At 73.4% G+C, this 114,168-nt stretch carries 111 protein-coding genes, 1 tRNA gene, 1 pseudogene and 1 riboswitch (1 of these 114 only partly in view); of the genes and pseudogenes, 50 read left to right on the top strand and 63 right to left on the bottom strand.

Features of this window, described 5'->3' with window-relative positions; all coding sequences use genetic code 11:
• Positions 1-1,383, bottom strand: partial view of a TIM-barrel domain-containing protein gene (locus tag AC5L34_RS19675; RefSeq protein ID WP_441177697.1) — the 5' portion only. It extends 957 nt beyond the left edge of the window; 1,383 of the gene's 2,340 nt are visible here — the first part of the coding sequence; its start codon is at positions 1,381-1,383; the stop codon falls past the left edge of the window.
• A 161-nt stretch (positions 1,384-1,544) separates the two neighbouring features.
• On the opposite strand from AC5L34_RS19675, the gene AC5L34_RS19670 reads away from it, so the two are divergent.
• A complete protein-coding gene (locus AC5L34_RS19670; protein WP_441177698.1) occupies positions 1,545-3,581 on the top strand; it encodes a beta-galactosidase in 2,037 nt (678 codons plus the stop codon).
• Between the two features lie 84 nt (positions 3,582-3,665).
• Here AC5L34_RS19670 and AC5L34_RS19665 read toward each other — a convergent pair whose 3' ends face one another.
• On the bottom strand, positions 3,666-4,316 hold the full coding sequence (locus AC5L34_RS19665) for a LysE family translocator (RefSeq protein WP_441177700.1): 651 nt from the start codon (positions 4,314-4,316) through the stop codon (positions 3,666-3,668).
• Between the two features lie 131 nt (positions 4,317-4,447).
• Here AC5L34_RS19665 and AC5L34_RS19660 point away from each other — a divergent pair, with 131 nt between their 5' ends.
• The 7 genes from AC5L34_RS19660 (at position 4,448) to AC5L34_RS19630 (ending at position 9,508) form a co-directional block, all read left to right on the top strand.
• Positions 4,448-4,996 carry a GNAT family N-acetyltransferase gene (locus tag AC5L34_RS19660; protein ID WP_441177701.1) on the top strand — a complete coding sequence of 183 codons (549 nt, stop codon included), beginning with the start codon at positions 4,448-4,450 and terminating at the stop codon, positions 4,994-4,996.
• A 62-nt stretch (positions 4,997-5,058) separates the two neighbouring features.
• A complete protein-coding gene (locus tag AC5L34_RS19655) occupies positions 5,059-5,526 on the top strand; it encodes a DnaJ family domain-containing protein (protein ID WP_441177702.1) in 468 nt (155 codons plus the stop codon).
• A 406-nt stretch (positions 5,527-5,932) separates the two neighbouring features.
• Complete coding sequence (locus AC5L34_RS19650; protein WP_441177704.1) at positions 5,933-6,766, top strand: nitroreductase/quinone reductase family protein; 834 nt, start codon at positions 5,933-5,935, stop codon at positions 6,764-6,766.
• Between the two features lie 207 nt (positions 6,767-6,973).
• Positions 6,974-7,414: a DUF6194 family protein gene (locus tag AC5L34_RS19645; RefSeq protein WP_494826314.1), complete on the top strand. Its 441-nt coding sequence runs from the start codon at positions 6,974-6,976 to the stop codon at positions 7,412-7,414.
• A gap of 107 nt (positions 7,415-7,521) precedes the next feature.
• On the top strand, positions 7,522-7,887 hold the full coding sequence (locus AC5L34_RS19640; RefSeq protein WP_441177706.1) for a nuclear transport factor 2 family protein: 366 nt from the start codon (positions 7,522-7,524) through the stop codon (positions 7,885-7,887).
• Positions 7,888-8,064: 177 nt separating this feature from the next.
• The gene (locus AC5L34_RS19635; protein WP_494826312.1) at positions 8,065-8,646 is read left to right on the top strand and encodes a DinB family protein; all 582 of its coding nucleotides are present in this window, start codon (positions 8,065-8,067) and stop codon (positions 8,644-8,646) included.
• Entirely contained in the window at positions 8,630-9,508 is an 879-nt protein-coding gene (locus tag AC5L34_RS19630; RefSeq protein WP_494826399.1) for an IS5 family transposase, read from the top strand. The genes AC5L34_RS19635 and AC5L34_RS19630 overlap by 17 nt, the downstream gene beginning before the upstream one ends.
• Positions 9,509-9,527: 19 nt before the next feature.
• Here the strand turns inward: AC5L34_RS19630 and AC5L34_RS19625 are convergent, their stop codons facing one another.
• The gene (locus AC5L34_RS19625; protein WP_494826310.1) at positions 9,528-9,965 is read right to left on the bottom strand and encodes a hypothetical protein; all 438 of its coding nucleotides are present in this window, start codon (positions 9,963-9,965) and stop codon (positions 9,528-9,530) included.
• A gap of 64 nt (positions 9,966-10,029) precedes the next feature.
• Positions 10,030-12,882 (bottom strand): CHAT domain-containing tetratricopeptide repeat protein, encoded by a 2,853-nt coding sequence (locus AC5L34_RS19620; RefSeq protein ID WP_494826308.1) that lies wholly within the window; start codon positions 12,880-12,882, stop codon positions 10,030-10,032.
• Between the two features lie 47 nt (positions 12,883-12,929).
• Here AC5L34_RS19620 and AC5L34_RS19615 point away from each other — a divergent pair, with 47 nt between their 5' ends.
• Positions 12,930-13,334, top strand: a complete 405-nt coding sequence (locus tag AC5L34_RS19615; protein WP_494826306.1) for a hypothetical protein — start codon at positions 12,930-12,932, stop codon at positions 13,332-13,334.
• A gap of 7 nt (positions 13,335-13,341) precedes the next feature.
• Here the strand turns inward: AC5L34_RS19615 and AC5L34_RS19610 are convergent, their stop codons facing one another.
• The 8 genes from AC5L34_RS19610 to AC5L34_RS19575 form a co-directional block, all read right to left on the bottom strand.
• On the bottom strand, positions 13,342-13,428 hold the full coding sequence (locus AC5L34_RS19610) for a zinc ribbon domain-containing protein (RefSeq protein ID WP_350823378.1): 87 nt from the start codon (positions 13,426-13,428) through the stop codon (positions 13,342-13,344).
• Between the two features lie 225 nt (positions 13,429-13,653).
• Positions 13,654-13,980: a hypothetical protein gene (locus tag AC5L34_RS19605; protein ID WP_494826304.1), complete on the bottom strand. Its 327-nt coding sequence runs from the start codon at positions 13,978-13,980 to the stop codon at positions 13,654-13,656.
• 164 nt (positions 13,981-14,144) lie between these two features.
• Complete coding sequence (locus tag AC5L34_RS19600) at positions 14,145-15,344, bottom strand: NAD(P)/FAD-dependent oxidoreductase (RefSeq protein ID WP_494826302.1); 1,200 nt, start codon at positions 15,342-15,344, stop codon at positions 14,145-14,147.
• A 537-nt stretch (positions 15,345-15,881) separates the two neighbouring features.
• On the bottom strand, positions 15,882-16,514 hold the full coding sequence (locus AC5L34_RS19595; protein WP_441177994.1) for a potassium channel family protein: 633 nt from the start codon (positions 16,512-16,514) through the stop codon (positions 15,882-15,884).
• Between the two features lie 28 nt (positions 16,515-16,542).
• Positions 16,543-17,874, bottom strand: coding sequence for a TrkH family potassium uptake protein (locus AC5L34_RS19590; RefSeq protein ID WP_441178001.1), 1,332 nt, complete (start codon positions 17,872-17,874; stop codon positions 16,543-16,545).
• Positions 17,875-18,469: 595 nt separating this feature from the next.
• Positions 18,470-19,930 carry a hypothetical protein gene (locus tag AC5L34_RS19585; protein WP_441177993.1) on the bottom strand — a complete coding sequence of 487 codons (1,461 nt, stop codon included), beginning with the start codon at positions 19,928-19,930 and terminating at the stop codon, positions 18,470-18,472.
• 102 nt (positions 19,931-20,032) lie between these two features.
• Positions 20,033-20,713, bottom strand: a complete 681-nt coding sequence (locus AC5L34_RS19580; protein ID WP_441177992.1) for an ABC transporter ATP-binding protein — start codon at positions 20,711-20,713, stop codon at positions 20,033-20,035.
• Positions 20,710-21,708, bottom strand: a complete 999-nt coding sequence (locus tag AC5L34_RS19575; protein WP_441178000.1) for an ABC transporter permease — start codon at positions 21,706-21,708, stop codon at positions 20,710-20,712. Before AC5L34_RS19575 ends, AC5L34_RS19580 begins: the two co-directional genes overlap by 4 nt.
• A 252-nt stretch (positions 21,709-21,960) precedes the next feature.
• On the opposite strand from AC5L34_RS19575, the gene AC5L34_RS19570 reads away from it, so the two are divergent.
• The 7 genes from AC5L34_RS19570 (at position 21,961) to AC5L34_RS19540 (ending at position 28,328) form a co-directional block, all read left to right on the top strand.
• The gene (locus AC5L34_RS19570) at positions 21,961-23,163 is read left to right on the top strand and encodes a sensor histidine kinase (protein ID WP_494826299.1); all 1,203 of its coding nucleotides are present in this window, start codon (positions 21,961-21,963) and stop codon (positions 23,161-23,163) included.
• Positions 23,160-23,792: a response regulator gene (locus AC5L34_RS19565; protein ID WP_441177990.1), complete on the top strand. Its 633-nt coding sequence runs from the start codon at positions 23,160-23,162 to the stop codon at positions 23,790-23,792. The genes AC5L34_RS19570 and AC5L34_RS19565 overlap by 4 nt, the downstream gene beginning before the upstream one ends.
• 61 nt (positions 23,793-23,853) lie before the next feature.
• The gene (locus AC5L34_RS19560; protein ID WP_441177989.1) at positions 23,854-24,372 is read left to right on the top strand and encodes a DUF2087 domain-containing protein; all 519 of its coding nucleotides are present in this window, start codon (positions 23,854-23,856) and stop codon (positions 24,370-24,372) included.
• A gap of 25 nt (positions 24,373-24,397) precedes the next feature.
• Complete coding sequence (locus AC5L34_RS19555) at positions 24,398-24,859, top strand: GNAT family N-acetyltransferase (RefSeq protein WP_441177988.1); 462 nt, start codon at positions 24,398-24,400, stop codon at positions 24,857-24,859.
• A 97-nt stretch (positions 24,860-24,956) separates the two neighbouring features.
• Entirely contained in the window at positions 24,957-25,388 is a 432-nt protein-coding gene (locus tag AC5L34_RS19550) for an Hsp20/alpha crystallin family protein (RefSeq protein WP_089000369.1), read from the top strand.
• Positions 25,389-25,644: 256 nt separating this feature from the next.
• Positions 25,645-27,282 (top strand): ribosomal protection-like ABC-F family protein, encoded by a 1,638-nt coding sequence (abc-f, locus tag AC5L34_RS19545; RefSeq protein ID WP_441177987.1) that lies wholly within the window; start codon positions 25,645-25,647, stop codon positions 27,280-27,282.
• Between the two features lie 47 nt (positions 27,283-27,329).
• The gene (locus AC5L34_RS19540) at positions 27,330-28,328 is read left to right on the top strand and encodes a tyrosine-type recombinase/integrase (RefSeq protein ID WP_441177986.1); all 999 of its coding nucleotides are present in this window, start codon (positions 27,330-27,332) and stop codon (positions 28,326-28,328) included.
• A gap of 31 nt (positions 28,329-28,359) precedes the next feature.
• Here the strand turns inward: AC5L34_RS19540 and AC5L34_RS19535 are convergent, their stop codons facing one another.
• Entirely contained in the window at positions 28,360-28,845 is a 486-nt protein-coding gene (locus AC5L34_RS19535) for a cation:proton antiporter regulatory subunit (protein WP_441177985.1), read from the bottom strand.
• 432 nt (positions 28,846-29,277) lie between these two features.
• Between AC5L34_RS19535 and AC5L34_RS19530 the strand changes: the two genes are divergently transcribed.
• From AC5L34_RS19530 to AC5L34_RS19520, 3 genes are all read left to right on the top strand, one after another.
• Positions 29,278-30,234, top strand: a complete 957-nt coding sequence (locus AC5L34_RS19530; protein ID WP_441177984.1) for a HAMP domain-containing sensor histidine kinase — start codon at positions 29,278-29,280, stop codon at positions 30,232-30,234.
• Positions 30,231-30,878, top strand: a complete 648-nt coding sequence (locus AC5L34_RS19525) for a response regulator (RefSeq protein ID WP_101409876.1) — start codon at positions 30,231-30,233, stop codon at positions 30,876-30,878. The genes AC5L34_RS19530 and AC5L34_RS19525 overlap by 4 nt, the downstream gene beginning before the upstream one ends.
• A 127-nt stretch (positions 30,879-31,005) precedes the next feature.
• A complete protein-coding gene (locus tag AC5L34_RS19520) occupies positions 31,006-31,464 on the top strand; it encodes an Rv0361 family membrane protein (RefSeq protein ID WP_441177983.1) in 459 nt (152 codons plus the stop codon).
• 4 nt (positions 31,465-31,468) lie between these two features.
• On the opposite strand, the gene AC5L34_RS19515 is transcribed toward AC5L34_RS19520, so the two are convergent.
• The 5 genes from AC5L34_RS19515 to AC5L34_RS19495 are packed head-to-tail and all read right to left on the bottom strand — an operon-like array spanning position 31,469 to position 35,848.
• Positions 31,469-32,179: a thymidine kinase gene (locus tag AC5L34_RS19515; protein WP_441177982.1), complete on the bottom strand. Its 711-nt coding sequence runs from the start codon at positions 32,177-32,179 to the stop codon at positions 31,469-31,471.
• Between the two features lie 60 nt (positions 32,180-32,239).
• On the bottom strand, positions 32,240-33,628 hold the full coding sequence (locus tag AC5L34_RS19510; protein WP_441177981.1) for an MFS transporter: 1,389 nt from the start codon (positions 33,626-33,628) through the stop codon (positions 32,240-32,242).
• An 18-nt stretch (positions 33,629-33,646) separates the two neighbouring features.
• Positions 33,647-34,408 (bottom strand): glycerophosphodiester phosphodiesterase family protein, encoded by a 762-nt coding sequence (locus AC5L34_RS19505; RefSeq protein WP_494826293.1) that lies wholly within the window; start codon positions 34,406-34,408, stop codon positions 33,647-33,649.
• A gap of 58 nt (positions 34,409-34,466) precedes the next feature.
• On the bottom strand, positions 34,467-35,036 hold the full coding sequence (locus tag AC5L34_RS19500; RefSeq protein ID WP_494826291.1) for a hypothetical protein: 570 nt from the start codon (positions 35,034-35,036) through the stop codon (positions 34,467-34,469).
• 35 nt (positions 35,037-35,071) lie between these two features.
• On the bottom strand, positions 35,072-35,848 hold the full coding sequence (locus AC5L34_RS19495; RefSeq protein ID WP_441177978.1) for a lysophospholipid acyltransferase family protein: 777 nt from the start codon (positions 35,846-35,848) through the stop codon (positions 35,072-35,074).
• A gap of 198 nt (positions 35,849-36,046) precedes the next feature.
• Between AC5L34_RS19495 and AC5L34_RS19490 the strand changes: the two genes are divergently transcribed.
• The gene (locus AC5L34_RS19490; RefSeq protein ID WP_441177977.1) at positions 36,047-37,462 is read left to right on the top strand and encodes a cytochrome ubiquinol oxidase subunit I; all 1,416 of its coding nucleotides are present in this window, start codon (positions 36,047-36,049) and stop codon (positions 37,460-37,462) included.
• Between the two features lie 16 nt (positions 37,463-37,478).
• Positions 37,479-38,477 carry a cytochrome d ubiquinol oxidase subunit II gene (cydB, locus tag AC5L34_RS19485; RefSeq protein ID WP_101409884.1) on the top strand — a complete coding sequence of 333 codons (999 nt, stop codon included), beginning with the start codon at positions 37,479-37,481 and terminating at the stop codon, positions 38,475-38,477.
• A 92-nt stretch (positions 38,478-38,569) separates the two neighbouring features.
• Here cydB and AC5L34_RS19480 read toward each other — a convergent pair whose 3' ends face one another.
• Entirely contained in the window at positions 38,570-39,253 is a 684-nt protein-coding gene (locus tag AC5L34_RS19480) for a hypothetical protein (RefSeq protein WP_441177976.1), read from the bottom strand.
• A 70-nt stretch (positions 39,254-39,323) separates the two neighbouring features.
• On the bottom strand, positions 39,324-39,785 hold the full coding sequence (locus tag AC5L34_RS19475) for a peroxiredoxin (RefSeq protein WP_441177975.1): 462 nt from the start codon (positions 39,783-39,785) through the stop codon (positions 39,324-39,326).
• Positions 39,786-39,891: 106 nt separating this feature from the next.
• On the opposite strand from AC5L34_RS19475, the gene AC5L34_RS19470 reads away from it, so the two are divergent.
• The 4 genes from AC5L34_RS19470 to AC5L34_RS19455 all read left to right on the top strand — a co-directional run bounded on the left by AC5L34_RS19470 (position 39,892) and on the right by AC5L34_RS19455 (position 45,471).
• Positions 39,892-40,620, top strand: coding sequence for an SDR family oxidoreductase (locus tag AC5L34_RS19470; protein WP_494826287.1), 729 nt, complete (start codon positions 39,892-39,894; stop codon positions 40,618-40,620).
• A gap of 30 nt (positions 40,621-40,650) precedes the next feature.
• Positions 40,651-41,397 carry a class I SAM-dependent methyltransferase gene (locus tag AC5L34_RS19465; RefSeq protein ID WP_494826285.1) on the top strand — a complete coding sequence of 249 codons (747 nt, stop codon included), beginning with the start codon at positions 40,651-40,653 and terminating at the stop codon, positions 41,395-41,397.
• 73 nt (positions 41,398-41,470) lie between these two features.
• Positions 41,471-42,808 carry an SWIM zinc finger family protein gene (locus tag AC5L34_RS19460; protein ID WP_494826283.1) on the top strand — a complete coding sequence of 446 codons (1,338 nt, stop codon included), beginning with the start codon at positions 41,471-41,473 and terminating at the stop codon, positions 42,806-42,808.
• Positions 42,805-45,471, top strand: a complete 2,667-nt coding sequence (locus tag AC5L34_RS19455; protein WP_494826281.1) for a DUF7824 domain-containing protein — start codon at positions 42,805-42,807, stop codon at positions 45,469-45,471. Before AC5L34_RS19460 ends, AC5L34_RS19455 begins: the two co-directional genes overlap by 4 nt.
• 152 nt (positions 45,472-45,623) lie before the next feature.
• Here the strand turns inward: AC5L34_RS19455 and AC5L34_RS19450 are convergent, their stop codons facing one another.
• A complete protein-coding gene (locus tag AC5L34_RS19450; protein ID WP_441177970.1) occupies positions 45,624-45,881 on the bottom strand; it encodes a hypothetical protein in 258 nt (85 codons plus the stop codon).
• Between the two features lie 157 nt (positions 45,882-46,038).
• Between AC5L34_RS19450 and AC5L34_RS19445 the strand changes: the two genes are divergently transcribed.
• The 4 genes from AC5L34_RS19445 to AC5L34_RS19430 all read left to right on the top strand — a co-directional run bounded on the left by AC5L34_RS19445 (position 46,039) and on the right by AC5L34_RS19430 (position 50,094).
• On the top strand, positions 46,039-46,488 hold the full coding sequence (locus AC5L34_RS19445) for a helix-turn-helix transcriptional regulator (RefSeq protein WP_089000352.1): 450 nt from the start codon (positions 46,039-46,041) through the stop codon (positions 46,486-46,488).
• A 5-nt stretch (positions 46,489-46,493) separates the two neighbouring features.
• Positions 46,494-46,904: a VOC family protein gene (locus AC5L34_RS19440; RefSeq protein ID WP_357721592.1), complete on the top strand. Its 411-nt coding sequence runs from the start codon at positions 46,494-46,496 to the stop codon at positions 46,902-46,904.
• Between the two features lie 73 nt (positions 46,905-46,977).
• The gene (locus AC5L34_RS19435; RefSeq protein WP_441177969.1) at positions 46,978-49,356 is read left to right on the top strand and encodes an ATP-binding cassette domain-containing protein; all 2,379 of its coding nucleotides are present in this window, start codon (positions 46,978-46,980) and stop codon (positions 49,354-49,356) included.
• Between the two features lie 354 nt (positions 49,357-49,710).
• Complete coding sequence (locus AC5L34_RS19430) at positions 49,711-50,094, top strand: peptidase inhibitor family I36 protein (RefSeq protein WP_441177968.1); 384 nt, start codon at positions 49,711-49,713, stop codon at positions 50,092-50,094.
• A gap of 311 nt (positions 50,095-50,405) precedes the next feature.
• Here the strand turns inward: AC5L34_RS19430 and AC5L34_RS19425 are convergent, their stop codons facing one another.
• Complete coding sequence (locus AC5L34_RS19425) at positions 50,406-50,999, bottom strand: AAA family ATPase (protein ID WP_494826277.1); 594 nt, start codon at positions 50,997-50,999, stop codon at positions 50,406-50,408.
• A 56-nt stretch (positions 51,000-51,055) separates the two neighbouring features.
• Here AC5L34_RS19425 and AC5L34_RS19420 point away from each other — a divergent pair, with 56 nt between their 5' ends.
• Positions 51,056-52,066, top strand: a complete 1,011-nt coding sequence (locus tag AC5L34_RS19420; protein WP_494826275.1) for a tyrosine-type recombinase/integrase — start codon at positions 51,056-51,058, stop codon at positions 52,064-52,066.
• A 130-nt stretch (positions 52,067-52,196) separates the two neighbouring features.
• Here AC5L34_RS19420 and AC5L34_RS19415 read toward each other — a convergent pair whose 3' ends face one another.
• Complete coding sequence (locus tag AC5L34_RS19415) at positions 52,197-53,063, bottom strand: bifunctional 5,10-methylenetetrahydrofolate dehydrogenase/5,10-methenyltetrahydrofolate cyclohydrolase (protein WP_441177965.1); 867 nt, start codon at positions 53,061-53,063, stop codon at positions 52,197-52,199.
• Positions 53,064-53,292: 229 nt separating this feature from the next.
• Between AC5L34_RS19415 and AC5L34_RS19410 the strand changes: the two genes are divergently transcribed.
• On the top strand, positions 53,293-54,447 hold the full coding sequence (locus tag AC5L34_RS19410) for a carboxylate-amine ligase (RefSeq protein WP_494826273.1): 1,155 nt from the start codon (positions 53,293-53,295) through the stop codon (positions 54,445-54,447).
• 36 nt (positions 54,448-54,483) lie between these two features.
• On the opposite strand, the gene AC5L34_RS19405 is transcribed toward AC5L34_RS19410, so the two are convergent.
• Together AC5L34_RS19405 and AC5L34_RS19400 are read right to left on the bottom strand one after the other, a co-directional pair.
• Positions 54,484-56,055, bottom strand: coding sequence for an NAD(P)-binding domain-containing protein (locus tag AC5L34_RS19405; RefSeq protein WP_494826271.1), 1,572 nt, complete (start codon positions 56,053-56,055; stop codon positions 54,484-54,486).
• A 106-nt stretch (positions 56,056-56,161) separates the two neighbouring features.
• Positions 56,162-56,941 (bottom strand): endonuclease/exonuclease/phosphatase family protein, encoded by a 780-nt coding sequence (locus tag AC5L34_RS19400; RefSeq protein WP_494826269.1) that lies wholly within the window; start codon positions 56,939-56,941, stop codon positions 56,162-56,164.
• 198 nt (positions 56,942-57,139) lie between these two features.
• Here AC5L34_RS19400 and AC5L34_RS19395 point away from each other — a divergent pair, with 198 nt between their 5' ends.
• A complete protein-coding gene (locus AC5L34_RS19395) occupies positions 57,140-57,913 on the top strand; it encodes a sulfite exporter TauE/SafE family protein (RefSeq protein ID WP_494826396.1) in 774 nt (257 codons plus the stop codon).
• 37 nt (positions 57,914-57,950) lie between these two features.
• On the opposite strand, the gene AC5L34_RS19390 is transcribed toward AC5L34_RS19395, so the two are convergent.
• Positions 57,951-58,562, bottom strand: a complete 612-nt coding sequence (locus AC5L34_RS19390) for a malonic semialdehyde reductase (protein ID WP_441177961.1) — start codon at positions 58,560-58,562, stop codon at positions 57,951-57,953.
• A 100-nt stretch (positions 58,563-58,662) separates the two neighbouring features.
• Here AC5L34_RS19390 and AC5L34_RS19385 point away from each other — a divergent pair, with 100 nt between their 5' ends.
• Together AC5L34_RS19385 and AC5L34_RS19380 are read left to right on the top strand one after the other, a co-directional pair.
• On the top strand, positions 58,663-59,019 hold the full coding sequence (locus AC5L34_RS19385) for a winged helix-turn-helix transcriptional regulator (RefSeq protein WP_357721563.1): 357 nt from the start codon (positions 58,663-58,665) through the stop codon (positions 59,017-59,019).
• A gap of 75 nt (positions 59,020-59,094) precedes the next feature.
• Positions 59,095-59,871 (top strand): GNAT family N-acetyltransferase, encoded by a 777-nt coding sequence (locus tag AC5L34_RS19380; protein WP_494826266.1) that lies wholly within the window; start codon positions 59,095-59,097, stop codon positions 59,869-59,871.
• A 47-nt stretch (positions 59,872-59,918) separates the two neighbouring features.
• Here AC5L34_RS19380 and def read toward each other — a convergent pair whose 3' ends face one another.
• Positions 59,919-60,428, bottom strand: a complete 510-nt coding sequence (def, locus tag AC5L34_RS19375; protein WP_089000324.1) for a peptide deformylase — start codon at positions 60,426-60,428, stop codon at positions 59,919-59,921.
• 10 nt (positions 60,429-60,438) lie between these two features.
• Positions 60,439-61,227 carry a TetR/AcrR family transcriptional regulator gene (locus AC5L34_RS19370; RefSeq protein WP_494826264.1) on the bottom strand — a complete coding sequence of 263 codons (789 nt, stop codon included), beginning with the start codon at positions 61,225-61,227 and terminating at the stop codon, positions 60,439-60,441.
• Positions 61,228-61,298: 71 nt separating this feature from the next.
• Between AC5L34_RS19370 and AC5L34_RS19365 the strand changes: the two genes are divergently transcribed.
• From AC5L34_RS19365 to pip, 5 genes are all read left to right on the top strand, one after another.
• Positions 61,299-62,282: an ATP-binding cassette domain-containing protein gene (locus AC5L34_RS19365; protein WP_494826262.1), complete on the top strand. Its 984-nt coding sequence runs from the start codon at positions 61,299-61,301 to the stop codon at positions 62,280-62,282.
• Entirely contained in the window at positions 62,279-63,097 is an 819-nt protein-coding gene (locus tag AC5L34_RS19360; RefSeq protein WP_494826260.1) for an ABC transporter permease, read from the top strand. Before AC5L34_RS19365 ends, AC5L34_RS19360 begins: the two co-directional genes overlap by 4 nt.
• 92 nt (positions 63,098-63,189) lie before the next feature.
• Entirely contained in the window at positions 63,190-65,919 is a 2,730-nt protein-coding gene (locus AC5L34_RS19355; protein ID WP_494826258.1) for an SCO1167/SCO6262 family helicase, read from the top strand.
• Complete coding sequence (locus AC5L34_RS19350) at positions 65,916-66,788, top strand: SWIM zinc finger family protein (protein ID WP_494826256.1); 873 nt, start codon at positions 65,916-65,918, stop codon at positions 66,786-66,788. Before AC5L34_RS19355 ends, AC5L34_RS19350 begins: the two co-directional genes overlap by 4 nt.
• 46 nt (positions 66,789-66,834) lie before the next feature.
• On the top strand, positions 66,835-67,794 hold the full coding sequence (gene pip, locus AC5L34_RS19345) for a prolyl aminopeptidase (protein ID WP_494826254.1): 960 nt from the start codon (positions 66,835-66,837) through the stop codon (positions 67,792-67,794).
• Positions 67,795-67,807: 13 nt separating this feature from the next.
• Here the strand turns inward: pip and AC5L34_RS19340 are convergent, their stop codons facing one another.
• From AC5L34_RS19340 to AC5L34_RS19330, 3 genes are all read right to left on the bottom strand, one after another.
• Positions 67,808-68,461 carry a dihydrofolate reductase family protein gene (locus AC5L34_RS19340; RefSeq protein WP_441177954.1) on the bottom strand — a complete coding sequence of 218 codons (654 nt, stop codon included), beginning with the start codon at positions 68,459-68,461 and terminating at the stop codon, positions 67,808-67,810.
• 154 nt (positions 68,462-68,615) lie between these two features.
• Positions 68,616-70,289: an L-lactate permease gene (locus tag AC5L34_RS19335; protein ID WP_494826252.1), complete on the bottom strand. Its 1,674-nt coding sequence runs from the start codon at positions 70,287-70,289 to the stop codon at positions 68,616-68,618.
• A gap of 189 nt (positions 70,290-70,478) precedes the next feature.
• Positions 70,479-71,696, bottom strand: coding sequence for a chorismate-binding protein (locus tag AC5L34_RS19330; RefSeq protein WP_494826250.1), 1,218 nt, complete (start codon positions 71,694-71,696; stop codon positions 70,479-70,481).
• 123 nt (positions 71,697-71,819) lie between these two features.
• Between AC5L34_RS19330 and AC5L34_RS19325 the strand changes: the two genes are divergently transcribed.
• Positions 71,820-72,020, top strand: a complete 201-nt coding sequence (locus AC5L34_RS19325; RefSeq protein WP_089000314.1) for a DUF5999 family protein — start codon at positions 71,820-71,822, stop codon at positions 72,018-72,020.
• Positions 72,021-72,147: 127 nt separating this feature from the next.
• Here the strand turns inward: AC5L34_RS19325 and gcvP are convergent, their stop codons facing one another.
• Complete coding sequence (gene gcvP / locus AC5L34_RS19320; protein WP_494826249.1) at positions 72,148-75,003, bottom strand: aminomethyl-transferring glycine dehydrogenase; 2,856 nt, start codon at positions 75,001-75,003, stop codon at positions 72,148-72,150.
• Between the two features lie 72 nt (positions 75,004-75,075).
• A riboswitch (glycine riboswitch) is annotated at positions 75,076-75,174 on the bottom strand.
• Positions 75,175-75,241: 67 nt separating this feature from the next.
• Positions 75,242-76,084 (bottom strand): NAD-dependent protein deacetylase, encoded by an 843-nt coding sequence (locus AC5L34_RS19315; protein ID WP_441177950.1) that lies wholly within the window; start codon positions 76,082-76,084, stop codon positions 75,242-75,244.
• A gap of 163 nt (positions 76,085-76,247) precedes the next feature.
• Between AC5L34_RS19315 and AC5L34_RS19310 the strand changes: the two genes are divergently transcribed.
• Positions 76,248-76,907: an NAD(P)H-binding protein gene (locus tag AC5L34_RS19310; protein WP_441177949.1), complete on the top strand. Its 660-nt coding sequence runs from the start codon at positions 76,248-76,250 to the stop codon at positions 76,905-76,907.
• A gap of 10 nt (positions 76,908-76,917) precedes the next feature.
• Here the strand turns inward: AC5L34_RS19310 and AC5L34_RS19305 are convergent, their stop codons facing one another.
• The 15 genes from AC5L34_RS19305 to AC5L34_RS19235 form a co-directional block, all read right to left on the bottom strand.
• Entirely contained in the window at positions 76,918-77,541 is a 624-nt protein-coding gene (locus tag AC5L34_RS19305; RefSeq protein WP_441177948.1) for a hypothetical protein, read from the bottom strand.
• Positions 77,538-78,809, bottom strand: coding sequence for a globin domain-containing protein (locus tag AC5L34_RS19300; protein WP_441177947.1), 1,272 nt, complete (start codon positions 78,807-78,809; stop codon positions 77,538-77,540). The genes AC5L34_RS19305 and AC5L34_RS19300 overlap by 4 nt, the downstream gene beginning before the upstream one ends.
• A 3-nt stretch (positions 78,810-78,812) precedes the next feature.
• Positions 78,813-80,054 (bottom strand): nitric oxide synthase oxygenase, encoded by a 1,242-nt coding sequence (locus AC5L34_RS19295; RefSeq protein WP_441177946.1) that lies wholly within the window; start codon positions 80,052-80,054, stop codon positions 78,813-78,815.
• 313 nt (positions 80,055-80,367) lie between these two features.
• Positions 80,368-80,952 carry a MerR family transcriptional regulator gene (locus tag AC5L34_RS19290; RefSeq protein WP_101409914.1) on the bottom strand — a complete coding sequence of 195 codons (585 nt, stop codon included), beginning with the start codon at positions 80,950-80,952 and terminating at the stop codon, positions 80,368-80,370.
• A 191-nt stretch (positions 80,953-81,143) separates the two neighbouring features.
• Positions 81,144-81,608 (bottom strand): bifunctional nuclease family protein, encoded by a 465-nt coding sequence (locus AC5L34_RS19285; RefSeq protein WP_132237713.1) that lies wholly within the window; start codon positions 81,606-81,608, stop codon positions 81,144-81,146.
• A gap of 175 nt (positions 81,609-81,783) precedes the next feature.
• Positions 81,784-82,485 (bottom strand): transcriptional regulator FtsR, encoded by a 702-nt coding sequence (gene ftsR, locus AC5L34_RS19280; RefSeq protein ID WP_172896671.1) that lies wholly within the window; start codon positions 82,483-82,485, stop codon positions 81,784-81,786.
• Positions 82,486-82,535: 50 nt separating this feature from the next.
• Positions 82,536-82,988 carry an oxoglutarate dehydrogenase inhibitor Odhl gene (odhI, locus tag AC5L34_RS19275; protein WP_089000305.1) on the bottom strand — a complete coding sequence of 151 codons (453 nt, stop codon included), beginning with the start codon at positions 82,986-82,988 and terminating at the stop codon, positions 82,536-82,538.
• A gap of 214 nt (positions 82,989-83,202) precedes the next feature.
• Positions 83,203-83,583: a glycine cleavage system protein GcvH gene (gcvH, locus tag AC5L34_RS19270; protein ID WP_089000304.1), complete on the bottom strand. Its 381-nt coding sequence runs from the start codon at positions 83,581-83,583 to the stop codon at positions 83,203-83,205.
• 54 nt (positions 83,584-83,637) lie between these two features.
• On the bottom strand, positions 83,638-84,597 hold the full coding sequence (locus AC5L34_RS19265; protein WP_441177944.1) for a DUF881 domain-containing protein: 960 nt from the start codon (positions 84,595-84,597) through the stop codon (positions 83,638-83,640).
• 10 nt (positions 84,598-84,607) lie between these two features.
• Positions 84,608-84,940, bottom strand: a complete 333-nt coding sequence (locus tag AC5L34_RS19260) for a small basic family protein (RefSeq protein ID WP_089000302.1) — start codon at positions 84,938-84,940, stop codon at positions 84,608-84,610.
• Entirely contained in the window at positions 84,937-85,881 is a 945-nt protein-coding gene (locus AC5L34_RS19255; protein ID WP_089000301.1) for a DUF881 domain-containing protein, read from the bottom strand. Before AC5L34_RS19255 ends, AC5L34_RS19260 begins: the two co-directional genes overlap by 4 nt.
• On the bottom strand, positions 85,878-86,519 hold the full coding sequence (gene clsA / locus AC5L34_RS19250; protein WP_441177943.1) for a cardiolipin synthase ClsA: 642 nt from the start codon (positions 86,517-86,519) through the stop codon (positions 85,878-85,880). The genes AC5L34_RS19255 and clsA overlap by 4 nt, the downstream gene beginning before the upstream one ends.
• Positions 86,520-86,827: 308 nt before the next feature.
• Positions 86,828-87,298, bottom strand: a complete 471-nt coding sequence (locus tag AC5L34_RS19245; protein ID WP_494826242.1) for a MarR family transcriptional regulator — start codon at positions 87,296-87,298, stop codon at positions 86,828-86,830.
• A gap of 53 nt (positions 87,299-87,351) precedes the next feature.
• Positions 87,352-88,533 (bottom strand): PP2C family protein-serine/threonine phosphatase, encoded by a 1,182-nt coding sequence (locus tag AC5L34_RS19240; protein ID WP_441177941.1) that lies wholly within the window; start codon positions 88,531-88,533, stop codon positions 87,352-87,354.
• A gap of 253 nt (positions 88,534-88,786) precedes the next feature.
• Positions 88,787-89,533 (bottom strand): SAM-dependent methyltransferase, encoded by a 747-nt coding sequence (locus AC5L34_RS19235; protein ID WP_494826240.1) that lies wholly within the window; start codon positions 89,531-89,533, stop codon positions 88,787-88,789.
• Positions 89,534-89,652: 119 nt separating this feature from the next.
• Here AC5L34_RS19235 and AC5L34_RS19230 point away from each other — a divergent pair, with 119 nt between their 5' ends.
• The 3 genes from AC5L34_RS19230 (at position 89,653) to AC5L34_RS19220 (ending at position 91,323) form a co-directional block, all read left to right on the top strand.
• Entirely contained in the window at positions 89,653-90,534 is an 882-nt protein-coding gene (locus AC5L34_RS19230) for a universal stress protein (RefSeq protein ID WP_441177939.1), read from the top strand.
• Positions 90,535-90,634: 100 nt separating this feature from the next.
• Positions 90,635-90,847, top strand: a complete 213-nt coding sequence (locus tag AC5L34_RS19225) for a phosphatidylethanolamine-binding protein (protein ID WP_101409922.1) — start codon at positions 90,635-90,637, stop codon at positions 90,845-90,847.
• Entirely contained in the window at positions 90,844-91,323 is a 480-nt protein-coding gene (locus AC5L34_RS19220; protein WP_474608818.1) for a hypothetical protein, read from the top strand. Before AC5L34_RS19225 ends, AC5L34_RS19220 begins: the two co-directional genes overlap by 4 nt.
• Here AC5L34_RS19220 and AC5L34_RS19215 read toward each other — a convergent pair.
• Entirely contained in the window at positions 91,320-91,523 is a 204-nt protein-coding gene (locus tag AC5L34_RS19215) for a hypothetical protein (RefSeq protein ID WP_363900006.1), read from the bottom strand. The two genes, AC5L34_RS19220 and AC5L34_RS19215, sit on opposite strands and share 4 nt — an antisense overlap.
• 119 nt (positions 91,524-91,642) lie before the next feature.
• On the opposite strand from AC5L34_RS19215, the gene AC5L34_RS19210 reads away from it, so the two are divergent.
• Positions 91,643-92,293, top strand: coding sequence for a hypothetical protein (locus AC5L34_RS19210; protein WP_441177937.1), 651 nt, complete (start codon positions 91,643-91,645; stop codon positions 92,291-92,293).
• 4 nt (positions 92,294-92,297) lie between these two features.
• On the opposite strand, the gene AC5L34_RS19205 is transcribed toward AC5L34_RS19210, so the two are convergent.
• The 10 genes and pseudogenes from AC5L34_RS19205 to AC5L34_RS19160 all read right to left on the bottom strand — a co-directional run bounded on the left by AC5L34_RS19205 (position 92,298) and on the right by AC5L34_RS19160 (position 103,748).
• Positions 92,298-92,468, bottom strand: a complete 171-nt coding sequence (locus AC5L34_RS19205; protein ID WP_199184494.1) for a hypothetical protein — start codon at positions 92,466-92,468, stop codon at positions 92,298-92,300.
• Positions 92,469-92,553: 85 nt separating this feature from the next.
• Positions 92,554-93,831: a hemolysin family protein gene (locus tag AC5L34_RS19200; RefSeq protein WP_494826236.1), complete on the bottom strand. Its 1,278-nt coding sequence runs from the start codon at positions 93,829-93,831 to the stop codon at positions 92,554-92,556.
• A 1-nt stretch (position 93,832) separates the two neighbouring features.
• Positions 93,833-94,030: a hypothetical protein gene (locus AC5L34_RS19195; RefSeq protein ID WP_089000292.1), complete on the bottom strand. Its 198-nt coding sequence runs from the start codon at positions 94,028-94,030 to the stop codon at positions 93,833-93,835.
• A gap of 40 nt (positions 94,031-94,070) precedes the next feature.
• Positions 94,071-95,834: a selenocysteine-specific translation elongation factor gene (gene selB / locus AC5L34_RS19190; protein WP_441177935.1), complete on the bottom strand. Its 1,764-nt coding sequence runs from the start codon at positions 95,832-95,834 to the stop codon at positions 94,071-94,073.
• Positions 95,835-95,837: 3 nt separating this feature from the next.
• On the bottom strand, positions 95,838-97,142 hold the full coding sequence (gene selA, locus AC5L34_RS19185) for an L-seryl-tRNA(Sec) selenium transferase (RefSeq protein ID WP_199184496.1): 1,305 nt from the start codon (positions 97,140-97,142) through the stop codon (positions 95,838-95,840).
• A 19-nt stretch (positions 97,143-97,161) separates the two neighbouring features.
• Positions 97,162-97,257: transfer RNA gene (locus AC5L34_RS19180), tRNA-Sec, on the bottom strand.
• 44 nt (positions 97,258-97,301) lie between these two features.
• The gene (gene nrfD, locus AC5L34_RS19175; protein WP_441177934.1) at positions 97,302-98,291 is read right to left on the bottom strand and encodes an NrfD/PsrC family molybdoenzyme membrane anchor subunit; all 990 of its coding nucleotides are present in this window, start codon (positions 98,289-98,291) and stop codon (positions 97,302-97,304) included.
• Positions 98,288-99,397, bottom strand: a complete 1,110-nt coding sequence (locus tag AC5L34_RS19170; RefSeq protein ID WP_441177933.1) for a 4Fe-4S dicluster domain-containing protein — start codon at positions 99,395-99,397, stop codon at positions 98,288-98,290. Before AC5L34_RS19170 ends, nrfD begins: the two co-directional genes overlap by 4 nt.
• A 43-nt stretch (positions 99,398-99,440) precedes the next feature.
• Positions 99,441-102,686 (bottom strand): annotated as a pseudogene (fdh, locus tag AC5L34_RS19165) (formate dehydrogenase); the annotation flags it as partial.
• A 462-nt stretch (positions 102,687-103,148) separates the two neighbouring features.
• Positions 103,149-103,748 carry a hypothetical protein gene (locus AC5L34_RS19160; protein WP_494826233.1) on the bottom strand — a complete coding sequence of 200 codons (600 nt, stop codon included), beginning with the start codon at positions 103,746-103,748 and terminating at the stop codon, positions 103,149-103,151.
• 698 nt (positions 103,749-104,446) lie between these two features.
• Between AC5L34_RS19160 and AC5L34_RS19155 the strand changes: the two genes are divergently transcribed.
• Both AC5L34_RS19155 and AC5L34_RS19150 read left to right on the top strand, forming a co-directional pair.
• The gene (locus tag AC5L34_RS19155) at positions 104,447-104,788 is read left to right on the top strand and encodes a hypothetical protein (protein WP_441178252.1); all 342 of its coding nucleotides are present in this window, start codon (positions 104,447-104,449) and stop codon (positions 104,786-104,788) included.
• Positions 104,785-105,444, top strand: coding sequence for a nucleotidyl transferase AbiEii/AbiGii toxin family protein (locus tag AC5L34_RS19150; protein WP_441178251.1), 660 nt, complete (start codon positions 104,785-104,787; stop codon positions 105,442-105,444). The genes AC5L34_RS19155 and AC5L34_RS19150 overlap by 4 nt, the downstream gene beginning before the upstream one ends.
• 129 nt (positions 105,445-105,573) lie before the next feature.
• Here AC5L34_RS19150 and AC5L34_RS19145 read toward each other — a convergent pair whose 3' ends face one another.
• The gene (locus AC5L34_RS19145; RefSeq protein ID WP_441178250.1) at positions 105,574-106,476 is read right to left on the bottom strand and encodes an SDR family oxidoreductase; all 903 of its coding nucleotides are present in this window, start codon (positions 106,474-106,476) and stop codon (positions 105,574-105,576) included.
• Positions 106,477-106,688: 212 nt separating this feature from the next.
• Between AC5L34_RS19145 and AC5L34_RS19140 the strand changes: the two genes are divergently transcribed.
• Positions 106,689-108,479 (top strand): bifunctional metallophosphatase/5'-nucleotidase, encoded by a 1,791-nt coding sequence (locus AC5L34_RS19140; RefSeq protein ID WP_494826230.1) that lies wholly within the window; start codon positions 106,689-106,691, stop codon positions 108,477-108,479.
• Between the two features lie 69 nt (positions 108,480-108,548).
• Here the strand turns inward: AC5L34_RS19140 and AC5L34_RS19135 are convergent, their stop codons facing one another.
• From AC5L34_RS19135 to AC5L34_RS19125, 3 genes are all read right to left on the bottom strand, one after another.
• Positions 108,549-110,225 (bottom strand): ABC-F family ATP-binding cassette domain-containing protein, encoded by a 1,677-nt coding sequence (locus tag AC5L34_RS19135; protein ID WP_494826229.1) that lies wholly within the window; start codon positions 110,223-110,225, stop codon positions 108,549-108,551.
• Positions 110,226-110,499: 274 nt separating this feature from the next.
• On the bottom strand, positions 110,500-110,691 hold the full coding sequence (locus AC5L34_RS19130) for a hypothetical protein (protein WP_441178247.1): 192 nt from the start codon (positions 110,689-110,691) through the stop codon (positions 110,500-110,502).
• A gap of 190 nt (positions 110,692-110,881) precedes the next feature.
• A complete protein-coding gene (locus AC5L34_RS19125) occupies positions 110,882-112,000 on the bottom strand; it encodes a geranylgeranyl reductase family protein (protein ID WP_494826226.1) in 1,119 nt (372 codons plus the stop codon).
• Positions 112,001-112,150: 150 nt separating this feature from the next.
• Between AC5L34_RS19125 and AC5L34_RS19120 the strand changes: the two genes are divergently transcribed.
• Complete coding sequence (locus AC5L34_RS19120; protein WP_101409940.1) at positions 112,151-112,387, top strand: hypothetical protein; 237 nt, start codon at positions 112,151-112,153, stop codon at positions 112,385-112,387.
• A gap of 85 nt (positions 112,388-112,472) precedes the next feature.
• Positions 112,473-113,930 (top strand): MFS transporter, encoded by a 1,458-nt coding sequence (locus tag AC5L34_RS19115; RefSeq protein ID WP_441178245.1) that lies wholly within the window; start codon positions 112,473-112,475, stop codon positions 113,928-113,930.
• Positions 113,931-114,168: the final 238 nt, after the last annotated feature.

Genomic DNA, 114,168 nt, shown 5'->3' with positions numbered 1-114,168 from the left:
CAGCGCGTACACGTTGTGCAGCTCGACGCCGGTCATGCCGTTGTGGGCGACGGCGTCGACGGGCACGCCCTCGGCGAAGTCGGTCTTGAACACCGCCACCCCCTGCTCCAGCAGGGGCCGCAGCAGCCCGGCGAACCACTCGACGGCGGCCGGATTGGTGAAGTCCACGATGGCGCTGGCCGGGTGGCTGCCGTGCCAGACGTCGGCGACGTACGGGCTGCCGTCGGCGTGGCGCAGGAAGTAGCCGGCCTCGGCCGCCTCGGCGTAGAGCGGGCTGTCGGTCATCAGGTACGGGTTCATCCACAGGCAGACCCGGAAGCCCTGCCGCGCGAGGGTACGCAGCATCGTCGTCGGGTCGGGGAACGCCTCGTCGTCCCACCGCAGGTCCGACCAGCGGCCGGCGACCTGCCAGTAGCAGTCCAGATGCAGCACGTCGCAGGGGATGCCCCGCTCGCGCAGCAGGCGGGCCCGTTCGAGCACCCGTTCCTGCGAGTCGGGGAAGAAGCCGGAGGAGACCCAGGCGCCGAACGCCCACTTCGGCGGCAGGTACGGCCGGCCGGTGAGCCGGTCGAAGCGGTCCAGCACCTCGGCCGGCGTCGGGCCGGCCAGCACGTAGTAGTCGAGCAGGTCGTCGGGGACCAGGAGCTGCACGCTGCTGTGGGTGGACTGGCAGACGTCGAACTGCACCGGCAGCCCGCTGTCGACCAGCACCCCGTAGCCCCGGTCGGACAGGTAGAACGGCACGTTCTTGTGGGAGCGGTCGGACTCGCCGCCGAAGGCGTCGAAGTTCCACATCAGCGCCCGTTGCCCCCGCTTGTCCAGCGGGGTGAACTTCTCGCCGAAGCCGACGAAGCGTTCGTCGCCGGGGGCGACGAAGCTCTCGTGCCAGGCGACGGGGGCGCCGTCGACGGTGGAGCGGCCGAACGGCAGGGTGCGCCGCCGGCCGCTGATGTCGCGGGTGCCCCGGTCCTGGTCGAGCAGCAGCCGCCCGTCCGGGCCGAGGAAACGCAGGTGCCACGGGTCGAGCCGGATCTCGGCGACCACGCCGCCGGCGTCGACGCGGACGTGGACGTCGTCGACGGTGACGGTCGCGGGGTGGGCGCCGGGGTGCACCAGCGGCAGCGCCCGGGCGCTGCGGCTGCGCGCCTGCGGGTCGTCAGCCAGGCGTACGCGGATGACCCCCTCGCCGGCGGCGTCGACGCGCAGCGCCATGCTCGCGCCGTCGGAGAGCGCGGCCTTGAACGTCACCCCGTGCGGGTCGGTCGCGACGACCTCGGCCCGGCCGACGACGGCGGCCCCGTCCTCACCGGGTCCCCGCACCGGCAGGTCGGGTGGATCGGCCACGAACGTCTCGTACGGCACCAACGGCGGTCGGTAGGGCATCGGCGTCTCCTCCAGGCTGGTTCCGACGGCACCGCCAGTTTCTTTGGCTTCCCAACTAACTGTCAACGACGACCTTCGCTGCGGCGGTGGAGCATCGCCGTTGACAGGCGAAAACTCGATCAATATTTTGGATGCTTCTCCAACAAATTGGCGGTGGGGCGATGTGGGGTGGCGGTGGGCTGCGCTACGGCGGCGACTACAACCCCGAGCAGTGGCCGGCCGAGGTCTGGCGCGAGGACGTCGCCCTCATGCGCCGCGCCCGGGTCAACCTGGTCACCGTCGGGGTGTTCGCCTGGTCGCGGCTCGAACCGGAGCCCGGGCGCCACACCTTCGACTGGCTCGACCAGGTGCTGGACCTGCTACACGACGGCGGCATCTCCGTCGCCCTCGCCACCCCGACGGCGTCGCCCCCACCCTGGTTCTCGCTGGCGCACCCCGACGCGCTGCCGGTGACCGCCGACGGCGTACGCCTGCACCACGGCAGCCGGGACACCTACTGCGCCGCCGCGCCCGCCTACCGGGCCGCCGCCCGGGCAATCGCCGCCGCCCTCGCCGAGCGCTACGCCCACCACCCGGCCCTCGCGCTGTGGCACGTGCACAACGAGTACGGCACCACCTGCCACTGCGCCCACACCGCGCGGGCGTTCCGGCGCTGGCTGGCCGAGCGGCACGGCGACCTCGACGCCCTCAACGCCGCCTGGGCCACCAGCTTCTGGAGCCAGCACTACACCGACTGGGCGCAGGTCGACACCCCACGCGCCACGCAGTACCTGGCCAACCCGGGACACCTGCTGGACTTCCGCCGCTTCTGGTCCGACACCCTGCTCGCCGCGTACGCCGAGCAGCGCGACCTGCTGCGCGCCGCCAACCCGACGATTCCGATCACCACCAACTACGTCCTCGGCGACTGGGTCCCCGTCGACCACGCCCGCTGGGCCGCCGAGGTGGACATCGTGGCGATCGACCACTACCCGGACGCGGTCGACGGCGGCGCCGAGGAACAGAGCGCCCTCGCCGCCGACCTGGCCCGGGGCTGGGCCCGCCACGGCGCCGGCGGCGACCGGTCGGCGCCGTGGCTGCTGATGGAGAGCGCCCCGAACCAGATCCACACCGGCGGGCGGATGCACGCCAAGGAACCCGGCCGGATGACCCGGCACAGCCTGTCGCACGTCGCGCGTGGCTCGCGGGGGGTCATGTTCTTCCAGTGGCGGGCCCCGGCGGGCGGGGCGGAACGCTTCCACTCCGCCCTGGTTCCCCACGCCGGCCCGGACACCCGCGTGTTCCGGGAGGCCGTCGACCTCGGCGCGACGCTGGAGCGGATCTCGGAGGCGGCGGTCGGCACCGTCGACGCCGACGTCGCGATCGCCTGGGACGCCGCCAGCGGCTGGGCCCTGGGCCACCCGGGGATGCCGTCGCCGCACCTCGACCACCGCGACGAGGTGGCCGCCGCGCACCGGGCGCTGTGGCGGGCCGGCTACGGCTGCGACGTGGTGCTGCCCGGCGACCGGCTCGACGCGTACCGGCTGCTGGTGCTGCCGGCGCTCTACCTGGCCTCCGGCGCCACCGCCGACTGGGTGGGCGGGTACGTGCGCGGCGGCGGCCACCTGCTGGTGACGCGGCTCAGCGGGGTCGCCGACGAACACGCCCGCGTGCGCCTCGGCGGGCACCCCGGGGCGCTGCGCGACGTGCTGGGCGTACGGGTCGAGGAGTTCCACCCGCTCGCCGACGCCCAGACGGTGCCCCTGTCGGGCGGCGGGACCGGCCGCCTGTGGGCCGAGACGGTACGCCTCGCCGGCGCGCAGCCGATGGACACGTACGCCGACGGCGTGCTCGCCGGGCTGCCGGCGGTGACCCGCCACCGCTTCGGCGCCGGCACGGCCTGGTACCTGTCCACGCGGCCCGACAACGCCACCTACCGACGGCTGCTGTCGGACGCGGCGCGGGCGGCCGGCGCGTCACCCGTCTGCCCGGCCGCCCCGGCCGGGGTGGAGGCGGTCCGTCGTCGCGGCGCCGGGGCGAGCTGGCTGTTCCTGCTCAACCACACCGACCGGCCGCAGCGGGTCCCGGCCGCCGGGATCGACCTGCTCACCGGCGCGACGGTCGACGCGCAGGTGCACCTGCCCGCCGGGGGCGCCGCCGTGCTCCGGGAGAGCGACGCCGTCAGCCGCCGTGGCGCCCCGGATCGCGCCGGCGGCTGACCCCTCGGCCGGCGACTCCCGACGCCGCTCGCCGCCGGTCCCGGCGCACGGGTGTCCGCCGCGCCGTCGTCGGCGAGCCCGGGGTCAGGGCAGGGCGACGACGGCGCGCGAGCGGTCGGCGGCGATCCGCACCGCCAGCCCCGCCAGCACCGTGCCCATCACCAGTCGCTGCACCCGCAGCCAGAGCGGCCGGCGCGCGAAGAACCCGGCGAGCGAGCCGGCGCTGAGCACGATCAACGCGTTCACCGTCAGCGCCACCACTATCTGGGTCGACCCCAGCAGCAGGCTCTGCGCCGCCACGTGACCGCGGGCCGGGTCGATGAACTGCGGCAGCAGCGACACGTAGAGGATCGCGATCTTCGGGTTCAGCAGGTTGGTGACCAGGCCCATCGTGAACAGCCGCCGCGCCCCGTCCGGCGGCAGCGGCTGCGGGGCGAACGGCGACTGCCCGCCCGGGCGCAGCGCCTGCCAGGCCAGCCACAGCAGGTACGCCGCGCCGGCCAGCTTGACGGCCGTGTACAGGGCGGGCACCAGCACGAACACCGTGGCGATGCCGGCAACCGCGGCGGCCAGGTAGACGCCGAATCCGGCGGCGACGCCGAGCAACGACACCAACCCCGCCCGTCGACCCTGGGTCACCGACCGCGACACCAGGTAGACCATGTTCGGACCGGGGGTCAGCACCATCCCCAGCGCCACCAGCGCGATACCCACCAGCGCACCCGTACCGACCATGTCGCCCCCCGTTCCGCCCGACTCGCGCCGACCCTACGCCGTGCGCCGCCGCGCCGAGAACCCGTATCCGCGCGCCCGGGCGCGCGAACGCCCGCCCCCACCGCCGGCGCCGCAACGGGCACACTGGGCCGATGCTGCGCGCGTCGGCCACCGCGACCCTGCCGGAACTGCTGCTGCGACCCTGGCGCGACGACGACGCCGACGCCCTGATCGCCGCGTACCGCGACCCGGTGCTGCGACGCTGGACCCGAGCGCCGGTGACCACCGTCACCGAGGCCCGCCGGTTCCTGGCCGCGGCACGCCGGGACTGGGCCGACGGCCGCCGCTTCAGCTTCGCGGTGCTCGAGCCGCACCCCGCCGGCGAGACCCTGGTGGCGCAGGTGGTCCTCAAGAACGTCACACGGGGCGGCGGGGACGCCGAGGTCGGCTACTGGACGGCCGCGCCCGCCCGGGGCCGGGGCGTCGCCCCGCACGCCCTGACGGCGCTCACCGAGTGGGCGTTCGACCGGTTCGCCGGCCTGCGCCGGCTGGACCTGCTGCACCAGATCGACAACCCGGCGTCCTGCCGCGTCGCGGAGAAGGCCGGATACCTCTTCCAGGAGGTGCTGCCGGCCCGACCGCCGTTCCCCCGCGACGGCCACCGGCACGCCCGGGAATGCCCGGCCCGGTCGGGGCGCTGACTTCTTCCGTCGGCCACGACCCGGTGGCCGCGTTACCGTGGGGCCGGGGGAGGTGTCGGCGGGTGGACAGCTGGGAAGCGACGGTCGAGGCGCGTATCCGCGCGGCGCAGGAGCAGGGCGAGTTCGACAACCTGCCCGGCATGGGCAAGCCGATCCCCGGCCGCGGCCAGCCGTACGACGAGTCGTGGTGGATCAAGAGCTTCCTGGAACGGGAGAAACTCCCCACCGATCTGCTGCTGCCGACGCCCCTGCAACTGCGCCGCCGCATCGAACAGGTACCCGACGAGGTGCGGGACCTGCCGACCGAGGCCTCCGTACGCGCGTTCGTCGCCGACCTCAACGCCCAGATCCTCTCGTGGCTGCGTACGCCCACCGGCCCCCGGGTCGCGGTGCGTCCCGTCAACGCCGACGAGGTGGTCCGCCGCTGGCGGGGCGAGCGGGAGAACGCCCCCGCAACGGCTCCGGCGCCGCCGGCCGCACCGCGCCGGCGAGGCTGGCGGCCACCCTGGCGGCGTCGGGTCGCCCGCTGACCTGACCGGCGTACGCCAACAGGTCGTGCGCGGCGGTGGTCCAGCAGCTCTGCCGGTGACCCTCGGTCGCCTGACCCGGCTCGTCCCACTCTGTACCCGGAACCGGATGGCGCTTGCCGGCCGCCGGCAGCGGCACTAGGGTCGCAGTCGTGACTGCCGGGTCGGCCATGGGCCACGAGCGGACAGGGCACCCGGCCGGCAGGTGAGCCGGGGGCGGGCCCGCGGCCCGCCGACGCCCCGCATCCGCCGGTGTCGACGCCACGTCCACCGCGCCGCGTATGCCGCACGCGCCTTTGCACCGTCCACGCCGGTCGTACGCCGGCGTATCCCACATCCTCGCCGCCACCGGTCGCCGGGCGGGCGATCCACCGTGGCCGCATCTCCTGCCCGAGCAGAGAGCAGAGCATTGCCCAACGACTTCAACCAGCAGATCATCGACGAGTTCCGCGCCAACTCCGGCCGGGTCGGCGGCCCCTTCCAGGGGGCCCGCCTGATCCTGCTCACCACCATCGGGGCCCGCTCCGGCGCCCCGCACACCACCCCGGTCGGCTATCTGCCCGACGGCGAGGAACGCATCCTTGTCATCGCCTCGGCCGGGGGCGGTCCGAGGCACCCGGACTGGTACCACAACCTTGTCGCCGACCCGCACGCCACCGTCGAGGACGGGGTCTTCACCTACCAGGCCCGCGCGGAGGTGCTGACCGGCGCCGACCGCGACGAGATCTTCGCCCGCGCCGTGGAGGCCGATCCGGGGTGGGCGGCATACCAGGCGAAGACCTCGCGCGTGATCCCCGTGGTGGCGTTGCACCAGGTGACGGGCGGCCCGCCGGAAGCGGCATCCTGGGGAGCGGCGCTCAAGCTGGTCCACGACGCGTTCCGCCGCGAGTTGGCGCTGATCCGCGACGAGGTCGCCCGCTGCGGCCCGGGTCTGGGCGCGCAGCTGCGGGTCAACTGCCTGACCTTCTGCCACGGCCTGCACCACCATCACCGCAACGAGGACGACGGCATGTTCGCCCGCCTGGACGGGCAGCGCCCCGACCTCGCCCCGGCCCTGGCACGGTTGCGCGAGGAGCACCAACGCATCGCGGCGCTCGTCGCACGCCTGCAGCAGGTCGTCGGTGACCCCGACGCCGACCCCGCCGAGGCACGCCGGGAGGTCGAGCGCCTCACCACCGAGCTGGAGGCCCACCTGACGTACGAGGAGGAGCAGCTGATCCCCGTCCTGGACGGCGCCGGCTGATCACAGGCGGCTCCGCCCGCGACCGCACCCGCTCCCGCTGCGGAGCCCCGCCCGGTTCCCCGGCGCGGCCCCGCAGCGGGAGCGGGATCCGCGCCGACATCCCGCCGTTCGCCGTCCGCTTGCGGCCCGATTTGAGGGTTCACGGCCTCCGGTCGCGCCATGACTGGCGTAAAGCCTCAAGAAGCATCTCAATGAAAAAATTGAGGCATGGACGTTGAGGAGATGAAACGCCACATCCGCGACACCTTCGGCGGGGTGCACACCCTCGAGGCGAACGGCGACACCTTCTACATCTACGACCCCGGCCGGGACCTGCCCGCCGAGCGACAGCTGCCGTTCGCGACGATCGTGACGGGCGACCACTACGACGACGCCTCCGCGCTGGGCAGACCGGGTACCTGGCGGCTCAACATCGGGCTGACCCGCTCGGCGTACGCGGGGCTGTTCCCGCACGGCTCCGACGGCGGCGTCGACCACACGGTGACGGACACCGTGCTGCCACATCCCGTCTACGCGCCGCAGCACTGGGTGTGCGTGGTGAATCCCGGCGAGGCGACCCTGGCCACGGTGCGGCAACTGCTCGCCGAGGCGCACGCCTTCGCGGTCCGCAAGCACGCCAACCACCGGTCGCGGCAGACCTCGTCCTGAGATGCGCGCCCGGCCGGCGCGTCCCGCCCGAGCCTGTCGCACCTCGGGGTTAACTTCGGCGGGTCTGCCGTCGGGCAGGCCCGCCGAGGACGAGGGGACACCGCCGGATGTCACGCAACACGCAGACCGTCGAGACCTACCTGGACGGCTTCCGCAGGAACGACCACGGGCAGATCCTGTCCTGCCTCACCGACGACATCGAGTGGACGGTGTTCGGCGCCTTCCACCTCAAGGGCAAGGAGGCCTACGACGCCGCCATCGAGGGGCCCGGGTTCGTGCCGCCGCCTGACCTGGAGGTCGTACGCATGGTGGAGCAGGGCGACACGGTCATGGCCGAGCTCGTCGGCTCGGTGCGCCGCGACACCGGCGAGGAGATGCGCATGTCGATGGCCGAGGTGTTCGTCATGCGCGACGGCAAGATCGCCGAACGGCGCGCCTGGGTGATCGAGCTGAAGGAGAACGACCACCGCTGACCGCGACAGTTGCGGGCTAAGGCGTGTTTCGTAACAGATTGTCTCACGTGGCAAGTCTCGCGAGCTTCTTGGAGCAGGTCAGGGCGGTGGCCGTGGCCAGGCCTCAGCTCTGCCGGTCGTTGCGGACCACGTACGGGATCTTGAGACCACGAGTAGCCCATGGCAGGCTCATGCCGCATGATCGATGATTTCGCGAAGGCCAACCTGCACGGGAGACTGCGGCGGGACCGCAAGGCGCTGCTCTGGAAGCTCGACAGCTTGTCCGAATACGACGCCCGCCGACCTTTGACAGCGACCGGGACCAACCTCCTCGGCCTGGTCAAACACGTGGCCACCGTCGAGGCCAGGTACTTCGGCGAGGTCTTCGACCGCCCTCCCCCGGAACCGCTGCCCCGGTGGCAGGACTCCAACGGCAGCGATCTGTGGGCGACCGAGGACGAGACCCGCGATCAGATCATCGCGTTCTACCGGCGCATGTGGGAACACTCGGACGCGACGATCAACGCGCTTCCCCTCGACGCCCCCGGCCACGTGCCGTGGTGGCCGGAGCCTTATGCCGACACGAACCTGTTCGCCATCATGGTCCATGTCCTCGGCGAGTCCATCCGGCATGCCGGGCACGCCGATATCCTGCGCGAGGGCCTCGACGGCCAGACCGGGTTGCGCGCCGAACACGAGAACCAGATCGACGAGGAAGCCCGTGCAGCCTACTGCGCGAAGATCGAGCAGGCCGCCAGGTCGGCTGACGAGGCGGCATGACCTGACCGACGGGCAGTGGGCTGTTCTGGCTCCGCTGCTGCCTGTCGCGCCGAGGACGGGTCGTCCGCCGAAGTGGGAGAAACGACAGCTCATTGATGGGATCCGGTGGCGGATCCGCATCGGCGCCCCATGGCGGGATGTCCCGGCTGAGTACGCGCCGTGGCCCACCGTCTACGGCCTGTTCCGCCGGTGGCAGCGGGACGGGACCTGGGACAAGATCCTGTCGGCGTTGCAGGCGGCTGGCGACGCGCAGGGCTGGATCGGTTGGACGGTGAGCGTGGACTCGATGACCAGCCGCGCCCACCAGCACGCCGCCGGCGCCCGCACCGACGGGCACCTGCAGAAGGAACCGCCCGGCGGTGTGCACGACGAGCCGGCCGATCACGCCCTGGGCCGCTCCCGGGGCGGGCTGACCACCAAGACTCATCTGGCTTGCGAGCAGGGGCAGAAGGTCCTCTCCCTGATCCTGACCGCCGGGCACCGTGGTGACAGCCCGCAGTTCATCCCCGTCCTACGCCGCATCCGCGTGACCCGCCTCGGCGTGGGCCGGCCCCGCACCTGCCCCGACCTGGTCCTGGCCGACAAGGCCTACACCAGCCGCGGCAACCGCGGTCACCTGCGCTCACGCGGGATCAGGGCCTGCATCCCCAGCAAGGCCGACCAGGACGCCCACCGCAAAGCCAAAGGCTCCAAGGGCGGGCGCCCGCCCGCCTTCGACAAGGGCCTCTACCGGCTACGTCACGCCGTCGAGAACGGCATCAACCGACTCAAACGCCACCGCGGCGTCGCCACCCGCTACGAGGAACTGGCAGTTCGCTTCCAAACCGTCCTAACCATCACGATCATCACTGAGTGGCTCTGACCGGTTTATGAAACACGCCTTAGGTGTGAGCCTGCGTGAAGGCGTGACAGAAGTCCCGTTCGGTCACCATTCCGTTGCCGCCCCCGCCGACGGAGTAGCCCTGCCGCGACAGGCCCCGGACCGGGTCGAGCACCTCGTTCATGAAGTGCCGGGTCCACTCGCTGACGTCCTGTCCGTCGTGCAGCGAAAGCGGGACCAGAATGGCCAAACTCCCGCCGGGCCACTTCAGCGCGCCCCAGAAGACGCGGTAGAGCCCCACCCGACTCATGATCAGGCCGTCGGCTCTGACCTCGTGGTCCTCGGCGAGGCGGGGTGCCGCCGCAACGACGTCGCCGACGATCTCGCCGAGTTCGCCGGGACCCTGCACGGTGATCACGAGACCTGCCGCCCCGACGAGTTTGTGCAGGGTCTCCACAGGCGTGCCCTTGGCCTGGCGCGCCAGCTCGAGTGGGAACATGGGGTGAGCCACCTCCGTGGTCTGGTTGGATCGCGTACCGGGGCCGTCCGGGAACTGGCGGTCGTCACTGGTCGGCAGGCGGATGTCGGTGCAGCAGCGGGATCAGCGACACCGTCCCCCGGCGTAGGGGAGGCGTCGTCGCCCCGGCGACGGCGATGATCTCCTCGGCGCGCGCCACGACGTCGACCAGGGTGGGTGGCCAGCCGCAGTCGATCCACGGTGGCGCGTCGCAGGGCGCCTCGTCGGCGGCTGACGACGGCGCCCAGGGCGTGAGCGGTCCGGCGGAGAGCGTCATCGACGGTAGTGGTTCGACGAACGGGGCGTCCCGGTCGACTTCTGACGGGTGCGCCGGAGGCAGTCGTGTCGGCGCGGCGCGGCGCAGCGTGCCGGCTATCCGCAACGACTCGAGCAGCTCGACGAACTGACGCGTGCGTCCACTACGGCGAGCGGACTCCAGAACCTCGTCGTTGGCGTGGTCGAGGGCGGCGCGCCAGCCGGCCCGCTCGCTGACGTGCGAGAGCCGCCACGACATCGACTGCATCGCCGCCCATGCGCCTGCCAGCAGGTCGAATCTATGGCCGCTGTCGCTCGGATAGGTCAGCCCCTCGTTGAACGAGGCCTGGGCGTAGGCCAGCCACTGCCCCGTTCTGCGGTAGTGCTCCTGCGCCTGCCGAAAGTTCGCCCGGGCCTCGCCCACGTCGCCCCGGTTGCGGGCGACGGTTCCCAGGCCGAGCCTGGCGTCGGCCGCCTCGTGCTCGTTGCCCACCGCGTGGAAATGCTCCAGGGCGCGGGAGTACCTGAGCTGCGCCTCCGGCAGGTTGCCCGCGCGGAACGCCACGAGACCCAGGTTGTGGTTGATGCGCGCGGCCCGCTCCGGCGACGGATCGTCGGTCTGCCAGTGCCGCAGGGCGGAGAGCAGATGGGCGCGGGCACGCTCGAAGGACTTCACCCCGGCCAGCGCCAACGCCGTGTTCTGGTCGAGTTCGGCGAGCTTGCCGCCCAGTTCGCCTTCGTCGCACGTCTCTCGGTACAGGTCCCCTGCCTGATCGAGGTGTTCGAGGGCGGGGCGCGGGCGACCCAGTTCGATCAGCACCGCACCCAGGTTCACCAGCGTGTCCGCCGCGTGCCGACGAAACCCGCCCCTGAGCAGGGCGTCGGCGGCCTCCCGGTACTGTTGCGCGGCGACATCGAGTTCGCCGCGCTGAAACGACACGTTGCCCAGGTTCTGCCCGACCACGGCCGCCTGCCGATCGAGGTCGAGATCCCGGTACAGGGCCAGGGCCGTGTGGTACCGGTCGGCAGCCTCCTCCAGGTCGCCCATGAAATACGCCGCGTTGCCGACGTTGGTCGTGGCGTCGGCGACGCCCTTCAGGTCTTTGCGGGCGGCGAAGGCGGCCAGGGCTACGAGATAGTGCTCGCGCGCCTCGGGCCAGTCGGCGCGGCCGAACGCCGCCACGCCGGCTGCCAACCTGTTCTCCGCCACCTCGGCGGCGTCATCGCCCGGTTGCCACCGGGGGACGTCGGGACGTGGTGACCCGGAATCGAGGCGTCGCTGCGTGGGGTGGTCGACCCCTGGGATCGTCCGGACCGCCGCGTCCGGAATGTCGTAGGTCACCAACGCCGACCACACCAACGGGGCGTGCAGGCGGCGTGCGGCGTCGCCACTGGCGGACCGCCAGCAGCTCAGCCGGTCACGCTGCCACTCGCCGATGGCCCCGACGGGATCGCTCGTCTCCAGCGCCGCATCGACGGCCAGCGCGAGCGCGGTCGTGGCCGAGCCGATCGGCGCCCCGCCGGCCACGAGGCGCTCCGAGCCGTCGCTCGGCAGGCTCCAACGGGTGGCGATCACGGTGCGCGCACCCGCATTCATCGCCGCGAGGGTGAGACCGATCTGCTCGGTGTACCCGGCGTCGTCGGACTGGCAGGCGACGAAGCCGACCCGGCGTGGGGCGGGCCACCGCGCGGGTTCCCTCAGCCACTGCCCGGCGGTGAGCCGCGAGTACCCGGTCTCCCCGTCGACGGCCAACTCCAGGCCGGCGGAGGTCGGCATCGCCGGGTCCGTGGCCGAGGCGTGGCCGACGAACACCAGCCGGGACCACGCCTGCGACTGGAGGGCCGCGGCCAGCTCCGAGGGCGAGCAGCCCACCGTCGCACCCGCGCCGAGCAGCGCGTCCGTGTCGCCGCTGCGGCGGTGCCACGCCTCGGGCACCCCGTCGGGGTAGATGCGCCCGCCGCCGTTCCGGCTCCCGGCCGTAGTGGGATCGACGACCCGTACGGCCGGACCGTCGCCAGTCCAGGGTGCCGCCGGTCTGGCCAGGTTGACCAGCATGGCCGGGCTGATTCCACCGAGGACGTTCGCGCGTTCGATGAGCCGGACGTCGTGCTCGTCGTCGATGACGAGAAGCTCCCACGGCACGCTCGACAGGCCGGGACCCGGCGCCACGACGAGCGTCGTGTCGTGTGCGTCCGCTGTCCGGATCCGATCGCGAAGCTCCTCCGGAAGCAGGACGCTGCCCAGTTCGCGGAACAGGGCGAGGTTGGCGGCCGGGTCGACCATCGCGCCGGTCCAGGATCGACGGGCGGCACCGTTGAGCACAGCGACCCGTTCGCCGAGGAGTTCTATGCGCCTGGCGATGGCGGAAGCCGTCGACGCGGGGTCGTCGTGCTGGGGACGTGCCTCCGCGATGCGGCGGTCGACGTCGGCGAGTGCTGCCCGTTCCTTCGCGACGAGGCCCGGCAGCGAGGCCGAGAGGGCGGCCAGTGGCGCGGCCAGCCGGTCGAGGGCGACCGAGCCCACGGCCAGCGGGCCGGCGCTGTCGAGCAGGCGTACGTCCGCGCTGAGCCACCAGTGGGCGTACTCGGCGGTCTGCCAGAAACCGAGCCACCACACGCGCCCGCGTCCGGGGTAACCCTCCACGCGATCCTTCCTACGATCATGGTGCGCGGGTCTGCCAGCATGTGTGCATGACGCAACTGCTCGTGTCCCTGGACGACGGTTCCTCCCTGGTGCTGGACGGCGTTGCCGAAGATGAACTGTCGGACGCGGCCCACACTCTTGACGTCACCGACTTCCTCCGCGACGCCGTCCTGGCCGGTGTGACCGGGAACTTCACCTACGACGTGCTGAAGGCCGTGGCGCTTCAGCTGCGCGCACGTGGTTTCCTGGCGAGGCGTTCCTCCCCGACGGCCGCCAGCATCGCCACGGCGATCGCGGGTCACCTCACCTCGGTCGGGTACGCGACGATCGAGGTGTTGCAGGTGGTGCAACTGGTGGACAGGTCATGGTCGGCGGAGGGGATCGCCGATCAGCGCCCGTTCGAGGTGCGCACCGATCCCGAGGGGCAGGTCATGCAGGTGCGGGTGCGGTAGCGGATCGTCAGCCGTTGCCGCAGTGTGGGCACTTGCGCACCCGATCCGACTTCGGCTGTCCGCAGTAGGCGCATTCCACCGTCTCCGCGATCATGGTGCTCCTATCGACGCTGACTGGTCCGGGGTCACCGCTTCGACACCGTACGCTACGCGCCCGCGGCGCGGCGGCCATCGGCCGAAGGGTGACCCGAGCGTCCACAAAGGCCGGTAGGGACCAGCCGATCGCCGAGCTCTCCGCGCCGCTTCGCCGTCGCCTGGGCCCGACGGCTCGCTCGACCAGCGCGGCACCTGACCGTCCGAGGTGTCGCGCCGCCGGAGCTCATCGCAGGGTCAGCGGCGTCTCTGTGCCGAGGCGGGTCAGCTTCTCCGGGTTGCGGACGTAGTACAGGCCCGTGATGCCGGTGGCCTCGACGCGGATCGCCATGACGCCGTCGATCTCGCCGTTCAGGCGTACCAGCAGTGCCGGGCTGCCGTCGACCACGGTCAGATCGCCGGTGAGGACACCGTCGGTCTTGCCGAGGCCGCCGACGATGAAGCGGGCCACCTTGTCGGCGGTGACGATCGGCCGCAGCGCCGCCTGCCTGATGCCCCCGCCGTCGCCCACCAGGACGACCTGCGGGGCGAGGACGGCCAGAAGGTCGCGCACGTTGCGGGTTTCGAGCGCGCGTCGGAACGCCTTCAGGGCCGCGCGGGCCTCGCGCTGGGGGAAACCACCTCGCGGGCCCGCCGATGACCGCCCTCGTGCGGCGGCTCCCCCCGTTGTGGATGCGCCGCCGCACGAGCGGCCGGGGCCGGACCACCGACGCCTGGTCAGACCGGCTGTCCTGCGGTGGTCGGCGCCTCGCCCCGCCTGGCCCGGAGCAGGTGCTGGCGCGTGCCGTCGCTGATCCACCAGGCGCGCGCGCCGGGCTTGCGCGCCTCGTACGACAGCTGCCAGACGATGCTCCTGCACACGAGTTCCTTGAGCCTCGCGCCCGGCCGGCCGCCGAGGTGGAACCTCACGGCGGCGTCGTTGCGGCGGGCGAACTGGAAGACGGCGGCGCGCCGCCCCAGGCTGATGCACTGGCCGGCGAAACCCACCGCGACCGGCGCGGGTTGCCGGCCCGCGATCCGGCTGAGCACCGTCTCGGCGGCCTGCGGTCCGAGCTGCATCGCCGACTGGCAGCCCATCCGGAACGGCAGATCCGACGGCGCCGCCGAGTCTCCGGCCGCGACGATGTGCGCATCGTCCACGCTGGTCAGCGTCTCGTCGGTGCGCAGGCGACCCAGGGCGTCGGTGCTCAGCCCGCTGCGGCCGGCCAGGTCCGGCACGCCGAAGCCGGCGGTCCAGATGGTGACCGCGCTGGGTAGCTCGCGACCGCCACTGAGCCGCACGGCGTCGCGGGCCACCGCCGTCACCGTCGCGTCGGGGCCTTCGAGCACGGTGACGCCGAGCTTCGCCAGCCGCCGGGCCACCGCGCGTCGGCCACGAGGATGCAGGTACGGGCCGAGCACCCCGCCGCAGACCAGGGTGACGGCGCGGCCCGTCTCCGCCAGTTCGGCGGCGGTCTCGATGCCCGACGGGCCCGCGCCGACCACGGTGACGGGGGCCGAGTCGGGGGTGGCGTCGAGGATAGGCCGCACCCGCCGCGCGTCCTCCAGGCTCGCGATCGGGTACGCGAACTCGGCGGCTCCGGGTACGTCCGGGTCGGCGCTGCCGCTGCCCACGGCGTAGATCAGGTAGTCGTAGCCGAGCGTGCCGCCGGTCGCCAGGCGCACGCGGCGCTCGGCGGCGTCGATCCGGGTCGCGGTGTCGACGACCAGCCGTACGCGCTCGGCCAGGACGTCGGTGTAGTCGACGACCGCGTCGTCGGACCCGCCCACCAGTTGGTGCAGGCGGACCCGCTCGACGAAGGTCGGGCGCGGGTTGATCAGGGTCACGCGCACGTCGGCGCGCTGCGTCAGGCGGTTGGCCGCCATGACGCCGGCGTATCCGCCGCCGATCACGACGACATCGGTGTTGCCGGTCATGGTGTCTCCTTCGCTTGCGGGGCCTTCGACCTGAAGACACCGGGCGACCGGGCGTTGTGACATGCGTGAGGCGGGTCACGCCCGCAGACCCAGCAGGGCGGCGCGCGGCCTCAACCAATTATCGGATTACCGATAATGATAATCCAGTAATAAGGGTGGACGAAAGGGGCGAATCGGCTGCGCACCATAATGACTGTTATGGTCGGGCGGGGGTCGCCCTCGGCGTTTCTGCGGGACGAACGAGGTGGAGGACCTTCATCGGCCCTGCCCGGTGGGGAAGTGCCCGCGCCGGCGGGTGGCTTGGCGCCTTCAGCACCGGTCGAACCCGGAAATCTAGGCACTCCCGACGATCGCAGCCGCGATCTGTCGGTGGACCACCGTCGTGCTTCATCCCGACGAGTGGGGTTGGCTGCGTGAGGCTCTGGCCCTCAACGCCGAAGACACCGCCGGCGGGGAAGAGGATCCGGAACCGCTCGACTGACGGGAGTCACAGTCGATGCGGCATCGTCGCGTGCAGGTGGCCAGACCCAGCGATGGTCAGCTGAGGCTGGCGAACGCTTCGACCTGACGGGTCTTGCCCGCGACGATGAGGATGTCGCCGGCATAGACGACGGTGTCGGCGGTGGCGTAGGTGAAACCCTCACCTGGCCGCTTGATGGACACCACGGTGATGCCGTGCTTCGAGCGTAAGGCGGCGTCGGCGAGGGTCTTGTCGAACGTTTCCTCGGGGGCGCGGGTCTTGACGATGGCGTAGTCGTCCTCGAACTCGATGAAGTTGAGGATGTGCCCGGTGACGAGATGGGCGACGCGTTCGCCCATCTCGTGCTCCGGCAGCACGACATGGTGGGCGCCGACGCGCTCCAGGATGCGGGCGTGCTGGCGGTTGACGGCCTTGGCCCAGATGTTCGGCACGCCGAGGTCGGCCAGCAGGCCGGTGGTGAGGATGCCAGCTTCGAGCTCGGTGCCGATGCCGACCACAGCGTGAGCCATCTCGTGTACGCCGAGCTGGCGCAGCGCGACCTCGTCGGTGGTGTTCGCGACAGCGGCGTGGGTGAGCTGATCGGCGTAGGTCTGCACCACCGTCGGGTCGGCATCGACGCCGATGACCTCCCAACCCTGGCGGATGAGCTCGAGCGCCATGGAGCCGCCGAAACGACCGAGGCCGAGCACGGCGATGCGGTTACTGGTAGCAGGTTTCCTAGCCAACGATCGGTCGCTCCTCGGGTAGTTCGTAACGGCGGGTCCGCTCACGCAGCGCCAGGGCGGTCGCCGCGGTGATCGGCCCCAGGCGGCCGATGAACATCAGCATGGTCAGGATGACATGCCCCGCGGTGCCGACCTGCGCGGTGATGCCGGTGGACAGCCCGACCGTGGCGAACGCCGAGGTCACCTCGAACAGCACCTGGTCGAGCCGGAACGGAGTCAGCGCCAGCAGGGCGACGGTGGACGCGGCGACGGCGGCGATGCTGAGCAGCGCGATGGTCAGCGCCTGGCGCTGCACACCGGCGGGAAGCCGGCGGCCGAGGGCGTGGACGCTGGGCTCGCCGCGGATCTCGGCGAGGATGACGAAACCCAGCAGCGCGAACGTGGTCACCTTGATGCCGCCGGCGGTGCCGGCGCTGCCCCCGCCGATGAACATCAGTGCGTCGTGGATGAGCAGGGTGACGTCATTGAACTCGGCGACGTTGAGGCTGTTGAACCCGGCGGTGCGCGGCATCACCGCGGTGACGAACCCGGCGAGCAGCTTGCCGCCCGGCCCGAGACCACCGAGCGTGCCGGGGTTCGACCACTCCGTGACGCTGATCGCCACCCAGCCGCCGGCGAGCAGCCCGACCGTCATACCCACGGTGATCTTGGTGTGGATCGACCAGCGGCCCGGCGTACGCAGCCCCCGGCGCAACTCGAACAGCACCGGAAAGCCCAATCCGCCGATGATCACCGCAGCGGCGATGGGCAGGCAGATCAGCGGGTCGTCGACGAACTGCATGAGGCTGTCCGGGTACAGGCCGAAGCCTGCGTTGTTGAACGCCGAGATCGCATGGAACACCCCCAGGTACACCGCCCGGCCCGTGGTGTGGCCGTAGCCCTCAGCGAACCGCCAGGCCAGCACCGCCGCCACGACCGCCTCCACGAGGAGACTCACCCGCACGACGCCCAGCACGACCCGGCGGACCTCACCCACGCCCAGCGCCTTCGTCTCGGCCTGGGTGCCGAGTTGCAGCCGTATCCGCAGCCGGCGGGCCACCAGCAGGCCGAGCAACGAAGCAAGGGTCATGATCCCGAACCCGCCGATCTGGATCAGGACCAGGATCACCGCCTCGCCGAACCCGGACCAGAAGGTGCCGGTGTCCTCGATCACCAACCCGGTCACACATACCGCCGACGTCGCGGTGAACACCGCCGTCATCAGCGGGGCGCTGCGGCCGCTCTCGGTGGCCAACGGCAGCAGCAGCAACGCCGAACCAGCCAGCACCGCCGCTGCGAAGCCCAGCCCCACCAGCCGAGCCGGATGCCGCACCGCATCGGACAACCACGCGGTTATCGCCGTCGGCACGCGAGCCCGACGTATCCCGGCCACCACGAGGGCGGCCAGCCGGCGCACACCGTCGCGCAGGCGCCGCCCCGCCGTCCGCCACCAGCCGTCCGCCTTCGCATCACGGCCGGTCAGGGGAGTCCAGGCCAACAGCGCCACGCCCAGCCCTACCGCGACGAAGACCGCCACGACCGCGAGCAGCCCCACCGCCAGCTGTGCCCAGGTCGAATCCACCACACCATGATCCGCTCTCGGGCGGATCATGGTGCCGCGGGCCCGGCCGTATCACGCGGACGCCGCTCCCTGGACCGCCCGGTACGCCGTCGACCGGGCCCCGCCGAACAGCTCCGCCAGTTCGGCGCCAGTGTGCTCCCCCGCGGCGTGCGACGCCACCAGGTGAGCCTCCCGCCTCGGGTTCAGCCCCGCAGGCGACCCTTGGCGTTGGCCACCTTCATCCCCTCGCGGGTGCGCGACCGCGCCAGGTCGGCCTCGTGACTCGGCCACCATCGCCAGCGCCGTGGACAGCAACTTGCCCACCAGACCGGTCGGGTCCTGCACCGAACCCGGCGAGGTCGAGTTTCACCTCAGGTGGTCAGGTCCGCGCGCCGCCGAGGCCGAGCAGGACGGCGAGGCCCAGGGCGCTGCGCGGAGCGTACGGCACCCGCCACAGTCCGCCGTGCGCCGCGCCGTACGCCTCGTCCTGCCACGGGTGCGCCAGCGTCGGGCCGCCCGTACGCAGGTGGTGCACCAGCAGCGCGGCCATCAGCGTGTTGCTGGTCGCCGGGTCGAACACCTCGATGCCGAAGCGGTGTGCGCCGGCGTACGCGGCGGCCAGCGCGCGGTTTCGCAGCACCGAGCGGGTGCGGGTGGGCGGGGCGACGGTGAACGACACGGTCGTCCCCGCGTCCCGGGCCACCGTCGCCCGCCACCGCTGAAGGCGTTTCGCCAGCGCGTAGTTGGGGCCCTGCTGCGGCACGAGGCTGTCGTTGATCCCGGGGTCGGCGTCCGGTGGGTAGTTGCGGTGCAGGAGCCTGCCGCCGGAGGCGACCCGCAGCGACCGGCGGACGACGCCGCGCGCCGCGTAGCCCCGTTCGGCGTGGCGCACGGCGTCGCCGGGAACGGCGAAGACGTCGGTGGGGGTGGCCAGGAACGCGAGCGCCACGTCGTCGCGGCGCTGCTGTAGACGCAGGGTGAGGGCGTCGACCGCCGTGGCGAGGCGGACGTTGGTCGCGCCGTCGGCGTAGACGTAGTTGCCCAGCACGAGCCGGCCGTCGACGCCGAGCAGCCAGTCGGTGACCTGCGGGAGGTGGTGCAGCAGGTCGGCGCCGGCGTGCTCGGCCAGCGTGCCGTCGTCGGTGTCGGTGCCGGCGGGGACGGGCAGGCGGAGCCGGCCGCCGGAGCGGCGCGTCGTGTGCAGCAGGCGCCGCCAGATGTCCGGGCGCGGCAGGTCGACCGCGACGACGTCGCCGCCCCAGCGCAGCAGGGACGGCAGCGGGCCCATCTCGGCACCGGCGCCGAGCACCACGACGCGCTGGTCGCGCAGGTCGAGCCAGTCCGGGTTCGCCATGACGGCGCGTACCGCCTCGGCGCAGGACGGTTCGACGACGCCGGCGCCCACCCACGCGTCGAGCCGGCGGCGCAGGTCGTCGCCGCGCAGCCGTTGGCCCCGGTACGGCAGGGACAACTCGCGCTCGACCGCACCGGTGCCGGCGACGGTGGCCGTGCGCAGCGGCTCGGCCACGGTGGGCGCGTCGAACACCTCGCGGAGGCCGGTCTCGGTGCCGTCGGCGTGCACCACGCTCATCCGGCGGTGCAGTGCGGCGAGCCCGTCGCGGGCGATCGTCACCGCGGCGTCGCGGGAGAGCAGCCCGGCTTCGACGAGCCGTCGGAAGTGCCCGAGGTAGCCGTGGCGCCAGTTCGTCTCGTGCTCCGCCGAGCGCGCGCCGACCGGGTCGACGGCGCGCAGGGCGTCGGCGACGACCGCCCGGCCGAGCACGGACGTACTGCGTCCCGCGTCGGTCTTCGGGAACACCACCCCGGTCGGACCCTCCACGCGAAAACCGCCCTTCCTCGCTCGCCGGCCGTCGGTGTCACTCTGCCGCACCGGGCGGCGCCGCGCAGCGCCGGACCTGCGGGGCGGGCGCCGTCCGGGCGTTCAGGCCGGGGCCGGCAGGCGCAGCCGGCCGTCGATCATCTCGGCGACCGCGTCGACGCGGTGCAGGTGCTCCCGGTCGTGGGTGACCAGGACGGTGGCGGTGCCGCGCTGGCGGGTGAGGTCGGTGACCAGCTCGACGATCGCCGCGCCCCGCTCGTGGTCCAGCGCGCTGGTGGGTTCGTCGACCAGCAGCACCGCCGGATCGTTCATGAGGGCGCGGGCGATGTTGACCCGCTGTCGCTGCCCGCCGGAGAGCTGGTGCGGGCGACGGTAGGCCTGGCCGGTGAGCCCCACCGCCGCCAGCAGCTCCGCGGCGCGGGCGCGGCCGGCGCGGCGGGAACCGCCGGCGAGGTGGGCGATCACCTGCAACTGTTCGGCGGCGGTCAGCGAGGCGATGAGGTTGGGTTGCTGGAAGACGATTCCGATCTTCTCCCGCCGCAGCGCGGTCGTGCCAGCGCGGCCGAGCCCCGCGGTGTCGGTGCCGGCGACGAGCACCGTTCCCGAGTCGGGGGTGATCAGGGTGGCGGCCACCGCCAGCAGGCTCGACTTGCCGGAGCCGGAGGGGCCGATGACGGCGGTGGTGGTGCCCGCCGGCACGCGCAGGCTGACCCCGTCGAGCGCGGTCAGCCGGGCGTCGCCGTCGGGGTAGGTCAGCGTGACGTCGGCGAGTGCGAGGCTCATCGGGCGCTCCCCAGCGCGATCAGCGGGTCGACGGAGGTGATGCGGCGGATGGACAGGGCGGCGCCGGCCGCGCCGAGCGCGATCGTCACGGCGGCCGGGAACAGCACCGATCCGGCGGTGAGCGCGAACGGCACCGTGCCGGCCGCCGCGGCGCCGAGCGCGACCGCGAGCGCGGTGCCGGCGGCGGTGCCGGCGAGCAGCAGCACCAAGGCCTGCCCGAGGGCGTCGCGCAGCAGGTGGCCGGTGGTGGCGCCGAGCGCCTTCAGTACGGCGACGTCGGGGGCGCGCTGGATGGTCCACACGGTGAAGAACGCGCCGACGACCAGGGCGGAGATCCCGAACAGCATCCCGCGCATCAGTTGCAGCGACCCGTTCTCGGCGGTGTAGGAGCCGATCGCGGACAGCGCCTCCGTGCGGGTGACCGTACGGGTGCGCAGCTCTCGGTCGGCGGCGGCCAGGTCGGCGTCGCGGGTGGTGCGCAGCGCGACGACCGTCGCGGCGTCGCCGTCGGCGCCGGGCGCCAGGGCCTGCCAGTCGTGCAGGTCGGTCCAGATCACCGGGGTGTGGCTGTGGGAGGCGTCGCCGGCCACCGCGGCGACGGTCAGCCGGTGCGCGCCGACGGACACGGTCTGTCCGGGTCGGGCGTGCAGCGCGTCGGCCGCGCCGCGCGACAGCACGGCCCGTCCGGTGGCGAGGGTGGCGGGTGCCAGGCCCGAGCCGGGCGGGACGCCGAACACGGACAGCGCGGCGCTGCGTTCGCCCGCGTCGACGCGGGTGGTGGCGATGCCGAGGGGCGCGGCGGCGCTCACCCCCGGCACGTCCTGCCAGCGCAGCCACTGCTCGCGGCTGACGGTGGACTCCGTGAACGAGAGCTTCTGCCCGTCGGCCGGGGCGGAGAACACCAGGTGGTCGGCGGGCAGGTCGGTGATCGCCGAGGTGCTGCCGCGTCCCAGGCCGGCGGTCAGCCCGGACAGCAGGACCACCAGCAGCGTCATCAGCGTCACGACCGTTCCCATGAGGGCGAAGCGGCCCTTGGCGAACCGTAGATCTCTCCACGCGACGAACACGATCGCATCAGCCTTCCGGTAGGTGCCTGAAGCCGCGGTGGCGGCCCGGCACCAACCGTCGTCCGGATGGCGGCCGACGCCATCGCGCCGCCGATCGGGTTCGGGGCGTCGAACTGCGTACGTCGGGATCAACCTTTTGGTTGATGGCGGCGACCGTCGGCGTCCTAGCCTGGAGGCATCGTGAACCCGGAATCGCTCGCTCGGCCGCTGCGGGTGCTGCGCGTCTGCCTGCACCTGCTGGTCGGGCTCCTTCTCGCGGTGGCCGCCGTGCGGGCCGTCACCGGGCCGGGCCCGCGGCGTGCCGCCGTGCTCGCCGCAGCCGTGGCGCTGGCCGTCGTCTACGCCGTCGGGGTGGCGCTGCCGCTGGTGCGCCGGTCCCGACCTGCCGCGCTGGCCTGGCTGGCGGTGCTGACCGGCGGGTGGCTGGCGCTGCTGGCCCTGACCCCGGACGGGGTGTGGTTCGCGTTCCCGCTGTTCCTGCTGCACCTGCACCTGCTGCCCGTGCGCTGGGGGATCGTGGCGGTGGCGGCGACGACCGTGGCGGCGGTCGCCGGTGTCGCCGGCCACCAGGGGGCGCTCACGCCGGGCGCGGTGATCGGTCCGGCCATCGGCGCCGCGGTGTCGGTGGGTACGGTCCTCGGCTACCAGGCGTTGTACCGGGAGAGCGAGCGCCGCCGGCGGCTGATCGAGCAGCTGAGGGCCACCCGCGCCGAGCTGGCCGCCGCCGAGCACGCCGCCGGGGTCCTCGCCGAGCGGGAACGCCTGGCCCGCGAGATCCACGACACCCTCGCCCAGGGGTTGTCGAGCATCCAGCTGCTGCTGCGTGCCGCCCAGCGCGGGTTCCCCGACCGGCTCGACGTCGCGGCGGGCCACGTCGAGCAGGCCCGCCGCACGGCGCAGGACAACCTGGTCGAGGCGCGTCGGTTCGTGCGCGCCCTGGCCCCGCCGGGCCTCGACGGCGCTACGCTGCCGGCGGCGCTGCGGCGGCTGTGCGACGCGACCGCCGCCGCGTCCGGGCTGGCCGTACGCCTGCGTGTCGACGGGACGGCGGTGCGTCTGCCCACCGGCCACGAGGTGGCGCTGCTGCGGATCGCGCAGTCCGCGTTGGCCAACACCGTGCGCCATGCCGGGGCCAGGCGCGCCGACGTGACGCTGCGCTACGGCGGGCGCGACGTCGTGCTCGACGTGGTCGACGACGGGTGCGGCTTCGACGTGGGCGCGGCCGACGACCGGCCGGGCGGCGACGGCGGGTTCGGGCTGGCCGCGATGCGGGCCCGGGCCGAGGAACTGGGCGGCAGTCTGGTCGTGGAGTCGGCGCCCGGGTGCGGCGCCCGGCTGGCTGTCGGCCTCGCGCGTCCGGGCACCGAGGCGGCGGGCTCGTGAGCGGTCGGATCCGCCTGTTGCTGGCCGACGACCATCCGGTCGTGCGTGCCGGGCTGCGCGCCGTCCTGGCCACCGAGCCGGACTTCGAGGTGGCCGCCGAGGCCGCGACCGCGGAGCAGGCCGTCGCGCTCGCCGAGGGGGAGCGGGTCGACGTGGTGCTCATGGATCTGCGCTTCGGCGCGGGGATGGACGGCGCCGACGCGACCGCCGCCATCACCGCCCGCCCCGGCGGCCCTGTCGTGCTGGTGCTGACCACCTACGACACCGATGCCGACATCCTCGCCGCCGTGGAAGCCGGCGCGATCGGTTACCTGCTCAAGGACGCCCCGCCCGAGGAACTCGCCGCGGCCGTGCGCGCCGCCGCCGCCGGTCGTTCCGCCCTCGCCCCTGCCGTCGCCCGCCGCCTGATGGGTCGGGTGCGTGCCCCGGGCACCGCGCTGAGCCGCCGCGAGACGGAGGTGCTGCAACTCGTCGCCGACGGCCTGTCCAACCAGCAGATCAGCCGGCGGCTGCACCTGAGCCAGGCCACGGTCAAGACGCATTTGGTGCACGTCTACGGCAAGCTCGGCGTCGACTCGCGTACCGCCGCCGTCGCCGTCGCCCGGGCCCGTGGGTTGATCCGTCGGTGACCGGGCCACGCGGGCGGAAATGACGTGCGGCGCGCGTACGCCGGCTGGCAGGGTGGCCGGCATGACAGCGCAGGCTCTGGCGGGGGCACTCGCCGACGACGTACGGCGACGGGTGTTCGCGGCGATCGTGTTGGGCGGCGCCGACGCCCCGGCGGTGGTCGACCGGACGGGTCTGCCGGCGCGGCAGGTGCTCACCGCGATCCGTCGGCTCGTCGACGCGGGCCTGGTGACCGGCGGCGACGGCGACCTGCGGGTGGACGCCGACCGGCTGCGGGAGGCGGCCCGTACGCCGTCGGCGCCCCGCCCGGCCGACGATCTGACGGACCGGGTGCTGCGCACCTTCGTGCGCGGCGACACGCTGACCGGTCTGCCGGCGCAGCGCGGCCGGCGGCGGGTGGTGCTGGCGCACCTGGCGAGGTCCTTCGAGCCGGGGGTGCGCTACCCGGAGCGCGAGGTGGACGAGGTGCTGCGGCGCTGGTGCGAGGGCGGCGGCTCCGACCACGTGACGCTGCGCCGGTACCTGATCGACGAGCAGTTGCTGGCCCGGGAGCGGGGCGTCTACTGGCGCATCGGCGGTTGAGGTGACCGCGACAGACTGGGCGTCGGTGCCGACGCGTCCCGACCGGCCCGAGGCCAGGGCCCTGCTCGAGGCGTACTTCGAGGAGATGGTCCGCCGCTACCACGGCCGTCCGGCCAGGCCGGGCGAGGTCGCGGCGGCGATGGCAGAGGACCCGAGCGACGACCTGGCCGCACCCACGGGGATCCTGCTCGTCGCGTACCGCGACGGCGCTCCCGCCGGCTGCGCCGGGCTGCGGTTCCGGCCGGGCTGGGCGGAGCTGACCCGGGTGTACGTGCGGCCCGCGCACCGCCGTCACGGGGGCGGTGCGGCCCTGCTCGCCGCCGTGGCGTCGCGGGCCCGGGCCGCCGGGGCCGACCGGATCCGCCTGGACACCCGGGGCGACCTGGTGGAGGCCCGCGCCCTGTACGCCCGGCACGGCTACCGGGAGATCCCGGCGTACAACGACGGCGTCTACGCCGAGCACTGGTTCGAGAAGGTGCTGAGTTGACGACACGGCCGTGACGCGCTAAATACTGAAGAGGAAGTTGAGTCGACTCGGCTCAACTAGACGGACCTTCGGCCAGGAGAACCGAGGAGGCAGGACCATGCTGATGCGTACCGACCCGTTCCGTGAGATCGACCGGATCACCGAGCAGTTCTTCGGCACCGCCGCGCGCCCCGCGGTCATGCCCCTGGACGCCTACCGCGACGGCGACTGGTTCTACGCGGCGTTCGACCTGCCCGGCGTCGACCCGGACAGCATCGACTGCACCGTCGAGCGCAACGTGCTGACCGTACGCGCCGAGCGTCGCCGGCCGGCCGGCGAGAACGTCGAGCTCGTCGCCGCCGAACGCCCGATGGGCACCTTCACCCGACGGCTGTTCCTCGGCGACACCCTCGACACCGACAAGCTGGAGGCCGGCTACGACAACGGTGTGCTGACCCTGCGGATCCCCGTCGCGGAGCGGGCGAAGCCCCGCCGGGTGACCGTGACGGCCACGGCCAACGGCAACGGTCGCAAGGAGATCAACGCCTGATCTTGGCGGACAAGGGGCGGGACGGCCGGTGCGGCCGCCCGCCCCCGTCGTGTTTCCGCTGCGGCGGGTAAACCGATGGCGGGCGTCCGGGGCCCGTGCCAGACTCGACGACGATCCGTGCAGCCGAGCCGCCAGGAGCCGACCGACGATGTGATCCCGCAGGACGCGGCAGGGCAGCGCCCCGCCGCCGCCGGCCCCGGCCGTCCGCCCACCCGGGCGTCGACGGCCCCGCCCGTCGTCCCGCGGAGGATCACCCATGTTGAAGGTCGTGTCCGTCAGCAAGCACTACGACACCGAGCCGCTGTTCACCGACGTCGAGCTGGTCCTCAACGCCGGCGACCGGGTCGGTCTCGTGGGCCCGAACGGGGTGGGCAAGTCCACCCTGTTGCGGGTGCTCATCGGCGAGGAGCCGCCGTCCGGCGGGCACGTGGCCCTGGCCCCCGGCCTACGGGTCGGCTACTTCGCCCAGCAGGTGCCGGACCCGGACGCCACCGTCGGGCAGTTCCTCGTCGCCGGTCTCGGCGAGCTGCATCCGCTGGCCGCGCGGCTGCGTGAGCTGGAACGACGGATGGCCGACGGCGACGACACGGTGCTCGCCGCGTACGGCGACGCGCAGGAGCGGTGGGCGACGCTCGACGGCTGGCGGGCGCAGGCCCGGCTGACGGAGGTCCGCCAGCGACTCGACATCGACCACCTGCACGACGACACCCCGCTGCGCCGCATCAGCGGGGGCGAGCAGGCCCGGCTCACCCTCGCCCGGGTGCTGCTGCACGCCCCGGACCTGCTGGTGCTCGACGAGCCGACCAACCACCTCGACGCCGACGGCATCGGCTGGCTCGGCGACTGGCTGGCGGCCTTTCCCGGCGCGGTGCTGCTCGTCAGCCACGACCGGGCGTTGCTGGACCGTACGGTGACCCGGATCGTCGAGCTGGACGGCATCCACGAGACGCCGCAGACCTACACCGGCGGCTACACCGACTACCGGGCGGAGAAGACCCGCCGCTGGCAGCGGCTACTGCTGGACTACGAGGCCCAGCAGAAGGACCACCGGCGCTGGCTGGCCGACATCGACCGCACCAAGCAACAGGCCCGCGGGGTCGAGGAGTCCGTGCGCAGCGGCCTCGGCGCCGACCAGCAGCGCCGCTACGCCAAGAAGGTGGCGAAGAAGGCCAAGGCCCGCGAGCGGCGGCTGCGCCGGCAGATGGACTCGATCCGCTGGCTGGCCGAGCCCCGCACCCGCCCGCCGCTGACGCTGGCGTTTCCGCAGGAGTCCACCGGCGGGCGCGAGGTGCTGCGCTCGCGGGACCTGACGCTGCGCGTGGCCGACCGGGTGCTGCTCGACCGCGTCGATGTGAGCGTCCGCGCGGGCGAGCGGATCCTGCTCACCGGCGCGAACGGCACCGGAAAGACCAGCCTGCTGCGGGTCCTCGCGGGCGAGGACCACCCCGCCGGGGGCGAGGTCGTCGCCGCCGGACCGGTCGCTGTGCTGCCGCAGACCCACGACGCGCTGCGTACCGACGTGAGCGTGCGCGACTTCTTCCGCTCCCGGGTGCCGGTGTACGTCGACGACGCCGAACGGCTGCTCGACGCCCACCTGTTCGGCCCGGAGCAGTGGGACGCGCCGCTGCGGGTGCTCTCCGCCGGTGAGCTGCGTCGACTGCTGCTCGCGGTGCTGGTGAACAGCCCGGCCGAGGTGCTGCTGCTCGACGAGCCGACGAACTACCTCGACTTCGACGCCCTCGACGTGGTGGAGGAGGCGCTGCGGCAGTTCCGGGGCACCCTGGTGATGGTCAGCCACGACGCCTGGTTCGCCGAGGCGGTCGGGGTCGACCGGCGGTGGCGGCTGACCGACCGGCGCCTCGTCGAGCAACCGGCGGTGGCTACGATCGCGTAGGGCGCGCCTCCTCCCGTTCCCAACCCGAAGCTGAGAACCTTTTTCACATGTTCTCCCCGAACGCTCCGGCGCGGCCAAGCCGGCCCACCCCGCTGGCCCTGCCCGGGGGACCCGTCGACTTCACCGAGGCGTGGCTGCGCAACCGGCGGCTGTCCGAGCACACCCGCGACGCGTACCGGCGCGACGTCGCCGGCTGGCTCGCCTGGTGCGCCGCCCGCGAGCTGGACCCGCTGCACGCGAACTTCCTGCACGTCAACGAGTACGCCCGGGCCCTGGAGGCCACCCTCGGCGCGCGTACCGGCAAGCCGCTGACCCCGGCCACCGTCGCCCGCCGGCTCTCCGCCCTGTCGAGCTGGTACGACTTCCTGGTCAAGCTGCGCGCCGTAGAGGCCAACCCGGTCGCCGGGGCCGACCGCCCCCGCATCGACCGGGACCACTCCGCGACGGTCGGCCTCACCCCCGAGGAGGTCGACGCGCTGCTCGCCGCCGCCGAGGCCGACACCGGGCCGACCGCCGCCCGCAACCGGGCCGCGGTCGCGTTGCTGGCCGACCTCGGGCTGCGGGTGGGCGAGCTGGTCTCGCTCGACCTGGCCGACCTCGGCGCGGAGCGGGGCCACCGCAGCGTGCGGTTCGTCGGCAAGGGCGGCAAGTTGCGCCGGCGCGCCCTGACCCCCGGCACCGCGTACGCCCTCGACGCGTACCTGGCCCAGCGGGCCGCCGCGCAGGGCGTGGCGGTGCACGAGCTGACGGGCCCGCTGCTGGTCACCGCCAGCGGGGCCCGGCTGGACCGGCACGCCATGTTCCGGCTGGTGCGCCGGCTGGCCCGCACGGCCGGCATCGCGGCGTGGGCGAGGCTGTCGCCGCACTCGCTGCGGCACGCGTTCGCCACCACCGCCCGTGCCGAGGGGGTGCCCCTGGAGGACGTGCAGGACGCGATGGGCCACGCCGACCCGCGCACCACCCGCCGCTACGACCGCGACCGGCACAACCTCGACCGCGACCCCGCGTACGCCATCTGGGCGGCCCGGGCCCGCCGGCGCGGCTGAGGCGGCCGGTCCCGCGTCGGTTGCTCGCGGCCTACGTGTCGGTGTGGACCAGCGCGCGGCTCAGCGCGCCGATGCTCGGCTGGGCGCCGGCGACGACCAGGACGTCGCCGTGGACGAGGACGTGCCCGAGCCCCGGAGCGGTGGTCGTCCGCCCGTCGCGCACGACGGCGATGACGCTGACCCCGTGGGTACGCGCGACGGCCTCGGCCAGGGTCCGCCCGTCGTAGGGCGACGCGGCCGTGACGGGCAGCTCGGCGACGCTGATCGCCTCCCGGTGCCGCTCCAGGTGGGTGACGTGGTCGACCGTGGCGATCGGATGCAGCAGCTCGGCCACCTCCTGTGCCTCCGCCGGGCTCAGGGTCACGGACCGTTCCACGGTGTCCGGGTCGCCGGGCGCGTAGACGACGACGTCGCGTCGGCCGCCACGGTGGCAGACGATCCCGAGCACCTGACCTTCCTCGGTGTGCACGGTGTAGCCGACGCCGATGCCCGGCAGCGGCACTCGTTCTATCTGCATCTCGATCCTCCTGTCGGGTCACGCAGCGCGACGGCGGCTACGCGGCGAGGTAGCGCGGCCACACGGACACCCGGGCGATCGGCGCGGTCATGATCGTGGTGACGATGTGGTAGCGGGAGCCGGGCAGGGGAAGTGGAGCCCGGGGCTGCTCCGGGCCCCGGGCTCACGTTCATGGTCATCGCCGCCGGGCGGGTCGACATCGGGGCTGACACCCATTTGCCGTGCTGGCGGGCCCCGGCCGGCGGTCCTGCCGGCGGTGGCGCGACGGATAATGGGTGCGGGCACGCATTTACCGCACGCGCCCCGGCCGGCAGGCTGAGGATGATGAGGGTGATCACCGCCGCGGGGCGGGCCGGTGGGTGGCGTGACGAGCCGCGGGAAACCGCCGACGCCGCTCGGCGTCAGGGACGGGCCGCGAGGAGAGGAGCCGCCGTGTCGCTGTTCTGGCGGATCTTCCTGCTCAACGCCGCCGTGCTCGTCGCCGCCACGTTGCTGCTGCTCGGCCCGGTCACGGTGTCCACCCCCGTCCTGCTCACCGAGGCGGTGGTCCTGACCGTGGGCCTGGCCGCGATGCTGGTGGCCAACGCCGCGCTGCTGCGCGTCGGCCTCGCGCCGCTGCACCGGCTGACCCGGGCCATGACCACGCTCGACCTGCTTCAACCCGAGCCCCGCCCGGTGCCGGCCGGGCAGGCCGGCATCGCGGACCTGATCCGCGCCTTCAACGCGATGATCGACCGGTTGGAGGCGGAGCGGGCCACCAGCGCCGCCAGCGCCCTGTCCGCCCAGGAGGCCGAGCGCCGACGCGTCGCCCAGGAGCTGCACGACGAGGTCGGTCAGACGCTGACCGCGGTCCTGCTCGAACTCAAGCAGGTCGCCCGGCACGCGCCCGAACCGGTCCGCGCCCAGCTCGCCCAGGTGCAGGAGACCACCCGCGACAGCCTCGACGAGATCCGCCGCATCGCGCGCCGGCTGCGCCCCGGCGTACTGGAGGAACTCGGCCTGACCAGTGCCCTGAAGGCCCTCGTCACGGAGGTCACCGGCCACACGGACCTGTCCGTGCGCCAGCACCTCGACGCGGACCTGCCCGCCCTCGACGGCGAGGCCGAGCTGGTGATCTACCGGGTGGCGCAGGAGGCCCTGACCAACACCGTGCGCCACGCCCGGGCCACCACCGTCGAGCTGTCGCTGGCCCGTCAGCCGGGCCACGTGCAGCTGCGCATCCGCGACGACGGCCGGGGCGTCCGCGACGCCGCCGAGGGTGCCGGCGTACGGGGCATGCGCGAGCGCGCCCTGCTCATCGGCGCCCAGCTCAGCGTGGCGCCCGGCCCCGACGGCGGCACCGAGGTGCGGCTGCGGGTGCCCCTCGGCGGCCGGGAGCACCGGCCGTGACCACCCGCATCCTGCTCGCCGACGACCACGCCCTGGTGCGTCGGGGCGTACGCCTCATCCTCGACAGCGAGCCGGACCTGACGGTCGTGGCCGAGGCCGGCGACGGCGCGGAGGCCATCGCCCTGGCCCGCAGCGAGCGGCCCGACCTGGCGATCCTCGACATCGCCATGCCCCGGCTGACCGGTCTGCAGGCCGCCCGGGAGCTGTCGCGGCAGCAGCCGGGCCTGCGCATCCTCATCCTGACGATGTACGACAACGAGCAGTACTTCTTCGAGGCCCTCAAGGTCGGCGCGAACGGCTACGTGCTCAAGTCCGTGGCCGACCGCGACCTGGTGGAGGCGTGCCGCGCCGCCGTGCGCGACGAGCCGTTCCTGTATCCCGGCGCCATCAACGCCCTCATCCGCACCTACCTGGAACGCAGCGCCCGGGGCGAGAGCCTGCCGGCCAGGACCATCACCGAACGCGAGGAGGAGATCCTCAAGCTCGTCGCCGAGGGGCACTCCTCCAAGGAGATCGCCCGCCTGCTGTTCATCAGCGTCAAGACCGTCGAACGGCACCGGGCCAACCTGTTGCAGAAGCTCGGCCTCAGGGACCGGCTGGAGCTGACCCGCTACGCCATCCGGGCCGGGCTCATCGAGGCGTGACCGCGCGCGGCAGGGCCGCTCCGAGCGGTGGTGGGCGTCGGCGGCGACCGCGACCCGGCCGGGCGGCGCGGGGACGACAGGGCCGACTTTCCTGCGGGCGGGGCCGCCGGTTCTCTACGGTCGACGGGTGGGCGCTGAGCAGCCGTGGAGCCGGCCGGCCCGTCGGGGCCGCCCGGTGCGTACCGGGTTGGTGTTCGCGGGCGTGACCGTGCTGCTGTGCTGCGTCGGGGTGGCGGGGCTGGGCGCCTGGAACGTGCAGGTGGTCACGCAGGCCAGCGGCCCGGTGCGGGAGACCGCCGACGGGTTCCTGCGGTCCGTGGCGGCGGGCGACACCGACGGCGCGTACGACCGGCTCTGCGCCGACGCGCGCAGCCGGTGGAGCCCGATCGGGTTCACCAGTTGGCTGCGTACGCCGCCGGTGGTCAACGGCTACGAGATCGTCGACGTGTCGGTGGCGACCCGCGGTGGGCGCCCGCGCGGCACGGTGACGGTGCGCCTGACCCGCGACAGCGGTCTGACCGAGGAGCGCACGCTGTCGGTCGTACGCGAGGACGGCGACTGGCGGGTGTGCGGCGACCCGTACTGAGGCGTCAGCGGGGCCCGAGTTCGCCCGCGCGGTAGTGCCGGCGGCAGAGCACCTGGTAGCGCACCTCGGCGCTGTCCACGGTGTCGCCGATGACGACCTGTAGGCCCTCACGGACCACCCGGCCGTCGACCACCCGGGCGTTGAGCAGCCCTTCGCGGCCGCACCAGCAGAGCACCTCGACCTGGATGCGGGCGACCTCGTCGGCGAGCTCGAACAGCCGCTGCGCGGCGGGGAACAGGCACGAGCGGAAGTCCGTGGCCAGCCCGAACGCGTACACGTCGACGTCGTAGCTGTCGACAAGTTCGGCCATCTGCTCGATGTGCTCCAGGTTGTAGAACGACGCCTCGTCGCAGATCAGGTAGTCGACGCGTACGCCCTCGGCCCAGGTGTCGCGCACCAGCGCACGCAGGTCCAGCTCGTCGGTGACCTCGACGGCCTCGTGGGCCAGGCCGATGCGGGTGGTGACCTGCGGGCCGAGCGAGCGGTCGATGCGGGTGGTGACGAGGCCGCGGCGGCCCTGCCGGGAGTGGTTGTGGTTCATCTGCAACGCCATCGTGGACTTGCCGCAGTCCATGGGGCCCCAGAAGAACTTCAACGCCGCGGCGTGCAGCGGGCGCCCGTCCACGCCCCGCGCCGCGGCGCACCCGGCGGGGGAGTCGTCGGGGCCCAGCGGCGGGCGCGCCAGGCAGGTCGGGGCGGCGGCGTGGTCGGTCACGGTCGGGCAGCCTAGCCGATCGACGCCTCCCGATCCGGCCGGCGCGGACGGGCGCGGGCCTCAGAGCACCCGGGGCGGGGTGTTGCCGGCGGCGAGGATCGCCCGGCGCATCGGCACGGCCAGCAGCAGCAGGAACCCGACGACGAAGAAGATCAGCAGGGACACCAGGCCCACCCGGTAGGAGTTGGTGAGCTGGAACACGATGCCGAACGCCAGCGGGCCGAGCCAGCTGGTGCCCTTGTCGCTGATCTCGTAGAAGCCGTAGTACTCGCCCTCCTTGCCGGCGGGGATGAGCTGGCTGAACAGCGACCGGCTCAGGGCCTGGCTGCCGCCGAGCACCAGGCCGATGGCGGCACCGAGGATCATGAACGGCAGCGGTGCCTCGGCGGGCAGCCGGAACGCGCCGAGGATCACGCCGGTCCACAGCACCAGGCTGATCAGCACGGTCTTCCAGGCGCCGATGCGCTTGGCGAGGGCGCCGAGCAGCAGCGCGCCGCCGAAGGCGAGGAACTGCACCAGCAGGATGGTGACGATCAGGGTGCTCTGCCCGAGCTTCAGCTCCTCGGTGCCGTACTGGCTGGCCAGGGCGATGACGGTCTGGATGCCGTCGTTGTAGACCAGGAACGCCAGCAGGAAGAACAGCGTCAGCGGGTACGCCTTGATCTCGCGCAGGGTGCGGCCGAGCTGCCGGAACCCGTCGGTGACCGGGTTGCCGCCGGCCAACGCGGCGGCGGTGGGGTGCTCGCGCAGCCAGCGCAGCGGGATCAGGGTGAACACCGCCCACCACAGCCCGGCGGAGACGATCGACCAGCGGGCCAGGTCGAGGGTGCGCTGGTGGTTGCCCTCCTCGCCGAGCATGCTGACCGCGACGAGGTTGAGCGCCAGCAGCAGGCCGCCGCCCAGGTAGCCCAGCGCCCAGCCGCGGCTGGAGATGCCGTCGCGGTCGTCGGGGCCGCCGAGCTGCGGCAGGAAGGAGTTGTAGACCACCACACCGGCGCCGAAGGCGATGTTGGCGATCATGAACAGCGCGCCGCCGAGCAGGTACCGGTCGCCGGTGACGAAGAGCATGCCGACGGTCGCGGCGGCGCCGGTGAACGCGGCGGCGGCGAGCAGCCGCTTCTTGTGCGCCGACCGGTCGGCGATCGCGCCGACGATCGGCAGGGCGAACACGGTGAGGAACACCGACAGCGACACCAGGTACGGAAAGTACGAGCCGGCGGCGACCTTGATGCCCAGCGGGTAGACGTGGCCGCTGCAATCGTCCGCGCCCAGTTCGCAGCCGGCGGCGAGTTTCGTGACGGTGGTCAGGAACGGGCCGAGGAACACGGTGATCACGGTGGTGGAGAAGGCGGACATCGCCCAGTCGTAGAAGTACCAGCCGCTGCGTTCGCGGCGGGTGCTCGTCGGGGCGGGGGTGTCGTCCACCGCGGGGGTGACGGTCTCGGCCATCGGGGTCCTTCGAACGGGTCAGGCGGCCCAGTGGCCGCGGCTGCGGTAGACGTCGCGCAGCACGCCGACGTGATCGGTCATGATGCCATCCACCCCAAGATCAAGTAACTCGTGCATCTCGGCAGGTTCGTCGATCGTCCAGACGTGCACGTGCAGGCCGAGTCGGTGGGCGTGACGCAGGAACCGGCGGTCCACCACGGGCACGCGCCCGTAGCGCACCGGCACCTGCGCGGCGACCACCGACGGGGGCAGGCGCAGCGGCCGGCCGGTCAGCGACGCCATCCGTAGCCGGGCCACCCCGCGCATGCCGAGGCTGCTGGCGACGCGGCCCTGCGTCAGGGCGCGCAGCCGGGCCAGCCGCGTGTCGCTGAAGGAGGCGAGCAGCACCCGGTCGCCGGCGTTGGCGCGGGCGATGGTGGACACGGTCGCCTCGACACCGCCGTCGGCCTTGACGTCGATGTTGAACCGCACCTGCGGCCAGGCGTCGAGGACCTCGTCGAGGCGGGGGACCACGGCGGCGCCGCCGACGCGTACCGAGGCCAGGTCGGCCCAGCGCAGCTCGGCGATGCGCCCCGCCTCGCCGGTGACCCGGCTCAGCGTGGCGTCGTGGAAGACCACCGCGACGCCGTCGGCGGTGCCGTGCACGTCGGTCTCGACGTAGCGGTAGCCGAGCCCGACCGCCCGGGCGAACGCCGCCGCGGTGTTCTCGTCGCCCTCGGCGGCGCCGCCACGGTGGGCGAACGCCAGCGGTGCGGGCCCGTCCAGGTAGGCGTGGGTCACGCGGGGAGTATGCCCGGGCGCGGTGGCCGGCGCGTGACCGGCCGGCGGCCGGACCGGGTCAACTCCAGTCCGTCTGGTGGCCGGGCCGGCGCAGCAGGGCGAGCAGTTCGCCGTCGGAGGGGTGGTGGGTGCGGGTGAGCGGAGCACGCAGGTCGTCGACGGTCACCGGATCGGGACCCTGCACGCTGACGCTGAGCACCCGGTCACGGGCGAAGAGGTACAGCGCGGTGGCGGGGTCGCTGTTGTCGGTGTCCCGGGTCACGACGAGGGTGAGACCGTCGCCGGCGTCGGTGCAGACGTGGATCGTCCGGACGCCGCAGTCGACCCCGTCGGCCAGCGACCCGTCGGGGGCCGGGTGGTGCTGCTGCCACACCACGGGCACCTCACGGCCGTCGCCGGTGCGCAGGTCGTAGGCGATGTCGAGACCGAGCCGGTCCAGCCAGCCGACAACGCCGGAGCGGGGCAGGTCGTCGGGGACCAGCAGTTCCTCGGCAGGCCAGGGGGAGGAGCGGGTCAGGTCGCTGAGATCCCGGCGGTCCTTCGCGTCGTGGTACGCCGCGCGCAGGGCGGCGTACCCGCCCGCGCAGACGAGGACGAGCAGGGCGGAGACGAGCAGCGGCACCCGCACGCTGATCGCCTCGCCACCGTGCCCACGCCCGGGGATCAGGCTCTCCGGCGGGGGCGCTGGGAGCGGCTGGTGTCGACCGGACGACCCGGGTCGACGTGGCGGGGCCTGTCGGGCTCGTCGGGCCGCAACGGCACCAGCGAATCGGTGATGGCGTCGATGATCCGGTCGGTGGCGCGCAGGGCGGCCCCCGGGGCTGCCGGCGTCAGGTCGGCGAGGTCCACCGGGTCGCCGAAGTGCACCCGCACGACAGGACGGCGCACCAGGGACCGGGCGACGCCCCCCAGCAGGCCCTTGGGCGCGCGGTAGGGCACCACCTCGTGGCAGCCCCACTGGGCGACGGGGATGACCGGGGCGCCGCAGGCCAGGGCGAGGCGGGCGGTGCCGGTCTTGCCGCGTTCGGGCCACATGCCCGGGTCCAGGCCGATGCGGCCCTCCGGGTAGACCAGGATCACGGAGCCGCCGGAGACCGCCGCCGAGGCGTCGTCGAGGGCGCGCCCGACGGCGGCGGTGCCCCGGTCGACACGCAGATGCCCGGCGCGGCGCATCGCGGCGCCGATGACGGGGGTGCGGAACAGTCCGCCGGTGGCCATGATCCGGGGGGAGACCCCCCGGGCGCGGCAGGCGGCGGCAAGCACGACGGGGTCGAACGGGCTGATGTGGTTGGCGGCCAGGATCAGCGGGCCCCGGCGCAGCGCCTCGGGCACGTCGCCGCTGACCTCGAGGCGGGCCAGGAGCGCGACGACGACGCGGGCGAGCACCTGCGCGGCACGCCAGATCAGCGGCGGCTGCCAGGTCGGGCGGGTGGTGTCCATCAGCGCGCAATGGTCGCACGCGGGCGGCGGCCCGCGCGGTGCGGGTGGCGTACGGGGTGCGCACCGCCGGGCCGTCCGGCCGAGGTGATCAGGGTCATTGGTCCCGGGTCGCTTCGGGACCCCCGCCCCTGCCGCTTTTTCTACGACGGGAAGTAGTATTTACTACGTCTCGTAGTATGCAAAGCCTGGGGGTTACTGGTGGACGCGTTGGACGTCGCCCGCTGGCAGTTCGGTGTCACCACCGTCTACCACTTTCTCTTCGTGCCGCTGACCATCGGCCTGTCCGTGCTGGTGGCGATCCTGCAGACGCTGTGGCACCGCACCGGCGACGAGAAGTACCTGAAGCTCACCAAGTTCTACGGCAAGCTCTTCCTGATCAACTTCGCCATGGGCGTGGTGACCGGCATCGTGCAGGAGTTCCAGTTCGGCATGAACTGGAGCGACTACTCCCGCTTCGTCGGCGACATCTTCGGCGCCCCCCTGGCGATCGAGGCGCTGGTCGCGTTCTTCCTGGAGTCGACCTTCATCGGCCTGTGGATCTTCGGCTGGGACCGGCTGCCCAAGCGGCTGCACCTGGCCAGCATCTGGGCCGCCGCGATCGGCACCAACCTCAGCGCGTACTTCATCCTCGCGGCGAACTCGTTCATGCAGAACCCGGTCGGCTACCGGATCAACCCCGAGACCGGCCGCGCCGAACTCACCGACTTCGTGGCCGTGCTGACCAACAAGGTCGCCATGATCACCTTCCCGCACACCATCGCCGGGGCGTTCCTGGTGGCCGGCTCCCTGCTGGTCGCCGTCGCCATGTGGCACCTGGTGCGCAACCGCGACTCCGCCGACACCCCCGCCTACCGCTTCGCCGCGAAGTTCGGCTCCTGGGTCACCCTGGTCTCCGCCGCCGCCGTCGCCTTCACCGGCGACATCCAGGGCAAGATCATGACCGAGGTCCAGCCCATGAAGATGGCCGCCGCCGAGGGCCTCTACACCACCGAGAGCCCCGCCTCGTTCTCCGTACTGACCGTCGGCAGCCTCGACGGCAGCCGCGAACTGTTCGCCCTCAAGATCCCGCACCTGCTGTCCTGGCTGGGCACCGGCGACCCCAACGGCACCGTGCAGGGCATCAACGACCTACAGGCCCAGTACGCCGCCCAGTACGGCGCCGGCAGCTACACCCCGATCATCCCGGTCACCTACTGGAGCTTCCGCTTCATGATCGGCTTCGGGATGGCCGCCGCCGCCATCGCCCTGCTGGTGCTCTGGAGCCAGCGCAAGGGCCGCACCCCCACCAGCAAGTGGCTGCTGCGCGCCGGCCTGGTCATGCCCCTGCTGCCGCTGGCGGCGAACTCCTTCGGCTGGATCTTCACCGAGATGGGCCGCCAGCCGTGGATCGTCTTCGGCGAGATGCTCACCCGCGACGGCGTGTCCCGCAGCGTCTCGCTGACCGAGGTGCTCACCTCGTTCACCGCCTTCACCCTCATCTACGCCGCCCTCGCCGTCGTCGAGGTCAAGCTGCTGCTGCGCTACGCCAAGGCCGGCGTACCCGACCTGACCCCGGACCCCGAGATCGACGACACCCACGACGACGCCGAGCGCCCGCTCGCGTTCGCCTACTGAACACCGGAGACACACCGTGGAACTCACCACCATCTGGTTCCTGCTCGTCGCGGTCCTGTTCACCGGGTACTTCATCCTCGAGGGCTTCGACTTCGGCGTCGGCATGCTGCTGCCCGTGCTCGGCCGCGACGACCGGGAACGCCGCGTCCTGATCAACACCATCGGGCCCGTCTGGGACGGCAACGAGGTCTGGCTCATCACCGCCGGCGGCGCCATGTTCGCCGCCTTCCCCGAGTGGTACGCCACCCTGTTCTCCGGCTTCTACCTGCCGCTGCTGCTGATCCTGCTCGCCCTGATCATCCGCGGCGTCGCCTTCGAGTACCGCCACAAGCGGCCCGAGGCGTCCTGGAAACGCCGCTGGGACACCGCCATCTTCGTCGGCTCGGTGGTGCCCGCCGTGCTGTGGGGCGTCGCGTTCGCCAACATCCTGCGCGGCGTGCCGCTCGACGCCGAGCACGAGTACATCGGCGGCCTGCTCGACCTGCTCAACCCGTACGCCCTGCTCGGCGGCGCGACCACGGCGGCGCTGTTCCTCACCCACGGCGCCGTGTTCATCGCCCTCAAGACCGTCGGCGAGGTACGCGAGCGCGCCGGCGCGCTCGCGGTGCGCCTGGGCGTGGCCGCCGCCGTGCTCGCGGTGGCGTTCCTGAGCTGGACGCTGAACATCCGCTCCAGCACCGCCGCCGTCGTGTTCGCCGTCGGCGCGGCCCTGGCGCTGCTCGGCGGCCTGGCCGCCGCCCGCGTGCGCCGGGAGGGCTGGGCGTTCACCGGCACCGCCGTGGCCATCGCGCTGGCCGTGGCGACGCTGTTCGCGGCGCTGTTTCCCAACGTGCTGCCCTCCACCGCGGACGCCGCCGGGACGCTGACCGCCACCAACGCCGCCTCCACCCCCTACACCCTGAAGATCATGACCTGGGTGGCGGTGGTGTTCACCCCGATCGTGCTGGCCTACCAGGGCTGGACGTACTGGGTGTTCCGCAAACGCATCGGGGTGGCCCACATCCCGCGGCACTGACCCCTCCCACCCGGTGGCCCCCGGTCCACCGGAAACGGCCCCGGCGGCCGACGCGGGCCTCCCCGCCCGCGTCGGCCGCCGGGGCCGCACCGTCAACGCGCCTCGCGCAATTCCGCCAGGCGCGCCTCGATCTCCGCCAGCTCCGCGCGCAGCTTCTCCGCCTGCTGCTCGGCCTCGGCCCGCTCGGCAGCCATGATCTGCTCCACCGCCTCGTGCACGCCCGGCACGTCGACCAGCGCCACCATCCGCAGCGCCTCCGCCGGCTTCACCACGTACGGCTTCGCGAGGGACTTGCTGCCCTGCTGCGCCGCCACCGTCCACTCACCGTCGGCGTACGCCAGCGTCACCGTCAGCCCCGCCGGCCCCTTCGGCTTCACGGCCTTCACCGCCTTGCGCGCCGGTGCGGGCTTCGCCTCCACCGTCTCCACCTTCGGCTCCTCCCGCCGCTGCTGCGGCACCCGGTCCAACACGAACTCCGGCTCCGCAGGCGCCGCCGGCTCCGGCTCCGGCGTCTCCGGCTCGGCCGCCCTGCGCCCGGCGCCGCGCGGGGCCACCGCGACGTCGGCGGGGGAGAACGGCAACTCGTCGCGTCCGAAGCGGACCACCACGTACTCGTCGGAGACCTCGGGGTCGGTCAGCTGCACCACCTGACCCACCTGCCCGGCGATCTGACCCGCCGAGGCGGTGAACACCACCTTCGGCTTGCGGCCCGCCGCCAGCGCCTCCCGGATGCTCTGCACCTCGTCAGTGGACAAACCCTGGCCAGCGGCACCCATCAGCAACCTCTTCCCTCGTACACCTGTTCAGTGCCTGCCTTGATACCAGCCCGCCCCGACAACCGGAAGATCAACCCCCCAGTGCCCGCAGCGCCGCGTCCGCGTGGTCGTTCATGTTCAGCTCGCTGTGCACCACCTCGACCACCCGCCGATCGGTGCCGATCACGAACGTCATCCGTCGCGTGCTCAGCGCGCCCAACGGCAGCCGCCGCCGTACCCCGAACCGCTCCGCCACCACGCCCTCGGAGTCCGACAGCAACGGATAGTCGAACCCGTGCCGCCGGGAGAACTCCGCCTGCTTCGCCACCGGATCGCGGCTGATCCCCACCCGGGTCGCGCCCACCGCCGCGAACTCGGCCGCCAGGTCCCGGAAGTGGCAGCTCTCCGCCGTGCACCCCCGCGTCATCGCCGCCGGATAGAAGAACAGCACCACCGGACCGGCGGCCAGGAACTCCGACAACCGCCGCGGCGTACCCGTCTCGTCCGGCAACTCGAAGTCGTCCACCACGTCCCCGACACCCACACCCGCCACCGCGCACCTCCACGTCGCCGACCACCGATGCGCCCGAGCCTATGCGCCGGCCCACCGGCCCGCCCCGGTAGCGTCGACCGCACAGCCACCACAGGGGAGAGACACATTGACACCGGTCACCGTCATCACCGGCGGCAGCCGCGGCATCGGCGCCGCCACCGCCCGCCGCCTCGCCCACGCCGGACACCACGTCGCCTTCAGCTACCGCCGCGACCACCACGCCGCCACCGCCGTGCTCGCCGACCTCGAAGCCACCGGCGTACGCGCCCTCGCCGTCCCCGCCGACACCCGCGACCCCGACCAGGTCACCGCCCTGTTCGACGCCGCCGCCGACCTCGGCCCCCTCACCGGACTGGTCAACAACGCCGGCATCACCAGCCCCATCGGCGCCTTCGTCGACCTCGACCCCACCGACCTGCGCGACGTCGTCGACGTCAACCTCATCGGCTACGTCCTCTGCGCCCAGCAGGCCGCCCGCCGCATGGACCGCGACGGCGCCATCGTCAACGTCTCCTCCGTCGCCGCCACCCTCGGCAGCCCCGGCGAATACATCCACTACGCCGCCGTCAAAGCCGCCACCGACACCCTCACCACCGGCCTCGCCAAGGAACTCGCCCCCCGCGGCATCCGCGTCAACGCCGTCGCCCCCGGCATCATCCGCACCGACATCCACGCCCTCTCCGGCCAACCCGACCGACCCGAGAGGGCCGCCGCCCGCATCCCACTGGGCCGCCCCGGCGAACCCGACGAGGTCGCCGCCGCCATCGCCTGGCTGCTCGGCCCAGACGCCACCTACACCACCGGCACCGTCCTCCGCGTCGCCGGCGGCCTCTGACCCGCCGCCACCCGTGCGACGATGCCACCCGTGACCGGTGTCTTCGGCGCCATCGCCGACCTCTACGACGACGTCCGCCCCGGCTATCCGAACGCCATCGCCGACCTCATCCGCGACTACCACGGCAGCACCCCCGACACCGTCACCGAGATCGGCGCCGGCACCGGCACCGGCACCGCGGTGCTGCTGCGCCTCGGCGCACCCGTCACCTGCATCGAACCCGACCCCCGCATGGCCGCCCGACTCACCGCCACCTTCCCTGACGTCCACACCGTCACCCACACCTTCGAACGGTGGCAACCACCCACCGGCGGCGTACCCCTGCTCGCCTGCGCGTTGGCCTGGCACTGGCTCGACCCCGCCACCCGCAACCGGCGCGCCCACGCCGCGCTCACCCCCGGCGGCACCCTCGCCGTCTTCGGCCACGAGTACGGCTACGCCGACCCCGCACAGGCCCACGCCGTCGACACCACCCTGCGCGCCATCGACCCCACCGCCACCCCCCACCCGGCCGACTGGTTCCACCACGACATCACCGCCAGCGGCCTGTTCACCGACGTGCACGCCCACACCCTGCACCGCGACCTCACCCTGAGCACCGACCAGTACCTACGCCTGCTGCAGACCTTCGGCCCGTACCGGCAGCGCACCGCCGACCAGCAGACCCGGGCGACCACCGCGATGCGCACCCTCGTCGACGGCTTCGGCGGCACCGTCGTGCTACGCCTGCGCACCACCCTCGTGCTCGCCCGCCGCCCCCACACCGACCGCCCCTGAGGCCGCCGACCGGCGCACCCGCCACGACCGTACGACTCGATGCTGTCGGTGGGGTCCTCTACCGTCCGCGGACGTGAGCGCAACGCAGACGTACCGGTATCTCGGCTCCTCCACCCTCGGGCGCGGCGGACTCGGCCTGCAGACCAGCGGCGGCCCCACACCCAACCCGCGATTCTTCACCGGGTTCCTCACCACCGCACAGGCCGCCGCCGTCGGCCTGCTCGCCGTCGCCGAAGTCGCCCGCACCCGCTACCACCGCCCCGTCAGCCCCGCCAGCCTCGACCCCGTCGTCACCGGCAGCCGCGACCGGCTGCGCTTCGAATCCTTCTCCGGCTGCTGCGGCGTCTACGCCCGCCTCGACACCCTGCCCGCCGGCATCGACGGCGACACACTCGAACACGGCACCACCAACGTCGACGTCAACAACCCGCTACGCCAGGCGCTGGCCCGCGTCCGCGGCCTCGACCCACTGCACCTGTCCGTCGGCCCCGACGACCTCACCGTCCACACCATGCACGGCCCCGTCGTCGAGAAGAAGGTCCCCCTGCCGGCGCGCTGGCTGCGCGGCTTCGCCGAGGTGCAGATCCTGGCCGCCACCTTCGAACCCCGCGCCGAGATCCCCGCCACCGAAGCGGCGACCTTCCTACGCCGACTGCCCACCACCGGCGACCGCTCGGCCCTCTGGGTCGTACCCGCCGGCCGGTCACTACGGCTGACCTCCCGACCCGTCCCCGGCGCCGTCTGCCTCGCCGGCGCCAGCCGACTGACCGCCCTGCACGGCATGCTCCGCTTCGCCCACACCCTGCGCGTCTACGGCCCCACCGTCACCGCCGGCTCGGCACCCGTACCGAGCACCTGGGAACTCGACACCGGCGCACTGCGACTCTCCCTGACCCTCTCACCCGAGCCGTACCGCGGATTCTCCGGCGAGGGCGCCGCCCTCACCGCACTGGCCGGCGACGACGTGGTCGACGACGCCAACCTCGTCGCCGCCGTACTCTCCTGGGACCCCACCATCGACGTCGACCGACTGGCCACCGACACCAACCTCGACCCCACCCGCGTCCGCGCCGCGCTCGCCCAACTCGGCACCGCCGGCCGCGTCGGCTACGACGTCTCCGAAGCCGCCTACTTCCACCGGGCCATGCCCTACGACGCCGGCCGCGCCGAACGCGACAACCCCCGCCTGGTCGGCGCCCGGGCCCTGCTCGACACCGGAGCCGTCGAACTCGACGCCACCACCGCCACCGTCCGCAGCCGCGAACACACCTACCGGGTCCGCCGCCTACCCGACGGCGACCTCACCTGCACCTGCCCCTGGTGGGCCAAACACCGCGGGCAACGCGGCCCCTGCCGCCACGCCCTCGCCACCCGCATGCTCGCCACCCACCACGCCGAGGAGCGGTCGTGAGCCGCGCACAGCAGATGCTCTTCGTCAAGAGCACCGAACGACGCCACCGCGAACTCGCCGCCGGCGGCACCAGCGACCTGTTCGACCTGATCACCAACGGCGCCGCCAACCAGATCGCCGCCGCCCTCGCCGGGCTGCCCGAACAACGCCGCCGCGACATCGGCACCGACCTGACGACCTGGTACAAGCAGCGGCAGCACACCACCCGCTGGACCGTCGGCGCGGGCGCCGCCCTGGCCGTCGCCGTGGTCGGCTGCCTGCCCACCGCCGCACAGGCCGCGACCATCCTGTCCCGCAACACGATCAACCCCTACGGCGAACGAGCCGCCACCCTCGTCGTCCACGTCGCCGACGAACGCGGCATCACCTGGCTCGGCGACCTCGCACACCGCCTGGCCACCAAGGTCAACCAACAGACCTGGACCGTGCGGTGGCAGTTCATCGCCGCACTCCTGCACGCCACCGGCACCACCGCACCCACCAACGACCGGTTCGTCGAACTGTGGCTCAACTCGGTGGCCACACCACCGCGGCACCACCACACCCGGCCCGCAACCGTGCTGGAGCGGCTCCGCGACGACCCGATGCTCACCACCATGCTGCCCCGACTCTTCGAGATCGACGGCCTCGGCACACCCATGATGTTCGACGAGATCGGCACCACCTGGCAGGACCGCCAACGCCACCCCCTGCCCACCGCACTGGCAACCCTCGCCGCCGAAGGCGTCCTCGACCGCACCACCCTCATCGACGCCACCATCGGCCGACTCCTACGCGGCGACCGCGCCCCGGCCCTGCGCGCCTTCACCACCCTGCTCACCGAACTGGCACCCACCACCGCCGAAGTCACCGCCCGCGCCACCGACTACCTGCGCCTGCTCACCGACGCACCCGCCCCCGTCGCCACCATCGCCCAGAAGGCCCTCCGCGACCTGCCCGACCCCGACGTCGACGCCCTGCTCGACGCCTCCCGCGACGTGTTGCCCCGACCCGACAAGACCCTCGTACGCGCCCAACTCACCTGGCTAGACCGGCTGGCCCGCCAACACCCCCACCGCGCCCGCGACATCGCCGACGTCATCGCGACCGCCACCGAACACCCCGCCGTCGAACTGCGCGACCGGGCCACCACCCTGGCCACCCGCCACGGCCACGACGCCACCGCAGGACCCGGCCCGGCCACCACCCGCCCCCGCGCCGACGAACTACCACCGCCCCCGCCGCCCGCACCGGCACCCGCCCCCATCACCGACATCGACGAACTCGCCGAAGAGACAGCCGCCCTGCTCGGCACCCCGTCGCAGGGCACACCCCTGGACCGCATCCTCGACGCACTCGTGCGCCTCACCGCCACCGACGGCGCACGCGTACACGCCACCCTCACCCCCGTCATCGCCCGCCGCCACTGGTCCTGGGGCAACGAACACCACTACGACCCCCTCTGCCTCTGCCACGTCGTGGTCGACGTCCTCACCACCGCCGCAGCCACCGACCAGCAGGACCGCCGACGCAGCCGATGGCAAGCGCTGCTCACCGCCATCCGCCGCACCGACCGCGACAACCCCACCCCACAACTGATCACCACCGACCCCCGCGTACCCCCACCACACCGACTGCTCCGAGCCCGCCTCGCCGAGATCGGCGCACACCTCAACCAGCAGCCGGGACACCCCGGACTGCTCGCCACCCCCACCCACGCCAACGGCGCCCTCGACCCGCTCACCCTGCTGGAACGCCTCACCGCACTCGGCGAGCGCACACCCTGGCACTGGGACCTCACCCAGGCACTGCTGCGCCTGCCCGCCGACACCGACGACACCGTCGCCGACAAGGCCGCCGCGCTCGGCACCCCGGCGGGGGAGCGGCTCGCCACCTGGCTACGCGCCGGCGGACTACCCCAACCCCTCACCCGCCTCACCACCGTCACCCGACGCCCCCGCAAGAACGGCCACGACTGGGAGCACGACCACCTGCCACCCAAACGCCTCGCGGTCGAGCTGCGCCCACCCGACGGACACGACGACCCGTACGGCCTGCTGACCGCCGACCCCGCACCCATCGGCACCGAACACTCCGCCTGGATGAACCTGTGGCCGTCGACCCTGCCGGGGCACAGGGCAATCGTCGCCGCGCACGCACTACCGATCGTGGCCGCCACCGCCGACATGGACCACCGCGACGGCGCCACCATCCTGCCCCTGCTCGCCGACAGCACCGGCCCCGGCGGGACCGCCCTCGACCTCACCCTGGCCTACGGCCTCGGCGCCCGCCACGGCACCGACCGCATCGCCACCCTCGACGCCCTGCTCGCACTCGCCGCAGCCGGGCAACTCGACGCCACCGCGACCGGCCACCACCTGGGCCAGCTGGTCGCCGAACAACTGGTCAAGCTGTCCAGGGCACTCGAACCACTACGCGACGCCGCCCTCGCCGGAGCACCCCTGAGCGTGTGGCGACTCACCGCCGCCGCACTACCGGCGCTCCTCGCCGCACCCCGAACCCCACGCGGCCTGCCCGACCTGCTGAGCCTGGCCGCCGAGACGGCCACCACGACCGGCGTCCGCATCGACGTGCCCGGCCTGGCCGACGTCGCCGCCCGGGGCGGATCGAGCCGCCTCGTCACCGAGGCCCGCCGCCTGCACCGCGCCCTCGACCCCACCTGACCGGGCATCCGATCGGCTCGACCACGAAGGGGCTGGCGCGCCGAGGCCCGGCGGCCGACCGGCATGGAGCCGCAGCGGGACACGCGGCTCCATGCCGGTCGCCGAGGCGCCCACGGGCACCGACGTGGCGAAGTCGGCCCACGGAACCGGCATCAGCCAGATCCGGGCGGGCACCATGCCGAAGACAGACCCAACGCCTCGCGCCAGACATCCGGGCACACGTCGTTGCCCCACAACAATCCCCGCCCGTCACCGGCAGCGATCGTGGCCACGGTCCGCACGAAGGACAGACTCACCCGCTGCCACTCATCCGTCGACCCCACGGCACGCTTCCACGAGTCCGCCATCGCGGCGAACGTGCGCTCGTAACGCGGCAGGTCCAGCCGGTCCAGCCGCGCCGCCAGCTCCACCGTCTCCGCGCCGGATCTCGGCATCCGCGCCCACGAGCTGCAGAGCCTTCCAGCCGGACCGGCCCCGACACCACTCGATGACCCGACCCGACAAACTGCGGCGGCAGGCCGCCGGTCCTGCTGGGCAACTCCGCCGCGACATGACACGATCCTGCACGTGAGCAGCACCTCCGCCGCAGCCCAGCACCTACGCGACCTCGCCCGACTGCGCCGCGTACGCGACCGCATCGACCGCGAGTACGCCAAGCCGCTCGACGTCGAAGCCCTCGCCCGCGGCGTGAACATGTCCGCCGGACACCTCAGCCGCCAGTTCCGCCTCGCCTACGGCGAGTCCCCGTACGCCTATCTCATGACCCGGCGCATCGAACGCGCCATGGCCCTGCTGCGTCGCGGCGACCTCAGCGTCACCGAAGTCTGCTTCACCGTCGGCTGCTCCTCCCTGGGCACCTTCAGCACCCGCTTCACCGAACTCGTCGGCGTCCCACCGAGCACCTACCGCGCCCGCGCCGCCCACGCCACGGGGGAGCTGCCGTCGTGCATCACCCGACAGGTCACCAGACCGATCAGGAATCGAGAAGCACGGGCCACCCAGCCACAACTAGCGTGACCGGCATGAACATCACCATCCACTACGCCTTCCTCCCGCACACCGACGCCGACGCCGCCCTGACCTTCTACCGCGACACCCTCGGCTTCGAGGTCCGCAACGACGTCGGATACGACGGCATGCGCTGGCTCACCGTCGGCCCGCCCGGCCAGCCCGGCACCTCCATCGTCCTGCACCCGCCGGCCGCCGACCCCGGCATCACCGACGCCGAACGCCAGACCATCCTCGAACTCATCGCCAAGGGCAGCTACGGCGCCATCACCCTGGCCACCGACGACCTCGACGGCCTCTTCGACCGGCTACAGGCCAGCGGCGCCGACGTCGTCCAGGAACCGACCGAACAGCCGTACGGCGTGCGCGACTGCGCCTTCCGCGACCCCACGGGCAACCTGATCCGCATCAACGAGCTGCGCTGAGCCCCGCCACCAGCAGAGGAAGACGCCCGACGGAGACCGCACAGCCGGCCCCCGCGCAACAGATGGAGACACCATGAGCACGGCCACGAGGACGCACACCCCGCACGTCGCCGACACCCACGACCTGATCCGCGTGCAGGGCGCCCGCGTCAACAACCTCAAGGACGTCAGCGTCGAGATCCCGAAGCGCCGCCTGACCGTCTTCACCGGCGTCTCCGGCTCGGGCAAGAGCTCACTGGTGTTCGGCACCATCGCCGCCGAGTCACAACGAATGATCAACGAAACCTACAGCGCCTTCGTGCAGGGCTTCATGCCGTCGCTCACCCGACCCGAGGTCGACCTGCTCGAAGGACTGACCACGGCGATCATCGTCGACCAGGAACGAATGGGCGCCAACCCGCGCTCCACCGTCGGCACCGCCACCGACGCCAACGCCATGCTGCGCATCCTGTTCAGCCGGCTCGGCCAACCCCACATCGGCTCACCCAACGCGTACTCCTTCAACATCCCCACCGTGACGGCCAGCGGCGCGATCACCGTCGAACGCGGCACCAAGACCAAGGCGGAGAAGGCCACCTTCCACCGCCTCGGCGGCATGTGCCCACGCTGCGAGGGCATGGGCACCGTCAACGACATCGACCTGACCGCCCTCTACGACGCCAGCAAGTCACTCAACGAGGGCGCACTCACCATTCCCGGCTACAGCATGGAGGGCTGGTACGGCCGCATCTTCCGCGGCTGCGGCTACTTCGACCCCGACAAGCCCATCAACAGGTTCACCAAGAAGGAACTGCACGACCTGCTCCACCGCGAACCAACCAAAATCAAGATCGACGGCATCAACCTGACGTACGCCGGCATCATCCCGCAGATCCAGAAGTCCTTCCTCACCAAGGACGTCGACGCCCTACAGCCCCACATCCGGGCCTTCGTCGAACGAGCCGTGACCTTCCAGACCTGCCCCAGCTGCGACGGCACCCGCCTCAGCCCCGAAGCCCGCTCCTCGAAGATCAAGGACAAGAGCATCGCCGACGTCTGCGCCATGCAGATCAGCGACCTCGCCACCTGGGTACGCGACCTCGACGAACCATCCGTCGCACCCCTGCTCAAAGGGCTGCAACACCTCCTCGACAGCTTCGAGGAGATCGGCCTGGGCTACCTCTCACTCGACCGACCGGCCGGCACCCTCTCCGGGGGAGAGGCACAACGCGCCAAGATGATCCGCCACCTCGGATCGTCCCTCACCGACGTCACCTACGTCTTCGACGAACCCACCATCGGCCTGCACCCGCACGACATCGAGCGGATGAACAACCTGCTACGGCAACTACGCGACAAGGGCAACACCGTCCTCGTCGTCGAACACAAACCCGAGACCATCACGATCGCCGACCACGTCGTCGACCTCGGCCCCGGCGCCGGCACCCAGGGCGGCACCGTCTGCTTCGAGGGCAGCGTGGAACAACTGCGGGGGAGCGGCACCGTCACCGGCCGCCACCTCGACGACCGCGCCACCCTCAAGAAGACCGTACGCACCCCCACCGGCACCCTGCAGATCCGCGACGCCAACGCACACAACCTGCGCGACGTCGACGTCGACGTCCCACTCGGCGTCCTCTGCGCCATCACCGGCGTCGCCGGCTCCGGCAAGAGCTCACTGATCCACGGCTCGGTCGCCGGGCGCGACGGCGTGGTCGTCATCGACCAGGGCGCCATCCGCGGCTCGCGACGCAGCAACCCGGCCACCTACACCGGCCTGCTCGACCCGATCCGCAAGGCGTTCGCGAAGGCCAACGGCGTGAAACCGGCACTGTTCAGCGCCAACTCCGAGGGCGCCTGCCCCACCTGCAACGGCGCCGGCGTCATCTACACCGACCTGGGCGTCATGGCGACCGTCGAAACCACCTGCGAGGAGTGCGGCGGCAAGCGGTTCCAGGCAGCCGTCCTCGAATACACGCTGGGCGGCCGCAACATCGCCGACGTGCTCGCCATGTCCGTGGCCGAGGCCGAGGAGTTCTTCGGCTCCGGCGACGCCCGCATCCCCGCCGCCCACGCGATCCTGGCCCGCCTCGCCGACGTCGGTCTGGGCTACCTCAGCCTCGGCCAGCCCCTCACCACGCTCTCCGGCGGGGAGCGGCAGCGCCTCAAGCTGGCCACCCACATGGCCGAGAAGGGTGGCGTCTACGTCCTCGACGAACCGACCACCGGCCTGCACCTCGCCGACGTCGAGCAACTGCTCGCCCTGCTCGACCGCCTCGTCGAGGCCGGCAAGTCGGTCATCGTCATCGAGCACCACCAGGCGGTGATGGCCCACGCCGACTGGATCATCGACCTTGGTCCCGGCGCCGGCCACGACGGCGGCCGCATCGTCTTCGAGGGCACTCCCGCCGACCTCGTCGCCGCTCGCTCCACCCTCACCGGCACGCACCTCGCGACCTACGTCGGCACCTGACGGAGGGCGGCCCGGTCGGTACGGTGGCGAGCGCCGGCCGTCCGCCACGGTACCGACCGGGCCGAACGTTCCGGTGCGCGGCAGGAGGGCAGGCCAGGGGAGTGCGCCGTGCCCAGCGGCCGGGCAGGGAGGTGTCCACACACCACCGCGCCGGGGTGGCCGCCTCTCACCAGCGTGGAGCGAAACGCGGCACCGGGGTGCTCCGACGGCGACGCCGCCGTGGAAGCTGGGCCTGTGCCGATACGGCCGACTGCCACGATCTCTCACGCAACGCAAGACGGCCGTCATTCCGAGTTGCCATCGACACAGATCGACTGGATTGACGCAGAGCGACCACGCTGACACGGTGAGCTCATGAAGCTACGCCTGCTCCTTACCGCCGCGTTCGCCGCCGCCGCCGCCACGCTGGCGGCGCCCGCAGCCGCCCACGCCGGCCCCAACGACAACGTCCACGCGAGCGTCGCCGGAATCTCCTCGCAGGCCGCCGGCACCTGCCCCTACACCGCCTTCTGCCTCTACACCGACACCTACCTCCGCGGCCGGATGTTCGTGATGTACGCATGCGGCGACTACGCACTGTTCAACTGGAACGGCCACGGCTCCGTCGTCAACAACCAGACTCCGGGCACGTGGGCCGACCTGCTGGACCAGAACCGCAACCCGATCCACGGCTTCGCCTACCGGAGCGAGGCCCCGTACGTGGACTTCGATCCCTACTGGTACGCCCAGCCCTGCTAGGGGAGAACGGAGGCGCCCTGGCTGACCCGTGTACGCCTGACCTGAGGCACACGCCAGCTTCGATCGCGACACCGTCGGGTCGCCGCCCGCACAGCCCACCCGCGCGGGCGGCGACCCGACGGTCGAGCCGGCCGCAACGACCCGAGTGTCCACCCAGGCGTAACGCCTCTACGGGTGCGGACCGCCCGTCACGATGGCGGACCAGCGCGGGGGCGACATGTCGCAGGCGCCCGCCAGAACGAACCTGCCGCCGTGCCGGCCAGGCCCCAAAGGCCGCCACCAGCGTGATGTCGCAGGTTCGATAATGCACATTATGTCAAGTAGAACGGATCGGGCACTCCCTCGGCCCGGTCCGGCGGCAGGCCGGCGAGGTGCCGCAGGCGCTTCTCCACCAGTGCCACGCGCGCCCGCACCGGCGCGGGCGGCACCGCGATCAGACGATGGCCGTGCGCGTGATAGATCTCCTCGTGCACGCGGGCGAACGCCAGCGACTCGGCGTAACCGATGCGGCGGGCGGCGCTGGGCGTCACGAAGCCCAGCGGCTGGACCAGGAAGACCGGCCGCTCGTAGGCGCCGTCGCGGAGCACCCGCTGCACCTCTTCGACCAGCACGCGCCCCGGCGGGCGGCCCAGGTATCGCGCGAGGGCCAACGTGCACAGTGGCGACCGGTCGTGGATCCGCACCGTCCCGTACGCCCCGGGCCCCTCGTGGCGCTCCCGCTGCAGCCGCGCCACCGCGTCGACGAAGCCCGCCTCCTGCCACGGTTCGGCGACGCCCCGCGCCTGCTGTGCCGCGATGACGTCGGTGGCCGCCTCGGCGACGACGGGCCACCCGCGTCGGCGCAGCGCCTCGGCGAGTGTCGTCTTGCCCGCCCCCGGCGCTCCGGTCAGTACGTAGCACCGCACGCTCTCCCCTCTCCCACCGTTGCCGGCGAACCCGAAAATGCTGCATAATATCCCTTATGCATGACAAACAGGACGAATCGGCACAGCGGCTGATCGAGGAGTTCCTGACGGCCCGCGCCACCCGCAAGCCCTCCCCCCACACGCTGGAGGCGTACCGGCGGGACCTGCGCGCCGTCGCCGCACTGGCAGCCGAGGAGGCCACCCCTCCCCTCCCCCTCGACGCGCTCCCCGTCGCCGCCCTCACCGCCCGCGTCATGCGGGCGGCATTTGCCCGGTTCGCCGCTCCCCGTGCGGTCGCGTCGGTGCACCGGGCGTGGTCCACCTGGAACAGTTTCTTCTCCTTCCTGGTCGCTGACGGGGTGGTCGCCGGCAACCCGATGCCGGCGGTCGGTCGACCCCGGGCGCCTCTCCCCCAGCCCAAGCCGCTGCGTGGCGCGGACACCCCGGAGCAGCTGCTCGCCTCGGTGGCCCGGCAGGAGGGCCGCCAGCGCGACCCGTGGCCGGAGCGCGACCTGGCGGTGCTGGCGTTGGCGCTCTGTGCGGGGCTGCGACTGTCGGAACTGCTGGCGCTGCGCGTGGGATCGCTGACGGGCCGTGCGGGCGAGCGGCGGGTCGACGTGGCCGGCAAGGGCGGGCGGCCGAGGGTGGTGCCGATCGAGCCGGAGCTGGACGGGGTGCTGGTGGGCTACCTGGAGAGCCGGGTGCGGCGGTTCGGGTCGCGCACGGTGCGGCCGGACGCGCCGCTGCTGGTGGACCGTCAGGGTGAGCCGCTGCGCCGGGGCGGGTTGCAGTATCTGGTGGAGTCCTGCTACCGGCGGGCGGGCATCACCGACCGGGTGCCGCGGGGGGCGCGGTTGCACGCGTTGCGGCACACCTTCGCGACGCGGTTGGCGGAGGACGGGGCGAGTGCGGCGGAGATCATGCGGTTGCTGGGTCACGCGTCGTTGGCGTCGTCGCAGACGTACATCGAGGTGACGGCCGGGCAGCAGCGCGCGGCGGTGCGGTCCAACCGTACCAATCGGGCGTTGGCGGGGTTGGTGGCGGCGGAGCGCGACGGACGGTCGTGAGCGGGATCCGGCGGTGCGCGGCGGGCCGGCGGTGGTCAGCGCGCCCAGCTCTGCCGGGGGTCTGGCGTGGTGTCGGGGTGTGGCCGGTGGTGGCCCGGGCGTCGGGGTCGTCGACGCCCGGGCCGGGCGGTCAGGGGTGGCCGGTGGCGCGGCGGGCGGCGTCGAGGGCGTTGCGGAAGAGCATGGCGACGGTGGTGGGGCCGACTCCGCCGACGCGGGGGGTGATGGCGCCGGCGACGTCGGCGCAGGATTCGTCGACGTCGGGTAGGAGGCGCCGGCCTTCGTAGCGGACGCCGCCGCCGACGACGACGGCGCCGGGGCGGACGTGTTCGGGTCGGATGATGCCGGGGACGCCGGCGGCGGCGATGAGGATGTCGGCGCGGCGGGTGTGGGTGGCCCAGTCGGGGACGCCGGTGTGCACGACGGTGACGGCGGCGTTGGCGGTGGGTCGTTTCTGGGTGAGCAGCAGGGCGAGGGGGCGGCCGAGGGTGGCGCCGCGGCCGAGGATGACGACGTCGCGGCCGGCGACGGGGATGTCGTGGAAGGCGAGCAGGGCTTCGATGCCGGCGGGGGTGCAGGGCAGGGGTCCGGGCAGGCCGAGGGCGAGGCGTCCCATGTTGAGCGGGTGCATGCCGTCGACGTCGAGGTCCGGGTCCATGGTTTGCAGCGCCCGGTCGTAGTCGAGGTGTGCGGGGATGGGGTGCTGGATGAGCAGGCCGTGCACGTCGGGTGCGGTGTTGAATTCGGCGATGGCGTGGTGCAGGTCGGCCTGGGTGGCGGTGGCGGGCAGGTGTACGTGGGGTGAGGTGAAGCCGAGTTCGGTGGCCTGGCGTTGCTTGATGCGGATGTAGCCGGCGCTGGCGTCGTCGTCGCCGACGAGGATGGTGGCGAGGCCGGGGGTGGTGCCGGCGGCGCGCAGGGCGGTGACGCCGGCGGCGACGTCGGTGAGGATGCGTTCGGCGACGGGGGTGCCGGGCAGGAGTCGGGCGGTGGGCATGGTGCTCCTCTGCCGGCGGGGCCCAGGCGGTCGACCTCCGCGCGTGCAGCTCCCCGATGGTTTGGTGCCCATCCTCTGGCCGCCAGTCGCGTGTGGGGTCAGCTTGCCACAGGGGTCGGGGTGCGGGGTGTCCCGGTGGGTGGTGGCGTCGTCGGTGTGTTGACTGTGGGTGTCCCGTTGGTCACGGGTTCGGGCTACCCTGTCGGCCTGTTCGTGTCGTGTGTCGTGAGTGGAGGCTGGGGTGCCGCAGCGGGTGGGTGGGGAGCTGGGGGCGTCGGGTCCGCGGTTGGGGGTGGAGGAGGAGTTCCTGCTGGTCGATCCGGTGAGTCGGGGTGTGGTGGCGGGGGCGGACGCGGTGGTGGGGCGGGCGGTGACGCGGTTGGGTTCGCGGGTGTCGGGTGAGATCACGACGTTGCATGTGGAGACGCGGACGGATCCGACGTCGTCGGTGCGGGGGTTGCTGGAGCAGTTGGTGTGGGCTCGTCGGGTGGTGGCGGAGTGTGCGGAGGCGGAGGGGTTGCGGATCGTGGCGACCGGTACGCCGGTGTTGCCGGGGGCGACGTCGCCGCCGGTGCGGCGGGGGCCGCGGCCGGATCGGGGTACGGCGACGTTTCGGGGGTTGCACGACGAGTTGGCGATCTGTGCGGTGCACGTGCATGTGGAGTTGCCGGATCGGGAGCGGGCGTTGCTGGTGAGCAATCATCTGCGGGCGTATCTGCCGTTGTTGATCGCGTTGACGGCGAATTCGCCGTTCTGGGAGGGGCGGGATTCGGGTTATGCGAGTTGGCGGTCGATGGTGTGGCCGCGGTGGCCGGTGGCGGGGCCGCCGCCGCGGTTCACGTCGGTGGCTCATTACGAGGCGGTGGTGGAGATGTTGTCGGCGGCGGGGGCGATCGTGGATGCGGGGACGTTGTTCTGGGACGTCCGGCCGTCGGTGACGCATCCGACGTTGGAGGTGCGGGTGGCGGACGTGCCGGTGTCGGCGCAGGAGTCGGCGTTGGTGGCGGCGTTGGTGCGGGCGTTGGTGGTGCGGGCGTCGGAGGCGGTGGAGCGGGGTGACCACGGTCCGGAGGTTGCCGGTGAGTGGTTGCGGGCGGCGTACTGGCGGGCGGCGCGTGACGGGTTGGAGGGTTCGTTGTTGGAGGTGGGGTCGGGTCGGTTGCGTCCGGCGCGGGAGGTGTTGGGTGAGGTGGTGGACTGGTTGGGGCCGGTGTTGCGGGCGTGCGGGGATGAGGAGTTGGTGCGGGGTTGGTGTGAGCGGTTGTTGGTGGTGGGTGGTGGGGCGGTGCGGCAGCGGGGGGCGGCGGGTCGTCGGGGTCGGTTGACGGATGTGGTGGATTTTCTGGTGGCGCAGACGGTGGTGGACGAGTTGCAGCCGGCGTAGGTGTGGGTGGCGTTGGTGGGGCGGTGCCGGTGGGGGTCAGCGGTCGCGGTGCAGTTCGCGGGTGAAGAAGTGGCGCAGGGGTGTCACGTGGCGGTCGGGGCGGCGCCATTCGGCGAGCAGGTCTTCGAGCAGGTGGAGTTCGTCGACGAGGGTGTCGCCGTGGTAGCGGCGGATGACGGGGTGGATGAAGGCGCTTTCGGCGGCGCGGTCGGGTTGGGGGTGGCGTTGGATGGCGAAGACGTCGCCGTGGTCGTCGCGGCCCCAGCGCAGGCCGACGGTGTAGTAGTGCGGGTGGTGGCGGAAGCGGGTGCGGATGTGGTCTTCGGGCAGGTCGATGTAGTGGCGTAGCTGTCCGTGGGGTTCGACGACGAGGGCGTCGCAGAGGAATTCGAACTGGGTCCACAGTGCGGAGCTCCAGTTGACGCGGTCGAGGACGAGGGTGGTGAGGGTGTCGGGGTCGCGGTCGACGAGGGTGTGTGGCAGGGGTACGCCGTCGTAGCGTTCGCGGAGCAGGGCGGTGAGGGTGCGCAGGTTGTAGCGGAATCCGTCGATGAAGGCGGAGGAGGCTTTCTTGAAGTCGCGGTCCTGGGCGAGGGTGCCGGCGAAGTAGAGGCCGTCGATGTTGGTGGACTGCCAGTCGGCGGTGGTGGCGGGCATGCGGCCGCTGGGGACCATGGCGGGTCGGCTGGTGGGGTCGAAGGGGGTGGTGTCCATGGTGAAGCCGGTGCAGCGCAGGACGGTGTCGTACTCCATGACGGCGGTTTCGCCGTCGGCGTGGGTGTAGGTGAGGTGTACCTGGTAGCGGTTGTCGAGGGGGCGGATCTCGTCGATAACGCAGTCGAGTACGGAGTGCAGGGTCTTGAACTGGTAGCTGTCGAGGACGGCGCCGTGGTGGCCGCGGACGTCTCCGGGGTGCTTGGTGTTCCAGGCCAGGCGTAGGGGGCGTGGGCTGGCGAGGTGGATCATGGCGGCGTGTCCGAGGATCGCCGAGGCGGTTTCGAAGGCGGAGTTGCCCTTGCCGAGGATGAGGACGCGTTGCCCGGCGTAGTGGGCGGGGTCGGTGTGCATGTCCTCGTAGCCGGTGGCGTGTTCGATGCCGGGGATGGCGGGGATGTGGGGTCGGCCCCAGCCGGTGGCGACGATGAGGCAGCGGCTGTGCAGGGTGTGCTGGTCGGTGTGGATGAGGAAGCCGTCGTCGAGGCGTTCGATGCGGTGGGCGGGGGTGTCGAAGCGTACGGCGAGTTGGTGGTAGCGCTGGAAGTCGGTGAGGTAGCGCACCATGTCGTCGGCGTGGGGGAAGTATTCGCTGCTGTATTTGGCGAAGGGCAGGTCGGCGGGTTCGTGCAGCAGGGAGTTCCAGTCCCAGCGCAGCCGGATCTCGGGGTCGGTGCTGGTGGTGTGGACCTTGTTGAGGGAGATGAGGCGGCGGTGGCGGGGGAAGTGGCGGAAGAAGGCGGCGGGTGCGAGGGCGCGTTCGAGGGTGACGTAGTCGCAGCCGGCCTGTTGGAGGTAGTAGCTGAGTTGGAGGCCGGCTGGTCCGGCTCCGATGATCACGTACTGGTGGTGTTCGGTGGGGTGGCTCGTCGGGCCTGGGGTGGGTGCCGTCACGCCAGAGACCTTCGCCGATGCGCTGGGGCGGTGTCAACGCTGGGTGCGGTGACGGTGACGCGACCTTTGGTGAGGGGTGTCCGCTCCCCCGCTGTCGGGCGGGTGTTCAGCCGAGGTCGACCAGGAGGGGGCGGTGGTCGGAGATGGTGGACAGCGGGGTGTGTACGGCGGTGACGGGTGGCAGGCGGTCGAGGCCGTGGCGGTCGGCGAGGATGTGGTCGAGTTGGACGCGGGGTTGCCCGGCGGGGTAGGTGGGGCGGCGGCCGAGGGGGTGCCAGCCGGTGAGGAGTCGGGCGGGGCCGGCGGGCAGGTTGAGGTCGCCGAGGAGGATGCGTGGGGCGGGCAGGGTGCGTAGGGCGCGGACGGTCTGGCGCAGTTGGTGGGCGTTCCAGCCGGGGACGAAGGACAGGTGGGTGGCGGCGACGGTGAGTTGGCCGTGTGGGGTGTCGAGGACTGCGGCGAGGACGACGCGGGGTTCGTCGCGCAGGAGGATGAGTCCGCCGCGGGGGCCGGGGACGTAGACGGGTGAGCGTACGGGGGCGGGGCGTAGTCGGGTGACCTGCCAGGTGTGGACGCGGTGGCGGGTGACGAGGCCGACGCCGTAGCAGGGTTCGCCGTGTCCGTCGTCGTCGTGGGTGAGGGGGCGGAACTGTTCGCCGGGGGTGCCGACGACGGCGGCGGCGAAGCGGTGTTCGTCGGCGTCGAGGGCGCGGGCGGCGATGGCGGTGAGGTCGAGGTTGCCGCTGCGGCTCTGGTCGCGGTCGACTTCTTGCAGGGCGAGGACGTCGGCGTCGAGGGCGGTGACGGCGGCGGTGAGTCGGTCGGGGTCGACGAGTCCGTCGGCGAGGGACCGGCCGTGTAGCAGGTTGAAGGTGGCCAGGCGCACGCTTGCACCCTACGTGTCGATGGGAGGGTTGCCCGGTGTTGAAGGTGTTGTTGTGCTCGGTGCTGTTGTTCGTGGCGTTGTCGGCGGTGGGTGTGTGGTTGCGGCGGGCGCGGGGTCGGTGAGTGTCGTCGCTGGTGAGGCTGGCCACAGGGCGGGTCGGTGGGTGGGTGGTGGTGGGAAGAATGGCGGCCCGTGGATGTGGATCCCCTGTCGTTGACGACTCTGCTCGCCGCGGCCGCTGTGGCCGGTTGGATCGACGCGGTGGTGGGTGGTGGTGGGTTGCTGTTGTTGCCGGTGTTGCTGGTGGCGGCGCCGGGGATGCCGGTGGCGTCGGCGTTGGGTACGAACAAGTTGACGGCGATCGCGGGGACGGCGACGGCGGCGGTGACGTACGCGCGGCGTACGAAGATCGATTGGGCGGTGGCGGGGCCGGCGGCGGGGTTGGCGATGTGTTGTGCGGGGGTGGGTGCGGCGTTGGCGGGTGCGGTGCCGGCGTCGGCGTACCGGCCGGTGGTGTTGGTGGTGTTGGTGTCGGTGGCGGCGTTCGTGGTGTTGCGGCCGCGGTTGGGGGTGGTGGCGCAGCCGCATCGGCGTACGCGGGTGCGGGTGGGTGTGGCGGTGGTGGTGGCGGGGCTGGGTATCGGGTTGTACGACGGGTTGGTGGGCCCGGGTACGGGGACGTTTCTGGTGGTGGCGTTCACGGCGTTGGTGGGGGCGGACTTCGTGCACGGTTCGGCGATGGCGAAGGTCGTGAACGTGGGGACGAACCTGGGGGCGTTGGCGGTGTTCGCGGCGACGGGGCACGTGTGGTGGCTGCTGGGGGTGGCGATGGCGGTGTGCAACATCGCGGGGGCGGCGTTGGGGGCGCGGATGGCGTTGCGGCGTGGTTCGGGCTTCGTGCGGGTCGTGTTGTTGGTGGTGGTGGTGGCGTTGGTCGGCAAGTTGGGTTTCGACCAGTGGGTGGCGGCCTGACCGGTCGCCACCCACTGGTGTCGGGGTGGTTGGTCGTTCAGGCGTGCCGGACGACGTCGGTGTAGTCGAGGCGGGGCAGGCGCGGGAACCAGGCGTTGTCGCCGGGGCGGCCGATGTTGACCACGAGCAGGGTCTTCCAGGTGCTGTCGGTGAAGAACTCGCGGTCGACGGCGGCGGCGTCGAAGCCGGCCATGGGTCCGGCGGCGAGGCCGGCGGCGCGGACGGCGAGCAGGTAGTAGCCGATCTGGAGGGTGGCGTTGAAGCGGGCCATGCGCTCGCGGGCGTCGGGGTTGCCGGCGAGGTCGTCGCGCATCTGGGGGCGGATGGGGAACACCCGTGGGATGTGCTCGTGGAAGTCGGTGTCGGCGGCGAGTACGGCGACCATGGGGGCGGTGGCGGTCTTGGCCTGGTTGCCTTCGCTCATGTGGGCGACGAGGCGGGTGCGGGCTTCGCCGGGGCGTACGTAGAGGATGCGCAGGGGCTGGGTGTTGGCGGCGGTGGGCGGGTACTTGGCGAGTTCGTAGATGGCGCGCAGGTGTTCGTCGGTGACGGGTTCGTCGGTGAAGGTGTTGGCGGTGCGGGCGTCGGTGAACAGCAGCGCCTGGGCCTCGGGGCCGAGGTTGATCAGGGGCGGGTGGATGTCGGTCATCGGGGCGTCTCCATGGAGTCGGCTGGCTTGCTTCGGTAACGGTAGCAGCTAGCTTTTTAGTAGTCCCTTGTTCGGGTGATGTCCCCCGTATCCTGGGGGCATGACGGTCAGGCCGGAGGTGGGCGACACGCCCCGCACGTGTGACGGGGGCGTGGCCCGGGCCTTCGCGTTTCTGGGCAAGCGGTGGAACGGCATGCTGCTGAGCACCCTCGCCGACGGGCCGGCCGGGTTCGCCGAGCTGACCCGTGCCCTGCCCGGGATCAGCGAGTCGGTGCTGTCGGACCGGCTGGGCGAGCTGGTGCGGGTCGGGCTGGTCAGTCGCACGGTCCGGCAGGGTCCCCCGCTGGGCGTGAGCTACGAGCTCACCGGGCCGGGCGCGGCACTGCTGCCGGTGCTCGACGCGCTGGGCCGGTGGGCGCACGAGCACCTTCCCGCCGAGGCGGACACGGGCTGCTGACCCGCCCGGCGCGCGTCGGCGGAGCAGCTTGGGCGCGCGTCGGCGGAGCGGGGCCGCGTGTGTGATCATCGGCGGATGCCGGTACGCGCCGAACACGACCGCGCCGTCCTCGCCGCGCTGCTCGGGCGGGATCCGGTGCTGCACGCGTACCAGCTCGGCGACCTGGACGACTTCTTCTGGCCGTACACCTCCTGGTTCCGCCGTGACGAGGAGGTGGCGTTGCTCTATCACGGCGCCGAGACGCCCACGCTGCTGGCGTTCGCGCCGCCGCGACGGGCCGGGCGGCTGGCGGCGCTGCTGCGCGAGGTGGCGCCGGTGCTCCCGGCCCGCCTGTGGGCGCACCTGTCCCCCGGCGTGCAGCCGGCCCTGGCGGGGGCGTTCCGGATGGACGCGGCCGGCCCGCACCACCGGATGGCGCTGACGGATCCGGCGCGGCTGGACGGGCAGGTCGCGGCGGGTACGGTGCTGAACGCCGGTGACCTGCCGGCGCTGCACCGCCTCTACGAGGTCGCCTACCCGGGCAACTGGTTCGATCCCCGGATGCTCGACACCGGCCAGTACGTGGGGGTGCGCGACGGCGGCGAGCTGGTGGCGGTCGCCGGGGTGCACGTGTTCTCCCCGGCGTACGGGGTCGCGGCGCTGGGCAACGTGACCACCCATCCCCGGTGGCGCGGGCGGGGGCTGGCCGCCGCGGCGGTGACCGCCCTGTGCCGGCGGCTGCGCGAGCGCGTCACGCACGTGACGCTCAACGTGAAGGCGGACAACGCGGCGGCGGTGCGGCTCTACGCGCGGCTGGGCTTCACCCGGGTGGCCGACTACGGCGAGTACGCGCTGCGTGCCCACCAGCGCTGACCCGCCGGCGGGCACGGGGGCGTGACCGCCGGCCGGGTGGGCGTGGCTCAGCCGTGGCGGCTGGGTGAGTCGAAGCGCCCGGCGCGGATCTCCCGCAGCGCCTTGCGGCGGGTGTCGCCGCGCAGCGTGTCGACGTAGAGGCGCCCGGCGAGGTGGTCGGTCTCGTGTTGCAGGGCCCGGGCGAGGAAGCCGCTGCCCGAGATGGTCAGCGGCTCGCCGTGCTGGTCGAAGCCGTGGGCGGTGGCGTGCAGGGCGCGCGGGGTCGGGAAGTAGAGCCCGGGGATCGACAGGCAGCCCTCGTCGTCGTCCTGGAGTTCCTCCGACAGCTCCAGCGTCGGGTTGACCAGGTGGCCGCGTTCGCCGTCGGCGTCGTAGACGAACACCTGGGCGTTGACGCCGATCTGGGGGGCGGCGACGCCGGCGCGCCCGGGTGCGCCGAGCAGGGTGTCCATCAGGTCCGTGACCAGGGCGCGCAGCTCGGTGTCGAAGCTGGTGACGGGCTCGCTGGGGGTGCGCAGCACGGGGTCACCGATGATCCTGATGGGACGCATGGTCATGCCGGCAAGGTTATCGGTCGTCGGTCGCGGCGGTGGCGTCCGGGCGGGCGGCGACGAGCACCTCGATGCCGTCGAGGATGCGGGCCAAACCGAACTCGAACGCGCCGTGGGGGTCGGCGGCGGCCTGGTACTCCTGGCCGGCGGCGGTGCCGACGCGCGCGGCCAGGGGGTAGCGGCGCGGGTCGAGGGCCTTCTCCAGGTAGGGGGCGTGGGCCTGCCACCACTGCTGCTCGGTCATGCCGGTGTGCGCGGCGGCCTGGGCGGCCTCCACGGCGCTGCGTACGGTGCCGTGGACGTAGCCGGAGACGAGGGTGACGACGGCGTCCATCTCCAGGTCGGTCAGGCCGATGCCGTCGACGGCGCACAGTTCGTACTCGTAGCGGGCGATGACGTTGGGGCCCAGCGGGGGGCGGGTGGTGGCGACCTGCAGCAGCCAGGGGTGGCGCAGGTAGAGCGCCCAGGCCTCGCGGGCGATGTGGGTGAGTCGGCCGCGCCAGCCGCCGGGCACGTCGTCGGGGCGGGCGGTCTCGCCGTAGACGGTGTCGAGCATGACGTCGAGCAGTTCGCCCTTGCCGGGCACGTAGGTGTAGAGGGACATGGTGCCCACGCCGAGTCGTTCGGCGACGCGGCGCATGGACAGGGCGGCGAGGCCCTCGGCGTCGGCCACCTCGATGGCGGCGCGCACGATGCGGTCCACGGACAGGTCGGGTCGGCCCTTGCGGCTGGTGCGTTCGCGGGTGCGCCAGAGCAGGGCGAGGCTGCGTGCCGGGTCGCCGGTGCCGCTGTACTCGGTCGTCATCCCGGCACCTTAGCGTGCGCCGTACCGTATGGTGTACGGTACGGCGTACGGGACGAGCGGACGGGGGCGCGATGCACGACGACGGACCGGCGATCGAGGCCGAGGGACTACGCAAGCGCTACGGCGACACACAGGCCCTCGCCGGGCTGGACCTCACCGTGCCCGCCGGCACCGTCTGCGGGCTGCTCGGCCCGAACGGGGCGGGCAAGACCACAGCCGTACGGGTGCTGAGCACCCTGCTGCGGCCCGACGCCGGCGCGGCGCGGGTGGCCGGCGCCGACGTGCTGCGCCACCCCGAGCGGGTGCGCGCCCGCATCGGTCTGGTCGGCCAGCACGCCGCGCTCGACGAGGTGCTCACCGGCCGGCAGAACCTGGTGCTGTTCGGCCGGCTGCACCACCTCGGCGGCGCGCGGGCCCGCGCCCGGGCCGCCGACCTGCTGGCCCGCTTCGACCTGACCGACGCCGCCGACCGGCCCGTCGGCACCTACTCCGGCGGGATGCGCCGCCGCCTCGACCTCGCGGCGAGCCTGATCCTCGACCCGCCGGTGCTCTTCCTCGACGAGCCCACCACCGGCCTCGACCCGCGCGCCCGCGCCCAGGTGTGGGACGCCGTACGCGGGCTCGTCGCCGACGGCACCACCGTGCTGCTGACCACGCAGTACCTGGAGGAGGCCGACCAGCTCGCCCACACCGTCCGGGTCGTCGACGGCGGCCGGGTCGTCGCCGACGGCACCCCGGAGCAGCTGAAGACCGCGCTCGGCGGCGACCGCGTCGACGTCGTGCTGACCCGCGCCGACGACCTGGACCGGGCCGTACGCGTCGTCGGCGCCGCCGTCGCGGCGACCCCCGTCGTCGACGCGGTGGGCCTGCGCCTCAGCGTCGCCGTCACCGGGCGGGTGGCCGCGCTGGGCGCCGTGCTGCGGGCCCTGCACGACGCCGGCCTGGCCGCCGCCGACGTCGCGGTGCGCCGTCCCACCCTCGACGAGGTGTTCCTGCGGCTCACCGGCGGCGACTCCCCCACCGCCCGCCCCGACGGGGAGAAGGTGAGCGCATGAGCACGACGAGCGTGCGGCCCGTACCGTGGCGCCTGCGCTGGGCCGTCGCCGACGGCGTCACCCTCACCGGCCGGGCGGTGGCGCACTGGCGGCGCCAACCCGGACAGTTCGTGGTCGGGCTGCTCTTCCCGGTGCTGATGGTGCTGATGTTCGGCTACCTGTTCGGTGGCGCGATGAGCGTGCCCGGCAGCGGCGACTACCGCGAGTTCCTGCTGCCCGGCATGTTCGCCATGACGATGCTCTTCGGCATCGAGTCGACGTACGCGGCCGTGGCCACCGACGCCGCGCGCGGCGTCACCGACCGGTTCCGGTCGCTGCCGATGACATCCTCGGCGGTGCTCACCGGCCGGGCCGCCGCGGACCTGCTGCACAGCGCCGCCGGTCTGGCCGTCATGCTCGCCTGCGGCGTCGCCGTCGGCTGGCAGTGGCGCTCCGGCGCCCCGGCCGCGCTGGCCGCGCTCGGGCTGCTCCTGCTGCTGCGCTTCGCCCTGATCTGGGTCGGCATCCATCTGGCGCTGGTGCTGCGCAGACCCGAGTCGGTGGTGATGCTGCAGATCCTCGTCTGGCCGCTCGGGTTCACCTCCAACGCGTTCGTCTCCCCCGGCACCATGCCCGGCTGGCTCGCCGCCGTCGCCGCGTGGAACCCGCTGTCGGCGACCGTCGCGGCCTGCCGGCACCTTTTCGGAAACCCCGGCGCGGGCGGCGACACGTTCCCCGCGCAGCACGCCGTCGCGCTCGCCGTGGCGTGGCCGCTGCTGCTGATCGCCGTGTTCGGACCCCTCGCGGTACGCCGCTACCGCAGGCTCGGCCGGTGACCGACGCGATCCGCCGCACACCCGCCGCGCGGCCGGCGTCCCCGTCGCACCCGCGCGGGCAGCGCGACCACCGACCCGAAACGAGGACGCCCGTGCCGATCGGCTGCCACGCCGTCACGTTCAGCCCCGCCGACCCGCCCCGCGCCGGGACGCTGCTCGTCTGGTCACCGGACGCCGACGCCCCACCCGACGGGCCCGGCGAGGCGGTGACGACGACCCTGGCGACGCCGTCGCACGGGCACCCGAGGACCGTGCCCGTGCGACGGCTGGGGGTGGCCGCCGGCGTACCGCTGCTGCTGGCCGAGGCGGCCACCGACCCGGCGGCGGCGTTCTGGGCCGCGGCGGCGCGCGAGGCCCTGCACCTGGCCGCCCGCGGCCTGCTGCTGCCCGCCGTCACCGCCGCCGGGCACGACACCTGGCGGGTCGGGCCGCTCACCGCCGACGACGAGGCCCGGCAGGCACGCCTCGCCGCCGCGATGCCCGCCACGGCCCGCGCCACCCCCGTGCCCGGGCGCGACCCGACGTGGCTGCCCGATCCGGCGCGGCTGCTGCGCGACTTCCTCGACGCCGTCGCCGACATCCTGCCCCGCGACGACGCGGCCACCGGGGCGTGGTCGGCGCCCGCCCCCACCCCCGTCGGGCGGCTGCGCGACTGGGCCGGCCGCGTCGCCGCCGACGCCGACGCGGCGGTACGGCTGTCGCTGCGCCTCGAACACCGCGACAGCCCCGACGCGCCGTGGCGGCTGGTGGCGCAGGTGCACCGCCGTACCGCGCCGGGACTGCTCACCGACGCCGCCGCGCTGTGGCGCGCCGGCGTACCCGGGTTCCCGCCCGCCTGCCGCGACGCCGCCCTGCTGGCCCTGCGCCACGCCGCGCGGATGTGGCCGCCCCTGGCGCAGCTGCTGGACACCGCCGTGCCCGACGCGCTCACGCCCAGCGACGCGCAGGTCGTCGACCTGGCGACCGGCGCGGCGGCCCGGCTCGCCGCCGACGGCGTCGACGTGCACTGGCCGGCCGGACTCGACCGTGGCCTCACCGCCTCGGCGGTGCTGCGCGCCCCGACCCGCGGCCCCGGCCTGCTCACCGCACCCGGCGACGTGGCGCTGCACTGGCGGCTGCACCTCGACGGCAGCGCGCTCACCGGCGCCGAGCTGGCCCGGCTCGCCGAGGCGCACCGGCCCGTCGTGCGGCTGCGCGAGCGGTGGGTGCTGGTGCCTCCCGAGCTGGCCCGCCGCGCCCGGCAGCCGCACGCCGGGTCGCTGGCCGTGATGCCCGCCCTGCGCGCCGCGCTGACCGGCGCCACGCACGTCGACGGCGAACGCGTCGACGTGCACGCCGAGGGCTGGGTGGCCGAGGCCGCCCGCCGGCTCACCGACGGCGACGCCGCGCCCCCGGTGGCCGTACCGGCCGGGCTGGCCGCGACGCTGCGCGACTACCAGCGCCACGGGCTGCGCTGGCTGGCCGGACTGACCGCCCTCGGTCTCGGCGGCTGCCTCGCCGACGACATGGGGCTGGGCAAGACCGTCACGCTGATCGCCCTGCACCTGCACCGCCAGGGCGACCCCGCCACCGCCGGTCCGACGCTCGTGCTGTGCCCGGCGTCGCTGCTGGGCAACTGGGAACGCGAGATCCGTCGCTTCGCCCCCGGCACCGCCGTACGCCGCTTCCACGGACCCCACCGCAGCCTCGACGGCCTCGACGGCGGGTTCGTGCTCACCACCTGGGCGACGCTGCGCCGCGACGCCGACCGGCTCGCCGCCCGACGGTGGCCGCTGCTCGTCGCCGACGAGGCCCAGCACGTCAAGAACCCGTACGCGGAGACCGCGAGGGCGCTGCGCGCGATCCCCTCCGCCGCCCGGGTCGCGTTGACCGGCACCCCCGTGGAGAACGACCTCACCGACCTGTGGGCGATCCTGGACTGGACCACGCCCGGGCTGCTCGGCACCCTCAGCGAGTTCCGCGCCCGCTGGGTCGGGCCGGTGCAGGTCGACCGCGACCCCGAGGCGGGCCGGGAGCTGGCCCGACTTCTCGGGCCGTTCCTGCTGCGCCGCCGCAAGAGCGACCCCGGTATCGCCCCCGAACTGCCCGCCAAGACCGAGACCGACCAGCCGGTCGCCCTCACCGCCGAGCAGGCCGCCCTCTACCAGGCCTGCGTCGCCGAACTGCTCGACGCGATCGCCGACGCCGACGGCATCGCCCGGCACGCGCTGGTGGTCAAGCTGCTCACCGCGCTCAAGCAGATCTGCAACCACCCCGCCCAGTACCTGCGCGAGAGCGCGCCGCGGCTGGCCGGGCGCTCCGGCAAGCTGGACCTGCTCGACGAGTTGCTCGGGGCGATCCTGCCCGCCGGTGGCGCGGTGCTGGTCTTCACCCAGTACGTGGCGATGGCCCGGCTGCTGCACCGGCACCTGAGCGACCGGGGCGTCGGGGCGCTGCTGCTGCACGGCGGGCTGCCCGTCGCCGCCCGCGACGAGCTCGTACGCCGCTTCGACGCCGGAGAGGCCCCGGTGTTCCTGCTGTCGCTGCGCGCCGCCGGCACCGGCCTGAACCTCACCCGCGCCGACCACGTCGTGCACTACGACCGGTGGTGGAACCCGGCCGTGGAGGACCAGGCCACCGACCGGGCGTACCGGATCGGACAGACCCGGCCGGTGCAGGTGCACCGGCTCGTCGCCGAGGGCACCGTCGAGGACCGCGTCGCCGCCCTGCTGGCCGGCAAGCGGGAACTCGCCGAGGCGGTCCTCGACGCCGGGCCGGCGGCGCTGGCCGCGCTCAGCGACACCGAACTGGCCGATCTGGTGACCCTCGGCGGTGACCGGTGACCCCCCGCGGCTTTCCCGCCTTCGCGCCCGGGCGGGCCCGCCGGCCCCGTACCTGGTGGGCGACGGCGTGGAACCGGGCGTGGGAGGCCGACGCCCTGGACGCCGGGCCGCTGCGGGCCGGGCGCCGGCTGGCCGCCGCCGGGCACGTCGGACCGATCACCGTCAGCCCCGGCCGGCTCACCGCGGCCGTGCACGACGGCGACGCCGAGCAGGCGTACGACACCCGCATACGCGTCGCGTCACTCGGGGACGACGACTGGGCGCGGCTGGCCGGCGAGGTGGCCGCCCGCGCCGGACACCAGGCGGCGCTGCTGGCCGGGCAGCTGCCCCGGGACCTGGCCGAGGCGAGCGGGGTGCCGCTGTTGCCCGGGCTGGGCGAGCTCGCCCCGGAGTGCGACTGCCCCGAGTGGGACCACCCGTGCCGGCACGCCGCCGCCCTGTGCCACCAGGTGTCCTGGCTGCTGGACACCGACCCGACCCTGCTGCTGCTGATCCGCGGCCGCGGGGCCCGCACGCTCGTGCCCGCCGGCACCGCCGCACCCGGAGCCGACGCGCCGGCTCCGGCGGTCGCCGCCACCGGGGACGGGTCGGCGTCGTCGAGGCGGAGCACCGAGGTGGGCACGGCCGCCGCCGAGGCGTACGCCCGGGCGGCGCCGCCGCTGCCGCTGCCGCTGCCGCTGCCGCTGCCGCCGGGGCCGGGGCCGGTGGCGGACGGTCCCACGCTGCCGCTGCTGCCGCCGGGCCCGGACGTCGACGTCGACGTGCTGCGCTCGGCCGTGGCGGTGGCGGCCGGCCGGGCGGCGGCCCTGCTGCACACGCACCGGGGCGCGGACGACGCCCCCGTGCCGACAGACCGCGACCCCGGCTAATGTAACAGCGCTGTCAGATATGGTCGGTGACGAAAGAGGCGGGGCGATGAGCGGGCGCTACCCACGGATCGAGCCGTACGCGCACGGGATGCTCGACGTCGGCGACGGGCAGCTCGTCTACTGGGAGACCTGCGGCAACCCCGACGGCAAGCCCGCCGTGGTGCTGCACGGCGGGCCCGGTTCCGGCTGCGCGCCCGGCTGGCGGGACCTGTTCGACCCGGCCCGCTACCGGGCGGTCCTGTTCGACCAGCGCGGCTGCGAGCGCAGCACCCCGCACGCCGCCGATCACGGCGTGGACCTGTCCACCAACACCACCGACCACCTGATCGCCGACATCGAACGCCTGCGCGCGCACCTCGGCGTGCAGCGCTGGCTGGTGCTCGGCGCGTCCTGGGGCGCCGCCCTGGCCCTGGCGTACGCGCAGCGGCACCCGCAGCGCGTCAGCGAGCTGGTGCTGTTCAGCGTGACCGCCGGCACCCGACGGGAGATCGAGTGGATCACCCGGGACATGGGGCGGGTGTTCCCGGCCGAGTGGGCGCGTTTCCGCGACGGGGTGCCGCCGGCCGAGCGCGACGGCGACCTGGCCGACGCGTACGCCCGGCTGTTGGCCGACCCGGACCCGGCGGTGCGCGAGCGGGCGGCGCGGCAGTGGTGCGCGTGGGAGGACACCCACGTCGCCACCGTGCCGGGGCACCGGCCCGACCCCCGCTACGACGACCCGGTGTTCCGGATGGTCTCCGCCCGCCTGGTCACCCACTACTGGCGGCACGGGTGTTTCCTGCCGGAGGGCCAGCTGCTGCGCGAGGCGGGCCGACTAGCCGGCATCCCCGGGGTGCTGCTGCACGGCAGACTCGACATCAGCAGCCCGCCGGAGATCGCGTGGCAGCTGGCGCAGGCATGGCCCGACGCCCGACTGGAGCTGCTGGACGCCGCCGGGCACGGCTCCGGCAACGGCATGGCGCAGCGGGTCGTGGCGGCGCTGGACGACTTCGCCGACCGCCGCTGACGCGTCGACGCCGTTACGCCACGGCCTCCCGGCCGTCGCGCACGACAAACTCGCCGGCGGCGGTGGGACCGAACCCGGTGCGGCGCAGGGTGAGCGCGACGGCCCCCGCGCCGCCGTCGGCCACCGTCGAGTCGGTGATCCGGTACGAGGCCGGGGCCGCGCCGTCGGCGAACAGGCGCTTGCCGGCGCCGACGACGACGGGGAACTGCAACAGCCGGTACGTGTCGACGAGCCCCGCGTCGTGCAGGGCACGCGCGAGCTGCCAGCTGCCGTGCACCTGGAGCTCGCCGCCCGGCTGCTGACTGAGCCGCCGCACCTGCGCGACGACGTCGCCGCGCAGGACGGTGGTGTCGCCCCAGGCCGCGTCGGCCTCGGAGAGGGTGTTGCTGACGACGTACTTCGGCCAGGTGTTCAGCGCGGTGGCGACGAGGTTGTCGGGGTCGGTGACCTGCGGCCAGTAGCCGCGCATCATCTCGAAGGTGCGGCGTCCCAGCAGGAAGGCGTCGGCCTGCCGGAACCACCCGTCGACGGCGTCGAGCTGACCGTCGCCGCTGTGCGGCACGAGCCAGCCGCCGCGCGTGAAGCCGTTGCTGGTGTCTTCCTCGGCCCCGCCCGGCCCCTGCATGACGCCGTCGAGGCTGACGAAGGCGTGGACGCTGATCTGCATGACTGTCCTCCCTGAAGGGCCCGCGACGCGGCGGGGCGGGTGCGGTGTGCCCGGGCGGGCACCGCGTCCCGAAAGCCTCCTACCGACAGCAACTCTTGTCAAGACAAAATAAGTTGTCGGCAGGAGGCGGGCCGTTCTCCGTGCGGGAACCGCGCTACGGCACCATCCAGGCCAGCAGGGGCGTGGCCTGCAACCCGACCAGCAGGCACATCAGGGCGAGCAGCAGCACGCTCGGGCCGACCATCCGCCGGAACAGGTCGCCCTCGCGGCCGGTGAGCCCGACCGCGGCGGCGGCGATCGTCAGGTTCTGCAAACTGATCATCTTGCCGAGCGTGCCGCCCGAGGCGTTGGCCGCGGCCAACAGGACCGGATCGAGGCCGGCGCGCTGCGCCGCGGCCACCTGCAACGCGCCGAACAGCGAGTTGGACGACGTGTCCGAACCGGTCAGGGCGACGCCGAGCCACCCGAGGACCGGCGCCAGCACCGCGAAGAACCCACCCGCGCCGGCCATCCAGACGCCCAGCGTGGCGACCTGCCCGGCGGCGTTCATGGTGAACGACAGCGCCAGCAGCCCGACCACCGTCGCCACCGCCCACCGCAGCTCGACCAGGGTGCGCCCGTAGAGCCCGACGGCCTCGCGCGGCGACACCCGCAGCAGCACCACCGTGATCAGGCCCGCCACCAGCAGCAACGACCCGGGCGCCGCCAACCAGGCGAAGCGGAACGTCGTCACCGGTGACGGGTCGCCGGCGGCCGTGACGACGTGCAGCCCCGGCCAGGACAACGCCAGCGTGCCGGCGTCGAGCAGCCGCTTGAGCGCCGGCACCTGGGAGACGGCGAAGACCGCCACGATCGTCACGTACGGCGCGTACGCCCGCCACCGCGCCCCGGGCGCGCCCTCGGCGGGCGCCGTGCCGGCGTCGCCGGGCGCGGTCGACGACTGCGGGGCGGGGCGCGGCGACGCCGGGGCGTCGTGGGGCGGGCCGCCGGCGCCGACCGGCACGGCGACCGGTCGCCGCACCACGCGCCGGCGGGCGACGAGCAGCAGCACGCCCATCCCCGCGAAGGCGGCGGTGATGTCGGCCAGCGCGGCCGTCAGCCAGTTCGCGGTGACGAACTGCGCCACCGCGAAGGCGCCGCCGCACGCCAGCGCCGGGCGCCACAGCTCGCGTACGCCCCGGCGGCCGTCGGCGACGACCAGCAGCACCAGCGGGACGACGACCGCGATCACCGGCACCTGCCGGCCGGCCATCATGCCCAGTTCCGTCGCCGGCAGCCCCGTCACGCCGGCCAGCGTGGTGATCGGCAGGCCGAGCGGGCCGAAGGCCGCCGGCACCGTGTTGCCGACCAGCGCCACGGCGGCGGCGCGCAGCGGGCTGAAGCCCAGGGCCAGCAGCATGACCGTGGTGACGGCCACCGGCGTGCCCTGGCCGGCCAGGGCCTCCAGCAGCGACCCGAAGCAGAACGCGATCACCAGGGCCTGCACGCGGCGGTCGTCGCTGAGGCGGGCGAACTCCCGCCGCAGCGTGTCGAAGTGCCCCGTGTGCACGGTCAGCCGGTGGATCCAGATCGCCGTGCCGAACGTCCAGACGAGCGGGAAGAGGGCGAAGGTGGCGCCCTGGGCGGCGGCCAGCAGCGTCTGCGGCAGCGGCATCCGCCACAGCCACCAGGCCAGCAGCACCGCCACGGACAGCGCACCGAACGCCGCCACCCAGGCCCGCGTACGCACCACCGCGAGCAGCACGAACAGGGTGAGCAGGGGCAGCGCGGCGCAGGCGGCGCTCAACGTGAGCGACCCGCCGACGGGTTGCAGGGGTTGCTGGAACATACCGACCGCCTCGGCTGCGGACGCCCTCGATCCGGTTACCGCTCATCTGACCGGACGAAGGCGCCGCGGCGCCTCTTCCAACGTGCCCAGCACCGGCGGGCCGCGCCACACGGCGGCGCGCGCTCGGGGCCGCGCCACGGCGGTACGCGCTCACGCCCAGGACCGCGCTGCCCCCGGTGCGTGCCGCGCTCAGCCGCCGGCGAGGGCGGCGCGCACCGGGGCGGCCTTCGCGGCGGCCTCGGCGACCTCGGCGTCGGGATCGCTGCCCCACGTGATGCCCCCGCCCGCCCAGACGTGCACCCGCTCGCCGTCGACGGCGGCGGTGCGGATCGTCAGGCCCAGGTCGATGCGGCCCGGGGCGACCCAGCCGAGCGCGCCCATGCTGGCGCCCCGACCCACCGGCTCCAGCGCGGCGACGTGCTCCAGGGCGGCGAGTTTCGGGGCGCCGGTGACCGAGCCGCCGGGGCAGAGCGCGCGCAGCAGGTCCGCCAGGCCGAGCCCGTCGGCGACGGCCGCGGACACCGTCGACTCGGCCTGCCACAGGTCGCACCAGCGGCGTACGGCGAACAGTTCGTCGACGCGCACGCTGCCGGTGCGGGCGACGCGGGCCAGGTCGTTGCGCTCCAGGTCGACGATCATCACGTGCTCGGCGCGTTCCTTCGCCGAGGCGAGCAGCGCCGCGCGGCCGACGGCCGTGGCCGGCCGGGTGCCCTTGATCGGCCGGGTGATCAGCCGCCCGTCGGCCAGCTCCACCAGGGTCTCCGGGCTGGCGCAGCCGATCGCCCAACCCGCACCGGTGAGGGTGCCGCCGTAGCGGGCGCCGGGCAGCGCGGCCAACCGACGCAGGGCCGGCAGCGGGTCGCCGCTGTAGCGGGCGGCGGCGTGGCCGACGAGGTTGACCTGGTAGACGTCGCCGCGACCGATCGCGGCGCGCACCGCGGTGACGGCGTCGGCGTGCTGGCGCGGCGTCCAGCTCTGCGCCCAGTCGCCGCGCCACCAGTGCGCGCCGGGTGTCGTGGCGCCCTCCGCGACCGGGCGGCTCGACGCCACCGCGGCCGGGCCGTGGCCGTAGACGACCACGGCGACCTCCGGCAGCGCGGGGGCGGGGTTGGCGGCGCCCGGGGGCGCGCCGATCAGGGCCGCGCCGGCGGCGGCGGAGACGTAGAGGGCGGCGCCGCACACCCCGGCCGGGTCGTGGCGGGGCGCGGGGCGGGCCAGCTCGTGCAGCGGCAGGCCGTACGCGGCGAGGAACTCCTCGACCCGCGCCGCCGGGTCCCCGCCGTCGGCGGGCCGCCACTGCCAGCGGGCCCGCTCGACGAGCGTACGGCGGCAGTCGGCCGGCGCCCCCGGCACGTCGACCCCTAACCCTGGGAGCGTTTCCACGCCGTCCGGCCCATCCACCCTCATCCGTTCAGTGGATTTCAGCGAATCCACGCGCATACCTGCTCGATGCTGACCGCTTTTGCTTGGTACTGTGCGTCACTGGTCATGTGAACCATGACACAGTGCCCCCACAGTCCGGAGATCCCGATGTGCCAGCACCAACCCACCTGCCCCTCCGCCGAAGCGACCGACCGGGAAGCCGCCCGGGTCCTCGCCTGCTTCCCTGAGCAGGGCTGGAGCCTGCTCTGCAACGGTGTCATCGTCTTCGAGGACACCGGCGAACTCCTCCCCGACGGCAGCAGCATCGCCCCCCACCGCGGCCCCGCCCGACACGCCCTCGTCGCCTGACCCTGTCACGCTGCGTCACGCAATACCAACGCGTCGATCCAGGCTGGTCCCCCGGTCGGGACACCCCCCGGCCCAGGTCGGCGCACCCGCCGGGGCGGCACCACGACCGCCCCGGCGTCACGCGACGTCAGCTCTCGTACGCCTCCGGCGCCGGGCACGAGCACACCAGGTTCCGGTCGCCGTACGCGCCGTCGATGCGCCGCACCGGCGGCCAGTACTTCCCGGCGCGCGCCACCCCGCCCGGGTACGCGCCCACCGACCGCGCATACGCGTGCGGCCACTCGTCGGCGGACACCATCGCCGCCGTGTGCGGGGCGTTGGCGAGGGGATTGTCGCCCGCCGGCCACTGCCCCGACCCCACCTTGTCGATCTCCTCCCGGATGGCGATCATCGCATCGCAGAACCGGTCCAGCTCGGCCAGGTCCTCACTCTCGGTCGGCTCCACCATCAGCGTCCCCGCCACCGGGAACGACATCGTCGGCGCGTGGAACCCGTAGTCGATCAGCCGCTTCGCCACGTCGTCCACGCTCACCCCCGTCGCCTTCGTCAACGGCCGCAGGTCCAGAATGCACTCGTGCGCCACCAGGCCCTTGTTGCCCGCGTACAGCACCGGGAAGTGCCCGCGCAGCCGCGCCGCCACGTAGTTCGCCGCCAGCACCGCCACACCCGTGGCCCGCACCAGCCCCGCCGCGCCCATCATCCGCAGGTACGCCCACGGGATCGGCAGGATCCCCGCCGACCCGTGGCGGGCCGCCGAGATCGCCGGCCGGCCGTCGACGTGCGCGCCCAGCGGGTCACCCGGCAGGAACGGCGCCAGGTGCGCCCGCACCGCCACCGGACCCACCCCCGGACCCCCGCCGCCGTGCGGGATGCAGAACGTCTTGTGCAGGTTCAGGTGCGACACGTCCGCCCCGAACTTGCCCGGCTTGGCGAAACCGACCAGCGCGTTGAGGTTCGCCCCGTCGACGTACACCTGCCCGCCGGCGTCGTGGACCTTCGCGCACAGCGACGCGATGCCCGTCTCGTACACCCCGTGCGTCGACGGATACGTCACCATGATCGCCGCGAGGGCGCCCCGATGCTTGTCGATCTTCGCGTCGAGGTCCACCAGGTCGATGTTGCCCCCGTCGTCGCAGCCCACCACGACCACCCGCATGCCGGCCATCACCGCGCTGGCCGCGTTGGTGCCGTGCGCCGACGACGGGATCAGGCACACGTCGCGGTGCCCCTCACCCCGGTCGCGGTGGTAGGCCCGGATCGCCAGCAGACCCGCCAGCTCGCCCTGCGAACCGGCGTTGGGCTGCACACTGACCGCGTCGTAGCCGGTCACCTCCGCCAGCCACCCCTCCAACTGGGAGATCATCTCCCGGTAACCGGAGGTCTGCGCGTCCGGCGCGAACGGGTGGATGTGGGCGAACTCCGGCCAGCTCACCGGCTCCATCTCGGTGGTCGCGTTGAGCTTCATCGTGCACGACCCGAGCGGGATCATCCCCCGGTCCAGGGCGTAGTCGAAGTCCGACAGCCGCCGCAGGTAGCGCAGCATCGCCGTCTCCGAGTGGTGGCTGCGGAACACCGCGTGGGTGAGGAAGTCCGACGTACGGGCCAGCGCCGCCGGCAACACGCCCCCGACCGGCGCGTCCCACGCCGCCGCCACGCCCCCGGCCCGCCCGCCGAGCACGGCCACGAACGCGTCGCACACCGTCCGCAGGTGCGCCAGGGTGGTCGTCTCGTCGCAGGACGCCCCCACGTGGTCGGCGTCGACCAGCCGCAGGTTCACGCCCCGCGCGGCGGCGTCGGCCACGACCGCCCCCGCGCGGCCCGGCACCCGCACCAGGACCGTGTCGAAGAACGCCTCGTGCACCACCTCCACGCCGTCGAGGCCCCGCAGCGCCGCCGCCAACCGCACCGCCCTGTCATGCGTACGGCGGGCGATCTCCCGCAGCCCGTCCGGACCGTGGTAGACGGCGTACATGCCGGCCATCACCGCCAGCAGCACCTGCGCCGTGCAGATGTTGCTGGTCGCCTTCTCCCGGCGGATGTGCTGCTCCCGGGTCTGCAACGCCAGCCGGTACGCCGGGTTGCCGTCCGCGTCACGCGACACCCCGACCAGCCGGCCGGGCAGCATCCGCTCCAACCCCGCCCGCACCGCCAGGTAGCCGGCGTGCGGCCCACCGAAGCCCATCGGCACACCGAAACGCTGCGTCGTGCCGGCGGCGATGTCGGCGCCGATCTCCCCCGGCGGGCGCAGCAGCGTCAGCGCCAGCAGATCCGCCGCCACGGTCACCAGCGCCCCCACGGCGTGCGCCGCCTCGACCAGGCCCGCCTGATCACGCACCGCCCCCGACGCCCCCGGGTACTGAAGGTGCAGACCGAAGAACTCCGCCGGCAACTCGTCACGCCCGGGGTCGACGACCCGCACGTCGATACCGAGCGGCTCGGCCCGGCTCGCGATCACCGCGATGGTCTGCGGCAGGGTGTCGGCGTCGACCACGTACACCGCGCTCTTGCTCTTCGACGCGCGGCGCGCGAGGGTCATCGCCTCGGCCGCGGCGGTGCCCTCGTCGAGCATCGACGCGTTCGCGGTGGCCAACCCGGTCAGGTCCGTGACCATCGTCTGGAAGTTCAGCAACGCCTCCAGCCGCCCCTGGCTGATCTCCGGCTGGTACGGCGTGTACGCCGTGTACCAGGCCGGGTCCTCCAGCACGTTGCGGCGGATCACCGCCGGGGTGTGCGTGCCGTGGTAGCCCAACCCGATCATCGACACCACGACGGTGTTGCGGGCCGCCAGCGCCCGCAACTCGGCCAGGGCGTCGTGCTCGCTGGCCGGCTCCGGCAGGTCCAGGGTGCCGTGCCAGCGGATCACCTCGGGGATCGCCGCGTCCATCAGCTCTTCGACCGAGCCGTAACCGACGGCCTCCAGCATCCGGCGCTCGTCGTGCGGATCGGGACCGATGTGGCGGGCGGCGAACTGCTCTGCGGTCATGGGCGGCACTCCCGGGGCGAGGTCGACAGGTCGGCCTCCCCCTCTGTCGCGCCCACGAGGCGCTCCACAGTGCCTGCCCACGAGGTCCTTTTGCCTGAGAGGTTCCGGGGAGGATTTGCCCCTTCGGCGCCGCCTGAGATGCTGCTGGGCGGTCTCTCCCACGTGGGTACTACCGGCATGGTCAACGCTACCAGCGCCCGCTGATCCACACCCCGACAGGCCGCTGCCGCCCTGCCGGTCAGCCCACCGGCACACCGCCGATCGCCCGGTCGGCCAGCGCCGGCAACAGCCGACCCAACGGCGCGTCGACCGTCAACGCCGCGTACCCGTCACCCCGGGTCGGCCCCTGGTTGACGATCACAACCGGAATGCCCGACTTCGCCGCCGCCACCACGAACCGGCGACCCGACATCACCGTCAACGACGATCCCAGCACCAGCAGCAGCCGCGCCCGTGCCACCAGCTCGAAACAGCGGGCCACCCGCGCCGCGGGCACCGTCTCACCGAAGAACACCACGTCCGGCTTCAACATGCCGCCCCGACAGAACGTGCAGTCGACCGTACGGAACCCGGCCACCTGCTCGTCGGCGAGATCCACGTCACCGTCCGGGTTGACCGCCGCCACCCGCGCGTCGAAGCCCGGGTTCACCTCCCGCAGCCGCCGGTCCAGTTCCTCCCGCGACGTCTGGTTGCCGCAGTCCAGGCACACCACCTCGTCGAGGCGGCCGTGCAGCTCCACCACCCGAGGGCTGCCCGCGGCGGTGTGCAACCCGTCCACGTTCTGGGTGATGATCCCGTCGACCAGCCCGCCGCGTTGCAGCCGCGCCACCGCCCGGTGCCCCTCATTCGGCGTCGCCCGCGCGATCATCCGCCACCCCAGGTGGCTGCGCGCCCAGTAGCGCCGCCGCGCCACGGGGTCACGCGTGAACACCTGGTACGTCATCGGGGTGTGCCGTCGCGCCGCGCCACTGGGCCCCCGGTAGTCCGGGATGCCCGACTCGGTGGACAGCCCCGCCCCGCTCAACACCACGACACCGCCGCCGGCCACCAGCCCGGCCAGCGCGTCGACCGTCTCCGTCACCCGTCCATGCTGCCTCAGGCAGGCGCCCCTCGGCGAACACCGGCGACCGTCCCGCCAGTGCACGCCCCGCGCCGCCACCCCGCCGGCCAACCGGCCAGGCGGGCGCCGCCACCGCCCGGGCCGAGAGGCCGCGCCGGGCCGAAGCGGCGGCTAGGTTGGCAGTATGCGCGTCGTCATCGCCGGAGGCCACGGCAAGATCGCCCAGCTCGCCCACCGCGAACTCGCCGGTCGGGGCGACACCGCCGTCGGGCTGATCCGCAACCCCGACCACGCCGCCGCGCTGCGCGCCGCCGGCGCCCACCCCGTCGTCGCCGACCTCGAACACGTCGGCGTCGACGAACTCGCCGAGCACCTGCGCGACGCCGACGCCGTCGTCTTCGCCGCCGGCGCCGGCCCCGGCAGCGGTGCCGACCGCAAGGACACCGTCGACCGGGCCGGCGCCGTCCTGCTCGCCGACGCCGCGCAACGCGCCGACGTCCGCCGCTACCTGCTGGTGTCGTCCATGGGCGTGGAGGGCGAGGCGCCCACCGGCACCGACGAGGTGTTCGCCGCGTACCTGCGGGCGAAGAAGGCCGCCGAGGACGACCTGACCGGCCGCGACCTCGACTGGACGATCCTGCGCCCCGGCCGCCTCACCGACGGCACGCCCACCGGGCGCATCACCCTCGCCCGGCGGGCACCGGCAGGCGCCGTCACCCGCACCGACGTCGCCCGGGTCCTCGTCGCCCTGCTCTACCACCCGCACAGCGCCGGTGCGATCCTGGAGGTCGTCGGCGGCGACACCCCCATCGCCGACGCCGTCGCCGCCGTCGACCAGCGCTGACCCGGCGCCGCTACTCGCCGACCACCGCACGCAGCTGCGCGCTGAGCGCCCCGGCAGCAGCCGCGTCGGTACGCAACTGCTCCGACTGCTCCGACAGGTACGCCTGCCACCGGCTCAGGTGCTGCTGCGCCGTCGCCACCGCCGCCACCAACGCCGCGTGCCGGCCCTCCAACTCCCGCACCTGCCGCGGCAATCCCTCGTCCCCCGCCCGGCCGGCAGCATCCCCGGCCAACACGTGCGCCTCCGCGAGGATCTCCTCGGCCTGCCGCCGCGCGTCGGCGATGATCTCCGCGCCCTCCGCGCTGGCCTCACTGATCGTCCGGTTCGCCTCGTCCTGCGCCCGCACCGCCAACTCGATCACCATCGGGTCCGGGCCCTGCGGGGCGGTGCTGGGCAACGCGCCGTGGCGCAACATCTCCACCTGCCGCGCCAGGGCCTCGTTCTCCCGCCGCAGCCGGTCCACCTCACCCCCCAGCAACGCCACCCGCTCGTCCGCCGACCGGGCCAGGCCGGCGACCTCGTCGGCCGACAGCCACCGGCTGCCCCGGAACCGGCGCGCCTCCAGCGCGGCCACGGACCGGGTCAGCTCACCGTGCGGATCGGCGACCACCCGGTCACCGTGGTCGATGCTCATCGCGCACCTGTCCAACTCAAGTCGCGCGGTGCGGCGGGAGCCGCACCGGTCCACGTCACATCGGACGGCGCTACGGCAGCCGCGCTCGCCAGAGGTGGGTAGAGGGAGTGATCGTAACTTTCGGTCAGGATCCGCTCCGGCGTCACCCCCGACGTGGCCAGGGCGCTGATCGTCTCCCGGGTCATCTCCGGGCTGCCGCACACGAGCACCTCGGTGTCCCGCCACGGACCCAACCGCGCCGCGGTGTGACCGGCCGTACCGACCGCACCCTGCCACTGCCAGCCGCTCTCGACCGTCGGCACGTACCGGAGCCACCCACCGACCTCACCGGACCGCCACGACCCCGCCGGCGGCATCGCCGCCAACTCCCGCAACGCCCGGTCGTCATACAGGTCGTCGGGCGTCTTGCCGCCCACCACCAGAGTCGTCGGACGCCCCGGTCCCCGCTGCAACGCCTCCACCACCGCCCGCAACGGCGCCAGCCCGGTGCCCCCGGCCACCAGCAGCAACGGCAGATGGGGTGACCGGTCGTACGACGCCAACGCCTCACCCACCGGCAACCCCAACAACAACTGGTCGCCCTCGCGCACCTTGCGCACCAGATAAGTGGAGAACCGACCCGTGGCGCGGACGTGGAACTCGATCGTCCCGTCCGGACGCGGCGCGTTCGCCGGCGACAGATAGCGCCACGTCCGCAACTGCGGCACCTGCACCGGCAACGACTGCCCCGGCAGGTACTCGCACAGATAGTTCGGGCGGACCGTGAGCACACACACGTCGGACCGCCGCCGCTGCACCCTCAGCACCTCCGCCTCCCAGTACGGCGGCGACGACCGCACCGCCTCCGCCGCACCGGCCAGCATCAACCGCGCCACCAACTCGTACGCCGCGGCCCACTCCGCGCGCAGCGCCGGCGTCCACCGTGGCCCGAGGAACCGCTCCAACGTCAACAGCAACGCCTGCCCGACCTGGCTGTAGTGCCACTCCGCCATCGGCACCGGCCGACCCTGCCGGTCCTCGCCCCGGAACCGGCGGTGGTCAGCCCCCAAGCGCTGCGCGAACGACGTCACCACCCGCTCGTCGTCGATGTGGGTGATGACATGCCCCAACGCCGCAAGCAACTTGTCCTGCTGGTACTCCATGTTGGTCGGGAACATCGTGCGGACCTCGGGCGCGATCACGAACAACGTCGCGTAGAAGTGCTTCGCCGCCTCCGGACCGGCCACACAGAACTGGGCCCAACTCTGGCGTAACGCCGCGACATCCATGCCTCAGCCCTCCTGCCGGCGAGCGACGTCATGACGCTGCCGCAGGGTCGACTGCAACACGCCCGACGGCCCGTACGCACGGTCCGCCTGCCACAGGTTCGGGTTCGGGATCCTCTCGTCGTAGTAGCGGTGATGCACGGCATGCAACGCGGCCCACCCCACACTGCCGTTGAGCCACGACCAGTCACCATGCACCGGCCGACCCGCCCGCTCCTCGAACTCGCAGAACCTCATGAACTGCTCCGACTCGGTGTGCGGATCGGACACCCGCACACCGGCCAGCCGGAACGAGTGCAGCACCGCCTGGTTGATCACCAACACGGCGTGCTCGCGCCACAGATTGTCCTCCCGGGAGGTGTCCAACCCCAGCCCCCGGGCCACCGGCAGCAACTGGTCGTAGCGGCCCCGGTCCCCCATGTTGCGGGTACCGATCTCGTCGCTCAGATAGTGACCGTTGAAGGGAGCACAGCTGTAGTCCACCCCACCGATCCGCAACCGCATGTTGCTGATCACCGGCAGGGCATGCCAGCGCAGCCGTAGATCCTCGAACCACGGGTACTCCGGATGCACCAGGGCGACCTCCCGAACGAGGTCCCGGGACACCTCCACCACCGTCGGATCCTCATACGCCGTCTCGATGACCCATGGCAACAGGTCGAACCGACCCGGTACCGCGGGCGGACGCCACCCCAGACGCCGCGCCGCATCGGTCATCGCCACCTGCGCCGGATCACCCCGCACCGACCCGTCGTCCGTCCGATGCCCGCAGTACCGGATCAACTGGTCGTTCCAGATCCGCGCCCGCGGCCCCACCCCCGGCCGGTCGGGCGCGAACACCGTCATGACCGACTGGATCCGCCCACCGTTGTCCGCCACCGCCAGGTGCTGCGCCAACTCCTGCGAGATGCCCGCCACCGTCGTCACCTCGCGCCGGTCCCGGACCTTCAGCCCTGCCCACCGCACCCGTCCCACGCACCGCACCGACTGCCGCCAGGCGACCTTCGCCCCGTACGCCAACTCCTCCGTGGTGTGCCGGTACGTGCCGGTCAGCGCGATCTCCTCCCGGACCTCCGCGATCCGCCCGATCAGGCCCGGCAGCCGTCGCTCCGCGTGGTAGAGCTGCAAGAACTCGACGGCCTCCGCCGTGACGTCCTCCACCAGGGAATCTTGCGACCGGGAGGCATGAGCCACCGGACAGCCCGACGCGTTGCCGTCTGCGGCACTCTCACCGGCATCCAAGACCATTGCGTCGACGTGATAGTCAGTCTGCACTCTCGTTCAAATCCGATCGTCGGGCAGGCGTCGCCATCGCCTTCTGCGTCGTCCGTACAGGTTCGCCGAACCGCCACGTCATATCACCGTGGGTGATATGCACGCAGAAGATCGTGAACGCCGCACACAGGATTCACGGTGACGCAATGACTGTCAACAAGGCGACTCGTGCCCAAGGCGTCCACTGTCGGCATTTGCCTCCGAGCAGGCCAGATTGGACATCACCGCAGCGGCTCCTGATTCCCCAGGCCACCCACGAAGGGCACCCCCGGCCAGCCGCCGGAGATCAACCCGCCCGACGACGCGCCCGACGCGCCGCCAACTCGTCACCCACCGGATCAGCCGCCACCGGCGCCTCCACCGACGTCGCCGGCTCCGACGGCAGGTGCGACAAGGACCCCTGGATCTCCTTGAACGCCCCACCGATCGCGATGCCGAACACGCCCTGGCCACCCTGCAACAGATCGACCACCTCCTCCGGCGACCGGCACTCGTACACGGTCGTGCCATCGGAGATCAACGTGATGCCCGCGAGATCCTCCACCCCACGGGAGCGCAGCGCCTCGATCGCCTTACGGATGTTCTGCAACGACACCCCGGCGTCCAGCAGCCGCTTCACCACCTTCAGGACCACCAGGTCCCGGAACGAATACAACCGCTGCGTGCCCGAACCCGAAGCGTCGCGCACACTCGGCACCACCAACCCCGTACGGGCCCAGTAGTCCAACTGGCGGTAGCTGATCCCCACCGCGTGGCAGGCCGTCACACCCCGGTACCCCACGGCACCGTCACCCTCGGTCGCCCAACCCGGCGGCGCCACACCCGGCTCGTCCAGCTCCGTACCCGGATCGGGATCTCGCGGCTCGTGCATCCGGACAACCTCCCCGCCAGTGCGGTGACACGTCGCTTCCGGGACGTGCACCCCTCGACACGGCAACCCTATAGCCGCCTTGAGAAATTGCCCCGCAGGAACCGTCGCGACACGCCGCGACACACGACAACGACGATCACCCACAGCACCGGACCGTCACCAAAAGTGACGCCCCCCGCAGGAGACCGGAGTCAGCCGGCGAAATCCTCCGGACGCACCTGGTCCAGGAACTCGCGGAACTTCTCCACCTCGTCCTCCTGCTCGTCCGGGATCACGATCCCCGCCTCGCTGAGGACCTCCTCGGCACAACGAATCGGCGCACCGACCCGCAACGCCAACGCGATGGAATCACTCGGCCGGGCCGACACCCGCACCCCGTCACCGAGCAACAGATCCGCGTAGAAGACGTTCTCCTTCAACTCGGTGATCTCCACCGCCTGCAACGGCGCCTTCAACGCCGCCAACACGTCCCGCAGAAGATCATGGGTCAGCGGCCGGGCCGGCTTGACCCCCTGCTGCTCATAGGCGATCGCCGTCGCCTCGACCGCACCGATCCAGATCGGCAGATAGCGGTCCCCCTCGACCTCCCTGAGCAGGACGATCGGCTGGTTGCTGGGCAGCTCCACCCGAACTCCGACCACGCTCAGCTCGCGCACCGCCGCCTCCGTGTCGTTGTCACCTACGCCGCACCGCGCCCTTCCCTGCACGGTACACGGACCGCGACACGGCCGTCCCATGCGCTACCTGCACCACGCCCGCGCCAGAAAGGGGTTACCCCGGCAAGCCTACGACACGCTTCCCGGGGAAGATCTTTCCGCACGCCCCACCGGATCACCGACCCAACGTCGAGCGCAACCCCACCCGCACCAACGCCGCATGCAACTGCTGCGACAACGCCACCAACTCCCGCGCCGTCTCCGCAGCCCGCGCCCGCGCCGCCGGATCACTCTGCCGCGCCAACGGCGCCACCAACTGCGCGAACAGACCGACCTCCCGATCCGCCGCCGTCCGGAACGCCCGCAGATGCCGCGGCTCCAACCCGTACGCCGCCAGACCCGCCACCGCACGCGCGATGATCAACGCATCGTCGTCGTACCAACCTGGCGGATCCGACACCACCACACCGAGGCGCTCCAACTCGCCCAGCGTCGACTCGTCGATCCCACTGCGCGCCACCAGATCCAACCGGCCGAGCCGCACCTGCGACGACCCGGCCGGCTCCTCCGACACCCGCCCCGGAACCTCACCGTCCGGACCCACCGCCACCAACGTCGGCCGCTGCCGACCCGGCGACTCCCCGGACGCGTCCCACTGCGCCAACTGATCACGGATCACCCGCAAGGGCAGATACTGGTCCCGCTGCGCGGTCAACACGAACCGCAACCGCGCCACATCGTCCCAGCTGTACTTCCGGTAACCCGCAGCCGTCCGCTGCGGCTCCACCAGACCCTCGGCCTCGAGGAACCGCAACTTCGAAATGGTCACGTCCGGGAAATCAACCCGCAACTGACCCAGCACCTCGCCGATGCTCATCAGCGGACGGGCGCGGGCCGCCTCGGGCGGCGTGGAGGCCGCAGGCTCGTTCACCCCCGGCCGGCCCCCTCCTCGGGACGCGGACCGGCGATGAACACCACCCGGAACTTGCCGATCTGCACCTCGTCACCATTGCTCAACGTGGCCGCCTCGACCCGCTCCCGGTTCACGTACGTGCCGTTCAGACTTCCCACGTCCCGCACCGTGAACGTCCCACCGTCACGGTGGAACTCCGCATGCCGCCGCGACACCGTCACGTCGTCCAAGAAGATGTCACTGTCCGGGTGACGACCGCTGGTCGTCACATCGTGATCCAACAGGAACCGGGCACCCGCGTTCGGACCCCGGCGAACCACCAGCAGCGCCATACCCGGCGGCAACGAACCGGACATCCGGCTCGGCACCACATCGGTGTCCGGCCCCTCCAGCACTTCGTCGAGCGAACCGAGATTGAGCGTCGAAGTGACGTCGAGTGGGGGGAACTCGTCGTCTGGGCGCGTCATGGGACCACCTCACGGATCTGTTCGGTCGGCGTCGGGTAATGGCGGGTCTGGCCGCCGGGCACTACCACACCCGGCGGCTGGCTCCCCGTGCCCGGAAAGGCAATTCCGCAACGCTGAACTATTGGATTCTCGGTCGACTGGGCGAGCCTAGCCAGCGCCGAAATGCAGGGCAACCGGACGCGCGGAACACCCACCACGCCCGGAAGGGACGCACTCAGCTCTCGGTGAGCTCACGATACGCGTCCGCGGACAGCAGGCCGTCGACCGCCGCCGGATCGTCCAAGGCGATCTCCACCAACCAACCCGCACCGTACGGATCCGTGTTGATCACCTCAGGGGTGTCGCCGAGCGCCTCGTTGCGCGCCGACACCGTACCGCTGAGCGGGGCGTAGATCTCCGACACGCTCTTGGTCGACTCGATCTCACCCAACGACTCACCGGCCGCCACCACCGCGCCCGCCTCGGGCAGCTGGACGTACACGATGTCACCCAGGGCGTCCTGCGCGAAGTGCGTGATGCCGACCCGGACAGTGCCACCGCCGTCACCCGCCACCCACTCGTGCTCGGCGGTATACCGCAGATCCTCAGGAATCACCAGACGCGTCCTTCATCCATCGGCGCACCGGAAACCCGGTGCGAGCCGCGCCGGTCAGGAGACCGGACGGGCGTGTTCCAGCTTGATCGGCGCGTGCAGCGCCGAAACCTCGGCAACCTCACGATCCTCAACGATCAACTTACCGCCGTCACCCGTCACCGACGCCACCACCCCGCCAGGAATGTTCAAGGCCGTACGCATCGTCGCCGGATCACCGATCACCGTGATCGTGAACGGACCCGTCAACCGACGCCCGTCCACCACCAACGCCCCGCCCTCCCCGTCCAGGAAGAACGTCGAGGCGATGATCCGCACCGTCGCCCGGTCACCACCGGAGATCTGCATCGCCTCCGCGCCCGCGCCCCGCAACTCCTGCACCGCGTCCAGCACCCGCGACGCCGAGATCGACTTCTCACCCGCCTCGAACCGCACCGACAACCCCGGTCCCGTCGCCGGCAACGTCCCCGCCAGGATGCCCAACTCGTCGGCCCGCCGCGTCGCCTCCTCCAACGCCGCCTGCCGACCCTGCTGACCCGACCGCAACTGCCGCTGGCTCTCCTCCAACGTCGCGATGTCCTGCCGCAGCCGGACCTCCCGCGAATTCAGGTCGTACAGGATCCGCACCAGATCCTCCTGCCGCGTCGCCGCCACCGTCGGATCCGTCGACGTCGTCTTGAACTGCACCACCAACGTGAACCCCAGCAACGCCAACAGCGCCGCGATCATCACCCCGGCCGAACTCACCCGCCGCCGCGGCGCCGGGCCGGCAGCCGCCGGCTGCTCGACGTCACCCGCACCGGCCGCCCGGCTCAGATCCACCGTCGCCCCGTCATCGGGCTCCCGCACGGAAGGCTCCACCGGCGGCGCCGACCGCTCCGGCGCCAACGGGCTCAACTCGTCCGGATCCGGCGCCTCGGGCCGCGGATCGGGCTCCCCCGCCGGACCCCCCGGCCGCCCCGGACCCGCCGGCTGCGGCCAGCCCGTGCCCGTCTCCGTGTGCTCGTCGCTGCTCATCGCCACCAACCTACGCCCGGAACAGGTGCCGACGGATCGCCGCCACGTTCCCGAAGATCCGCACCCCGAGCACCACCACCACGCCGGTGGAGAGCTGACCGCCCACCCCCAACTGGTCACCCAGGTACACGATCAAACCCGCCACCAGCACGTTCGAGATGAACGACACCACGAACTGCTTGTCGTCGAAGATCCGGTCGAGCTTCGCCCGCACCCCGCCGAACACCGCGTCCAGCGCGGCCACCACCGCGATCGGCAGGTACGGCTGCAACGCCGTGGGAACCGTGGGGTCGAGCCACACCCCCAGCACCACACCGGCCAGCAAGGCCAGCACCGCGATCATCGACCACCTCCGGAGGGGCTGGGAGACGTCCTCGAACCGGTCGGCCCAGGACTGACGGAACCGTCGACCCCCGACGGCGACGGCGTCGGACTCACCGAGGGCTGCGCGTAGCGTAGCCGCGGGTCCGGAGCCGCCGGCAGGGTGAGGTCCTCGGCCTCCCGCACACCGAACGACAACCCCGTGTCCTCAGCCACCTTGCGCATCGTCAACGCGCTACGGCTGTCCTCGTAGCGGTCCCGCATCGACCCCGGACCGATCGCCGACACCTCGTACGGGCCCGTCACCGGCCGGAAGTCCACCAGGATCGCCTGCCCCGCCGAACGGATCGTCGACATCGCCGTCAACCGCTGACCGTTGATCGCGATCGCCTCCGCCCCCGCCGCCCACAGGTCGTTGGCCACACCCTGAAGATCGCTGTAGATCACCCGGGACGGCCCCACGTCCGCGCCGGTCACCGCGTCCTGGTTCTGCGGGGCGTCCGCCAGGCGCACCACCACGCCGTCACCGCGCACCCGCCCCAGGCCGGTACCGGCCTCCAGGTTGTGCAACCGCGCCGCCTCCGAACCGCCCAGCGCCGCCGCCCGCTGCCGCGCCACCTCCGCCCGCAGCTCGTCGGCCCGCACCGACAACCGGTCCGTCTCGGTCTCCCGCTGCTTGATCTGCTCGACCAGGCCGGACCGAGCCTGGCTGCGCCCCGGCTCGGCCTCCAGCGTCTGCCGGTACGCCACCGCGAACAGGAAACCCAGCAGCAGCGCCACCACCAGGGTCACGGAGCGCGCCGACCAGCGCCGCCACTGCGCCGGCGGCGTCTGCCGCTCCCGACGCCGGGCCGCCGCGTCGGCGTACCCGGGATCCAACGGGTTACGGAACAACTCCGTGAGGAAGTCGGGGGCGTACACCCGGTCGGGACGTCCCCGACCGTCGCCCGGCGTACCCGTCATGCCGTCACTCCCCCGGCCCGCACCGACCGGACCAGCCGGGCAGCCTGCACCACGTAGAGCGCGCCGGCCACCCAGTAGAGCACCAGGCCCCACCAGGCCAGGCCCCAACCGATCGCCCCCGCAGCGGTCGCCGCACCCGGCACCGCCGCCGCGAGCAGCAGGACCGGGAAGGCGGCCAGCAGCAGGAACGTCGCGGTCTTGCCCACGTAGTGCACCGGGGGCGGACCGTAGCCGTGGCGGCGCAGCACCGCCAGCGAACCCAGCAGGAGCAGCTCCCGGGCCAGCAACGCCGCCGTGAACTGCCAGGGCACCACGTCGCGGGCGGTGAACGCGAGCAGCGTGGCGAGGATGTAGAGCCGGTCGGCCAGCGGGTCGAGCAGCTCCCCCAACCGACTGACCTGACGCATCCGGCGCGCGACCCAGCCGTCCACCCAGTCGGTGGTGCCACCGATGGCCAGCACCACGACCGCCGCCACGTCGGCACGCGCCACGAGCAGCAGGTAGAGGAAGAGCGGCACGCCGAGCAGGCGGACGAAGCTGATGACGTTCGGCAGCGTGAGGACCCGGTCGCCGACGGCCGACCCGCTCGTGGCGGCGGTGGCCTCCGGGTGATCTTCCCGAGCCGGCGGACGCGACACCGGACCTCCTCCGCGACACGCTCCGCCGCCCGGCCGAGCGCGGAGAACGTGGGCGCTGTCGGGCCGGCTCGCGCCGGCGTCCCCTGCGGCCCCCGACGGGACCTTCACCTGACTCGGCCCGCGATCGTCATGATCACGGGCCGGCTGATTGCGCTGCCACTATATCGGGCCGTCGCCGCTGCCCCCCGGCTCAGGCCACTCGCTGGTCGGTGTCTGGTTGTCTTTCGTGTGGTGGGTCACCACCCGTAAGGCATCCTAGGACACTAGTGGAGCGATGGAACCCACGGGCCGTCGGCGTCGGGCCGGGGTCAGGCGGTACGGGCGGAGGAGTCGGCCGGCACCTCCGCCGTCACGGCGGTGGCCGCGCGCTCGAAGGCCACCAGCGCCAGCAGCAGCTCGTGCTGCGCCCGACCCGGCATCCGGTCCAGCACGGCCTGCACGGCCCGGTGGCGGCGCTCCTGGAGCTCGCGCAACAGCCGCTCGGCGTCGGCGGTGGGGACCAGCCGCACCTCCCGCCGGTCGCGGGGGTCGGGGACCCGGCGCAGCAGGCCCGTCGCCTCCAGCCGGTCGCAGAGCCGGCTCGCCGAGGAGGGTACGACGTCCAGCAGCTCGGCCAGGCCGTTGACGTTGGTCTCCGGTCGGCCGGTGATCAGCGACAGCACGCGCAACTGCGTCGGGGAGACGGCCATCTGGTGCCGGGACACCGCCGAGTCGAGCACACCGACGAGCGCCTCCGCGGCGGCGTCGATCGCCGCGGCGAGATTCAGAGGTCGTTCCACCAGGTGTCCCCTGCGATCGTCCCGCTCGTGTGCTGCCGTCGCGACGACGGCTCTCACCCGTCGCCCCGCCCGGCGGAGCCACGCCAGTCCAGGCAGACGACGACAGCATCGTCGCGCAAATCGACATCCGCGTGCCAGGCGTGCAGTTCGCGCATCACCGTACCAACCGCCTCCGCCGGAGGTTGCAGCCGCGTGGACCGCATCGCCCGCGCCATCGCCCGCTCGCCGTACGCCCCGCGGTCACCGGGGTCGGCGGCCCACACGCCGTCGCTGACCACGAAGAGCCGGTCCCCCGGCTCCAGATCGAACTCCTGGACGTCGTAGCGGGCCTCGGCGAACATGCCCAACGGCAGCTGCTGTTCCAGGTGGATGGGCGTCACCGTCCCGCCGCGCAGGCGCAACAGGTGCGGGGAGCCGGCGTCCACCGCCCGCACCCGCCCGGTGGCGGTGTCCAGTTCGAGCAGGAGCGTGGCCACGTAGCGGCGACCACGATGCTGGTAGAAGACCGTGTCGGAGGCCAGCTCGGCCTGCTCGGCGAGACTCCCCCCGGAACGCCGCGCGTTGCGCAGCGCGTTCACGGTGACGGCGGTCAGCAGCGCCGCCGCCAGCCCGATGCCGGCGCCGTTGAGCACCGTCACGGTGAGCCGGTCGTCGTCCACGGACCAGTCGAAGTGGTCCCCGCCGACGGTGTACGCAGGCTCCAGCTGGCCGGCGAGATCGAACGCCGCGTGACTCACGCCGCGCCCCGGCAGCAGCTCCCACTGCATCTCCGCGGCCATGCTGAGCCGCTCCCGCCGGCGGACCCGGCGGTACCGGTCGGTCTCCCGGTCCGCGGCGCGCAGCACGACGGCCAGCTCACCGGCGACGTCCGCGGCCCGCTCGACGACGTCCGGGCCGGGCGGGTCGGGCAGCTCGACCAGGAGCACCCCGAGCCGCTCCCCCCACACCGACAGCGGCAGGTAGAGCCGCCACCGGCCCTCGTCCGTGGCGTCGGTCACCGGCTGCTGGCTGCTGAAGCAGCGCTGTGCCATGGTGTGGCAGGCGAGGAACTCCCCGCCGTCGGCGAGGTCGGTGTCCAGCACCGGCCAGAGCCCGGTGATCCGGTAGTCGGCGATGAACACGTCCGTTCGCGAGGCGCCCAGGGCTGACCGGATGGCCCGGTCCGCCGCCTCCACCACCTGGTCGGGCGGGGCCGCGCGAAGCGCACGCGAGACCTGGCCCGGTGCCTCCAACATGATCATCCTCCGAAAAGCTTGCCGTAGGGCAAGCATCATACGGAGGCCCGCGCCCCGGCCTCCCGGCGGGCGGGCCCGCCGGGAGCGCGTCGACGGCCACGACACGGGGGCGCCGGCACCACCCCAGGCAGCGCCGGCGCGTACGTGCTGCGGCGGGCGGCCGGCACCGCCTCCGCCGTCCTGGAAACCGACCCGCCAGGCGAGGCGGTCAGCCCGGCGAGCGTCGTGGAACCCGACCCGCCAGGCGAGGCGGTCAGTCCGGCGAACGGACGGCGAGCCCGCCGTGGAAGGCGTCCGGCACCTGCGCCGGCGGGCCGTCCGGGCGCCACCGGGTGATCGGCACGATGCCGTCGTCGGTGGGCGTCCAGCGGCCCAGCAGCCGCGCGAACGCGGCCGGCGCGCGCATCCGGAACGTCGGACCCATCATCGCCAGGGCCTCCGGGTGACCGGCCAGTTCCTCGGTGTCGAAGTCGACGGCGAGCAGGCTGCCGGGCGCGGTGGCCTGGTAGAGCTCGTCGAGGGTGCGCGCCAGCGTCTCGTCGTCCAGGAACGCGGCCAGGCCGAGGAAGACCACCCCGACCGGCCTCCTCCCCCACCCCGGCACGAACCGGTGCAACTGGGCGCGGTCGACAGTGCCGATGTCGGTGGCGTCGCCGTAGCCGTAGCCGGCCCGGTCGCTGCCGGCCAGCAGGCGCTGACCGAGGCGGATGGTCACCGGGTCGACGTCGGTGTAGAGCACGGTGGCCTCCGGGGCGACCTCGTGCACGTTGCCCATGCTGGGCACCCCGGCGCCGAAGACGAGGAAGCCGTCCACCCCCCGCGCGGCCATCGCCCGCACCGCCCGGCCGAGGAAGGCGCGCAGCTCGCGGAAGACCGGCGCGCACGGCCCGTACGCGTGCTCGAAGGCACGCGCGGACGCCACGTCGACCGGGAAGTGGTGCTCCCCGCCGAGCCAGAAGTCGATCATGCGCGCGGTGCTCGGCTGGTCGGGCTCAACCATCGACGACGCTCCCTCCCCGGTGGGCGTGGACAGCGTACCGACCACTCGGCCTGCGCGGTATCGGCCCGCCGACAGGCGGCCGGCCGCGATACTGGCCGGGAACCGGCGGGAGGTGGGCGGTGAACTCGGCGAACGGCGCGGCGGTGGTCGTCGGCGTGGACGGCTCGGAATCGGCGCTGCGTGCCGTACGGCTGGCCGCCGTCGAGGCGGCCCGCCGGCACCGGCCGCTGCGGATCGTGCACGGCTTCATCTGGCCCCTGCTGCGCGTCCCGGTCGACGCCCCCGCCGGCGGACCGCCCGGCGCCGGGCTGCGGGAGCAGGCGGAACAGGTCGTCACCGCCGCCACGGACGAGGCCGAGGCCACGGTGCCCGGGTTGCGGATCTCCGGCGAGATCATCGACGGCGAGGCCGCCGCGGTGCTGCTCGGCGAGTCCCCGGCCGCCGCGATGATCGTGCTGGGCGACCGGGGGCTCGGCGGCTTCTCCGCCCTGGTGGTCGGGTCGGTCGCGGTGCAGGTCGCCGCCTACGCCGACTGCCCGGTCATGGTCGCCCGGGGCACCGACCACCCCGACGGGCCCGTGGTCGTGGGGGTCGACGGCTCCGAGACCGCCCGGCTCGCCGCGGAGTTCGCGATCGAGGAGGCGTCCGTGCGCGGCGCGCCGCTGGTCGCGTTGCACGCCTACCGGCATCCGGCCTCCACCGGCCCCGGGGACATGCTGCCCCTGGTGTACGACGACACCGAGCTGCGTTCCGAGGAGGAGCGGGTGGTCGCCGAGACGCTGGCCGGGCTGACGCAACGGTGGCCGGACGTGCCGGTCAGCCGGGAGACCTCCCGGGGCCGCCCCACCACCGTGCTGGCCGAGGCGTCCCGGGGGGCACAGCTGCTGGTGGTCGGCCGGCAGGGCCGCGGCGAGCTGACCGGGCTGCTGCTGGGCTCGGTGAGCCAGTCGATGCTGCACCACGCCGACTGTCCCGTCGCGGTGGTCCGTGCGCCCCGCTGAGCCCACCCCACCGCGCCGAACCGGTCGTGGGGTTGGTCGCGGCGCAGGCGGGTAGACGACCGCGGTACGCCAACGGCGACGACGACCGGAGGAGGCAGCGATGCCAGGACCACGGCCGGGCAGCAACGCGTACGACAAGCAGCGGGCACGCATCCGCAACGCGATAGACGATTCGGGACGACGGGTGCCGGACGACAAGGCCAACGACGTGGCCAACCGGATCCTGCAGTCCGACCGCGGGCAGCGGGGCGTCGTGCGCGGTGAGCGGGTCTACGGCCCCAAGGGCGAGCGCGAACCGGGCGACCCGAAGTGAGGGCGGGCGGCCTGGCCGACGGGGCGATCGCCGGCGCGGTCGGCAGCACCGCCCTGAACGTGGTCAGCTACCTGGACATGGTCGTACGGGCGCGCCCGGCGAGCAGCACCCCGGAGCGCAGCGCCGGACGGCTGGCCGAGGTGGCGCACGTGGACCTGGGGCCCGGGGACCGGGCGGCCAACCGCCGCTCGGGCCTCGGCCCGCTGCTCGGCTACGGCATCGGCGTCGCGGCGGGAATCGGGTACGCCCTGCTCTCCCGGGGCCGCCGGATGCCGCTGCCGCTGGCCGCCGGGGTGCTCGGTGGCGGCGTCATGACGATGTCCGACGGGTCGATGACGGTGCTCGGCGTGACCGATCCGCGCACGTGGCGACGCGGCGACTGGCTGGCCGACCTCGTGCCGCACCTCGCGTACGGCGTGGCGGCCGCAGCCACCTGGAACCGGCTGCGACCGCCCGCCTCGCACCGGGGCCGCTAGCCCGGGGTGCTCTCGTCGTCCGCGACCGGCTCGGCGGCCGGCCCGTACGGCGACACCTGCCCGCGGGGCACCGGGCGCCCCTCGTCGCCGCGCGACGAGCCGCGGTTGCGCGGGTGCCCCGCGGGGTTGGGGCCCTTGCTGTCCTGGCTGGTAGCGCCCTTGTTGTTGCGGCGGAACTCCTCCTGCTGCGGATTCACCACGGGTCTCTCCTTCCGGGTTCGACCGGGTCCGGCGTCGGTTACCCGTCCACCCCTGCGGCATGCCCGTCGGGACCGACGCTCGCAGGGGTGGCCGGGCGCAGGGCGGGTACATCCCTGGGATGGGCGACGACCGGAAGGTGGCGCGGGTCCTGCTGGACCGGCGGGGCCGCACGTACGCCGAGGAGGCGGGCATCACGCTCGCCGACCGGCCCGCCCCGCTCTACCAGCTGCTGGTGCTCGCCACGCTGCTGAGCACCCGGATCCGGGCGGGCGTGGCCGTGGCGGCCGCGCGGGAGCTGTTCGCCGCTCGCCTGCGGACCCCGCAGGCGATGGAGGCGGCGAGCTGGCAGGACCGGGTCGACGCGCTGGGTCGGGGCCACTACCGCCGCTACGACGAGCGGACCTCGACCATGCTCGGCACCGGCGCGCGACTGTGCCGGGAGCGCTGGCGCGGCGACCTGCGCCGGTTGCACCGCGAGGCCGGCGGGGAGCCGGTCGGACTGCGCCGGCTGCTGACCGAGTTCCCCGGCATCGGCCCCACCGGCGCCGACATCTTCCTGCGCGAGGCGCAGGTGGTCTGGCCGGACCTGCGCCCGTTCGCCGACCGGCGGGCCCTGGCCGGCGCGAAACGCCTCGGCCTGCCCGGCTCGGCGGAGCGGCTGGCGGCGCTGGTCGCCCCCGCCGACTTCGGTCGGTTCGCCTCGGCGCTGGTCCGGGTTGCCCTCGGCGAGGAGTCCGCCGGTGAGGTGACCCGCGCCGCCGCCGGGTGACCGCCTACTTCACCGTCTTGTCGCCCGGCTTCGTCAGGTGCCACACCAGCAGCGCCGCCAGCAGCGCGAGCACGACGAGGCCCCCGGACACGCCGCGGCCGTCCTCCTCGCTGCGGCCGGTGGTGCCGAAGTAGATCACCGCGAGCCCGGCCAGCACGGTGACGAACGTCCGCATCCCTCGGTCCTTCACGTACGGCACGGTACGACGCGGCCCGCACCGAAGGTGGCGGTTCATTCCGTTTTCATCCCATCGGGGGCCGTCAGTCGCCGGCCGCGAAGCCGCGCAGCCGCACCCGGCGGATCACCCGGTCGGACACCTCCACCACCTCGACGGTCAGCCCCGGCAGGTGCACGGTCTCCCCCGGGCCGCTCGGCAGGTGCCCCAGCCCGGCCAGCACCAGCCCGGCCACCGTCGTGTACTCCCGCGACGGTCGGAAGTGCAGGCGTACGCCGACGTCGGGCAGGTCGTGCAGCGGGAAGTCGCCGGGCACCAGCAGCGAGCCGTCCGGTTCCTGGGTCGCCCCGGTCACGTCCCGGTCGGTCTCGTCGTACAGCTCCCCGACGACCTCCTCCAGCAGGTCCTCCATCGTGATCATGCCGTCGACGCCGCCGTGCTCGTCGACGACGAGGGCGAGCTGCTGGTGGCACGCCCGCAGTTCCCGCAGCGCGTCGGAGACGGGCAGGGTGCCCGGCAGCAGCAGCGGCGGGCGGGCCCGGTCGGCGACGGTCGCCGCGTCCGCTCCGACGAGTTCGCGGATGTGCACCACGCCGCGCACCTCGTCGAGCCCGCCCGGCCCGACGACCGGGGCGCGGGAGCGGCCGGCGGCGGCGAGCCGGCGCAGCCCGTCGGCGGCCGACAGCGTGGCGGGCAGCGTCGTCACGGCCAGCCGGGGCACCAGGATCTCCCGCAGCGTACGGCCGGCGATGTCGAACGCGCCGGTGAGGATCTCCCGCTGCTGCGGGGACAGGCCCCGCTGGCTGACCAGCATCTCCCGCAGCTCGTCCTCGGTCATCTCCGTACGGCTGGCCCGCGGGTCCCCGCCGGCCAGCCGCACCACCCCGTCGGTGGCCCTGCTCAGCAGCCAGACCGCCGGCCGGGACAGCCGGGCCAGCAGGTCCAGCGGGCCGGCGCTGAGCAGCCCCCAGCGCTCGGCGCGCTGCATCGCCAGCCGCTTGGGGGCCAGCTCGCCCACGACCAGCGTGACGAACGTCAGCAGCACGGTGACCAGGACGATCGCGACTCCCCGCGCGGCGCCGCCGAGGAAGCTCAGCGGCCCGACCAGCGGCTCGGCCAGGGACACCGCGGCCGCGGCGGAGGCGAGGAACCCGGCGAGGGTGATCCCGAGCTGGATGGTGGCGAGGTACCGGTTGGGGTCGCGCACCAGCCGCGCCAGCCGCTCCCCCGAGCGGCTGCGCCGGCCCAACTGCCGCACCTGCCCCTCGCGCAGCGTCACCAACGCCATCTCGCTGCCCGACAGGGCGGCGTTGATCAGCACCAGCACCGCCACCAGCGCGAGCTGGCCGAACTGCGCCCCCATGTCAGTCGACCTCCAGGTCGTCGAGGGAGATCTTGTGCGTCATCAGCCACCGGGCCAGCGCCGACATCCCGAACAGCCACAGCGGCGCGGACTCGGTGGTGCCGTTGGTCGCGAAGATCGCGAAACGCAGGTCCGGCGCCCGGTACGCCTCGATCCGCCACTTGTGCTGCCTGTCCCGCCAGACCGCGGAAGGGTCCATGGCGTCACGCTAGGCGACCGCCCACCCCGCCGGGGCGGCTTCAGGACCCGGCCGTGACCACGACCCGCGCGTCGTCGGGCAGCCGCCGGGTCACGCCGCGGCGGTCCAGGAGCTCCAGCAGCGGCACCGCGACCCGGCGGGTGGTGTCCAGCGCCCGCCGGGCGGCGCTGAGCGTGAACGGCTGGGGCAGCCCGGCCAGCACCCGTACGGCGTCGTCGGCCGCGCCGGGCAGCAGCACCACGTTCTCGGCCAGCCGCAGCAGCGCCCCCGCGCGTACGGCCGCGCCGATCTCCCGGGGACCCAGCCCCAGGTCGGCGAGGTGCTCGGCCTCGGGGGCGCGGAACGGGCGGTCGGCGTACTCGGCGCGGACCCGGGCCACGGCCCGGGCCACCGGCTCCGGCAGCGCGTCGACCGCCGACGCGGTGACCCGACCGGCGCGCAGCCGCAGCGGCGGTCGCACCAGCGCCTCGACCAGCGCCCGCTCGGGCAGCTCGAGGCGCTGGCGCAGCAGCTCGACCGGCGCCCCCGGCTCCAGCGGATGCTCCCGGGCGTGCCGGGCTACCTCCTCGACCAGCCGGGCGCCGAGGGCCCGCCAGTGCGCCGGGTCGGCCAACCAGTCGCCGGCGACCGGCCGGCCGGTGACCTCGACGCCGGTGCGGACCAGGTCGCCGGCCCGTGCCAGCCGCCGCCGGCGCAGCTCGCCGGCCAGGTCGGGGCGGCCGTCCATCGTCGCCAGTACGGCCGCGCGGGCGGCCGCCGCGCCCCGGCGGGTCAGCGGCGGCGGCGCGACGTCCAGCACGGTCACCCCGCCCGCGACGTGGTGCCGGCCCGGATCACGCAGCAACGCGCGGTCCCCGACCAGCAGCGGCAGCGGCCGGGCCAGCCGCAGCCGGGCGGTGTCGGCGCCGAGGGGCCGGACCCGGGCCGGCACGGCCGCCGCGCCGATGTACAGGGTCAGGGTGGCCGGCAGGTCCCCGGCGGCATCGGCGGCCAGCCGTACGTCCAGCAGGTCCGTGCGGTGGAACCGGCCGGGGGTGAGCAGCGCGTCGCCGCGGCCGAGGCGGTCGCGGGGCGTGCCGCGCAGGTTCACCGCCACCCGCGCTACCGCGGCGACCTCGGGCCGCGCCACGCCGAGGGAGTGCAGGCCGCGTACCCGCACCGGCTCCGCGCTGCCGGCCAGCTCCAGCTCGTCGCCCACCCGCAGCCGGCCGGCGCCGAGGGTGCCGGTCACCACGGTGCCGGCGCCCCGGACGGTGAAGGCGCGGTCCACCCACAGCCGCACCGGGGCGTCGGTGGGCGCGTCGGGCAGCCGGGCGGCGAGCCGGTCCAGCGCCGCGCGCAGCTGCGGCAGGCCGGCGCCGGTGACCGCGCTGACGGCGACCGCGTCGAGGCCGCCGAGGGAGGTGGCGGCCAGCTCCGCCCGGGCCTGCGCCGTCGCCGGCCCCGGGTCCGCCAGGTCCGCGCGGGTCACCACCAGCAGCCCGTACGCCACCCCGAGCGCGTCCAGCGCCGCCACGTGCTCGGCGGACTGCGGCATCCAGCCCTCGTCGGCGGCGACGACGATCAGCGCGGCGGGCACCGGGCCGACGCCGGCGAGCATGTTCGGCACGAACCGCTGGTGGCCCGGCACGTCGACGAACGCGACCGTCGCGCCCGAGGGCAGCGTGCTCCAGGCGAAGCCGAGGTCGATGGTCATGCCCCGGCGGCGTTCCTCGGCCCACCGGTCCGGTTCCATCCCCGTCAGCGCCCGCACCAGCGTCGACTTGCCGTGGTCGACGTGCCCGGCGGTGGCCACCACGAACACGGCTCAGCCCCGCCCGGGTACGCGCAGCACGGCGGCGCGCAGCGCCGCGTCGGCGTCGACGGGTACGCAGCGCAGGTCCAGCAGCAGCCGCCCCCGTACGACCCGGCCCAGCACCGGCGGGTCGCCGAGACGCAGCGGCCCCGCATAGTGCTCGGGCAGGGCGAGCGCCCAGGAGGGCAGCTCGACGCCGGGCGCGCCACCGCCGCCGACGACCGCCCCGGCGGGCACCACCTGCGCCTCGCACCCGTCGGCGGCGAGCGCGTCACGCAGCCGCTCGGTGCGCTCGCGCAGCGCGCCCGGGTCGGCGTGCAGCGCGGCCCGGGTGGGGGTGGCCGGGTCGCCGAGGGTGGCGGCCAGCGCGGCGAGGGTCAGCTTGTCCACTCGCAGCGCCCGGGCCAGGGGGTGGCGGCGCAGCCGCTCGACGAGGTCGGCGGCGCCGAGCAGCAGGCCGGCCTGCGGGCCGCCGAGCAGCTTGTCGCCGCTGGCGGTGACCAGCGCCGCCCCGGCCCGCAGGGTGGAGGCGGCGTCCGGCTCGGCGGGCAGCAGCGCATCGGGCGCGAGCAGCCCGGAGCCGATGTCGGCGACCACGGGGACGCCGAGGGTGGCCAGCGCCCGTACGGGCACGGCGGAGGTGAAGCCGGTGACCTGGAAGTTCGACGGGTGCACCTTGAGCACGAAGCCGGTACGGGGGCCGAGCGCGGCGGCGTAGTCGTCGAGGGTGCTGCGGTTGGTGGTGCCGACCTCGCGCAGCCGGGCGCCGGTGCTCTCCAGCAGGTCGGGCAGGCGGAACCCGTCGCCGATCTCCACCAGTTCGCCCCGGCTCACGACGATCTCGGCGTCGGCGGCCAGGGCGGTGGCGGCGAGCACCAGCGCGGCGGCGCCGTTGTTGACCACGTGCACCGCGCCCGCGTCGGGTACCGCCGCCGCGAGGGCGTCGAGGGCGTCGCGTCCGCGCCGGGCCCGCCGCCCGGTGCGCAGGTCCAGCTCGACGTCCGTGTGCCCGGTGGCCGCGGCGACCGCCGCGACGGCGGCGGGCGACAGCGCGGCGCGGCCCAAATTGGTGTGCAGCACCACCCCGGTGGCGTTGAGCACCGCCCGGGGCGTCGACGCGGGCAAGGCGGCCAGCGCGGCGTCGCGTACCGCCTCGGGGGTGATCTCGCCCCGGCGGGCGCGCTCCTGGGCGCGGTGGACGGCGGCCTTGACCCGCTCCCGACCGACGGTGACCGCCGCGGCGGCCAGCCGGGGGTCGGCGAGCAGCGCGTCGGTGCGCGGCACCCGCCGGCGCGGATCGGCCGCGACGTCCCCCATGGTCCCCTCTTCCGCAGCATGGCGGAGACGGACGGGAATCGAACCCGCCTGGCCCGGATCCCGGACCACACCGGTTTTGAAGACCGGGAGGGGCACCAGCCGCCTGAACGCCTCCACGCAGCAGTGAACCACAGGCCCGGCGGGCGGCCGTGGGCGGCGTCAGCCCTCGGCGGCGCGCCGCCGCTGGAGGCGCTCGCGCTGCGGCACCACCGTGTACTTCGGATCCTTCGCCGAGGCGACGCCGCCGTGGAAGATGCCGAACCGGGTCGCCACCGAGGCGCCCAGCAGGGCCGCACCGGACAGTGCGGAGAGCGTGCGACTGCGCCGGCCCAGCAGCGCGCCGGCCACCCCGACGGCGGTCAGGGCCCGTCCGGCGCGCAGCAGGCGACCGGCGGACCCGGTGCGGTAGGGCTCGCTGAGCAGCCCGAGCCGGGTCTCCACGCGGTGCGCGCCGTACAGCTCCAGGGCCGCGCCCGCCACCGCCATCCGCCGGGCGGGCCCGGCCTGCGCGGGCGGCGCGGCGATCAGCCCCACTCCCGCGCCGCTGGCCAGGGCGCTGCCCGCGAAGATGACCGGCAGTTCCGGGTACGCCTCGTGCCACGACGGCACGGCCGTGTCGGCCAGCAGCACCCCCGTGTACGTGGCGAGCGCCGGCGCGGTCGCCGCGGCGGCCAGCCCGGCGGCGTGCCCCACGGGCGGCAGCACCCGGCGGGCGAGGCCGGCCAACCCCCGCTCGGGCAGCCACGACGCGCCCTCGGCGACCGCCGCGACGCCGGCCGCCGGGCCGAACGCGCCGAGGATCCACGTACCCACGGACATGGGCGAGGTCGGCTTGGCCACCCGCAGCATGTGGTGGAACCGGGCGGGCCGGCCCAGGTCCCTGATCAGGAAGACGGTGCTGGCGGTGACGGCCGCCAGCGAGGTGACCCGGCCGGCGCGGCGAAGCGCGGGACGGCCGGTGAGCTGCCCGCCCGCGGCGAGCAGCGACGAGCCGGCGGCCAGCCCGCCGGTGAACAGGTACGCGGCGATGTCCCACTTCCAGACCGGCGCCTTGAGGATCGGGCGGCCGTAGTAGGAGGTGAACTCGGCCTCCGGGACGCGCAACTCCTCGCCGCCGCGCCGCCTGCGCCCACCACGCTCCGGACTCACGAGGAACCTCCCACGAACGCGGCCACGGCCGCCGCAGCCATCGCCAGCGCGGCCAGGCCGGCCCGCTTCCACATCTTCGGCAGGTCCCGCGTGGTGACCACCGGGTCCGGCGGCAGCCCGTACACCTCGGGCTCGTCGAGCAGCAGGAAGAACGCGCCGTCGCCGCCCACCCCGTCGCCCGGGTCGTGCCCGTAGAGCCGCGCCTCGGGCACGCCCCGCTCGTGCAGCGTCGCCACCCGGGCCGCCGCCCGTTCCCGCAACTCGTCGAGGGGCCCGTACTGGATCGACTCGGTCGGGCACGCCTGCGCGCAGGCGGGGGTCCCGCCGGCGCCGATCCGGTCGTAGCACAGCGTGCACTTCCACGCCCGGCCGTCGCCCTTACGCTGGTCGATGACGCCGTACGGGCAAGCGGAGATGCAGTAGCCGCAGCCGTTGCAGATGTCCTCCTGCACCACCACCGTGCCGAACTCGGTGCGGAACAGCGAGCCGGTCGGGCACACGTCGAGGCAGGCCGCGTGGGTGCAGTGCTTGCAGACGTCGGACATCATCAACCAGCGGAAGTCGGTGCGTCCCTCCGCGCCCCCGGCCCGCCCCGGCGGCTGCGCCCCCGGCATCCCCAGGAACTCCGGCCCGCCGCCCCGGCCGGCGGAGCCCGTGCCGGCGCCAGCACCGGTCGCCGGCCCCGGGTCGACGCCGGCGGCCATCCGCGCGGCCGCGTCCGCCGCGCCCGGCGGCACCCCCGGCTCGGTGCCGGTCGCGTTGCCGACGCCGGCGGCGACGGCCGCCGACGCGGCGCTGACCGACCCGCCCGTGGGCGTACCGGCGAACGGCGGGCTGCGGTGCCCGGCCGGTCGGGGCTGCTCGACGAACGCCACGTGCCGCCACGAGTTCGCGGTCAACGCGCCGGTGTTGTCGTACGACATGCCCAGCAGGTCCAGCCCCGAACCGGGGACGTCGTTCCACTCCTTGCAGGCCACCTCGCACGCCTTGCAGCCGATGCAGACGCTGGTGTCGGTGAAGAACCCCATCCGGGGCGGCGCGTCGGTCCAGCCCGCCTCGGGAGCGGGATCCAGCGGCCCGGACAGGCTGTGCGGGTCAGGAAGCATCGCGGCCCTCCCCGGCGCCGTAGGCGGGAGCCGGCGGGGGGAGCGCCCCCGGGGTGAGCGTCGGGGGCGGATGGCCGGGGACGATGCCCGCCCGCCGCTGGTAGTCGGCCACCAGGCCCAGCAGGGCCGGGCCGGTGGGCCGCCGCCCCGGCCGCACGTCACAGGTACCGATCTTGCTCTCCTGGATCAGCACGTTCGGGTCCAGGGTGATCCCGAACAGGTCGTTGGCCGAGTCGCCGGTCACCAGGCCCTCGAACCCGAAGTGGTACGGCAGCCACACCTGGTGGATGACCCGGCCGTCGACGCGCAGCGGGGTGAGCCGGTCGGTGATGAGCACCTTCGCCTCGATCACCGCCCGCCCGCTGACCAGGTGCGCCCAGCCCAGGTGCGCCAGGCCCGCCTCCGTCGCCAGTTCCGGGGACACCTCGACGAACATCTCCGGTTGCAGCTCCGCCAGGGGCCGCACCGTACGGCTCATCCCGCCCGCCGTGTGGTGCTCGGTGAGCCGGCTGACCGTGAACACGTACGGGAACACCTGACTGTGCTCCTGTGGCGGGCTCGGGTTCACCGAGTTCACCGGATGCGCGTACACCTTGCGGGTGGGGTTGGCCTGCTGCCGGTAGAACGGGTTGCGCACCGGCGACTCGGCCGGCTCGTAGTGCGTCGGCAGCGGGCCGTCGAGCACTCCGCTGGGCGCGTACAGCCAGCCCTTGCCGTCGCCCTGCATGACGAACGGGTCGTCGCCGGCGATCCCCTCCGGACCGGACGCGCCCTCGGGCGGCCGGTACGTCGGCGGCTTCGTACGCTCGAAGTCCGGCACGTCGTAGCCGGTCCACTGCCCGGCCGCCTGGTCCCACCAGACGTAGCGCTTACGTTCGCTCCACGGCTGGCCCTGCGGGTCGGCGGAGGCGCGGTTGTAGAGGATGCGCCGGTTCGCCGGCCACGCCCAGCCCCACTCGGCGGCCACCCAGTCCTGCTCGTGGCGCGACCGACGCCGCGCCGCCTGGTTGACGCCGTCGGCGTACACCCCGGAGTAGATCCAGCAGCCCACGGCGGTGGAGCCGTCGTCGCGGGCCTCGGCGAACGCGGACAGCGGGCGACCCGTCGCCACCTCGTAGCCGTTGATCTCGCGCAGCACCGCCTCGGCGCTCGGCTCGGCGTGCGGGCCGTGCGTGGGATAGTCCCAGGCCAGGTCGAGCAGCGCCCGGTCGCGCGGCAGGTCGGAGCCGGCCAGCTTCTCCCGCAGCCGCAGCCCGAGGTGGTAGAAGAACCACAGCTCGGAGCGGGCGTCGCCCGGCGGGTCCACGGCCTTCTCCCGCCACTGCAACAGCCGCTGGGTCTGGGTGAAGGTGCCCTCCTTCTCCACGTGCGAGGCGGCCGGCAGGAAGAACACCTCCGTCCTGCACTGCTCCGGCACGATCTCGCCGGTGGCGACCTCGGGGCTGTTGCGCCAGAACGTGGCGCTCTCGATCATGAACAGGTCGCGGACCACCAGCCAGTCGAGGTTGGCCATGCCGAGGCGCTGCGCCCGGCCGTGCGCCGAGCCGACCGCCGGGTTCTGGCCGAGCAGGAAGTAGCCCCGCACCTTCCCGTCGATCATGTTCAGCACCTGCTGGTACGTCCCGTGGTCACCCGTCATCCGGGGCAGGTACCCGTAGCAGAAGTCGTTCCCCGGCGTCGCCGCGTCCCCCCAGTACGCCTTCAGCAGGCTCGCCGCGTAGGCGCGGGCATTGCCCCAGAAACCCTTCTGACCGGGGTGGCGGATGCTGTCCACCCACTCGTCGAAGGTGGGGTGGTCGGCGTGGTGCGGCATCGGCAGGTAGCCGGGCAGCAGGTTGAACAGCGTCGGGATGTCGGTGGAGCCCTGGATGCTGGCGTGCCCCCGCAGCGCGAGGATGCCCCCGCCGGGGCGGCCCATGTTGCCCAGCAGCAGCTGGATGATCGCGCCCGTACGGATGTACTGCACGCCGACGCTGTGCTGCGTCCACCCCACCGAGTAGATCAGCACGCCGGTGCGTTCCCGACCCGAGTTGGCCGTCCACGCCTCGGCCAGCTCCAGGAACTTCTCCCGCGGAATGCCGCAGACCCGCTCCACCATCTCCGGCGTGTAGCGCGCGAAGTGCCGCTTGAGGATCTGGTAGACGCAGCGCGGGTGCTGCAACGTCTCGTCCCGCTCGGTCTGCCCGCCGACCTGGGCGCCGTGCGACTCGTGGCGCAGCCCCGCGGCGGTGTCGCGCTCCTTGGCGGTGTGGCCACTGCCGGAGTCCGACTCGTGGCCCGCGTACTGCCAGGAGTCCTGGACGTAGCTGCCCGTCTCCGGGTCGAAGCCGGAGAAGAAGCCGTCGCCGTCCTCGGTGTCGACGAAGCGCTCGCTGACGATCGTCGCGGCGTTCGTGTACGCCAGCACGTACTCCCGGAAGTCCAGCTCGTTCTCCAGGATGTGCCGCACCACGCCACCGAGCAGCGCGATGTCGGAGCCCGCGCGGATCGGCAGGTACGTGTCGGCCAGCGCGCTCGTGCGGGTGAACCGCGGATCGACGTGGAACACCCTGGCGCCACGCCGCTTGGCCTCCATCACCCACTGGAAGCCCACCGGGTGGGCCTCGGCCATGTTCGAGCCCTGGATGATGACGACGTCAGCGTTGGCGACGTCCTGCTGGAAGTCCGTCGCGCCACCGCGACCGAAGCTGGCCCCCAGACCGGGGACGGTGGCGGAGTGTCAAATGCGCGCCTGGTTCTCGATCTGGAGCGCCCCCATCGCCGTGAACAACTTCTTGATGAGGTAGTTCTCCTCGTTGTCCAGCGTCGCGCCACCCAGGCTGGAGATGCCCAGCGTACGGTTCAGCGGCCGGCCCTGGGCGTCCACGTCCTCCCAGGTCTCGGCGCGGGCGGCGAGGATCCGGTCGGCGATCATGTCGAGCGCGACGTCGAGCTCCAGGTCCTCCCACTCCGTGGCGTAGGGCCGCCGGTAGCGGACCTTCGTCTGCCGCAGCGGACTGGTCACGAGGCTCTTGCTGGCCGACCCCTTCGGGCACAGCCGGCCCCGGGAGATCGGGCTGTCCGGGTCGCCCTCGATCTGGGTGACCGCGCCGTCCTTCACGAAGACGCGCTGGCCGCAGCCCACCGCGCAGTAGGGGCAGACCGAGCGGGCCACGCTGTCGGCGGCTTCGGTGCGGGGAGTCAGCTCCGCCGACCGGCCCGACTGCGCCGCGGCGCCCCGGCCCAGCGGGTCGGTGCCGGTGAGTTGCCGGTAGACCGGCCAGCCCTGGATGAAGGTCCGCAGGCCCACGCGACACCCCCTCTCCCGGCCCGTGCGACGTCGCCACCATGAACATAGGCCAGGCCGCCGGGCACCGCGACCCGTCCCCACCGATCACGACCCCCACGCCCACGTCCGCGCACCGGCTCACCACCCCGACGCTCACGTCCGCGACCGGCGGTCGGCCCCGCCAGGGGTACGGACACCAGACGACACGACGCCGCCCCCGGGCCCTGAGGCTCGGGGGCGGCGCTGGTATCGGTGTGCAGGTCGCCTCTCGGCGAGTGGCGCGACGCGGCTCCAGCCGGACGGTATTCCGCGAAGGCAATTTAGGTGAGGCCCGGGGACACTGGACACACCGACACCTCATTCAACCAGCCGGCGGGCCGCGATGTTCCCCCGGCGGTGGATGTGCCGCTGGCCGGCACCCCGGGTTCGGGTGCCGGCCAGCGATCCCCCTTGTGGTGGAAAGTCGGTGTCCGTGGTTCTGTGTCAGCTGTTCCAGTGCTCGGCGACCAGGTCGGCGGCCTGCTGCTCCCACTGGGCGCAGTGGTCCGGGTAGGCCGACACCTGCACGGTCTGCGCGGCCTTGGTCAGGGGCATGTCCTGCCACCCGTCGACCTGCTTGAGGCCCTTGAGGAACGCGGTGGTCGAGTACTCGGGGTCGGTGATCTGCTCGACCGTGCCCCACCCGGAGGACGGGCGCTGCTGGAACAGGCCCTGCGAGTCGTGGTCGTTGCGGTCACCCAGGTGACCCAGGTTCTCCAGCTTCGACTCCTGCAACGCCGTCGCGATCGACACCACCGCGGCGCGCTCGTCCATGCCGGCCTTCTTCGTCGCCGCGATGATCGCCTTCACGTTGTCGACCTGCTCGTCGGACAGGTCGATGCGCGACTGCGCGCCCTGCACACCGTGCGGAATCAGCTTCGCCTTGTCCACCGACGGCTTGTCGGCCTGCACGGCGGCGACGGCGACAGCCGTGGTGTCCACGCTCGGGGTGTGGGTGGTGTCGGTCATCGGGCCGGCGGCCACACCACCGGCGAACGCGAGACCGGCGATACCGAGAACGCTGTTACGGATGATCGTGTTCATCACAGATGCTCCATTCGGGGGTTGGCACCCACACGCCGAAAAGGGGGATCGGCTTTCGCGCGGGTGCAAGCACCGTCCGGCGCCCAAGAAGATCAGGGGATCTCCAGTCGAACCGGAGGGATCTCCGGCGTCGTACCAGAGGAAAGATCAGCTCGGCCGTGCCCGGCCGGATGCTCGAACCTGTGCGGCTCGGAAGAGGCCGGCTGTTTCGCGGGGCGGGGGTTGCCCTCACGTCGGCCGGACCATGTGTAACGACCACCGGCCCGCCAACATTCCGGGCCCCGGGGCCCGGAATCGCGTCGGGGCGGCGTGGCCTTGCTCGGTCGTACGCAGGGTGTAACGACCCCACCCCGCCCACGATTCCGCCCCCACGATGCCCCGGTCACAGGCCGAAACCGGACATCCCGCACCCCGGGAACTTGACCACCCCAGGCCTGACCAAGCCCACCCGGACACCGACGCCGGAGCCGGACACGCGACGCAAGCGGGGGCAGGTGGCGATTCGCGAGATCTTGGTGCGGATCGGCCCCTGGAGGGGCACGTTCCTACCAAGATCTCCCCGAACCGGAACGGAACCGGAGCCGCAGTCGGATCTCCGCCACAAAGCCAGGCACCGATGGACGAGACGCGACCACAACACCCCCGACCCGGCCGGAACCGCAGTCCCAAGCGGCCCGACCTGGGGTTACCCTGACAGCATGCAGGCCCTCTCCCCCGCACCGACCCGCGCGGCCCACCTGGCCCGCCCGGGCCGGCCCGCCGTGGTGGCCCACACGCTCGCCGAGCTGACCGGCCCCACCCGTGGTGTGGTGGAGCTGCCGGTGCGGCTGATGTGGAACGCGGACCGCACCTTCGACCTGGGCGATCCGGACGAACTGCTCTGGATGTACGAGAACGTGCTGCGCGAGACCACCCGCGCGGAGGACCTCCGGCTGCTCATCGACGGGCGCACGCTGCGCCGGGTGTGGCGGCTGCTCAACCTGCCCCGGGGCGTACGCCAGGCGTGGGAGAGCCGCCACCGGGGGCTGCGTACGGCGTGAGCAGCGCGCACCCGCACGAGTTCTACCGCGAGGTGGCCCGGGTGGCGTTGTCCGCCGCGGGGCCGTACCGGTTCGTGCTCGGCGGCGGGGTGGCGTGGGCCGCGCACGGGCTGGTCACCCGCCCGACGGAGGACGTGGATCTCTTCGCGGATGTGGAGGGGGCCGCCGCCGCGGCGGCGGACGGGGTGCGGGCGGCCCTGGAGCGAGCCGGGTTCGGGGTGACCGACGCCGACCCGGACAGCGAGTTGGCCGAGCTGTTCGAGGGCTTCGACCGGGACCTGCGGGACTTCGTGGTGAGCCGGGACGGGCGACTCATCCGGCTCAGCCTGGCCCGCCTGGACCGGCACCGCAGCCCGGTGGTCATGGATCTCGGGCCCGTGATGGACGTGCGGGACCTGATGGCGAACAAGACGGCCGCCCTGGTCAACCGGCGGGAGGTCCGGGACTACATCGACGTCGCAGCCGCCCTCGAGCACCATGACGTGGCGGAGTTGCTGGAGTTGGCCCGCCAACTCGACCCGGCCCTGGACGACGAGGACGTACGGGCAGCCGGCCGCTACCTGGACCGGCTGCCCGACCGCCGCTTCGCCCGTTACGGCCTGGACCCCGCCGCCATAGCCCAGGTCCGCACCCGCCTGGCCCCCTGGCCCCGCTGACCCCAGCCCCACCCACCCCCGTCCGAACATGCACCTGTGGTGCCGCGCGAAAAGTGCGAGTCGCCACCTCCCGCCCACCACAACTGCGTGCTCGACGCCGAGGGCAGGGGCGAGGGGGGTGTGGCGGGGTCACTTCGTGGGGCGGCCGCCCGTCACGCCGAGGATCTCGCCGGTGACGTAGCTGGACTCCTGGGAGGCGAAGAAGACGTACGCCGGGGCCAGCTCGGCCGGCTGGCCCGGGCGGCCCTCCGGGGTGTCCTGGCCGAACTTCTCGACCTTCTCCTGCGGCATGGTGGCCGGGATGAGCGGCGTCCAGATCGGACCGGGCGCCACCGCGTTCACCCGGATCCCCCGCTCGGCCAGGTCGGCGGCGAGCGCCTTGGTGAAGTTGGCGATCCCCGACTTGGTGGTGGCGTAGTCCAGCAGCTGCGGCGACGGGTCGAACGCCTGGATCGACGACGTGTTGATGATCGCCGAACCCTCGGGCAGGTGCGGCACGGCCGCCCGGCAGAGCCAGAACATCGCGTACAGGTTGGTCTTCAGCACGCGGTCCAACTGCTCGTCGCTGATGCCGAGGATGCCGTCCTCCTGCGCCATCTGGTAGGCCGCGTTGTTGACCAGGATGTCGATGCCGCCGAGGTCGCGTACGGCCCGCTCGATCAACTCCTGGCAGTGCCGCTGGTCGGTGATGTCGCCGCGTACCGCGATGCCCCTGCGGCCGGCCTCCTCGACGAGCCGGACGGTCTCCCAGGCGTCGGCGTCCTCCTCCTCGCCCAGGTAGGAGATGAGCACGTCGGCGCCCTCCCGGGCGTACGCGATGGCGATGGCGCGGCCGATGCCGGAGTCGCCACCGGTGATGACCGCCCGCCGCCCCTCGAGCTTGCCGCTGCCGCGGTACGACTCCTCGCCGTGGTCCGGCTTCGGGGTCATCTCCTGAGTCGACCCGGGCGGCGTCTGCTGCTGCTTCGGTTGTCCCTCCTGCTGGCCGTACTGGCTGGTGGGGTCCTGCTGGGTGTGCTGGTCCTCGGTCACCGACGTCTCCTCGCGCACCGGTCGGGTGTGGGTCTTCCACCGCCCTACCCTGCGGCGGCGAGCGGAAACGACCGGCCCGGTGTTACACCGGCGGGCCCGTACGCGCCGGTGGGATGAAACACCCGGGGCTGCTGTGGCAGCAGTGGCGGGGGCTCGTTTATGGTGCGCTCGGCGCTCACCGGGCGTCGCGAACCCCCACGGAAGGGCACCTCATGACCTCTCCCTCCGGCCCGTCGCGTCGGACGGTGCTCGCCGCCGCGGCCGCGGCGGCGAGCGTCCCGCTGATCGCCGCCACCCCCGCCCAGGCGGCCGGCGCGGCCCGGTCGCGGACCTGGGACCTCACGATCCTCGGCACCTCGGACACCCACGGCAACGTCTACAACTGGGACTACTACTCCGACGCCGAGTACGACGACAGCAAGCACAACGACGTCGGCGTCGCCAAGCTGGCCGCCCTCGTCAAGCAGATCCGCGCCGAGCGGCGCGGCAAGGCGACGCTGGTGCTCGACGCCGGCGACACCATCCAGGGCACCCCGCTCGCCACCTTCTACGCCAAGCAGGAGCCGATCACCAGCACCGGTGAGACGCACCCGATGGCCAACGCGATGAACGTGCTCGGCTACGACGCCGTGACGCTCGGCAACCACGAGTTCAACTACGGCCTGCCGCTGCTGGCGAAGTGGATCTCGCAGCTGGGCTTCCCGGCGCTGGCCGCCAACGCCGTCAACGTGGCCACCGGCAAGCCGGCCTTCCTGCCGTACGTCATCAAGAAGGTCTCCGTCGGCTTCGCCGCGCCGCCGCTGCGCGTCGGCATCCTCGGCCTGACCAACCCGGGCAGCGCGATCTGGGACCGGGCCAACGTCGAGGGCAAACTGCGGTTCGACGATATGATCGCCACCGCGGCGAAGTACGTGCCGATCATGCGGGCGCGCGGCGCCGACATCGTGCTGATCTCCGCCCACGGCGGCGACAGCGGCACCTCCAGCTACGGCCCCGAGCTGCCGATCGAGAACCCGACGGCGCTGATCGCCCAGCAGGTCCCCGGCATCGACGCGATCCTGTTCGGCCACGCCCACGCCGAGGTCGCCGAGAAGTTCGTGACCAACGAGCGTACCGGCGAGCAGGTGCTGCTCACCGAGCCGTCGAAGTGGGGCCAGCGGCTGAGCCGGATGGACTTCACGCTCACCCGCGAGCGGGGTAGCTGGAAGATCACCAAGAAGACCGCCGCCCTGTTGAACACCAACACGGTGGTCGAGGACCCGAAGGTCCTCGCGGCCGTGCGGGCGCAGCACCAGAAGACCGTGGCGTACGTCAACCAGGTTGTCGCCCGCTCCACCGTGGAGCTGTCGGCGGCCGAGAGCCGCTACAGGGACACCCCGATCCTGGACTTCATCAACCACGTCCAGACCGAGGTCGTCGGTCAGGCGCTGGCCGGCACGTCGTACGCGGACCTGCCGGTGCTGTCGATCGCGGCGCCGTTCAGCCGCACCGCCGTCTTCCCCGCCGGCGACGTGAAGATCCGCGACGTGGCCGGGCTGTACGTCTTCGACAACACCCTCGAAGCCGTCGTACTCAGCGGCGCCGAGGTGCGCACCTACCTGGAGTACTCGGCGAAGTACTTCCGGACCCTCGCCCCGGGCGCCCCGGTCGACCCGGCGACGATCAGCGACCCGGCCGTGCCGGACTACAACTACGACGTCGTCTCCGGCCTGGACTACGACATCGACATCTCCAAGCCGGTGGGCCAGCGCGTCACCCGCCTGGTGCTGCCCGGCACCGACACGCCGGTGGCGGACAACGCGCAGTTCGTGGTGGCGGTCAACAACTACCGGCGCAGCGGCGGCGGCAACTTCCCCGGCATCGTCAAGACCCAGGTCTACAACGAGCAGCAGGAGATCCGCCAGCTGCTGATCGACTGGGCGCAGGCCAGGGGCACCATCGACCCGGCCGACTTCCACCAGCCGAACTGGCGGCTGGTACGCGAGGGCGTGCCGGTCTTCTGATCCAGCGCCGGACGGGCCGTGGGCGGATCGCCCACGGCCCGTCCGGGTGTCCGGCCGGATGAAGCCGGATCAGCGTGGGTCGCGGCCGGCGGCCATGCCCCCGAGCTCCAGGCGCGGCCAGTCGGCGAGGTCCCGCAGCAACTGCCGGTCGTGCGTGGCCACCACCACGGCGGCGCTCGTCTCGCGGATCGCCGCCGTCAACTCGTCCACCAGCGCCGACGACAGGTGGTTGGTCGGCTCGTCGAGCAGGATCAGCCCGGGCCGCCCGGCCAACGCCAACGCCAGGTCGAGGCGCCGCTGCTGCCCCTGCGACATCCGCCCGACCGGCGTGCGCATCGCCTCGGAGTCCAGCAGCCCCAGCGCCCCGAGCCCGACCGTCTCGGCGTCGCGGAGCACCCCGCGGGCCACCAGCCGCCCCACGTGACGGGCCTGCACCTCACGCGCGGTGAGGCCGGGGTCGTGCTCGGCGGTCTCCTGGGTGACCAGGGCGATCCGTGCCCCGGTCGCCCTCCACACGTGCCCGGCCGTGGGTTCGAGCGCCCCGGCCAGGACCGCGAGCAGCGTGGACTTTCCGGCACCGTTCGCTCCGGTGACCAGCAGCCGGTCACCGCCGTCGAGGCTGAGGTCGACGGGACCCGCCAGGCGCCCGTCGACGACCACGCCGTACGCCCGCACCTGTGGCGCCCCCGGGCGGGCGCCCAGGTCCGGCCACCGCAACGTCGGCGGCGGCTCCGGCACGTCGATCCGGTGTGCCCGCAGGGCGTCCTGCTGCCGGTTCAGCGCCTGCACGACGCCCGGCGCGCGGGACTGGCGCTGGTGCTTGCCGGTTCCCTTGTCCGGCCGCCAGCCGGTGGAGAGCCGGTCGCGGGCCTTCGCCACCGCGTCCGTCAGCCGGCGATGCTCGGCCTGCTGCTCGTCGTAGTCCTGCTCCCACGATTCGCGGTCACGCCGCCGGGCGTCCTGCCAGGCGTCGTAGCCGGCGGCGTACAGGCGCGGCGTCCGGTCGCGGGTCGGGTCGAGGTCGAGGAACCGGTCCGCGACGTCGCGCAGCAGCGCCCGGTCGTGGCTGACGACGGCGAGGCCGCCGCCGTGCTCGCGCAGCCTGCGGGTCAGGAAGTCCAACCCGTCGGCGTCGAGGTGGTTGGTCGGTTCGTCGAGCAGCAGCACGTCGTGGCGCGCGCCGAGCAGGCAGGCCAGCCGTACCCGGTAGCGCTGCCCGACCGAGAGCGTCGACAGCGCACGCCGGCGGTCCGTGCACGCACCCAGGGCCTCGAGCGCGACGTCGACGCGACGCTCGGCGTCCCACGCGTCGAGGCCGGTGGCGTCGTCGAGCGCGGCGGCGTAGCGGTCCCCGGCACCGGGATCGCCGGCCGCCAGGGCCCGGGACGCCTCGTCCAACGCGGCGAGGGCCGCGAACGACGCGGCCAGCGCCTCCGAGGTCAGGGTGCCGACGGTCGCGCCGTCGCGCACGGCCAGTTCCTGGCGGGCCAGGCCGATCGTGCCCGCCCGGTACACGGTGCCCTCGTCGGGCGCGATCAGGCCGGCGAGAACGTGCAGCAGCGTCGTCTTGCCGCGGCCGTTCTCGCCGACGACGGCGACCCGCGACCGGGCGGAGACGGTCACCGACACGTTGGTCAGGACCCGGCGGGACCCACGGACGACGGTGACGCCGTCGGCGCGGACGTGTGCGACGCCGCCCGGGGTGACGGGCGGGGAGATGGCTTCGGGGTTCGGGGTGAGGTTCAACGGTGCTCCGCAGCTCGTGGTGGAGCCGGGCAGCAGCAGGCGGCCGCCCGGCGGGAACCGGGACGGCGAGCGCGGATTCAGCAGAGGGAAGGCGCCGCCGTCAGCGGGCGGAGCGGACCTTCTGCGACCAGATACCTCGTGCCATGGCGGCAACCTTAGCAGCGCCGACGCGGCGACCCCGCCCGGTTTTCACCCGGCGCGGGGCGTCGGCGGGTCCCCGTCGTCGGTGGACCGGCTTCGAGCGGAGTGACCGTTTCAGCTCCCGTGGCGTCGGTCAGGCCCCGTTCCGCAGGTCCCACCGGTCGCGCTCGTCGCCCGGATCCGGCTGGTCCCGCCGCGGGTCGGTCTCGGTCAGCGCGGTCCGCTCCTCCGGACGGACCGCGGGCGGCAGCTCGCCGAAGCGCACGTGCCGCAGGAAGCGGTACTCGTCGTCGGTGAACGACACCCCGGAGTGGTCCTCTGCCATGGCTGCTCTCCCTCGACGTCATCATTCTGTGCGGTGGATGGCGTCGAGCGCCACCACCGCTAGGGCATCCTAGGATCCTGGGTGGAACGGTGGGGCGGGCTCCGGTCGGCCCCTCGCCAGGTCGTCCGCTCGACGGCCCGGCCGAGCCGGGCGGGTCACGCGGCCGGGAACGACCTCCGGACCACCTGCCCTACCGGTCCAGCAGCGCCAGGGCCGCCCGGACCGGGGCGCGGTCCAGCGTCTCGTCGAAGCTCGCCCGGCCCTGACAGAACCGCACGAACATCCGCCAGCCCGGCGGGGTGGCCAACAACGCGTGGAAGACCTCCGGCCGCCGGGCGAACACGTCGAGCAGCCGATGCCCGGCGCGCATCGACGGCACCAGGTCCCGGGCGACCGCGCGCTCGTACCCCGCCAGGTCACCGGCCGCGACCGCCGCGCCGGCCAACTCGCCGGAACGCAACGCGTAGCTGATCCCCTCCCGGCTCCACGGCTCCAGCAGCCCGGCCGCGTCGCCCGCGACCAGCACCCGCCCCCGGCGCAGCGGCGAGTCCTCGGTCCGGCAGCGCGTCAGGTGACCGGAGTCGTGCGCCGGCTCCACCCCGGACAGGCCCAGCCGCTCGACGAACCCCCGCAGGTAGGCCCTGGTCCGCTCCCCCTCACCCCGGGCCGCGATCACGCCGACCGTCAGCCGGTCGCCCTTCGGAAAGACCCAGGCGTACGAGCCCGGCAGTCGGCCCCAGTCCAGCAGGAGGCGGCCCCGCCAACGGGCCTGCTCCCGCGGCGACACGGGCAGCTCCAGCTCCAGCCCCAGGTCCACCTGCCGGTAACGGGCCCCCACGTGCCGTGCGGTCACGCCCGAGGAACCGTCCGCCCCGATCACCGCCCGCGCGTGCACCGTGTCCCCGTCGGCGAGCCTGAGGCGTACGACGTCGGGGTCCTGCTCGACGGCGCGGACCGCGACCCGCTCGCGGACCTCGGCGCCGGCGGCGACCGCGGCGGCGCGCAGCCGGTCGTCGAACTCCTCCCGGCGCACCATGCTCACCAGCGGCCCGCCGCGATGGTGGCGGGTGAACCGGCGCCGCCCGTCCCGGGTGAACGTCACCCGGTCGACCCGGTCGTGCGCCGGCACCTCGATCCGGCCGGCCACCGCCGCCAGCGACGTGCCGATCAGGCCGCCCCCGCAGGTCTTGTAGCGCGGGTGTGCGGCGCGCTCGACGACCAGCGTGCGCAGGCCGGCGCGGGCGGCGGCGCGGGCGGCGGTGAGCCCGGCGGGGCCGGCGCCGACGACGGCGAGATCCCAGACGATCACTGGTGCAGCCTAGGGCAACCCCCGGCGCGCGGGCAGCGTCGGCGCGACCGGCGGCACCGCCCGATCGGGTGGGCATCTTCGGACGCCCACCGGGTAACCGCGCGGCGCAACCGCCCGCACGGGGGCGGGACAGGCGAAGGAGGAAGGGCCATGCGGCAGGTGCAACTGTCGGATGTCGAGGAACGGGTGTACGACGCGGTCGCCGCGCTGGAGGCCCGGGGGCAGGTGCCGTACCCGGACCTCATCGCCGAGGAGGCCGGCCTCACCGAGGAGCAGTTGCGCGAGCCGCTGCACCAGCTCACCGAGAAGAACCTGTTGCACCGGGAGGACTCCCCCATGGCCGGGCTGGACTTCGGACCCCGGTTCTGTGCCCGCCAGATGGCGTGAGCCGTCGCCCGACACGTGATGGTTCGCCTCCCGGGGACCGGGGTAGCGCTCAGCGATGCCCGATCACCGGTCCACGGGAGGCACGATGAGCCCGGCGGGTACGCCACCGGCCGAACCCGCCGCGTCCCCGTACGACCGGCGGCGCTGGCAGGCCCTCGGGGTCGGGCTGGTCGCCGCCTTCATGACGCTGCTCGACGTCAGCATCGTCAACGTCGCCGTACCGTCGATGGACCGTTCGCTCGGCGCCTCCCCCAGTGACCTGCAGTGGGTGCTGTCCGGGTACGCGCTGACGTTCGGGCTGGTGCTGGTCTCCGCCGGCCGCTTCGGCGACGCGCGCGGCCGGCGTGCCGCGTTCGTCTTCGGGATCGCCCTGTTCACGGTGGCCAGCGCGCTGGCCGGACTGTCCCCCTCCCCCGCCTGGCTGATCGCGGCCCGGTTGCTCCAGGGCGCCGCCGCCGGCGTGGTCAACCCGCAGGTCACCGGGCTGATCCAGGAGCTCTTCCAGGGCCCCGAGCGGGGCCGCCCGTTCGGGCTGCTCGGCGCCACCATCGGCATCTCCACGGCCGTCGGCCCGCTGCTCGGTGGCCTGCTGATCGCTGTCGGCGGCGAGGAGCACGGCTGGCGCTGGGTGTTCTTCGTCAACGTGCCGGTGGGCGTCCTGGCGGTGGTCCTCGGCTGGCGGCTGCTCCCCGCCCGACCGGCCGGCCCACGCGATCACCGGCGGCTGGACCCCGTCGGGGTGCTGCTGCTCGGCGCCGGAGTGCTGCTCGTGCTGTTGCCGCTGGTGCAGCAGGAGTGGCGGAACCCGGTGAAGTGGCTGCTCGTGCCCGTGGGGCTGCTCACCCTGGCCGGCTTCGGGGCGTGGGAACGGTGGTACGCCCGACGCCAGGAACCACTGTTCGACCTGGGGCTGTTCGGCTTCCGGTCGTACGCCCTGGGTTCGCTGATCGCGCTGGTCTACTTCGGCGGGTTCACCGCGATCTTCTTCATCTTCACGCTCTTCCTCCAGAACGGCCTCGGCTACAGCGCGCTGATCGCCGGCCTGGCCATCACCCCGTTCGCGCTGGGCTCGGCCGCGGCGTCGGCGCTCGGAGGCCGGATCGTCGACCGCTTCGGGCGCCCACTGGTCGCGGTCGGGCTGCTCACCGTGGTGGTCGGGCTCGGCGCGGTGGTCGTCGTACTCGAACTGGCCCCCAGCGGCGTACCCGTGCCGTGGCTGACCGCCGCCCCCCTGCTGGTCGCCGGGCTGGGCAGTGGCCTGGTGATCGCGCCGAACCAGACCCTGACGCTGTCCCAGGTGCCGGTGCGGCAGGCGGGCAGCGGGGCGGGCATGCTCCAGACCGGCCAGCGGATCGGTTCCGCCGCCGGCATCGCCGCCGTCGGCTCGGTCTTCTTCTCCTCGCTGGCCGCCAGCGACGGGGACTTCCCGCTCGCGTTCCGGCACTCGCTACTGCTGGCCGCCGGGGTGATCGCCCTCGCGCTGGTCGCGGCCCTGGTCGACGTCACCCTCGGCCACCGCCGTCACGACGGCCGCCGCCCCTGACGGGCGTCACGACGGCCGGCGCGCCGGCGGGTACGGCTCCCGCCTGCGCAACCGGGCCGGCTCCGCGCTTCCCGGCTGCCGGGCATGCGTCTGGCCGGCACCCCGGGTGGGGTGCCGGCCAGCGGCAGTCGTTCACACTGCTCGGGTCAGCTGTTCCAGTGCTCGGCGACCAGGTCGGCGGCCTGCTGCTCCCACTGGGCGTAGTGGTCCGGGTAGGCCGACACCTGCACGGTCTGCG

This window comes from Micromonospora sp. ZG13, from assembly GCF_059359355.1.
Note: the sequence above shows the minus strand (reverse complement) of the source record. Positions and strands in the feature narration are given on the sequence as shown.

Coding starts and splice junctions, on each gene's coding strand:
- AC5L34_RS19670 (WP_441177698.1), top strand. CDS start 1,545: ATGTGGGGTGGCGGTGGGCTGCGCTACGGCGGCGACTACAACCCCGAG.
- AC5L34_RS19665 (WP_441177700.1), bottom strand. CDS start 4,316: ATGGTCGGTACGGGTGCGCTGGTGGGTATCGCGCTGGTGGCGCTGGGG.
- AC5L34_RS19660 (WP_441177701.1), top strand. CDS start 4,448: ATGCTGCGCGCGTCGGCCACCGCGACCCTGCCGGAACTGCTGCTGCGA.
- AC5L34_RS19645 (WP_494826314.1), top strand. CDS start 6,974: ATGGACGTTGAGGAGATGAAACGCCACATCCGCGACACCTTCGGCGGG.
- AC5L34_RS19640 (WP_441177706.1), top strand. CDS start 7,522: ATGTCACGCAACACGCAGACCGTCGAGACCTACCTGGACGGCTTCCGC.
- AC5L34_RS19635 (WP_494826312.1), top strand. CDS start 8,065: ATGATCGATGATTTCGCGAAGGCCAACCTGCACGGGAGACTGCGGCGG.
- AC5L34_RS19625 (WP_494826310.1), bottom strand. CDS start 9,965: ATGTTCCCACTCGAGCTGGCGCGCCAGGCCAAGGGCACGCCTGTGGAG.
- AC5L34_RS19615 (WP_494826306.1), top strand. CDS start 12,930: ATGACGCAACTGCTCGTGTCCCTGGACGACGGTTCCTCCCTGGTGCTG.
- AC5L34_RS19610 (WP_350823378.1), bottom strand. CDS start 13,428: ATGATCGCGGAGACGGTGGAATGCGCCTACTGCGGACAGCCGAAGTCG.
- AC5L34_RS19600 (WP_494826302.1), bottom strand. CDS start 15,344: ATGACCGGCAACACCGATGTCGTCGTGATCGGCGGCGGATACGCCGGC.
- AC5L34_RS19580 (WP_441177992.1), bottom strand. CDS start 20,713: ATGAGCCTCGCACTCGCCGACGTCACGCTGACCTACCCCGACGGCGAC.
- AC5L34_RS19575 (WP_441178000.1), bottom strand. CDS start 21,708: ATGACGCTGCTGGTGGTCCTGCTGTCCGGGCTGACCGCCGGCCTGGGA.
- AC5L34_RS19560 (WP_441177989.1), top strand. CDS start 23,854: ATGACAGCGCAGGCTCTGGCGGGGGCACTCGCCGACGACGTACGGCGA.
- AC5L34_RS19550 (WP_089000369.1), top strand. CDS start 24,957: ATGCTGATGCGTACCGACCCGTTCCGTGAGATCGACCGGATCACCGAG.
- abc-f (WP_441177987.1), top strand. CDS start 25,645: ATGTTGAAGGTCGTGTCCGTCAGCAAGCACTACGACACCGAGCCGCTG.
- AC5L34_RS19540 (WP_441177986.1), top strand. CDS start 27,330: ATGTTCTCCCCGAACGCTCCGGCGCGGCCAAGCCGGCCCACCCCGCTG.
- AC5L34_RS19535 (WP_441177985.1), bottom strand. CDS start 28,845: ATGCAGATAGAACGAGTGCCGCTGCCGGGCATCGGCGTCGGCTACACC.
- AC5L34_RS19510 (WP_441177981.1), bottom strand. CDS start 33,628: ATGGCCGAGACCGTCACCCCCGCGGTGGACGACACCCCCGCCCCGACG.
- AC5L34_RS19495 (WP_441177978.1), bottom strand. CDS start 35,848: ATGGACACCACCCGCCCGACCTGGCAGCCGCCGCTGATCTGGCGTGCC.
- AC5L34_RS19480 (WP_441177976.1), bottom strand. CDS start 39,253: ATGGGTGCCGCTGGCCAGGGTTTGTCCACTGACGAGGTGCAGAGCATC.
- AC5L34_RS19440 (WP_357721592.1), top strand. CDS start 46,494: ATGAACATCACCATCCACTACGCCTTCCTCCCGCACACCGACGCCGAC.
- AC5L34_RS19435 (WP_441177969.1), top strand. CDS start 46,978: ATGAGCACGGCCACGAGGACGCACACCCCGCACGTCGCCGACACCCAC.
- AC5L34_RS19430 (WP_441177968.1), top strand. CDS start 49,711: ATGAAGCTACGCCTGCTCCTTACCGCCGCGTTCGCCGCCGCCGCCGCC.
- AC5L34_RS19420 (WP_494826275.1), top strand. CDS start 51,056: ATGCATGACAAACAGGACGAATCGGCACAGCGGCTGATCGAGGAGTTC.
- AC5L34_RS19415 (WP_441177965.1), bottom strand. CDS start 53,063: ATGCCCACCGCCCGACTCCTGCCCGGCACCCCCGTCGCCGAACGCATC.
- AC5L34_RS19390 (WP_441177961.1), bottom strand. CDS start 58,562: ATGACCGACATCCACCCGCCCCTGATCAACCTCGGCCCCGAGGCCCAG.
- AC5L34_RS19385 (WP_357721563.1), top strand. CDS start 58,663: ATGACGGTCAGGCCGGAGGTGGGCGACACGCCCCGCACGTGTGACGGG.
- AC5L34_RS19380 (WP_494826266.1), top strand. CDS start 59,095: ATGCCGGTACGCGCCGAACACGACCGCGCCGTCCTCGCCGCGCTGCTC.
- def (WP_089000324.1), bottom strand. CDS start 60,428: ATGACCATGCGTCCCATCAGGATCATCGGTGACCCCGTGCTGCGCACC.
- AC5L34_RS19370 (WP_494826264.1), bottom strand. CDS start 61,227: ATGACGACCGAGTACAGCGGCACCGGCGACCCGGCACGCAGCCTCGCC.
- AC5L34_RS19365 (WP_494826262.1), top strand. CDS start 61,299: ATGCACGACGACGGACCGGCGATCGAGGCCGAGGGACTACGCAAGCGC.
- AC5L34_RS19360 (WP_494826260.1), top strand. CDS start 62,279: ATGAGCACGACGAGCGTGCGGCCCGTACCGTGGCGCCTGCGCTGGGCC.
- pip (WP_494826254.1), top strand. CDS start 66,835: ATGAGCGGGCGCTACCCACGGATCGAGCCGTACGCGCACGGGATGCTC.
- AC5L34_RS19340 (WP_441177954.1), bottom strand. CDS start 68,461: ATGCAGATCAGCGTCCACGCCTTCGTCAGCCTCGACGGCGTCATGCAG.
- AC5L34_RS19335 (WP_494826252.1), bottom strand. CDS start 70,289: ATGTTCCAGCAACCCCTGCAACCCGTCGGCGGGTCGCTCACGTTGAGC.
- AC5L34_RS19330 (WP_494826250.1), bottom strand. CDS start 71,696: ATGAGGGTGGATGGGCCGGACGGCGTGGAAACGCTCCCAGGGTTAGGG.
- AC5L34_RS19325 (WP_089000314.1), top strand. CDS start 71,820: ATGTGCCAGCACCAACCCACCTGCCCCTCCGCCGAAGCGACCGACCGG.
- gcvP (WP_494826249.1), bottom strand. CDS start 75,003: ATGACCGCAGAGCAGTTCGCCGCCCGCCACATCGGTCCCGATCCGCAC.
- AC5L34_RS19310 (WP_441177949.1), top strand. CDS start 76,248: ATGCGCGTCGTCATCGCCGGAGGCCACGGCAAGATCGCCCAGCTCGCC.
- AC5L34_RS19305 (WP_441177948.1), bottom strand. CDS start 77,541: ATGAGCATCGACCACGGTGACCGGGTGGTCGCCGATCCGCACGGTGAG.
- AC5L34_RS19300 (WP_441177947.1), bottom strand. CDS start 78,809: ATGGATGTCGCGGCGTTACGCCAGAGTTGGGCCCAGTTCTGTGTGGCC.
- AC5L34_RS19295 (WP_441177946.1), bottom strand. CDS start 80,054: ATGGTCTTGGATGCCGGTGAGAGTGCCGCAGACGGCAACGCGTCGGGC.
- AC5L34_RS19290 (WP_101409914.1), bottom strand. CDS start 80,952: ATGCACGAGCCGCGAGATCCCGATCCGGGTACGGAGCTGGACGAGCCG.
- ftsR (WP_172896671.1), bottom strand. CDS start 82,485: ATGAGCATCGGCGAGGTGCTGGGTCAGTTGCGGGTTGATTTCCCGGAC.
- odhI (WP_089000305.1), bottom strand. CDS start 82,988: ATGACGCGCCCAGACGACGAGTTCCCCCCACTCGACGTCACTTCGACG.
- AC5L34_RS19265 (WP_441177944.1), bottom strand. CDS start 84,597: ATGAGCAGCGACGAGCACACGGAGACGGGCACGGGCTGGCCGCAGCCG.
- AC5L34_RS19260 (WP_089000302.1), bottom strand. CDS start 84,940: ATGATCGCGGTGCTGGCCTTGCTGGCCGGTGTGGTGCTGGGGGTGTGG.
- AC5L34_RS19255 (WP_089000301.1), bottom strand. CDS start 85,881: ATGACGGGTACGCCGGGCGACGGTCGGGGACGTCCCGACCGGGTGTAC.
- AC5L34_RS19240 (WP_441177941.1), bottom strand. CDS start 88,533: ATGTTGGAGGCACCGGGCCAGGTCTCGCGTGCGCTTCGCGCGGCCCCG.
- AC5L34_RS19235 (WP_494826240.1), bottom strand. CDS start 89,533: ATGGTTGAGCCCGACCAGCCGAGCACCGCGCGCATGATCGACTTCTGG.
- AC5L34_RS19225 (WP_101409922.1), top strand. CDS start 90,635: ATGCCAGGACCACGGCCGGGCAGCAACGCGTACGACAAGCAGCGGGCA.
- AC5L34_RS19210 (WP_441177937.1), top strand. CDS start 91,643: ATGGGCGACGACCGGAAGGTGGCGCGGGTCCTGCTGGACCGGCGGGGC.
- AC5L34_RS19205 (WP_199184494.1), bottom strand. CDS start 92,468: ATGCGGACGTTCGTCACCGTGCTGGCCGGGCTCGCGGTGATCTACTTC.
- AC5L34_RS19200 (WP_494826236.1), bottom strand. CDS start 93,831: ATGGGGGCGCAGTTCGGCCAGCTCGCGCTGGTGGCGGTGCTGGTGCTG.
- AC5L34_RS19195 (WP_089000292.1), bottom strand. CDS start 94,030: ATGGACCCTTCCGCGGTCTGGCGGGACAGGCAGCACAAGTGGCGGATC.
- selA (WP_199184496.1), bottom strand. CDS start 97,142: ATGGGGGACGTCGCGGCCGATCCGCGCCGGCGGGTGCCGCGCACCGAC.
- AC5L34_RS19170 (WP_441177933.1), bottom strand. CDS start 99,397: ATGCTTCCTGACCCGCACAGCCTGTCCGGGCCGCTGGATCCCGCTCCC.
- AC5L34_RS19160 (WP_494826233.1), bottom strand. CDS start 103,748: ATGAACACGATCATCCGTAACAGCGTTCTCGGTATCGCCGGTCTCGCG.
- AC5L34_RS19155 (WP_441178252.1), top strand. CDS start 104,447: ATGCAGGCCCTCTCCCCCGCACCGACCCGCGCGGCCCACCTGGCCCGC.
- AC5L34_RS19140 (WP_494826230.1), top strand. CDS start 106,689: ATGACCTCTCCCTCCGGCCCGTCGCGTCGGACGGTGCTCGCCGCCGCG.
- AC5L34_RS19130 (WP_441178247.1), bottom strand. CDS start 110,691: ATGGCAGAGGACCACTCCGGGGTGTCGTTCACCGACGACGAGTACCGC.
- AC5L34_RS19120 (WP_101409940.1), top strand. CDS start 112,151: ATGCGGCAGGTGCAACTGTCGGATGTCGAGGAACGGGTGTACGACGCG.
- AC5L34_RS19115 (WP_441178245.1), top strand. CDS start 112,473: ATGAGCCCGGCGGGTACGCCACCGGCCGAACCCGCCGCGTCCCCGTAC.